At 39.0% G+C, this 103,233-nt stretch carries 96 protein-coding genes, 3 tRNA genes and 1 other RNA gene; 30 read left to right on the top strand and 70 right to left on the bottom strand.

All coding sequences use genetic code 11. The features are described from left to right. Positions 1-11: 11 nt before the first annotated feature. Positions 12-87: transfer RNA gene (locus HII17_RS17950), tRNA-Glu, on the bottom strand. Between the two features lie 52 nt (positions 88-139). After that, positions 140-215, bottom strand: a tRNA-Ala gene (locus HII17_RS17945). A 343-nt stretch (positions 216-558) separates the two neighbouring features. Between HII17_RS17945 and HII17_RS17940 the strand changes: the two genes are divergently transcribed. Then, entirely contained in the window at positions 559-1,479 is a 921-nt protein-coding gene (locus tag HII17_RS17940; RefSeq protein ID WP_169076742.1) for a gluconeogenesis factor YvcK family protein, read from the top strand. Between the two features lie 49 nt (positions 1,480-1,528). Here the strand turns inward: HII17_RS17940 and dcd are convergent, their stop codons facing one another. Both dcd and apbC read right to left on the bottom strand, forming a co-directional pair. Continuing rightward, a complete protein-coding gene (gene dcd / locus HII17_RS17935) occupies positions 1,529-2,122 on the bottom strand; it encodes a dCTP deaminase (RefSeq protein ID WP_169076741.1) in 594 nt (197 codons plus the stop codon). Positions 2,123-2,151: 29 nt separating this feature from the next. Continuing rightward, positions 2,152-3,255 (bottom strand): iron-sulfur cluster carrier protein ApbC, encoded by a 1,104-nt coding sequence (apbC, locus tag HII17_RS17930; RefSeq protein WP_211185411.1) that lies wholly within the window; start codon positions 3,253-3,255, stop codon positions 2,152-2,154. A 153-nt stretch (positions 3,256-3,408) separates the two neighbouring features. Here apbC and metG point away from each other — a divergent pair, with 153 nt between their 5' ends. Beyond that, a complete protein-coding gene (metG, locus tag HII17_RS17925) occupies positions 3,409-5,439 on the top strand; it encodes a methionine--tRNA ligase (protein WP_169076753.1) in 2,031 nt (676 codons plus the stop codon). A 62-nt stretch (positions 5,440-5,501) separates the two neighbouring features. Here the strand turns inward: metG and HII17_RS17920 are convergent, their stop codons facing one another. After that, positions 5,502-6,401: a winged helix-turn-helix domain-containing protein gene (locus tag HII17_RS17920; protein WP_235938939.1), complete on the bottom strand. Its 900-nt coding sequence runs from the start codon at positions 6,399-6,401 to the stop codon at positions 5,502-5,504. A 178-nt stretch (positions 6,402-6,579) separates the two neighbouring features. Here HII17_RS17920 and HII17_RS17915 point away from each other — a divergent pair, with 178 nt between their 5' ends. Next, complete coding sequence (locus HII17_RS17915) at positions 6,580-7,011, top strand: hypothetical protein (RefSeq protein ID WP_169076740.1); 432 nt, start codon at positions 6,580-6,582, stop codon at positions 7,009-7,011. 51 nt (positions 7,012-7,062) lie between these two features. Here HII17_RS17915 and HII17_RS17910 read toward each other — a convergent pair whose 3' ends face one another. Then, complete coding sequence (locus HII17_RS17910) at positions 7,063-8,064, bottom strand: GlxA family transcriptional regulator (RefSeq protein WP_211185410.1); 1,002 nt, start codon at positions 8,062-8,064, stop codon at positions 7,063-7,065. 113 nt (positions 8,065-8,177) lie between these two features. Between HII17_RS17910 and HII17_RS17905 the strand changes: the two genes are divergently transcribed. The 9 genes from HII17_RS17905 to HII17_RS17865 all read left to right on the top strand — a co-directional run bounded on the left by HII17_RS17905 (position 8,178) and on the right by HII17_RS17865 (position 17,982). Continuing rightward, entirely contained in the window at positions 8,178-10,295 is a 2,118-nt protein-coding gene (locus tag HII17_RS17905; RefSeq protein WP_328824568.1) for a molybdopterin-dependent oxidoreductase, read from the top strand. Positions 10,296-10,312: 17 nt separating this feature from the next. Further along, positions 10,313-11,251: a DUF1295 domain-containing protein gene (locus tag HII17_RS17900; RefSeq protein ID WP_169076738.1), complete on the top strand. Its 939-nt coding sequence runs from the start codon at positions 10,313-10,315 to the stop codon at positions 11,249-11,251. Positions 11,252-11,254: 3 nt separating this feature from the next. Beyond that, entirely contained in the window at positions 11,255-11,635 is a 381-nt protein-coding gene (locus HII17_RS17895; protein ID WP_169076737.1) for a VOC family protein, read from the top strand. Positions 11,636-11,770: 135 nt separating this feature from the next. Next, complete coding sequence (trhO, locus tag HII17_RS17890; protein ID WP_235938937.1) at positions 11,771-12,805, top strand: oxygen-dependent tRNA uridine(34) hydroxylase TrhO; 1,035 nt, start codon at positions 11,771-11,773, stop codon at positions 12,803-12,805. Between the two features lie 467 nt (positions 12,806-13,272). Beyond that, on the top strand, positions 13,273-13,683 hold the full coding sequence (locus HII17_RS17885) for a hypothetical protein (protein WP_169076735.1): 411 nt from the start codon (positions 13,273-13,275) through the stop codon (positions 13,681-13,683). 190 nt (positions 13,684-13,873) lie between these two features. After that, entirely contained in the window at positions 13,874-15,991 is a 2,118-nt protein-coding gene (locus HII17_RS17880; protein WP_169076734.1) for a cation:dicarboxylate symporter family transporter, read from the top strand. Positions 15,992-16,003: 12 nt separating this feature from the next. Beyond that, positions 16,004-16,396, top strand: coding sequence for an Rcs stress response system protein RcsF (rcsF, locus tag HII17_RS17875; protein ID WP_169076733.1), 393 nt, complete (start codon positions 16,004-16,006; stop codon positions 16,394-16,396). A 1-nt stretch (position 16,397) separates the two neighbouring features. After that, on the top strand, positions 16,398-17,102 hold the full coding sequence (tsaA, locus tag HII17_RS17870) for a tRNA (N6-threonylcarbamoyladenosine(37)-N6)-methyltransferase TrmO (RefSeq protein ID WP_169076732.1): 705 nt from the start codon (positions 16,398-16,400) through the stop codon (positions 17,100-17,102). Positions 17,103-17,112: 10 nt separating this feature from the next. Then, positions 17,113-17,982, top strand: coding sequence for a DMT family transporter (locus HII17_RS17865; RefSeq protein WP_169076731.1), 870 nt, complete (start codon positions 17,113-17,115; stop codon positions 17,980-17,982). Positions 17,983-18,033: 51 nt separating this feature from the next. On the opposite strand, the gene HII17_RS17860 is transcribed toward HII17_RS17865, so the two are convergent. After that, positions 18,034-19,326: a metal-dependent hydrolase family protein gene (locus HII17_RS17860; RefSeq protein WP_169076730.1), complete on the bottom strand. Its 1,293-nt coding sequence runs from the start codon at positions 19,324-19,326 to the stop codon at positions 18,034-18,036. A gap of 122 nt (positions 19,327-19,448) precedes the next feature. Further along, entirely contained in the window at positions 19,449-20,300 is an 852-nt protein-coding gene (locus tag HII17_RS17855; RefSeq protein ID WP_169076729.1) for a LysR family transcriptional regulator, read from the bottom strand. 137 nt (positions 20,301-20,437) lie between these two features. Here HII17_RS17855 and HII17_RS17850 point away from each other — a divergent pair, with 137 nt between their 5' ends. Then, the gene (locus HII17_RS17850; RefSeq protein WP_169076728.1) at positions 20,438-21,100 is read left to right on the top strand and encodes a hypothetical protein; all 663 of its coding nucleotides are present in this window, start codon (positions 20,438-20,440) and stop codon (positions 21,098-21,100) included. Between the two features lie 69 nt (positions 21,101-21,169). Here HII17_RS17850 and HII17_RS17845 read toward each other — a convergent pair whose 3' ends face one another. The 4 genes from HII17_RS17845 to HII17_RS17830 form a co-directional block, all read right to left on the bottom strand. After that, a complete protein-coding gene (locus HII17_RS17845; protein ID WP_169076750.1) occupies positions 21,170-21,652 on the bottom strand; it encodes an FKBP-type peptidyl-prolyl cis-trans isomerase in 483 nt (160 codons plus the stop codon). 45 nt (positions 21,653-21,697) lie between these two features. Next, complete coding sequence (locus tag HII17_RS17840; protein WP_169076727.1) at positions 21,698-22,585, bottom strand: DMT family transporter; 888 nt, start codon at positions 22,583-22,585, stop codon at positions 21,698-21,700. A gap of 145 nt (positions 22,586-22,730) precedes the next feature. Beyond that, on the bottom strand, positions 22,731-25,787 hold the full coding sequence (locus tag HII17_RS17835; RefSeq protein WP_169076726.1) for an AAA family ATPase: 3,057 nt from the start codon (positions 25,785-25,787) through the stop codon (positions 22,731-22,733). A gap of 8 nt (positions 25,788-25,795) precedes the next feature. Then, positions 25,796-26,950, bottom strand: a complete 1,155-nt coding sequence (locus HII17_RS17830; protein ID WP_169076725.1) for an exonuclease SbcCD subunit D — start codon at positions 26,948-26,950, stop codon at positions 25,796-25,798. 167 nt (positions 26,951-27,117) lie between these two features. Here HII17_RS17830 and HII17_RS17825 point away from each other — a divergent pair, with 167 nt between their 5' ends. Further along, on the top strand, positions 27,118-27,513 hold the full coding sequence (locus HII17_RS17825; RefSeq protein WP_169076724.1) for a DUF1761 domain-containing protein: 396 nt from the start codon (positions 27,118-27,120) through the stop codon (positions 27,511-27,513). A gap of 6 nt (positions 27,514-27,519) precedes the next feature. Here HII17_RS17825 and HII17_RS17820 read toward each other — a convergent pair whose 3' ends face one another. Further along, on the bottom strand, positions 27,520-28,551 hold the full coding sequence (locus HII17_RS17820; RefSeq protein WP_169076723.1) for a zinc-binding dehydrogenase: 1,032 nt from the start codon (positions 28,549-28,551) through the stop codon (positions 27,520-27,522). A 185-nt stretch (positions 28,552-28,736) separates the two neighbouring features. On the opposite strand from HII17_RS17820, the gene HII17_RS17815 reads away from it, so the two are divergent. Beyond that, positions 28,737-29,192 (top strand): methylglyoxal synthase, encoded by a 456-nt coding sequence (locus tag HII17_RS17815; RefSeq protein WP_169076722.1) that lies wholly within the window; start codon positions 28,737-28,739, stop codon positions 29,190-29,192. Positions 29,193-29,487: 295 nt separating this feature from the next. Here HII17_RS17815 and HII17_RS17810 read toward each other — a convergent pair whose 3' ends face one another. Both HII17_RS17810 and HII17_RS17805 read right to left on the bottom strand, forming a co-directional pair. Continuing rightward, a complete protein-coding gene (locus HII17_RS17810) occupies positions 29,488-30,249 on the bottom strand; it encodes a LytR/AlgR family response regulator transcription factor (RefSeq protein ID WP_169076721.1) in 762 nt (253 codons plus the stop codon). Continuing rightward, positions 30,242-31,339, bottom strand: coding sequence for a sensor histidine kinase (locus HII17_RS17805; RefSeq protein ID WP_235938933.1), 1,098 nt, complete (start codon positions 31,337-31,339; stop codon positions 30,242-30,244). Before HII17_RS17805 ends, HII17_RS17810 begins: the two co-directional genes overlap by 8 nt. 351 nt (positions 31,340-31,690) lie before the next feature. Here HII17_RS17805 and HII17_RS17800 point away from each other — a divergent pair, with 351 nt between their 5' ends. Both HII17_RS17800 and HII17_RS17795 read left to right on the top strand, forming a co-directional pair. After that, complete coding sequence (locus HII17_RS17800) at positions 31,691-34,663, top strand: TonB-dependent receptor domain-containing protein (RefSeq protein ID WP_169076720.1); 2,973 nt, start codon at positions 31,691-31,693, stop codon at positions 34,661-34,663. Between the two features lie 106 nt (positions 34,664-34,769). After that, positions 34,770-35,564 (top strand): substrate-binding periplasmic protein, encoded by a 795-nt coding sequence (locus HII17_RS17795; RefSeq protein WP_169076719.1) that lies wholly within the window; start codon positions 34,770-34,772, stop codon positions 35,562-35,564. Here the strand turns inward: HII17_RS17795 and HII17_RS17790 are convergent. The 9 genes from HII17_RS17790 to HII17_RS17750 all read right to left on the bottom strand — a co-directional run bounded on the left by HII17_RS17790 (position 35,561) and on the right by HII17_RS17750 (position 41,703). Beyond that, on the bottom strand, positions 35,561-36,019 hold the full coding sequence (locus tag HII17_RS17790) for an outer membrane lipoprotein (protein ID WP_235938945.1): 459 nt from the start codon (positions 36,017-36,019) through the stop codon (positions 35,561-35,563). The genes HII17_RS17795 and HII17_RS17790 overlap by 4 nt on opposite strands. 76 nt (positions 36,020-36,095) lie before the next feature. Further along, a complete protein-coding gene (gene lpoB, locus HII17_RS17785; protein WP_169076748.1) occupies positions 36,096-36,695 on the bottom strand; it encodes a penicillin-binding protein activator LpoB in 600 nt (199 codons plus the stop codon). Positions 36,696-36,752: 57 nt separating this feature from the next. After that, positions 36,753-38,090, bottom strand: coding sequence for a COG3014 family protein (locus HII17_RS17780; RefSeq protein ID WP_169076717.1), 1,338 nt, complete (start codon positions 38,088-38,090; stop codon positions 36,753-36,755). Positions 38,091-38,366: 276 nt separating this feature from the next. Then, positions 38,367-38,819 (bottom strand): NfeD family protein, encoded by a 453-nt coding sequence (locus HII17_RS17775; protein ID WP_169076716.1) that lies wholly within the window; start codon positions 38,817-38,819, stop codon positions 38,367-38,369. A gap of 3 nt (positions 38,820-38,822) precedes the next feature. Next, positions 38,823-39,767 carry a stomatin-like protein gene (locus tag HII17_RS17770; protein ID WP_169076715.1) on the bottom strand — a complete coding sequence of 315 codons (945 nt, stop codon included), beginning with the start codon at positions 39,765-39,767 and terminating at the stop codon, positions 38,823-38,825. 217 nt (positions 39,768-39,984) lie between these two features. Then, on the bottom strand, positions 39,985-40,389 hold the full coding sequence (locus HII17_RS17765; protein ID WP_169076714.1) for a DUF5675 family protein: 405 nt from the start codon (positions 40,387-40,389) through the stop codon (positions 39,985-39,987). A gap of 14 nt (positions 40,390-40,403) precedes the next feature. Beyond that, positions 40,404-40,643, bottom strand: a complete 240-nt coding sequence (locus HII17_RS17760) for a hypothetical protein (RefSeq protein ID WP_169076713.1) — start codon at positions 40,641-40,643, stop codon at positions 40,404-40,406. Positions 40,644-40,647: 4 nt separating this feature from the next. Then, positions 40,648-41,088: a hypothetical protein gene (locus HII17_RS17755; protein WP_169076712.1), complete on the bottom strand. Its 441-nt coding sequence runs from the start codon at positions 41,086-41,088 to the stop codon at positions 40,648-40,650. Positions 41,089-41,172: 84 nt separating this feature from the next. After that, positions 41,173-41,703 (bottom strand): hypothetical protein, encoded by a 531-nt coding sequence (locus tag HII17_RS17750; protein WP_169076711.1) that lies wholly within the window; start codon positions 41,701-41,703, stop codon positions 41,173-41,175. A 330-nt stretch (positions 41,704-42,033) separates the two neighbouring features. On the opposite strand from HII17_RS17750, the gene HII17_RS17745 reads away from it, so the two are divergent. After that, positions 42,034-43,920 (top strand): type 1 periplasmic-binding domain-containing protein, encoded by a 1,887-nt coding sequence (locus tag HII17_RS17745; protein WP_169076710.1) that lies wholly within the window; start codon positions 42,034-42,036, stop codon positions 43,918-43,920. Positions 43,921-44,002: 82 nt separating this feature from the next. On the opposite strand, the gene HII17_RS17740 is transcribed toward HII17_RS17745, so the two are convergent. The 7 genes from HII17_RS17740 to rlmE form a co-directional block, all read right to left on the bottom strand. Continuing rightward, positions 44,003-44,087: transfer RNA gene (locus tag HII17_RS17740), tRNA-Leu, on the bottom strand. Between the two features lie 20 nt (positions 44,088-44,107). Beyond that, positions 44,108-44,500 carry a preprotein translocase subunit SecG gene (gene secG, locus HII17_RS17735; protein ID WP_211185413.1) on the bottom strand — a complete coding sequence of 131 codons (393 nt, stop codon included), beginning with the start codon at positions 44,498-44,500 and terminating at the stop codon, positions 44,108-44,110. Between the two features lie 4 nt (positions 44,501-44,504). Then, complete coding sequence (gene tpiA, locus HII17_RS17730; protein ID WP_169076708.1) at positions 44,505-45,278, bottom strand: triose-phosphate isomerase; 774 nt, start codon at positions 45,276-45,278, stop codon at positions 44,505-44,507. Positions 45,279-45,378: 100 nt separating this feature from the next. Continuing rightward, entirely contained in the window at positions 45,379-46,716 is a 1,338-nt protein-coding gene (glmM, locus tag HII17_RS17725; protein ID WP_169076707.1) for a phosphoglucosamine mutase, read from the bottom strand. Positions 46,717-46,718: 2 nt separating this feature from the next. Continuing rightward, positions 46,719-47,570, bottom strand: a complete 852-nt coding sequence (gene folP, locus HII17_RS17720) for a dihydropteroate synthase (protein WP_169076706.1) — start codon at positions 47,568-47,570, stop codon at positions 46,719-46,721. 69 nt (positions 47,571-47,639) lie between these two features. Then, positions 47,640-49,571, bottom strand: coding sequence for an ATP-dependent zinc metalloprotease FtsH (gene ftsH, locus HII17_RS17715; protein WP_235938931.1), 1,932 nt, complete (start codon positions 49,569-49,571; stop codon positions 47,640-47,642). A 65-nt stretch (positions 49,572-49,636) separates the two neighbouring features. Then, complete coding sequence (rlmE, locus tag HII17_RS17710) at positions 49,637-50,266, bottom strand: 23S rRNA (uridine(2552)-2'-O)-methyltransferase RlmE (protein ID WP_169076704.1); 630 nt, start codon at positions 50,264-50,266, stop codon at positions 49,637-49,639. 126 nt (positions 50,267-50,392) lie between these two features. Between rlmE and yhbY the strand changes: the two genes are divergently transcribed. Both yhbY and HII17_RS17700 read left to right on the top strand, forming a co-directional pair. Then, entirely contained in the window at positions 50,393-50,689 is a 297-nt protein-coding gene (yhbY, locus tag HII17_RS17705; RefSeq protein WP_169076703.1) for a ribosome assembly RNA-binding protein YhbY, read from the top strand. 149 nt (positions 50,690-50,838) lie between these two features. Then, a complete protein-coding gene (locus HII17_RS17700; protein ID WP_169076702.1) occupies positions 50,839-51,696 on the top strand; it encodes an acetoacetate decarboxylase family protein in 858 nt (285 codons plus the stop codon). Positions 51,697-51,791: 95 nt separating this feature from the next. On the opposite strand, the gene HII17_RS17695 is transcribed toward HII17_RS17700, so the two are convergent. The 6 genes from HII17_RS17695 to HII17_RS17675 form a co-directional block, all read right to left on the bottom strand. Next, on the bottom strand, positions 51,792-52,121 hold the full coding sequence (locus tag HII17_RS17695) for a YbaB/EbfC family nucleoid-associated protein (RefSeq protein WP_169076747.1): 330 nt from the start codon (positions 52,119-52,121) through the stop codon (positions 51,792-51,794). Positions 52,122-52,182: 61 nt separating this feature from the next. Further along, complete coding sequence (dnaX, locus tag HII17_RS17690) at positions 52,183-54,441, bottom strand: DNA polymerase III subunit gamma/tau (protein WP_169076701.1); 2,259 nt, start codon at positions 54,439-54,441, stop codon at positions 52,183-52,185. A 6-nt stretch (positions 54,442-54,447) separates the two neighbouring features. Next, positions 54,448-54,993: an adenine phosphoribosyltransferase gene (apt, locus tag HII17_RS17685; protein ID WP_169076700.1), complete on the bottom strand. Its 546-nt coding sequence runs from the start codon at positions 54,991-54,993 to the stop codon at positions 54,448-54,450. Positions 54,994-55,048: 55 nt separating this feature from the next. Further along, on the bottom strand, positions 55,049-55,429 hold the full coding sequence (locus HII17_RS17680; protein WP_169076699.1) for a response regulator: 381 nt from the start codon (positions 55,427-55,429) through the stop codon (positions 55,049-55,051). 10 nt (positions 55,430-55,439) lie between these two features. After that, positions 55,440-55,562 (bottom strand): hypothetical protein, encoded by a 123-nt coding sequence (locus tag HII17_RS19255; protein WP_268969177.1) that lies wholly within the window; start codon positions 55,560-55,562, stop codon positions 55,440-55,442. A gap of 162 nt (positions 55,563-55,724) precedes the next feature. Continuing rightward, positions 55,725-56,174, bottom strand: coding sequence for an HvfA family oxazolone/thioamide-modified RiPP metallophore (locus HII17_RS17675; RefSeq protein WP_211185408.1), 450 nt, complete (start codon positions 56,172-56,174; stop codon positions 55,725-55,727). A gap of 189 nt (positions 56,175-56,363) precedes the next feature. On the opposite strand from HII17_RS17675, the gene HII17_RS17670 reads away from it, so the two are divergent. Then, a complete protein-coding gene (locus HII17_RS17670; RefSeq protein WP_169076745.1) occupies positions 56,364-57,284 on the top strand; it encodes a tRNA-dihydrouridine synthase in 921 nt (306 codons plus the stop codon). Positions 57,285-57,352: 68 nt separating this feature from the next. Here the strand turns inward: HII17_RS17670 and HII17_RS17665 are convergent, their stop codons facing one another. The 8 genes from HII17_RS17665 to HII17_RS17630 form a co-directional block, all read right to left on the bottom strand. Then, entirely contained in the window at positions 57,353-58,615 is a 1,263-nt protein-coding gene (locus HII17_RS17665) for a tetratricopeptide repeat protein (protein WP_169076698.1), read from the bottom strand. Then, positions 58,615-59,232, bottom strand: a complete 618-nt coding sequence (locus tag HII17_RS17660; protein ID WP_169076697.1) for an energy transducer TonB — start codon at positions 59,230-59,232, stop codon at positions 58,615-58,617. The genes HII17_RS17665 and HII17_RS17660 overlap by 1 nt, the downstream gene beginning before the upstream one ends. Before the next feature lie 3 nt (positions 59,233-59,235). Then, positions 59,236-59,637, bottom strand: a complete 402-nt coding sequence (locus HII17_RS17655) for an ExbD/TolR family protein (RefSeq protein ID WP_169076696.1) — start codon at positions 59,635-59,637, stop codon at positions 59,236-59,238. Between the two features lie 12 nt (positions 59,638-59,649). Then, a complete protein-coding gene (locus HII17_RS17650; protein WP_116000823.1) occupies positions 59,650-60,174 on the bottom strand; it encodes a MotA/TolQ/ExbB proton channel family protein in 525 nt (174 codons plus the stop codon). Further along, positions 60,174-61,523 (bottom strand): MotA/TolQ/ExbB proton channel family protein, encoded by a 1,350-nt coding sequence (locus HII17_RS17645; protein ID WP_169076695.1) that lies wholly within the window; start codon positions 61,521-61,523, stop codon positions 60,174-60,176. The genes HII17_RS17650 and HII17_RS17645 overlap by 1 nt, the downstream gene beginning before the upstream one ends. Next, the gene (locus tag HII17_RS17640; RefSeq protein ID WP_169076694.1) at positions 61,523-62,302 is read right to left on the bottom strand and encodes a DUF3450 domain-containing protein; all 780 of its coding nucleotides are present in this window, start codon (positions 62,300-62,302) and stop codon (positions 61,523-61,525) included. Before HII17_RS17640 ends, HII17_RS17645 begins: the two co-directional genes overlap by 1 nt. 421 nt (positions 62,303-62,723) lie before the next feature. Next, positions 62,724-63,416, bottom strand: coding sequence for a 2OG-Fe(II) oxygenase (locus tag HII17_RS17635; protein ID WP_169076693.1), 693 nt, complete (start codon positions 63,414-63,416; stop codon positions 62,724-62,726). Between the two features lie 9 nt (positions 63,417-63,425). After that, entirely contained in the window at positions 63,426-64,169 is a 744-nt protein-coding gene (locus HII17_RS17630; protein WP_169076692.1) for a 2OG-Fe(II) oxygenase, read from the bottom strand. A gap of 97 nt (positions 64,170-64,266) precedes the next feature. Between HII17_RS17630 and HII17_RS17625 the strand changes: the two genes are divergently transcribed. Continuing rightward, the gene (locus HII17_RS17625) at positions 64,267-66,093 is read left to right on the top strand and encodes a tetratricopeptide repeat-containing sulfotransferase family protein (protein ID WP_169076691.1); all 1,827 of its coding nucleotides are present in this window, start codon (positions 64,267-64,269) and stop codon (positions 66,091-66,093) included. Here HII17_RS17625 and HII17_RS17620 read toward each other — a convergent pair. The 4 genes from HII17_RS17620 to HII17_RS17605 form a co-directional block, all read right to left on the bottom strand. Beyond that, the gene (locus HII17_RS17620) at positions 66,072-67,241 is read right to left on the bottom strand and encodes an aspartyl/asparaginyl beta-hydroxylase domain-containing protein (RefSeq protein WP_169076690.1); all 1,170 of its coding nucleotides are present in this window, start codon (positions 67,239-67,241) and stop codon (positions 66,072-66,074) included. The genes HII17_RS17625 and HII17_RS17620 overlap by 22 nt on opposite strands. Next, positions 67,238-68,128, bottom strand: coding sequence for a class I SAM-dependent methyltransferase (locus tag HII17_RS17615; protein ID WP_169076689.1), 891 nt, complete (start codon positions 68,126-68,128; stop codon positions 67,238-67,240). The genes HII17_RS17620 and HII17_RS17615 overlap by 4 nt, the downstream gene beginning before the upstream one ends. A 12-nt stretch (positions 68,129-68,140) precedes the next feature. Beyond that, a complete protein-coding gene (locus HII17_RS17610) occupies positions 68,141-69,964 on the bottom strand; it encodes a putative 2OG-Fe(II) oxygenase (protein ID WP_169076688.1) in 1,824 nt (607 codons plus the stop codon). A gap of 171 nt (positions 69,965-70,135) precedes the next feature. Then, complete coding sequence (locus tag HII17_RS17605) at positions 70,136-72,949, bottom strand: TonB-dependent receptor domain-containing protein (protein ID WP_169076687.1); 2,814 nt, start codon at positions 72,947-72,949, stop codon at positions 70,136-70,138. A gap of 655 nt (positions 72,950-73,604) precedes the next feature. On the opposite strand from HII17_RS17605, the gene HII17_RS17600 reads away from it, so the two are divergent. After that, positions 73,605-74,378: a sulfite exporter TauE/SafE family protein gene (locus HII17_RS17600; RefSeq protein ID WP_169076686.1), complete on the top strand. Its 774-nt coding sequence runs from the start codon at positions 73,605-73,607 to the stop codon at positions 74,376-74,378. A gap of 79 nt (positions 74,379-74,457) precedes the next feature. Here the strand turns inward: HII17_RS17600 and HII17_RS17595 are convergent, their stop codons facing one another. Then, positions 74,458-75,552, bottom strand: a complete 1,095-nt coding sequence (locus HII17_RS17595) for a tryptophan 2,3-dioxygenase family protein (protein ID WP_169076685.1) — start codon at positions 75,550-75,552, stop codon at positions 74,458-74,460. 118 nt (positions 75,553-75,670) lie between these two features. On the opposite strand from HII17_RS17595, the gene HII17_RS17590 reads away from it, so the two are divergent. Next, on the top strand, positions 75,671-75,934 hold the full coding sequence (locus HII17_RS17590; protein ID WP_169076684.1) for a late competence development ComFB family protein: 264 nt from the start codon (positions 75,671-75,673) through the stop codon (positions 75,932-75,934). Positions 75,935-75,952: 18 nt separating this feature from the next. On the opposite strand, the gene HII17_RS17585 is transcribed toward HII17_RS17590, so the two are convergent. The 14 genes from HII17_RS17585 to pspA form a co-directional block, all read right to left on the bottom strand. Continuing rightward, a complete protein-coding gene (locus HII17_RS17585) occupies positions 75,953-76,633 on the bottom strand; it encodes a flagellar brake protein (protein WP_235938929.1) in 681 nt (226 codons plus the stop codon). 137 nt (positions 76,634-76,770) lie between these two features. Further along, positions 76,771-76,867: signal recognition particle sRNA small type (gene ffs, locus HII17_RS17580), an RNA gene on the bottom strand. Between the two features lie 94 nt (positions 76,868-76,961). Next, the gene (locus HII17_RS17575) at positions 76,962-77,543 is read right to left on the bottom strand and encodes a 1-acyl-sn-glycerol-3-phosphate acyltransferase (RefSeq protein WP_169076683.1); all 582 of its coding nucleotides are present in this window, start codon (positions 77,541-77,543) and stop codon (positions 76,962-76,964) included. A gap of 2 nt (positions 77,544-77,545) precedes the next feature. Then, positions 77,546-78,454 (bottom strand): DUF3014 domain-containing protein, encoded by a 909-nt coding sequence (locus HII17_RS17570; RefSeq protein WP_169076682.1) that lies wholly within the window; start codon positions 78,452-78,454, stop codon positions 77,546-77,548. 161 nt (positions 78,455-78,615) lie between these two features. Continuing rightward, positions 78,616-79,254 carry a maleylacetoacetate isomerase gene (maiA, locus tag HII17_RS17565; RefSeq protein WP_169076681.1) on the bottom strand — a complete coding sequence of 213 codons (639 nt, stop codon included), beginning with the start codon at positions 79,252-79,254 and terminating at the stop codon, positions 78,616-78,618. 6 nt (positions 79,255-79,260) lie between these two features. Next, positions 79,261-80,250, bottom strand: a complete 990-nt coding sequence (locus HII17_RS17560; protein WP_169076680.1) for a fumarylacetoacetate hydrolase family protein — start codon at positions 80,248-80,250, stop codon at positions 79,261-79,263. A gap of 219 nt (positions 80,251-80,469) precedes the next feature. Next, positions 80,470-82,023, bottom strand: a complete 1,554-nt coding sequence (gene tyrR, locus HII17_RS17555; RefSeq protein ID WP_169076679.1) for a transcriptional regulator TyrR — start codon at positions 82,021-82,023, stop codon at positions 80,470-80,472. 64 nt (positions 82,024-82,087) lie between these two features. Beyond that, on the bottom strand, positions 82,088-82,432 hold the full coding sequence (locus HII17_RS17550) for a 4a-hydroxytetrahydrobiopterin dehydratase (RefSeq protein WP_169076678.1): 345 nt from the start codon (positions 82,430-82,432) through the stop codon (positions 82,088-82,090). 9 nt (positions 82,433-82,441) lie between these two features. Then, entirely contained in the window at positions 82,442-83,254 is an 813-nt protein-coding gene (gene phhA / locus HII17_RS17545; protein WP_169076677.1) for a phenylalanine 4-monooxygenase, read from the bottom strand. A gap of 154 nt (positions 83,255-83,408) precedes the next feature. Then, positions 83,409-84,428: a YcjF family protein gene (locus HII17_RS17540; protein ID WP_169076676.1), complete on the bottom strand. Its 1,020-nt coding sequence runs from the start codon at positions 84,426-84,428 to the stop codon at positions 83,409-83,411. After that, positions 84,425-85,855 carry a YcjX family GTP-binding protein gene (locus HII17_RS17535; RefSeq protein ID WP_169076675.1) on the bottom strand — a complete coding sequence of 477 codons (1,431 nt, stop codon included), beginning with the start codon at positions 85,853-85,855 and terminating at the stop codon, positions 84,425-84,427. The genes HII17_RS17540 and HII17_RS17535 overlap by 4 nt, the downstream gene beginning before the upstream one ends. A gap of 107 nt (positions 85,856-85,962) precedes the next feature. Further along, a complete protein-coding gene (gene pspC, locus HII17_RS17530; protein WP_169076674.1) occupies positions 85,963-86,409 on the bottom strand; it encodes an envelope stress response membrane protein PspC in 447 nt (148 codons plus the stop codon). Beyond that, positions 86,406-86,633, bottom strand: a complete 228-nt coding sequence (gene pspB, locus HII17_RS17525) for an envelope stress response membrane protein PspB (protein ID WP_169076673.1) — start codon at positions 86,631-86,633, stop codon at positions 86,406-86,408. Before pspB ends, pspC begins: the two co-directional genes overlap by 4 nt. 40 nt (positions 86,634-86,673) lie before the next feature. Further along, positions 86,674-87,339, bottom strand: a complete 666-nt coding sequence (pspA, locus tag HII17_RS17520; protein ID WP_169076743.1) for a phage shock protein PspA — start codon at positions 87,337-87,339, stop codon at positions 86,674-86,676. A 191-nt stretch (positions 87,340-87,530) separates the two neighbouring features. Here pspA and pspF point away from each other — a divergent pair, with 191 nt between their 5' ends. From pspF to HII17_RS17490, 6 genes are read left to right on the top strand one after another with little or no spacing between them, the layout of a single operon-like run. Then, a complete protein-coding gene (gene pspF / locus HII17_RS17515) occupies positions 87,531-88,631 on the top strand; it encodes a phage shock protein operon transcriptional activator (protein ID WP_169076672.1) in 1,101 nt (366 codons plus the stop codon). Then, positions 88,621-90,228 carry an ABC transporter substrate-binding protein gene (locus HII17_RS17510; protein WP_169076671.1) on the top strand — a complete coding sequence of 536 codons (1,608 nt, stop codon included), beginning with the start codon at positions 88,621-88,623 and terminating at the stop codon, positions 90,226-90,228. Before pspF ends, HII17_RS17510 begins: the two co-directional genes overlap by 11 nt. Next, positions 90,228-91,259 carry an ABC transporter permease subunit gene (locus HII17_RS17505; protein ID WP_169076670.1) on the top strand — a complete coding sequence of 344 codons (1,032 nt, stop codon included), beginning with the start codon at positions 90,228-90,230 and terminating at the stop codon, positions 91,257-91,259. Before HII17_RS17510 ends, HII17_RS17505 begins: the two co-directional genes overlap by 1 nt. Continuing rightward, entirely contained in the window at positions 91,246-92,139 is an 894-nt protein-coding gene (locus HII17_RS17500; protein ID WP_169076669.1) for an ABC transporter permease subunit, read from the top strand. The genes HII17_RS17505 and HII17_RS17500 overlap by 14 nt, the downstream gene beginning before the upstream one ends. Then, the gene (locus HII17_RS17495) at positions 92,139-93,131 is read left to right on the top strand and encodes a peptide ABC transporter ATP-binding protein (protein WP_169076668.1); all 993 of its coding nucleotides are present in this window, start codon (positions 92,139-92,141) and stop codon (positions 93,129-93,131) included. The genes HII17_RS17500 and HII17_RS17495 overlap by 1 nt, the downstream gene beginning before the upstream one ends. Then, positions 93,128-93,910 carry a peptide ABC transporter ATP-binding protein gene (locus tag HII17_RS17490; RefSeq protein WP_169076667.1) on the top strand — a complete coding sequence of 261 codons (783 nt, stop codon included), beginning with the start codon at positions 93,128-93,130 and terminating at the stop codon, positions 93,908-93,910. Before HII17_RS17495 ends, HII17_RS17490 begins: the two co-directional genes overlap by 4 nt. Positions 93,911-94,024: 114 nt before the next feature. On the opposite strand, the gene HII17_RS17485 is transcribed toward HII17_RS17490, so the two are convergent. The 6 genes from HII17_RS17485 to tig form a co-directional block, all read right to left on the bottom strand. Continuing rightward, the gene (locus HII17_RS17485) at positions 94,025-95,932 is read right to left on the bottom strand and encodes a SurA N-terminal domain-containing protein (RefSeq protein ID WP_169076666.1); all 1,908 of its coding nucleotides are present in this window, start codon (positions 95,930-95,932) and stop codon (positions 94,025-94,027) included. A 185-nt stretch (positions 95,933-96,117) separates the two neighbouring features. Continuing rightward, positions 96,118-96,390, bottom strand: a complete 273-nt coding sequence (hupB, locus tag HII17_RS17480) for a nucleoid-associated protein HU-beta (protein WP_169076665.1) — start codon at positions 96,388-96,390, stop codon at positions 96,118-96,120. A 286-nt stretch (positions 96,391-96,676) separates the two neighbouring features. Beyond that, complete coding sequence (lon, locus tag HII17_RS17475; protein ID WP_169076664.1) at positions 96,677-99,028, bottom strand: endopeptidase La; 2,352 nt, start codon at positions 99,026-99,028, stop codon at positions 96,677-96,679. Positions 99,029-99,195: 167 nt separating this feature from the next. Then, positions 99,196-100,476, bottom strand: coding sequence for an ATP-dependent protease ATP-binding subunit ClpX (clpX, locus tag HII17_RS17470; protein WP_169076663.1), 1,281 nt, complete (start codon positions 100,474-100,476; stop codon positions 99,196-99,198). An 81-nt stretch (positions 100,477-100,557) separates the two neighbouring features. Then, positions 100,558-101,199 (bottom strand): ATP-dependent Clp endopeptidase proteolytic subunit ClpP, encoded by a 642-nt coding sequence (gene clpP, locus HII17_RS17465; RefSeq protein ID WP_268969176.1) that lies wholly within the window; start codon positions 101,197-101,199, stop codon positions 100,558-100,560. Positions 101,200-101,287: 88 nt separating this feature from the next. Further along, positions 101,288-102,595, bottom strand: a complete 1,308-nt coding sequence (tig, locus tag HII17_RS17460) for a trigger factor (RefSeq protein ID WP_169076661.1) — start codon at positions 102,593-102,595, stop codon at positions 101,288-101,290. Positions 102,596-103,233: the final 638 nt, after the last annotated feature.

The following is a 103,233-nucleotide window of genomic DNA, read 5'->3' as shown; positions in this document are numbered from 1 at the left end:
CTACCAAAATGTGGCATCCCGTAGGGGATTTGAACCCCTGTTACCGCCGTGAAAGGGCGGTGTCCTAGGCCTCTAGACGAACGGGACACTAAAACGTTCGATTAACAAGTATAGTACTCATTAATAAAATTCTAAATAATGGTGGAGCTATGCGGGATCGAACCGCAGACCTCTTCGCTGCCAGCGAAGCGCTCTCCCAGCTGAGCTATAGCCCCAGTATTTCAATCAACTAACTAAGTAGTCAAATGGAAAAACTGGCTTTTGACAAGTGACCTAGTACTCGTCGAAAGCGAGGCGCATTTTAGGCAGCCCCCTTATCGGTGTCAACAATTAATTTAAAAATTATGGCAATTTTCCAGAACTTTTTATCTAAACGATTAGTTTGTCGCCAAATTGGTTATTTTTTATTTATTCAGCCATTTACAACGTTTATTAAAAGCACTTTAAGGCTAGCCTTGCTCTCATTGTTTAAATGAATTTACCTTACTGCGTCACAATACTTTATTTTTTAAGGGTTTGGCGTTAAAGTTTAACTAACTGGTTAAGAAGTTCCGTTTTATGCAACTAAAAAAACTCAACATTGTTGCCATTGGTGGTGGCCATGGTCTAGGACGAGTGTTATCTACCCTCTCCTTTATGCAAGGTCAATTAACAGGAATTGTTGCCACAACAGACAACGGAGGGTCTACTGGTCGATTAAGAAAAAGAAGTTCATCTATAGCTTGGGGAGATCTGCGCAATTGCCTAACTCAGTTGGTGGATGAAAATTCAGTCGGTAGTCAATTATTCAATTTCCGCTTTGACGGACAAGATGAGCTTGGTGGTCACAACCTAGGTAATCTTATTCTTTATGGTTTAGGCCAAATACAGTCTCGCCCTATCGATTCAATAAAACTGGTAAGGCGTATTTTAAGAGTTAAAACACCGGTTCTTCCGATGTCAGAGTCTCCGACTGATCTAATGGCATTTTACCCTGAAGGTCGATGTAAAGTTGGCGAATTATCCGTTGATGACATGCCAATAATGCCTAAAAATTTAATGCTAGCACCGCTAGTTAAGTCACCTGAACAATGTGTTGAAGCAATCAATAAGGCTGACTTAATCATTCTTGGTCCAGGAAGCTTCTTAACCAGCGTTGTCCCACCACTGTTAGTAAGAGATATAGCTAACGCCCTAAAAAACAGACGTGGCCATTGTGCCTTTGTAGAAAATATAGTGGCGGAAAATAGCCCTGCAGCTGCGCTAACACTTGATGAAAAGTTTGATTGGATTAAAGAAAACATTGGTTGCTTGCCAATTGATAGTGCAATTTGTCACGATCAAAACACAACATCAGAGCGAGTAAGAGTTATTCATCACGACTTAGCTTGTGAAGACGTTAAGCATCATCACGATAAGGCCAAGCTTATTGAAGCCCTACACAAATGTCTTGAAGGTATTAACCCAGTTACGCCATTAAAATTAGCTAATGCTAATTAATACGCATTAGCTATTCTTAGCATGAATACAGCTTAGCTAATTATGTTAACTAGCTAGAAGTGTCATCTTGGCTAATGCGGCTCGCCACAGCACCGGTCTGATCTTTGTACTTGGCGTCTTCACGTTTATTGTATGGGCGAACAGCTTCACCAGACATTGTTTCAAAATTTAATGCCGCAATTTTCATTTTTGGTCGCAATGCTAACGGCAATTTGCCACTGTTATAAAACTCTAACACTATTGGCCCAGACCAACCGGGATCAATTCGATGTGCGGTTACATGAACCATTAATCCTAAGCGAGCTAACGAAGAGCGACCATCTAGCCAACCAACAATATCCGCAGGTAATGTAACAGATTCAAAAGTTACCGCTAACGCAAGTTCACCAGGATGTAGAAAAAACGCATCCCCGTCTGGAATAACTATTTCGTCTCCCATTACCGCGTTCATTTGGTGTTGCACTTCTTCACGTGGGCCGCTTAAATCAATAAATGGCGCAGTATTATTTTTAAATACTCTAAACTCATTACCTAAGCGTATATCGACACTAACACCTGAGATCATCGAAGCATCTGGCTTGGGAGTAATACCTATTTTTCCTTGCTCGATACATTGTTCAATATCTTTATCGCATAATCTCATAACAGTTCTTCTTGTTGTTGATTTGAAACTTATTCGCTATCTGACCTAACAACTTTAGGAGTTGAAGGGCTATTGATGTCTAGTGAATAAAAAAGTGTACTCGCTATATTGCGCGCTATTTTACGGTACTGACCGCAGATGTCACTATTTGATATGTCATCAAACAAATTATCACCAAGATCTGCGTCTTGCCTAACTTGAATATTAAGCGGCAGCTGACCTAATAAATTAACATTATTAAGCTCTGCGATATCTTTGCCGCCATCTTGACCAAATAGATGAGCTTGGTGACCACATTTTTCACAAACGTGATAGCTCATGTTCTCTACAACACCCAACACAGGTACTTTGACCTTATCAAACATCGCGATACCTTTTTGTGCGTCTGCTAAGGCGATATCTTGCGGGGTTGTTACGACTACAGCACCTGCAACGGGCACCTTTTGCGACAAGGTTAATTGAATATCACCCGTTCCTGGTGGCATATCAATTAATAAATAATCAAGCTGGGGCCATTCCGTTTCATTAAGTAGTTGGTTAAAAGCGCTACTGGCCATGGGCCCTCGCCAAACTGCAGCATCACTATCCGGCACTAAATAACCAATCGACATTGAAGTTATGCCATCAGCATCGATTGGGCTCATTGTTTTACCATCACTTGACACTGGTTTTTCATTTGGTTTACCTAACATTGCAGGGATTGATGGTCCGTAAATATCAGCATCTAAAATACCAACCCTTGCCCCTTCTAATTGCAGTGCTCTTGCAATATTAACAGTTGTCGTTGACTTACCAACTCCACCTTTGCCTGATGCGATCGCTACAATATTTTTTACATTGTTAATCCCGTGTTCTCGAACTGGCCTAATAGCCAATTCACATTCAAAACTTAAAGGTTTACCAAATTCATTAGACAAACTTCCAGCTACCATATCTAAATCACTTAAGGCTGCAAATGGTAGGGAAATTTCTACAATAATTTTATTGTTTAACTGGTAGGCTTCTACTTTGTTTGTAAGCGTTAAAATACCATAAGGAAATAACGACGTTCGGTGCTTATCAAGCGCTTCATCTATTACTAAAAGTTCACTTTCGTTAAGCGGAGATTTTTTTGCAAATAACTTAGAGAGCAAAGTGATTCCTCAATTGATATTCTATAGGCTAAATAAAAATTAACATTAGCCAGAAATAATAATGAAAATAACCGCTAAATTCTGTACTATTGCGCCATTATTTACCACCTTAAAGTGTTCAACACATTAAAGTTAGATCAAATGTCACAAACTATGCCTCAAGATAAGCGTAAAATTTTAGTTACTTGTGCCCTGCCATATGCAAACGGCTCAATCCATTTAGGCCATTTATTAGAACATATTCAAACTGATATTTGGGTGCGATTCCAACGTATGCGTGGCAACGAAACATATTTTGTCTGCGCAGACGATGCTCACGGCACGCCAATAATGCTTAAAGCGCAAGAATTAGGAATAACGCCTGAGCAAATGATTGATGGTGTTCGTGAAGAGCATATGAGCGATTTTAATGACTTTATGATCAGCTTTGACAATTATCACTCGACTCACAGCGATGAAAATCGAGCGTTTGCCAGCGAAATTTACAATAAGTTAAATGATAACGGACACATTAAAACACGTACGATTTCACAGCTTTACGACGAAGAAAAAGGCATGTTCTTGCCAGATCGCTTCGTAAAAGGCACATGTCCTAAATGTAAAAGCGAAGACGAAAATGGTGATAGCTGTGACAACTGTGGTGCAACATATTCACCAACAGAAGTGATCAACCCTCGCTCAGTTGTGTCTGGTTCTACCCCAGTTTCACGTGATTCAGAGCATTACTTCTTCGACCTGCCAGCTTTTGAGCAAATGTTAAAAGACTGGACAACTGGTGGTTCATTACAAGAAGAAATGGCTAACAAACTAAATGAATGGTTTGAATCTGGTTTGCAACAGTGGGATATCAGCCGTGATGCACCTTATTTTGGTTTCGAAATTCCAAATGCCCCTGGTAAATTCTTCTATGTATGGTTAGACGCCCCAATTGGATACATGGGCAGTTTTAAAAACTTATGTGATAGAGAAAACATCGACTTTGATGCGTTCTGGAAAGAAGACTCAGACGCTGAGCTTTATCACTTTATTGGTAAAGACATCATCTATTTCCACAGTTTATTTTGGCCAGCCATGCTAGAAGGTTCCGGTTACCGTAAACCTACGTCGGTATACGCACATGGTTTTGTTACAGTAAACGGCGCTAAAATGTCTAAGTCAAAAGGTACTTTCATCAAAGGGCGTACTTACCTAGACCATTTAAGCCCTGAATACTTACGTTATTACTACGCGGCGAAGCTAACTAACCGTATTGATGACTTAGACTTAAACCTTGAAGATTTCGCTCAGCGTGTTAATTCAGATCTTGTCGGTAAAGTGGTTAACATCGCGTCTCGATGTGCAAGCTTTATCACTAAACGTTTTGATGGCATGTTATCAAACAATGTTGATGATCAAGCTTTAGCAGACGAAGTCATGGCAGCTGGTGACAAATTAGCTGAGCTATATGAGAACCGCGAATTTGGTAAAGCAATGCGTGAAATCATGGCGCTTGCGGACAAAGTAAATGAATACATCGCTGTTAAAGAGCCGTGGGTGTTAGTAAAAGACGATTCTAAACAAAAAGAAGTTCAAGATGTTTGCTCACTAGGTATAAACCTATTCCGTATATTAATGATTTACTTAAAACCAGTATTGCCAGCACTAGCAGAAAAAACTGAAAGCTTCCTTAACGATGAATTAGTTTGGGAAGGCCACAAATCATTACTTGCTGATCATAAAATCAACAAATTCAAAGCATTGATGCAACGCATTGAAATGGATAAAGTTAACGAAATGATTGACGCATCGAAAGAGTCACTTGCTGAGAAAGTAGAAGCTAAGCCAGTTACAGGCCCTTTAGTTGACGATCCAATTGCTCCTGAAATTCAATTTGATGATTTTGCCAAAATCGATCTTCGAGTGGCTAAAATTGTTAAAGCTGAACACGTAGAAAAAGCAGATAAGCTATTACGACTTGAATTAGACCTTGGCGGCGAAACACGACAGGTGTTTGCAGGCATTAAATCGGCTTATCAACCAGAAGACTTAGAAGGCAAACTAACGGTTATGGTTGCTAATTTGGCACCTCGTAAAATGCGCTTTGGCATGTCAGAAGGTATGGTGTTAGCTGCGGGTCCAGGTGGAAAAGACTTATGGATCCTTAACCCTGAAGAAGGCGCACAACCGGGTATGCGTGTTAAGTAAACTATTAATTTAATTTGAGTTGAAAAGCCTACAAAATATGTAGGCTTTTTTTTGTCCTAGTATTAATCCGTAGATTTCGCTTTAAGCCAGGCTTTAACCTGTTGATCTACTCCGCTTGGGTAAGGCATACCATCTTCAACACCGACATATATCAAGCACATGTCTTCTCGCGTACTAAATACATTATTATGTTTATCAATCCAAATTCTTAGATGTTGAGCAAGGTTTTTTGCCAAGGGTATTTCATCATAAATATGATGGTTCGACTCCAACTCATCTAGAATAGCTTGGTTATTCTTCAATAAACCGCTACTACTAAATGCTCGAATTTGCTGACAGACAAATTTTTCATCGCTCGTCATATTAGGATAATAATGTTGAAAAAACATTTCGTATTGTCTAGTTCGCTTAAAGGATAAGCGCTGTTCGAGCATATCAACTAACTGGTTTCTTCTTTTAGCCTGCGCAACAAATGCCGAATAAGTGTTATCTTGAAATTCAGCAATGCGTGACATAGCTTCATGCAACTGCTTTTCTTGATAATCACTATACCAACCTATAACCAACCCACTAACGAGCAAAGCAGTACAAATACCCGCGAAAACAAAGCCAAAACTTTTAATTCGGCGTGAACGATTAACGACATTAATGACTGTGACGTCTGGCATATAAAACCCAGCGCCACGAGCAGTTTTTATGATATTTTGATGCTCGCCATCATCACCAAGTGCAATACGCGTATCAGAGATTAAGCGCGATAAAGACCAATCACTAACCACGGTATCTGGCCATAGTGCTTCGTGTAATGTTTTCTTTGATAAGGGCTCTGGACTGGAGTTTGCTAATAAAAGCAGTAGCTTAATACTTTTCTCGTGCAGCATTATGGGCTGCTTTACTTTAAACAGCTTTAATTGCTGCTCATCTAAAAAATATTCACCAAAGTGATATCCTTTGTTTACCATGTCCCTATATACCTTGGCTCTGAATAAAATAAGTTTACATCGCTTTAATGCGTGCTGCAAAAACCAATGACAACCAGCCAATTACGATTTAGAGTTTCATGTTATTAATCAAAGAATAATTTGTTAAGTTAATCGATAATGCTATTGCATTGAATGAAAACTAAAGGAATTTAAACAAATGGAATTAAAACAAACGGAAAATATTAAAAGCTTTATGTTTAATAGCATATTGGGTGTAATCTTCGCTTATATTTCTGTTGTCATATTTAGCTTTGCCGCCGCCTTGCCAATACCAGCAAATGTATTTGAACCTATTGCGCAATCTTCGCCTAAATTTGCGTTTGCGGTTTTAGATTTATTTACTATTGGTTTACCACTCGCGTTTACTTACTTTATCTTTGTTTACATCACTAGAAAAAGCAAAACCTATGTTGAACTGGTAACGCCAATTTTGTTAGCACTCCCCTTTTTCCTATTACATTCCTACTTTGTTATTCTTAGCTTTCCAAGTTCGCGCATCGATTTCTATTTAGCTAGCACCTCACCTAAATATATTTTACTAATTGTTATCGTCGGTTTTATTACAGCCAAGAAATATCGACAAAACTAATGCCTACTAAAACCCAAATTTGTTATTTATGGTGAATTTGTCTTGGTAGATTTATTCACCATAGTTAGGTTTATACCTAGCCCGATAACTACTTGGTGACAATTTGGTCTTACGCTTAAAAAGCTTAGTAAAAGAGCTAATATCGCTATAGCCCACGGTATGTGTAATTTCATCAATAGTCTTATTAGATTGTACTAAATATTTACTCGCAGCATCTAAACGAACCTCTTGCAAATATTCTAGTGGCGTTGTTCCAGCAGCGTCTTTAAATCGGCGAATTAATGTGCGATTGGATACACCGAATTGCAGGCTAACCTGACTAATAACGATATCTCTTTCATAGTTAGCTTCCATCCAGTCTTGAACTGCTCTAACGGTTTTGTCGTTATGGTATTTTTTTACTATCAGCGGCGAATAGGTTAATTGTCCTGTGCGACCCGTATCGAGTACGAATGATTTCGCCGTTCCCATCGCCGTTTCATGATCACAAAATAGTTCGACTAAGTACAAGCCTAGATCAAACCATGCCATACCACCGCCATCACAAAGAATGTTGTCGTCATGAGTAATAAGTTGTTCCAATTTTAACTCGATATGAGGATACTTTTTACGAAACAATGACTCAGCAGCCCAATGCGTTGTTGCTGGTTTATCGTCTAACAGCCCTGCTTCTGCCAAAAAAAATGACCCCGTACTATTGCTGCCAATAATAGATTTTGAACCACGGAGCCCGCTTAGGTATCTTATCAATGCGAGGTTATCTGCTAACGTTTTATTAATGTCTCCTGCAATACTCGGCACTAAATAAATGTCACTATGTTCAATATCTTGTATCGCGCAATGTGGCATGATGACAATGTCATTCATCGTTTTAATTGGCTTATTGTCCCAACTAGCAATTTGCACCTTAAACTTTCTTTCAATAGGTCGATGATGATATTTATTCCAAGATACCCCCGCTAAATTTAATAAATCATTTATTCCGGTTAATGCACTGGCAAGTACATAATCAAAACCTAACACCGTCACTGATATCACTAAACTTCCTTTCATTCACAATTATGCCAAACATGGCAAATATCACCCAATATATGTCAATTATTACCGTTAGTCTCTGATTGATTTACTGTCACACTTACTTAGTAACTAAAAATTGAGGAAACATTGTGGGCGATATAGAAACAAAAGACGTCAAAACGCATTATCGAACCTGTAATATTTGCGAAGCGATGTGTGGCATTGAGATTAAATATCGAGATAAACAAGTTCTTTCAATCAAAGGTGATAAACAAGACCCTTTTAGCAAAGGCCATATGTGTCCGAAAGCGCTAGCACTGCAAGACTTTTATGAAGATAAGGATCGAATAAAAACGCCACTAAAGCGCACTGAAAAGGGCTGGAAAGAAATCAGTTGGCAAAGTGCTTTCGATGAAATTGCTACTAAATTCAAAACAATCCAACATGCATACGGTAAAAATGCAGTAGGTGTCTATTTAGGAAACCCTAACGCTCACAACCTCGGTAATGCGCTATTCCTTAAGCCTTTCATGAAAGCATTAGGAAGTTTGAATCGTTTTAGTTCTGCCTCGACAGATCAAATGCCGCATCATGTAGCGTCTAATTATATGTTCGGTAACGGCATGTTAATACCTATTCCAGATATCGACCGCACTGATTTCATGCTAATTATTGGCGGAAACCCTGTCGTATCAAACGGCAGCATGATGACAGCGCCTGGTGTAGTGCATCGAATTAAAGCCATTCAGAAACGCGGCGGAAAAGTCGTCGTAGTCGACCCGCGACGCACAAAAACCGCCAAAATAGCTAATCAACACTTATTTATTCGTCCAGAAAAAGATGCGCTGCTATTGATGGCAATGATTCACTGCATATTTGAGCAAAACGCCGTTAACCTTCGACACCTTGTTAATGTTGTAGATAACATCACACAGCTCGAAACATTGGTAAAAGAATACTCGCCAGAAGCAGTAACAGCTCACGTAGGTATACCTGCTAGCGATATACGACAATTAGCCGCAGATATGAGCAATGCACAATCAGCGGTATGTTACAGCCGAATGGGTGCATCCACTCAAAGCTTTGGTGGCCTATGCCAATGGTTAACCAATGTGCTCAATATTATTACAGGAAATTTTGATCGCGAAGGCGGCGCTATGTTTCCACTACCAGCGTTTAATCTATTAAGAGGCAATACCAAAGGTCACCCGACAAATTTTGGCAAATACACCTCTCGCGTAAATCAGTTGCCGTTTTTTAATGGTGAATTTCCAGTGGCTACCTTGGCCGATGAAATACAAACACCTGGCGAAGGTCAAATTAAGGCTATGATAACCATTGCAGGCAACCCCGTACTTTCAACGCCTGCGGGTCACCAATTGGCAGACGCTTTCGACCAATTAGAGTTTATGGTTTCAGTAGATATTTACTTAAATGAAACCACCAAACACGCAGATATTATTTTACCTGCAACCTCTGGGCTGGAAAATTCACATTATGATATTTTCTTTAACAGTTTCTCTGTTCGAAATACAGCCAAATACTCCACCGCGCTATTTGAGCCCGAACAAAATCAAAAAGCCGATTGGCAAATCATTAATGAATTAGCCGCAAGATTAACAGATACCCCAGTGTCGAAATATACGCCTGAAATGGTATTAGACATGGAGCTAAAATCTGGGCCATATGGCGAGCAAGGCATGAGCTTAAAGATGTTAATGGACAACCCTCACGGCCTAGATCTTGGCCCATTAAAAACCAACTTAATTAACAGACTACTTACCCCAAATGGTGAGATTAACTTAATACCTGATCTCTATGTAAATGACTTGCCGCGTTTAAAAGCTAGCTTAGAACTAGCACCGAAAAGCAGTCAATTTCCTTTTGAGCTAATCGGTCGCCGCCTAGCAAAAAGTCATAATACCTGGACTCAGAACTCCCAACGCCTAGTCAAAGGTAAGAATCCTTGCACATTGGAAATTCACCCAGAAGATGCAGCCTCTATCGGTATTATCAATGGCCAAAAAGTAACAGTTTCATCTGAAGTAGGTGAAGTAACTCTCGATGCAATCATTACAGACGACGTGCTCCAAGGTGTTGTTTCGATGCCGCAGGGATGGGGACACAATCAAGCCGATACAAAGATGGCTGTCGCCGCTACTCAACCAGGTGTCAGCATAAATGATCTAACACTTGCTAATCGAGTTGACGCTTTAACAGGGAATGCAGCATTAAATGGCACCCCTGTCGCTATTTACGCTGCATAAGCAAAGGATTAAATTTAATGAAATACATCTCACCACTTCTACCCTTTATTGCTGGCTGGCTACTATTGTTGTTAACAGCAAGCTTTGCAGAAATAAGTCTTATCAATGGCTTATTACAATTATTGCTATTTGCTTTAGTCGTTTGCTTACCGACATGGAAAACTGGGAGAATGTCATATGTTGATATTGGCTGGCCCTGGGGCTTAACGGTTATTGGTATCATCACTTGGTTGTTCAGTGATGGAGAGCCAATGCGTGTAGCAATTGTCAGCATTGCATATATTTTTGCGGGCAGCCGTATGGGGCTTGGCGCAATTAAATTGTTAACTTCTGGTCACTTAAATAGCGAGTTACCACGCTATGAATTTCAAAAACGCCGCTGGCAAAAGCAAGGGAAAAACAATATACCACTGGCTATGCAAATCGAAGCTATTTTGCAAGGCGTTGCCAACGCCGCATTTTTAGCTTTTCCGGCATTTATTATAGCTTCCAATCCAAGTGCTGAAGTATCCCCTTTAGAGGTGTTAGGAATAATTATTTGGCTTAGCGCATTTGTAATGGAATCGGTCGCTGATATGCAGAAACTTAAATTTTTAAGCACTAACAAGCAAACAGGAAAACGCAATTCTGTTTGTAATATTGGATTATGGAAATACAGCAGGCACCCCAACTATTTTGCTGAATGGATGGTGTGGAATGGCTTAGTTATTGCTGCCATTCCGTCTTGGTTCGCACTATTGGAAGTAGAATCTATGTTAACTTTTGTATTACTAGGATTAGGATTGCTATTTGTATCACGTATTATGTATACGACTTTAGTTACCTATACTGGTGCTGTGCCTTCAGAGTTTTATTCAGTACAAAAACGCCCTGAATATAAAGACTATCAAAAGACAACGAATATGTTTTTTCCTGGGCCGGTCAAAAGCCCTCAACTTATAGAAGAAAGAGAATAAATTATGTTTAGCCATATAATGATTGGAGCCAACGATATTCAGGCATCAAAAAAATTTTACGACGCGGTATTAGGCGCCATGGGTCACCCAGAGGGGGTCATTGATGAAAAAGGCCGCTGTTTCTATTTTACTGAAACCGGCATTTTTGCGCTAACAAAGCCAATTGATGGTGAATCTGCAACACATGGCAACGGCACTACTATAGGCTTTGCAGCTAAAACGCCAGAGGTTGCTGATGCATGGCATGCCGCGGGTTTAGCAAATGGCGGTACAAATTGTGAAGATGCTCCTGGTATTCGCGAAGGAGGAGGCATGAAGTTATACCTAGCTTATTTACGCGACCCTTCAGGCAACAAAATTTGTGCGTTGCATAAAATGTCCTAAAAACTCCTATTCTTATAAAAAGCGGCTCTATAGCCGCTTTTTGCTTTTTCGATCAAGATCAATATAATAGCGCCTCAAATAATCAGATTGACAACCTCTCAAACTGAATATTTGAAAGTAAATATTAAGCATATAATGAAACAGCACGGGAATTACGCTCCCGCAAGCAGGAAAAAAAACATGACTCAATACGTTGTCTGTGCAATGTACAAATTCGTTGCGCTTGAAGATTTTGAAAGCATTCGTCCCAAATTGTTAAAAACAATGGAAGACAACCAAATTTGCGGTACCTTGTTAATTGCTAAAGAAGGTATTAACGGTACAGTTGCCGGTAGCAGAGAAGCAATTGATGCCCTATTAGCTTGGTTCAAATTAGATGAACGTTTAGCTAACATTTCTTATAAAGAATCCTATACAGAAGAAAAGCCATTTAAGCGCACTAAAGTAAAGCTTAAAAAAGAAATCGTTACTATGGGTGTCGAAGGTATCGATCCACGTCATATTGTAGGTACCTATGTAAAGCCTAAAGATTGGAATGAGCTAATTTCTGATCCTGAAGTATTTGTTGTAGATACCCGTAACGACTACGAAATAGAAATAGGCACATTCGAAAATGCCGTAGACCCTAACACGACTACTTTCCGAGAATTTCCTGCTTGGGCTGAAAAAAACATGGACCCTAAAAAGCATAAAAAAGTGGCAATGTTTTGTACCGGAGGTATTCGCTGCGAAAAGTCTACAGCTTATATGAAAGAACAAGGCTTTGAAGAAGTCTACCATTTAGACGGCGGTATCTTACAATACTTGGAAGATGTACCTAAAGAAGACACTATGTGGAAAGGTGAGTGCTTTGTTTTTGACGATCGCGTAACTGTAGATCACGACCTTCAAGCTGGAAAATATGACCAATGTCACGCGTGTCGTATGCCAATATTAGAAGAAGACAAAGAGAAGCCACAATATCAAAAAGGTGTTAGTTGTCATCATTGTTTCGACAAAACTACCGAAGAACAACGCGCACGTTATGCAGAGCGAGAACGCCAAATGGAATTAGCGAAACAGCGTGGTGAAACACATGTTGGCTCTGAAGCAGCTAAAGCTTTAGTTCAACGTCGAGAGCTGAAAAAATCTCGCATTGAAGCCCAAAAGGCTGCAGCTAAATCTAAGTAATTACGTATTTCCGTATTTCCGTATTCAAATTATTGAAGGCACTTAATGGTGCCTTTTTTATATTCGCAGGTTTACTTTGAACGCTAATTGCGAACGCTTTAGCGCAATAAAAATAATTAGCATGTTGTCCATTGAAAGTTTTAACAAATCCCCAATATCATTTAACTAGATCATTAACAAACATCGCACATGTTTAACAAAACTAGAGTCAAATTTTCCGCTAAGTGGGCATGGACTGGCGTAGTCTTAGGGTTGCTAGCCTTTATTTATAATTACACCATGGTGCCAATGTCGCTGCCTGGCTATGAAATAATTGCAGCCCCTGCAATGTTTGCCTTATCATTTTTTAGCGAAGAAACGCCCTTTTGGCCCAAACTGTCAATATTTCTGCTAGGCCAATACATTGTCTATTTCATTATAATATTCGTATCAAACGTTATAATTCATTCGTTTGGCAGGAAGCGCTAATGGACAAACTAGTAAAATATTTGCTATTACCACTGTGTATTTACGTACTAAGCATTACAAAAAGTGTTGCTTATCATACCGCTCTAGATATTTCGGGAAGTTGGAAGCATAGTGAAAAGCCGGCGTGGATACAGATCAACTTTACTAACAACGTAGGTGAAGCTGTGGTCTTTGATCATAAAAATAATATCAAGGCAAATGGTCTTACGGTAATAAACCAAATCACAGCGAATTCTGATAATAACGCAGAGCACAATTTCCATTGGTCAGCCAAAATGTACTCTATGGCTAATGACAACTTTGTCGATGTTAAGCTTACACTAGCCACAGACGACACACTTATTGTTTTTGCACTTAATGAACATAATGCTTGGTATGAAGTATTAAAACTGCACAGGCAGCTTCCTTGATATTTTAAACTATCGTTTCCAACCAATAGTAAGCAGATAATACTAAGTACTATTTTATTGGTTCGTGAGAGACACTAACCAGCTCGACAATATATGTAACCTCTATAATGGCTTTCTTAATTAACTTTCTTGTTTAAGCATTGGGCAGGGGTATACTCTTATTGACGGTATTAAATGGATAATTTATAAATTGTTAAAGAATTTGCCCCAATCAATCAAAATCATTGTCGCTATGACACTAGGTATAATCCTAGGCACTCAAATTCACATGTTTCCTGGAATTGATAGTATAGCTGACGGCTTTGTAATGTTATTACAAATGACAGCATTACCCTATATTGCCTTGTCATTAATGGTTGGAATTGGCTCACTTAGTCCTGATAAAGCAAGAGCGACCGTTAAAACTAGCTTACTGATATTATTAATATTAACCTTAGTAAGTTTGCTATTAGTGTTGCTTACAACTATCGCTTTCCCTAATTGGCATAATGCTTCGTTTTATAGCGCGAGTACGATTAAAACAGAAGTAGAGTTTGATTTAATCGCGTTATTTATCCCATCAAATCCATTTAATGCCTTCGCTAATGCCGTCATTCCGTCAGTTGTAGTCTTTAGCATATTTGTTGGTATTGGCTTAATGAAGGTCAAAGCAAAACACCATACATTGTCCGTATTAGCTAACTTGCAAACCGCGCTTGCAAATATTAGCGCTATTGTAATGAGGTTTGCCCCTATAGGTGTATTTTGTATCGGTTATAGAGCAGCGGCAACGATAGATGTCAGTCAAATTGAAGGGCTCATTGTTTACGTACTTGGCGCAATTATACTCGTACTATTGCTCGCGCTAGTTGTGTTTCCTGTCATAGTCGCAACGGTAACTCCGTTTAAATACCGTCATATATTGGTGGTTTGCCGAGAAGCGATGATAACTGCATTTGCTACAGGTAGCTTTTTTGCCGTTATCCCACTAATTGTTGAAAAAACAAAAGAAACATTGGCTAGTTTACCAGCTAGCAATAAAGACACAGAAAAAGTGCCAGGCATAATTGTGCCGATAACCTTTAGTTTACCTGTAGGTGGAAAATTACTCGGGTTATTGTTTGTACTATTTTCTGCTTGGTTTTCAGGCGCCTATATAGGCTCTCAAGAGTATTTCAAACTATTCTTTTTAGGGATACCGCAACTGTTTAGTTCAACTACGGTCGCTATGCCAGCCCTGCTCGAACTATTTAATGTTTCCAGTAGTATGTTTGAGCTATTTTTGGTGGCGGAAAACATTATTGTCGGTCGATTAGGGGCGTTACTTTCAGTAAGTTTTACTATCAGTTTTGTTTTATTGATTGCCGCAAGCATTACAAAGTCTTTAACGATAAAGCCAGCATATGTTAAACGTAATTCAGTGATTCTTCCCATATTGTCTGTTGCTTTATTTTATATATTACACCTTAGCTTGAGCCATTTAGGGCTTCAATATAAAGGCTATGACAAATTCATTGAACGCTCTTTATTATTTGAGCAAGTTAAGCATAAAAATCTAACTTCGCCCGCTCAACACTTAGCATCAAATTACTCATCATTAGATGTACTTACACGTATTAAGCAACGTGGCTTTATTCGTGTTGGCTACTTTATCGATGATCTACCTTACGCTTTTCATAACAACAAAGGAGAGCTAGTAGGTTTTGATATCGAAATCATTCACATGTTGGCATCTGATCTCAATGTAGAAATAGAGTTTGTCCGAATTTTGCATGCTCAAGCTGAGCCTATGCTTGGCTCTGGTTATTTAGATATGACATCGGGTGTACCTGTCATTCCAGATAATATGCAGCGATTCACATTAACCATTCCTTATAGCGAGCAAACTGTCGGCTTTTTAGTAAAAAATAACCGCCGCGCTGAGTTTACACACTGGCAAGAGATTATTTCACGATCAGACTTAACGATAGGTGTACCTGAAACTTTCTTTTATAAAGATGAAATTCAGCGCCATTTTGTTAACGGAAGGGCTTGGGAAATTTCAACACCGCGTTTATTTTTTAGGGAAGAATATCAGCATATAGACGCTATGTTGTTTGGCGCTGCTGCTGCCTCTGGGTGGTCACTGCTTTATCCAAATTACACAGTTGTAGTACCTACACCAAAGCAGCCACCAATAAACATGGCTTTTCCAATAAATGAAAATGATCAAGCATTTGAGTTGTTTATGAGAAATTGGCTCGAAATGAAGAAACAAAGTGGTAAACTTGAACAATTATTTAATTACTGGATTCAAGGCCAAACACCTAATTCGGTGAGCAATCGATAAGAACCTAATTTGATGTTAAAAAAAACACGTTATTTTAATGCCGCGACTTTTATCGGCTTCGCTTTATTAGTTTCAAGCTGCGCCCAAATTAGTACGGTTAAAACCAATCTCGATAAAGAAAATTTTGAACATTATTTTTCTCCCGGACAAGTCACTATTTATGCCCACGAGAAAGATATTGCCAGTAAACATCAGCTAATAGGTATGGTTGAAGGTGAAAACTGTCAAGCTAAACCTCATTTAGCAATGCCAAATAAAATTGAAGCGCGAACTCAAGCACGGCGTAACGCCTATCAATTAGGCGCCAATGGCATTGTGTTTTCTGGTTGTGCGGAAATTAGCACTAAACAATGCCACGCAATGATTGTGTGCTATGGTAAAGCATATCAAATAGAACAAGAATAATATGGCCGAATTATTTACCGTAAAATCGATAGGAAACGTAGTTTCTCCTTACAAAGAGAAGTTCGGCATCCCGCGTCAGCCTGGTTTAGCGACAGCAGCCACTGGCTATATCGAATTAGATAAAACACTTGAAGCTATCGACATGGTCGATGGGCTAAATAAATTTAGCCATATTTGGCTAATTTTTATGTTTCATCAAACGATACCGCATGGATGGAAAGCAAAGGTTAAGCCGCCGCGTTTAGGTGGTAATCAAAAGTTAGGAGTCCTAGCAACTCGTTCAACGTTTAGGCCTAATGGTATCGGAATGTCGGTAGTTAAACTCGAAGGAGTCGAGGTAAATGATCGCAGTGTTCGCATTAAAATCTCTGGTTTTGACTTAGTAGATCAAACACCTATTGTCGATATAAAACCGTATATAGCCTACTCAGATGCGGTTATAGATGCGAATTCTGACTATGCAGATAAGGCACCGGAAGAGCTATTAACCGTGTTATTTAGTGAACAAGCAGATGAGGTATTGGCTAATCAGGCAGATGAAGTGAAATTGTTAATAGAACAAGTTTTAGCACAAGATCCTAGACCAGCATATAAGCACCATAAACCCGATGATAAAACCTACGGAGTTCATCTATTTGATTTTAATATTTCTTTTACTTACACCTCTCGTAGCAAAGTAAAAGTCATGTCGATAAAGCCAGTTTAAGTTCGTATATATGCCAACTAAATCCATTATCGAGCTTGTTACCTTAGCAGCGTTATGGGGCGCGTCTTTTCTTTTTATGCGAATTGGCAGCCCAGAGTTTGGCGCAATATTATTTATGGCGCTTCGAACGTTAATTGCTAGTTTGTTTTTGACTCCGATGATGATCATGAAAAAGCAACATGGCCAACTATCGGGTCGATGGCTGAAGATTTTTATAATGGGCTCCTTAAACACTGCTATTCCATTTGTATTATTTGGTTATGCCGTACTTTATCTGTCAGCCGGTGTCACTTCGGTGTTAAATGGTACAACCCCTATCTTCGGCGCTATTGTTGCTTTTTTCTGGTTAAAAGATCGCATTTCATTACCTGCAATGATTGGCTTAATGCTTGGCTTTGCCGGTGTATATATATTAATGTCTGGAAAAATTAGTAGTGGCAGTGAAAATGTTCTATTACCAACCTTAGCGGTGCTAGGCGCTACATTTTGCTATGCCATTGCTGCCAACTTTACCAAACTATATTTAAATGACTTAAAACCATTAGTGCTTGCCGCTGGTAGTCAGATAAGCGCTACTATTTTGCTATTGCCTATCGGCCTATACTACTTACCGGAAACATTACCCTCAACTGATGCGATACTTTCAGTCATTGCCTTAGGCATATTTTGTACTGGTATTGCCTATATTTTGTTTTTCCGATTGATAACCGATGTCGGCCCAACTAAAGCTATTTCTGTCACCTACCTAATTCCAATGTTTGGATTACTATGGGGCTATCTATTTTTGAATGAAGAAATTAACACCAGCATTATTGCAGGAAGCTGCTGCATATTAATTGGTGTAGGGTTGACGACAGGGCTTTTTACTCGAGGACGTTAAATAAAAAAGCCAAGCTTTGTAAAATAAGACTTGGCTCTAGCAATAGTTCAACTACTGTTTGAAAACTTTGCCACCTTTCATGACAAAATCAACATCAAGTAATTCTTCAATATTACTTAATGGACTGCCATCAGTAGCAATAATATCAGCCAGTTTTCCTTGCTCTATTGTCCCTAGATGGCTGCTCATCCCAGCAAGATCTGCTGCATTAACCGTTGCAGATTTTAAAACATCAGCTGCAGACATACCTGCATTATGCATTAATACGGCTTCTCTAGCATTAGTACCATGTTTGGAAACACCGCTGTCTGTACCATACGCTATCTTTACGCCTGCGTCGTACGAGCGCTTGAAGTTATCCAGCATATCTGCACCTACACGAATAGCTTTTGCTTTCACGTCTGCTGACATAAAGTTAGACGTCTTCGCCATATTGACGACAGTATCGCCAGCCAACAGCGTTGGTACCAAATAAGCCCCATGTTTTTTGAAGAGTTTGACGCTTTCCTCATTGGCATAACTGCCATGTTCTATACTATCGACACCCGCTCTTAATGCCGCGTTAATGCCTTCTGCCGCATGAGCATGGCTGGTAACTTTTCGCCCTAACACATGTGCCGCATCAACTATCTCTTTCAATTCATCATCAGCCATTTGCTGGCCAGTACCTGTATTTGTGTCTGATAAAACGCCACCTGTAGAAGCAATTTTAATGACATCTGCACCATATTTAATAGCATATCGCACAGCCTTACGACACTCATAAGGACCATCACATAGTGTTTCAGGTGTTTTTAGTTTCAATAAATCAGGCGCCATGCCATCAACATCCATATGACCACCAGTAACGGATACAGCAGTACCTGCGATTACTCTTGGGCCGACTATCCACCCTCTTTTAATGCCGTCTCTCAAGGCATTCATTTGCTCTGGTTGATTACCTAAATCACGGACAGTGGTAAAACCTGCCATCAGTGTTTTCTTAGCAAAATAAACACTCTTCATAGCAACATCAGCATCAGACATCTGAACTGTCTCTTTATTATTATTTGGTCCAAGTTCTCCGTGCAGATGCACATGCATATCCATCATACCGGGCATAACAAAGCTTTTTGATAAATCAATCAACGTCGCATCTTCACCAAAGCGCTGCGCAGCAATAAAGCCTTTCTTAACCTCAGAGATTTTACCGTTCTTTATTACAACAGTATGTTTTGTTAACGGCTTTTCCCCGGGGACTGCCAAAAGCTTACCCGCATGAATAACTTGTGTATTAGCAAATGCATTCGTCGATATTGCTACTGCCAATGCGGTTAGAGATATAGATTGAATAAAGGTTTTCATGATGCTCCTATAAGCAGTTTATTATTTTAATCGGGATTATATGGTGCTCAATTTAGCCTCCAGAAAATGGCCAAAAGCACGGTGAAAATCATAATGTGAATTAATATTCACACAATTTATACTTAATACACTAAAGATTCAAGCAAAGACTGTTGCCAACTAATAAGCAAGACTTCTTCTTCTACTTTAGGTAAATCTATAACGTTCAATATATTTAATTGATGTTCTCTCGCCCAAAAACTAGGGACATACCCCAAATATAAACCACTTTTAATTAATTGCACTGTCACATTAAAGTCATTAACAACTACCGGCATTTTGCGAGTAAAGAGCTTCGAGTGCCAACCGTCACAACCTTTACCTCGTTCTTCTCCGCAAAATGGTGACCGTTGTGGTACAACAAATTGCTGACTTTTAAGCTCAGCTGTATAGATTGCCCTTTTATCTATTAATTTATTATTGGCGCCTGCTGCAACAACCATATCCATTTTTCCTAACGATGTAGAAGCGAGGTTCATTGGGAGTTTATTAATTAGTTCAGTAGTAACTAAGCCGATATCAGCATTGCCGTTTAGTACAGCATTTAGGGCTTTTTGCTCATAGGCAGTGTCGAAAAGCATTTCAGTAGTGGCAAGGTTTGAATTAGCATTTCTAGCAATAACGCTTGCCCAGCGACTCAGCAAAATAGAAGGGCCTATTATTGTTAATCGCTGTTTATTAATACCAGTCAACATCGCTTTAACATCTAACGCATTCTGTGTGATCTCTACAGCTCTAGGCAATAAAACGCGCCCTTGTTCATTGAGCTTGATATGGCGGCCAATACGTTGAAACAAGGAACAGCCAATCGATAATTCAAGCCTTTTCAATGCCTTTGATATTGCACTAGGGGTCGTATCTAATTGCTGAGCGGCAATTTGCATATTTTCCACTTCAGCCAGCAAGATAAACTTTTCTAAATCTCTTATTTCCACAGCACGGTTTGTCCTTATCAAGTATGAATGCGGCAAACATTTCCAGTTAGGAAATGATTTCATAAAATCATAAACGATTTTCACTCATAAGTTCATTAAGATCTTCACCCTCTGCAAAATACTTAGGAAGCCTTTAAATGACTGCTCAGCTAAAACTGATTTTTTTTACCATCACAATTTGCTTATTTGCCCCGTCGATCTATGCCGAGCATAAGCACCATAATTCATACGGCACACATGGAATGGCATTAGTAGCAATTGACAATCAACTGATTGCTTCACATATGCCATTGCATAATTCTATGCACGAACATCAGATTATTTTCACTGCAACAGTTGATGAAAAATACACTGAAAAAGTAGAAATATTATTAAAAAACAGTCAATTGATTAGTTTATTGCCAGAAAAATTTGATTTAGAAAAGTTGCAAAATGGACAATTAAAACAATTTAACGCAACTGTGTTTCAGGGACATTTCGAGCGTGGTGGAAAGCCAGTATTACCTGACGTTACTTTTAATATGGTTACGCTTATTTACCAGCGAGATTTAAGTAGCGACAATAAGGAAAATACCAATGGGCATTATGAACTCATTAATATCTCACCTAAAAATTGGTTAGCAATCCATCAAATAAATCAGAGTCAAAGTTTTGATCATTTAGTATGGCTTACTCAAAGCGGCAGTCGACTTAAGGGTAAAATTACAACCCAAAAAGGACAGCGACTGAGTCAATTTACAGATATACTCGGCTTCGACTTTCATCAAGACCTTTACTTTGAATCACAAGACTTTCAATAACGTAAAGTACTCCTGTTTATCTACAAAAAAGCCAGCGTTAATGCTGGCTTTTAATATTGAAAAATTGGGCTAATGCTGATGTCCGCCTACGCCATGAGCGTGGCCATGACTAACTTCTTCTTCAGTCGCATCTCGCACGTCTACCACTTCGATATCAAAGTCTAACGTTTTACCCGCAAGTGGTGGGTTTAAATCACACGTCACCATAAAACGCCCTACTTTTAGCACGGTAACTTGGCGTTGACCTTGCTCAGTGTGCACTACTGCAACCATACCAGGCTTCCAATTTTTAGCACCTTGTAAATGCTTAGTCGGAATACGTTGAATGGCATCGTCTTGGCGCTCACCGTAACCGTCTTTTGGCTCAACCACTACAGAAAATTTATCTCCTTTAGTTTTGCCCTCTAATGCGCTTTCGACGCCAACGATCATATTATTGTGACCATGCAAGTAAGCCATCGGGTCACCCGTTGTTGAAGTATCCACTTGCTCGCCAGCTTCATCTTTTATGGTGTAATGAAACTGAACCACTTTATCTTTTGAAATTTGCATTGTTCGATTGTTCACTTTGAAAAATTGCCATCAATTTTAGCAAGCTTACGCCCATAACAACAGGACAATGACACTAAGAATGACCATAGCCATACCGATTATTTCAATAAAAGTTACTTTTTCTTTGAATACCCGATAAGTCAAGATTAACGTAAAGAAAAACTCTATCTGACCAAGTGCTTTTACATAAGCCGCTGTTTGATAACTTGCAGCTGTAAACCAACCGATTGAACCTAACACACTAGTAATACCGACAAACAAAGCTAATCGCCAATGAAGGATCATTTTCTGAAACTGACCTATATCTCTAATCAATAAATAAGCGGCAGCTAGTATAGATTGTGCGGTAATTAAGAAAACCAAAGTAATAGCTGCACTTACCATTAAATGGGTATTTAACGCTAAGCTTGCTTCACGTATCAAGGAAGTTGTAATCGCTAGCCCTAACCCCGATGCTAAGCCATAAGCAGCACCTGGATTATTAACAATATCTTTTAATCGAAACTTAACTTTAGATAATAGCAGGACACCTATCATACCAATGATCACAGAAAACCAACCAAACACACTTAACGAAGCGCCAAAAAATACAGCGCCGATAATTGCTACCTGAATCGCTTCAGTTTTCGCTAGGCTCGTTGCCACAGCAAAATTTCGGTAACTAAAAGCTGCTACTAGGCAAGCGGTACCAATAAGTTGCGAAACACTTGCTATTGAAGCATATTCAATAAACGTTGCATTGAGTGTTGGGATCGCCACATCGTAGCGCTCTGTCATCCAGTAAAGATAACCCCAAGCAAAAGGTAGCGCGAAAATGTAGCGAACACCTGCGGTTGCAAGCGACGATAATTGGGCCGAAAGTTGCTTTTGTCCTGCTGTGCGAATGGCCTGCATGAATGCAGCAAGCAAGGTAAATGCAATCCAAATTTCCATGTAAGCTCCTCAGTTAAGCGCTGATTTTACTCACACTTTTTACTCGTAACCAATGATAAAAGCTTATCATCGCCATTACAGAAACAAATACAGGCCTATAAACATCACATATTTGTTCGCGAAACGCTGTCACGTTAACGTTATTTTATCCAGCCAATGCCGATTGAGATTGCAATGACACTGTCGAACCAGAGCGAGATGGACTAACATCGATACGCTGTGCCATTTGCTCTTTTAATTCAGAAACATGAGAAATGATACCAATCATACGACCGGATTGCTGTAAATCCACTAAGGTTTGAACAGCAAGATCTAATGATTCAGGATCTAGACTCCCGAAGCCTTCATCAATAAATAGAGTATCTAAATGAATGCCACCACTGTACGACTGTACAACATCAGATAACCCTAGTGCTAATGCCAGAGCAGCCATAAATGATTCGCCACCAGAAAGTGTTGCCACATCTCGCGTTTTACCTGTATAGCCATCTTCTACCACCAAATCTAACCCGCGACCTGCCGCGCCTTTAAAACCTTCAGTTTTACGTTCAAGAATATAGCGCCCTTTACTCATCAAACTGAGTCGTTGAGATGCCTGAATTAACACATCATCTAACAACACGCCGAGTACAAAGCGATGTAAGCTAATCCGGCTGCCAGTTTTACCACTGGCGACATCGTACAAGGTACCGTACACTTTATATTCTTCTTCGAGCTTAGTGTTTTTTTCGTGAAGTTGGGTGATTTTGCTACTTACATTTTCTACCCCTTCAAATAGAGAGCGGGTATTGTCTAGCTCCGCTTTGATCTGGTCATATGCTTGTTGTTGAACATTGAGCTTGTCATTTATTGAGTCTAAATTTGGCTTTTCTTTGTCTTGTAATGCACTATTTACATCAGCCAATGTTTGTTCAAGTTTGATTTGTGTTTGCTTAAATAATTCAATTTCCTGTTGCCAAACTTGCAGCGCTTGCTCACTTACTTTGCATTGTAAAAAGTGTGCTTCATCAGTGAAATTACTTGCTTGTAACACACTCTGCCAGTCAACTGTTAGCTGCCCTAACTTGTCATTAGCCTGTTGTAATAAAGCTTGGTGGGTAGCATATTCACTTTCCACTTTAGAACCAGCAACTTGTGCTTTCTGCAATTGATGTTGAGCAGCTTCCAAACCACTAGTTAACTCGAAAATTTGTTTTTGTAAGGCTGCTATTTCTGTCTCAAGTACAGTCAAGGATGTGTATTTTTCATCAAGCGTTGCATTTAGGTTGGCTAGTTGATTTTGATTAGCAGCAATGGTGGAATTATGAGCCGCTATTTGATTATGTAGTTCATTTATTTTTGATTCGCCTACTACACATCTCTGATTAAGCTCAATTACGCTTTGTTCTGCCTTTGTAATATCAATGGATTGTAAATTTTTTAAATGCTGTGTTTGCTGCGCTATTGCAGCGTGTAATTCATTTAAATCTCTTTCAGCATTCACACCCAATTCACTAATAAGTTGACTAATTTGCTGCTGATATTGAGCGGCAATCACATTATGTTGTTCTAGCTGACTGTTTAACTGATTAAATATCGCTTGCGTCGTAGCCTCTTGTTCACGCGCATGCTGCACTTGTTCTTTCGTCACCGCATCGCCAACAAACTGTGCAGGTAGAGGATGCTCATGACTACCACAGACAGGACACGCCACGCCTAATTCAAGACGCTGAGCGAGAATAGCAGCCTGAGCATTGTGCCAGTTCAATTCTAAGGTATTAGCCGCTTGCTGTTGTTGTGAAAAGTTATATTGCGCTTGATTTACATCACTTACTTTACTCGCCGTAATGCTCTCCAACTTTAAAAGCTCTTGCTGGACGCCAGCAAGTTTTTGTAAGTCCTGTACTAATCGGGTTTTAGCTTTTATTTCAGCATCAATACCTGAAATTGATGCGACATCAATTCGTACTTGCTCTAGTGCTTGCTGCCCTTGTTGAGCATCTATGGCCAGCTTGTCTTTATGAGCGATAAACTTTTTAAGTGTTACGTCATCCTCTACTTGTTGTTTAAGTCCCGTGTCAATTGCCTTTTGCAACTCACTTTTTTCGACAAGCTTGCTTTTCATACCTTCAAGCGCATACTGTTTTTCGGTTAGTCGTGGCACTTGCGTAGCCTGTTGTTTTGCGTGCTCCAATTTAGCTTGTTGGCTTTTTTCAACCTCTTTTGCGTGAGTCAATTGCTCACTTAAAGTGACTACTTTTTGTGTAAGTTCTTGACTGTGATTTTTGGCAGTTTGCCAGCTCGAATACGGTAGCTCTAGTTTTCTCGCACTATTGGCATTGTTAAGCTGCTGCTGGCGCGCTTTATTATCAGCTTCGCCTTGTAAGTGCTGACCTAATTCTCGCTCGGCATTTATTTTCTTGCTAAATTCACCACTGAGTACTTGTGCTTTATGCAGGTCTGTTTTTAATTGATTTAGCGTAAGAAGTGATTGCCGCTCTTGTTTTTCACTTAATTCAAATTGTTTAAACAAGGTGTCGCGCAGTTCATTTAAACCTGCTTCTGAAGCAACACCAGCAACTTGCAATGCACCTTTGATTTGGTTATCAAACTCATCTTTTGCCCTGCTAATAGCACTCGCCTTGTCTTTAAGCGCAAATTCAATTTTTTTATAGATATCGGTTTGGAAGAGCTGACCAAAAATCTCTTCTCGCTCTTTCGATGTCGCTAATAACAGCTCACGAAACTTACCTTGCGGCAAGACCATCACTTGCCTAAATTGCGATTCATTCAAACCAATAATGTTAGCTACTTCCGTTTTAACTAAAGCGGTTTTACTAGTGACAAGCGACTCTTCTTCGGTAATATCATAAAGAGCCGCAGTATGTTTACGCGTTGTAGTGCCTTCTCCACGTGCTTTGGGCGCTTCTTGCTCCGGCGAGCGCGTTACACGAAATCGTTTGTCATGAAGCGAAAACTCTAAGGTCACTTCTGTGGCAAGTGATGCATCAGCCATATCACAACGCATCTGTACGCCTTGACGTTCATCTCCAGTTGTTTCGCCATATAAAGCAAAACAAATAGCATCCAATATAGACGTTTTTCCTGAGCCGGTAGGGCCATTGATTAAAAAAAGTGGATTAGAACCTAGTTTGTTAAATTCAATGGTTTCTGTTTTCGCAAATGGCCCAAACGCCTGCATAATTAACTTTATTGGTTTCATTTGCTGGCCTAGTTTTTAACTTTTTTCTGAGATGAGGCTGAAAGTTGCTTGACGATATCGCTTATCGCTTGCTCTTGTTCTGTTGAAAGCTCACTGTCTTGTGCTTCGATGAAAAAGTCTTTAAACATATCAACTTCACTTCTAGATAGCTTTGCCTGCGCAAGCTCTTGTTCAACACCGATAAGCATACCAGGCTTTTCAATATGCAGCACATTCGGATATACGGAGCGCAACTTCTCCATTGGGTTTAAAATGGCGTGTTTGTCTTGTAGTCTAACCAATAAGTAATCTTCATTTTTCGGATCGGTTTTACCTTGCTCGATCACTTGCGCTAATTTGCCTTCAAGAATACGCATTTCGTGAGGGGCAGTTAATTCAACGTGTTCAGCACTGACAAAACCATTGTGGTCAAGCTCAACCAAGGTAAAGCCTTTTTTCTGATGTTGTTCGCCAAAACTGTACTTCATTAGCGAGCCAGAATAACGAATGTAATCTTCACCTTTTTTCTGGGGCTGATGTAAATGGCCTAGCGCCACATAGTCAAAATGGAGAAAATGCTCATGGCTAACACGATCAGAGCCACCAATAGAAAGCGGACGTTCTGAGTCGGACTCAATGGCGCCATCAACGAAACAATGACTAATAAGCACATTACGTTGGCTTGCGTTAAATTGCTCAGTTATTTTTCCAGCCAATAGCTGATGGGCTTCATTATGAGTCGACACTTGTGCTTTGAATGAAAAGCGAACTTGCTCAGGATCGTTATATGGCATGCCATAAAAAGCCACCTCTCCTGCAGTTTCTGTATCAATAACCACAGGGGTTAACATATCATCAAAGTTACTGATGATATGTAAACCAGCACTTTTCATTTGTTTAGCACCAAAGCCCAATCGCTCAGCGCCATCATGATTACCTGAGATAAAAATCATCGGCGTATTCAGTTCATTGCAAATACGCTTTACTACACTATTTAACAACTCAATAGCAGCGGTTGGTGGTACAGAGCGATCATAAATATCACCTGCTACTAACACCACATCAACTGGATTCTTTTTAATGAATTGAATTAACTGTTCGATAACCGCTTGTTGATCTTCAAGCAAAGAAACATTATGAAACTGTCGGCCTAAATGCCAATCTGATGTATGTAGAATTTTCATTCAATTAGGTAGGGCTTTTTTTATGATGATTTTACCGTATATTCACTTTTTGGATAGTGAAATTTTCAGCACAACGGCTTCTATAAATGCATTTATCAACAAACATTGACGAGACAACAAGTTAGCGACTATCTTTAAAGTTAATTTACAATTTTGCAACATAGAATATGTTAAATGAAATAAATGTTTTTGCAGTAATCGCCTCGGCCATTTCAAGCTTTCTACTTGGTGGTTTATGGTATTCACCGTTACTTTTTGGCAAAGTTTGGATCAAAGAGTCAGGTTACGATGAAAAGCAAGCTGGTCACCCTGCACAAGTATTTGGTTTATCGTTTTTATTTGCCTTAGTTGCCGCCTATGGCTTTTCAATTTTGTTAGGTCCAAAGCCAGATATATTAATGGCTATGCATTATGCTTTACTGGTTGGTTTTGCCTTTATCGGCACCAGCTTTGCCATCAATTATCAATTTTCTAACAAGTCTCTTAAGCTACTGGCTATTGATGGTGGTTATCACATTAGCCAGTTCTTAATCTATGGCATTATACTCGCGTATTGGCATTAATTGTTGTCAGCAATTCGGCTTTAAAATGACTTTGCCATCACTTTTGTTGTCCGCATAATGATCAATTGCCTGATAAAAATCGTTAAAACCGACCGTTTTATAAATATCAGTTTGGAATATGCCTTGAGCAAATAATTTCTGTACTTTCTTGCTTAAGCGGTAAACCTGCCACGGTTTAGCTTTCCCAATATAAGTGGCAAGCCAGAAACCTTCAATACGAATATCTCTAAATATAACGTCTGCAACACTAAATAACCCACCTAGCGGATCATGGGTTTCTGTTAAACGGCCATAAATTATCGCCGTTGAGTGGTTTGGCATTGCTTTTAACACCGTCGGTGTATCGTCACAGGCAACAGCGTCTAGTAATACAGTCGCTTTTAGAGCATGGCAAGTCTCCTTGAGCAATGAAAAGTAGTCGGCATCAGTGGTTAATAATACTTTATCAGCCCCCAATCTCTGTAATACTTCGACATTGGCCTCACTACGTACCGTTGCAATGGTTTTTATGCCTAATTGCTTAGCATAGCGAATAACGCCCTTACCGACTTGACTAGCGGCTGCGTTAACAACAATTGTTTTTGCACCCAGCTCTATTGCTCGCTCAACCATACACACCGAAGTGCAAGGATTTACGATAATAGTCGCTGCTTGCTCATCAGCAATATCATTGCGTAGAGGTAAGCAAAAATTAGCTTTTGTTACCGCATACTTTGCCCACACGCCGTCTTCTCCTGGTTGGGCAGAAACGGCAACGCGTTTACCGACCAGCCATTTACCATACAAGCCCGCATTGGCATCGACAACAATACCGCAGCCTTCAAATCCGACAAATGCGCCATCATTGGGAGGCAAGCCGTACTTTCCTAATAAGTACACCAAGTCAGAAGGGTTAACTGGCGCAGCTAACATTTTGATCAGCACCTGACCTTTTCTTAACGTCGGCATAGGTTTTTCTATTAACTCTATACGCATAGAGGACGGCGCTTCGGTATCGTCAAGTAGCTTAAGTGCAAAGCCTTGATTTAATTTAGTCATTTATCATCTTATTTTTATTGTTTAGCAAAGGCATACTAATTATCGCTTTAAAGCGATACCACAGTATCACCCACTACTTACCAAATAAAGCTGATAAAACTTATGCTGTTATATTTCATAGTGAATTTCATAAGCAATCCTGCTTAAGACAGGGTATATTTTTATAGTTATAAGGAGTTTAGCCTATGCAATTCAAAACCATCAATTCAAATAAAACCAAATCGATTGCTTTAGTTGCACACGATAATATGAAGCCAAGCTTAATCAAATGGTGCCATAAATATCAACATCAGCTAGCTCAGCATAACCTTTTTGCTACCGGCACGACAGGGGCGTTAATAAAGAAAGAGGCAGGGTTAGCAGTTAATGCCCTCATTAGTGGCCCCTTAGGAGGTGACCAGCAAATCGGTGCACTCATTACAGAACAAAAGGTTGATGTGCTCATTTTTTTCTGGGATCCGTTAGAAGCCCAACCTCATGATCCAGACGTAAAAGCGTTATTACGCTTAGCGGCAGTTTGGAACATTCCCGTTGCTTGTAATAATGCCAGCGCAGATTTGTTGATTACATCAAGCTTATTTGCAGAGCCTTTTGAACGTACAGTGCCTGATTACGACAGTTATATCGCCGAGCGAACTTAAAGCAAATTAAGCCACTATGACGTGAATGTGTATGAAAATTTCACTATTTCACTTGTTCTATGCCGTTTGTCCCAAAATCAACTCAGTTTGTCCCAAGTCACTGTCTGAAAGTAATTGCAGTTGCCATACTGAAACCGTCAAAGATAAATATGAGTTTCAAATACTCTCTGGATCCATATTTCCGATGACATTGAGGCATGTAGTAGTGTGTTTTGATCTGTCAACTTAAAACACAACGATGACTTTACAGGGGGTGAAGTTCACCCCCTTCTTTTTCTACCTTTTCTCTTTCTAATTAATTATCACCGATTAATTCGTCAATTTTAGCTTTATTTCTTCTTGATAACGTTAATTGCTCACCAGATTTCAAAATCACCGTATAGTCACCATTTTCATTAGGTCTGAGTTCGCTAACACTACTTCTTCGAACAATAGTTGAACGATGGATTCTTACAAAAACCTTAGGATCTAATTGCTTTTCCAAGCTGGTTAATGTTTCTCGATGTAAAACGGGATTAACATCAAATAAATGTACTTCGGCGTAATTTCCTGCACCAGCAATATAGTTTATTTGTTCGACATCCACTAAACGTATACGACCTGGATCTTTCACAACTAATCGACTTTTAAACGGCCTATCTTGCTCATCAACCATATGCTGAATAAGTTGTCCGACTTTTTTGAAATCAGTCGATGACTTACTGGCAATTTGCTTTCTCGCTTTGTCCAACGCCGCATAAAATTTATCATCGTCGAAAGGCTTAAGCAGATAGCCAATAGCGTTTAACTCAAACGCAGTAATGGCATATTGATCATAGGCTGTTGCAAAGATAATGACGGTTTCTGATGGCAATTGTTCAGCTAACTCTATACCTGTTTTTCCGGGCATTTGGATATCAAGAAACACCAAATCTGGTTTGGTTTCCTTAAATACTTCAAGCACTTGGTTACCATCCTGCGCTTCAAGCACATGGCCTATATCCTTTTGATCTTTTAATAATAATTTTATGGTTTCTCTGGCTAACGGCTCATCATCAGCGACTAGTACATTAAGCATCCAATACTCCTATCGGCATACAAAGGTAAGTTTCAAAATACCCACTTTCCAAGGGGGTTAAGACAAGTTGGAAATCTAGTTCAAATAGTTTCTCGAGCCTTTTACGGCAATTACTTAAACCTATTCCAAACCCTTTATGTTCGTCTTTTTCAGGGATTTTATTAATTAATTTTACGTGTAGATAATTATCTCTACAGTAAATAGAAAGCTTCAGCTCATTTTCATCACTTTCAAGCTGAGAGCCATGCTGTACTGCATTCTCAACTAATGGTTGTAACAGCATAAACGGCACTTCCAAAGGCAAGCATTCATTATCAATATTTACCGAGGTTTTTAATTTATGAGAAAAACGCATTTTTTGAATAGTAAGATAACTTTGAATAAATTCGACTTCTTGTTCAAGCGAGATCAGTTGATGACGTTGATTCTCCAGCACCTTTCTCAACATAAAACTCAACTCACTCAACGCTTTAATTGCGTGTCGTTTGTCATCTAATCTAATGAGGCTAGCAATAGTATTTAGCGTATTAAATAAAAAGTGAGGATTTAGTTGAGACTTCAAAGACTGTAATTCTACTTGTAAAAGCTGCTCACTTAATTCTTTATTACGTATTGTTTGCTGCCTAGAGCGCTTGTAATAAGTAAACGAATAACCTGAACACAATACAGCCAGATAAACTAATAAATCCATATGCAATGGGCTTAGCAATAATTGGGCGACAGATTCTTCCAATACTTGAATATTCACGTAACCATTAGCAATCAATGCCACTTCGATAATCGTTAGTCCCCAGTAAAAGCTGAAGAAAAACAGCATCACCCCAATAGTTTTAAGCACAAACGAAAATAGTTTATCTGTTTCTAGTGAGATTATTTGCGTGCTGGCGATCACTAAAGGCGCGATAAGCGCCCAATTGCCCCACCACGGTAAATACTCTAGCCAAACGTCTAGCCACTCTACTGGGCGATTAAAGTGCAAACTCATTCGGTAGCTATTAGTAGCGGCCATAGAGTTTAGCAACAACCAGAACAATACGTTGGCTAACCAAAAGTAGCGCGACGGTAAATTATCGATGAAGGTTTTAAACATAATAAATACTACCCTTTATGTTTGGGTGCATTATGAATTTAGCCAGAGGTTAATTGCAACTTTACCTATAATGCCTCGCTTTTTAGTGATTAATCAACTGATAAAAACATATAAATATCATTGCCTTATATTAGTAGTTTTTTGACTGGTTTTTAGCCAGTCACCTGCTCTATCCCGTTTAAATCTCCCAGCAAGCCAGTTATCCCATCGTTTCCGCCATTTGTGTATTAGCTAATGTAGTAAGGCTTTTAGCGGAGTAATTTGAGCTTGATTCACACTCTTTGCCACATAGTTAGTCGTCATGTCTGGCATGGAATCTAAGAATGATTATAAATAAACAGGGAGAAACTCATGTTTACTAATTCCAAAATAACAAAGTCGGTTAGATTGGCACTGCTCTTTGGTGCAGCGTCATCTGCCATGATCTCACCAAGTGTTGTTTACGCTCAAGAAGAAGCTCCAGCAGCAGAACAAGAAATAGAACGTATTGCGGTAACAGGTAGTCGTATTCGACGACCTGGTGCCGTTTCAGCTAGCCCAATCATGTCGATGGGTGCTGAAGAAATTGAAATGATCCAAACCCCACAAATTGAAGAAGTATTAAGAAACCTTCCAGCAACAATTCCTGGGGATGGCGCTAGCGTAAACAACGGTACCGCTGGTGCAGCTACCGTCAACTTACGTGCATTAGGTACGCAACGTACTTTAGTGTTAATGAACGGCCGTCGTATGATCCCATTTAATTTCAATGGTATTGTCGATACAGCATCGGTGCCTGTTTCACTAATTGAAAGTGTTGATGTTGTTACCGGTGGTGCTTCTGCCGTATATGGCTCAGATGCAATTGCAGGTGCCGTTAACTTTGTCATGAAGAATAACTTTGAAGGGGTTGAATTTAGTTTTAACCATTCAGAAACAGAAGAAAGTGACGGTGAAACAGATAATATCTCCCTTACTTTAGGCTCGTCACTAGATGAAGGACGAGGCAATGTTGCCCTAGCGATGAATTGGACAGATCGTAAACCTGTTATGTTAGGTGACCGACCGTTAGGTGTTTTAGGCATTGCGACAGCTTCAGGTGGCGGTTACCAGTCATACTTAGATGGCGATGGCCCAGTACCACCGCATCAAAACTGTGGCGGACCAGACGTAACGACATTTGAAAGTGGCGGTGGCTCAACAACAGCTATTCCAACACGATTTGCCATTGTTGGTGCAGGAGTAAATGGACAGTTTAGAGAAGACCGCACAATTGGTGACGATTGTAGTCGATTCAACTTTAACCCTTATAACTTCTATCAAACGCCTCAAGAGCGATATGGTGCTACAGCGATTGCTCACTACGATATAAGTGATGACCATAGGGTTTATACCACTGCGCAATTTAATAACACACAAGTTAAGCAACAAATTGCACCATCAGGTACGTTTGGCTCTACTTTTATGCTGCCGTTGGCTAACCCATTTATTGGCGATCAAGCACTTGGCTGGATCCTTGATAATGCAAACCAAGCACGTGTTGATGGTTTATTAAATGGTGGCGTAGAAAACTGGCAAGATATTAATGGCAACGGTGTTGTTGATACCGAAGATTACCTTCAAGTACAACTTCGTCGCCGTACCTTAGAGCTTGGTCCCCGTTCAACAAACTATGAAACAGCATTATTCCAATTAGTTGCTGGTGTTGAAGGTGTGTTATATGAAGATTGGGAATACGATGTATCTTTCCAATACGGTGAATCAAATCGTACCAACATAAGTGCCGGTTACACTAACGTTTCTAACATTCAAAAAGCATTGGATACCACTGATGGTGTAAATTGTAAGAGCGGTGAATCTGCTTGTGTGCCAATCGATTTATTCGGTGGTTTTGGTACCATTACGCCTGAAGCAGCGGCTTTCTCTTCTGCTACAGCGTTAATTAAGCAAGAGTATTCTCAAGAAGTCATCACAGCAAGTGTTAACGGTCCGGTGGAGTTTATTGAAATTCCATGGGCTGGCATGCCATTAACTGTAAGCTTTGGCTATGAACATCGTAAAGAAGTTGGTGAAACAATTCCTGATGAGTGTTTAAAAGAAGCACCGACAAGCTGTTTAGGTGGTGCTGGTGGTAATACGTTACCAATCAAAGGTGGCTTTAAAGTTTCAGAATACTTCGTTGAGGGTGTATTACCTGTATTCGACGGCCAAACGATGGCTGAATCACTTGATATAGAATTTGCTTATCGTTCTGCAGATTATGACTCTGTAGGTTCAAATAACACATGGAAACTTGGCTTTAGCTGGCGTCCAGTTGATTCATTACTAGTTCGTGTAATGCAACAAGAAGCGACACGTGCACCAAACGTTGGCGAAATTGCATCGCCTGCTGTTACTGGTTTAAGCAATGCGTTAATTGATCCTTGTTCTGTTGCAAATGCAGCTAATATTGATGCTAACTTACGTCAACTTTGTATTTCAACGGGTATGACAGATGCACAAGTTGGTAAAGTGCAAGACGTTATTTCTGGCCAAGTAAATGCGTTCCAAGGTACAAACCCAGAACAGTTACCTGAAGCAGAAGAAGCTGAAACGTTCACTGCTGGTTTTGTATATACCAACGAAGACCTACTTGATTTAGAACTAACTGTTGACTACTACGATATTGAAGTAGACAACACTATTGGTACTTTCACCGCTCAACAAACTATGGATGCCTGTTATACCTATGGCATTACCAGTGAGTGTGAAAAAATCAATCGTATTGGTGGCGATTTAACGATTGCTGGCTCAGGTATTGAAACTTACACCACTAACTTAAGCTATCGTAAAGCCGAAGGTGTTGAAGTAGGAATTCACTTTGCTGTTGGCATGGAAGATTGGGGTGAAATGCGCTTTGCAACAAACCTAAACCACTACATGTCGAATGAGCGCCAATCTTCTTCTGTTTTACCAGTTATAGACTGTTTAGGTATGTACGGTAACAACTGTTCTCCAACACCAGAGACCACATGGAACCAGCGTGTTACTTGGAACTTAGATGACTTCACTATGTCGCTTCTATGGCGCCATAGCAGTGCCGTTGATATGGAAGAGGTTCAAGCAGCAGGGTCATTTGAAGCATTCCGCTCAATTGATGCATATGATTACTTCGACCTATTTGCCAGCTACAACTTAGGTGAACATACTAAGTTAACGTTTGGTATTGATAATGTCACAGATGAAGATGCGCCTGTAGTTGGTGGTGAAGCAGGTTCAACTGCCTTTAACTCTGGTAACACCTTCCCTAGCTCATACAGCCCATTAGGTCGTATATTTAAAGCTGGTGTTAAATTTACTTTCTAAACTAACCAGTAAGAAAGTTATTATGTAAAAACGAGGCCTACGCCTCGTTTTTTTTTATCTTTTATTTTTGTTTGTTATTGTATACAAAATAGTTAAAATGCTGACTATGAAATTGAAGCTCGCTGTCTCAGTTTATTGTCTCTTTACTTACTTTCTTATCCCACAAAGTGAGGCGTATACCTACGCAAACTCTAGTCAGTTTTCATCCTCAGAAACAAATCTCCCTAAAGAAATTGTTGTTGCGTCTGACAGCGCTCAAAATGAAGGTAGAGCAAAAATTTTGCTGCCTATAGCGCAAGACATTGCCAAATTATTGGGCGTAAATGTAAGATATTATGAATGCCCTTGGGCTAGGTGCCTAAAAGCGGTCGAAAAAGGAAAAGTCGATCTTATTTTCTCAGTTTTTAAAACTAAAGCTCGCACTAAGTTTTTACATTTTTTAACACCAGCACTAGCCACTCATGATGTTCAGTTTCACTTTTTAGTAAAAAAAAGTAATCAAATTGAAATCGCTGAGTATGATGAACTTGCAAATTTAACCATAGCAACATTACGCGGAAATCAATATTTTGAGCAGTTCGATCAAGACAATGAATTGGATAAGTTTGCTGCTGTGAATTATCAAAGTGCAGTAAATATGGTGCTGAATAATCGCGTTGATACTATGATAGATTTAAGCTTAACCCCGCTTAAACAGCGCTACTCAGCAGATCCTTTACATCGCTTAAAAACAGCACGTTATAAGCCTAAAGAAGGCATAGATGAATACATTGCATTGAGTAAAAATTCTCAGTGGGGTGAGCACAGTGAGTTATTAAGTAACGTAATTAAGTTGCTTGCAGATCAAGGAACGATTAACCGATACTTTCAACAAGTAGCAGCTCTTGAGTCAGAGAACTAATATTGTTTATCTACTCTTACGCTGCCATTCGCTAAATAAATTAAGCGAATGGCGTTACCGGCTTCAAATAACATCTTACTGTCGTAATCCTGAACCACCATATATTCTTGGCCATTATCGGTACGGATCATTAGCTCTACTAGATGTAACACTTTTTCTTTTGGCTTTTGCTGATTATTACCAACAAGATTAGCCCCTATTAAGCTCCCTAAAATAGTTGCTGCGACTTGGCCACTACCATCACCAAATTGATAACCAATCGCACCACCAATCAGCGCACCACCAAAGGTTTCCCAACCATTAGCTTTATCTTGAAGTAACTCTCGCTCAGTTATTTTCCTAACCGATATTACTTCACCAAAGCGTACTTCTTTTACAGGCACCGCTTTGTTTCTTTCATATTCACTAGCGCTTAGCAAAGGCGAAAAAGCAAATGCTACAAACGTAACGATCATTATTAGCTGGTTCAACACTTGTTTCATCGGCTTTCTCCTTTACTTATCCCAAACTTCATTAGCTAGTAATTAATGATTACCAACCAACTTTAGCTTTTTCACGTGTTTTACGAATTTCAGTTTCGTCAGCCCACTCGATAATACCACTCTCAAGATCCATTAAACGCATGGTAAATTTGTAATAGACGTCTTTTTTATCTTTATTAGTTTTAACAATACTCGACAAATTGCCATAAAGCATATATTCAGCACCTATTTGTTTACCAAATTGAATTGCCTTGCTTGGATCAACCATACCGCCTTCTTGCTGAAATTGAAGCTGTTTTTTAACGGCTTCTACACGAGACATATCAACAAATCTAAACTTACCTGACTGCAATACTTTTGTTGAAATTGAATCAGTAATCGACTCGGTATCAATATGCTCACTCGTTTTATTCTTAATTCGCTCGACAAAAACTACTGGACGTTTATTTTCCGTCAACGAACCAATAATAGGCGATGCAGTTAAAGACTCAGTCATTTCATTTGCTGCTTTTTGCAAATCGGTAGAGCCAAAATTAATATCTGTTGTTTCAACTGCAGTCGCGTCACCATAACTAACAACCTGCTTACTAGAGCAACCGCCCAAAAGTGCAATCGATATTGCAGATGCGATAAATAGTGTTTTTTTCATCATTGATTCCTTATCGTATTGCTTAAGCAATACATTTCTACTTAAGACAAATTTAAATTATAACTGAGCAACTTTAACTGTTTGGTAGCCACCAATCTGACTAATAAAAACCAAAGTTATTCTTTTTGCGTTAATTTCCACTTCTAGCGGAGCCATTCCTGAAAATTTCAATTGCTGTTTTCCTGCAAGGTGTTGAGTTCTTAACATTTGCACATCACCAGGCAAGGTTAACCAGCTACGCGTATCTGCGTTTTCTGATGCTAAGCTGTATAATCCAGCCAAAATATTGCCGACATCACCACCTTCTTTGCTCATTTTCCTGCGCAACTGTTCTTTTGAAATTATCCGTAATGCCTGACGTGCAACTATAGCGGGCATATTATCTTTCAACTGCTTCGCAACTAGAGATTGCAGTTTAACGATTGCCTCCGTTTGTAAAACTTTTCCTTCAACTTCCATTATTAATGGGTTTTCGACAAAATTTGAATAGCCATAGGTAGGCACTGAAAAACTATAAAATCGCATGTCGCCATTACTCGTCCATACCGGTAAGCGAAGCGAATGCTCTTGCATGGCATCTATTAATCCTTGTTCATAGATTACAACCAGTTCACCGTTATTGACACTTTTGGTCTTAACCTCATGGTTAAAGCGTTGTTTAAACACATTGAGGTCATTATCCATACCTAAAACTGAACCCAACCTTAATACGTCTTTTTGCAAGAAAGAATTGTCTGGGTATATTTCAAGCGCCTTTTTATAATCAATATATGCATCGTTAAGTTGATTTGCTGCCTCATAAAGCAAACCTGATAAATAAAAAGTGTAGGCATTTTGAAAGCCATTTTTAACTTCGCCAATTCGACTATCTAATGGCGCTATTGCGTCATTAACTTCTTGCCAATTCACGCCGTTAGTATTTGATTTCGCCTCTAGCAACTCTTGTTCATAGCTATTCAAAGCCGTTTCTTGCACAATATTAGCGCGACGAACTTCTACTAACGCCGCTTCTAGATTATTTTGAAACAAGTAATTAAGTGCTTGGTAGCCATGCATCATACTTTGTTCATAAGCTGCGGGTTGATAGCCAATAGCATTATCATTAGTAATTAACGCATTTACTTTTTCTAAACCCCGACCGACACGTAGATTAGCCTTTTCTCTATCACTTTCTAATGCTTGGTAACTCTGATTAAACCACCATTGGCTTTGCTTGTAATCCTGGTTTAAGAATGCAAGGCGACCTTGTTCTAATAATGAAAGCTGATAATTAGTCGTACCTTTTGTTGGGCTTTGGCTAATGGATATGGCTTTACTCACATCACCTTGTGCAATTTGCGTTCGAACTTCATTTAGCTCTTGAGCATAGTCTCGAAACAAATTATTCAACTGCATCCCAGCACAGCCAGAGAGCAGTGCTAAACACAATAAACAAAAGATCCTTTTAATGATTGGCAGCATGAACAATATAAAACGCTTAGTTTAGAATTAATATTAGACTAACAAATGGTTAATGAACCGTTAATGAACGGCCTCAATATAATTCACCTGATTAAAAATGATAAGTAAATTGTTGTAAAAAAACGTAATGATCTGAATAACGCTTTACATTTACTAGGGAAATAAAAAAGGCCCTAATTGGGCCTTTTCTCATGCTATAGCTATTATTAGTTAAGCTGCTTCAACCCACAGCACACCTACATCTGTTTTAACAATCGTTACGGAAGTTTCAGCAGATATTTCTGTGGCGCTTTTCACTTGCCATTCGACACCTGATAAGCGGTGCTTACATGAAGTCGATGGACCTATTGAATCCGGAAGGACAAACTCTAAACCAATTAAGTCATTCTTTACTGCATGAGTATCTTGCCGATTTTGAAATTGTTTCAATGGCTTCCACAGGAGTATGGCAAAAACAGACGCTAATACGGCATTGCTGACTAGAATGGTCAGTAAATCACTAGGTAACAAACCGATAGCAATTGCTATCCCTGTTACAATAGTCGATAAGCCAACAAAGGTAAGAATAAACGTCGAAAAACCTAATAATAGCATTTCGACAATCAACAGCACTATGCCTATAGTAACTAAGCTTTGACCTGGGTTTTCAATTATCCAGTCCACAATTTAACTTCCTTTTGCGCTGTTCATTACGTTTAAAATACTGGTCGCTTGTGCAACCAATGATCCCGCTTCTGTAGCGCCATCAGGTAGCAATACCACGGTAGAATCTTTAGCAATTGCTTCTTTTGCGCCTATCGCTTTAGTGGCTAAGTCTAATTCGATTGCCTTTTGACCTTCAGCCGTTGATGCTTTTTCACCAATTTTTTCAATCGCTTGTGCTTGTGCTTCAGCAACTTTAATAATTGCCGACGCTTCACCTTCCGCGTTTAGTACTTGCTCTTGTTTCTCAGCCTCTGCCGCTAATATTTTCGCTTGTTTCTCACCTTCAGCACGATTAATTTCAGATTGCTTTAAACCTTCAGACTCTAGAATAGTCGCACGTTTTTCGCGCTCAGCTTTCATTTGCTGCTCCATCGCATTCATCACTGAGTGTGGTGGCATAATATCCTTAATTTCATAACGAAGAACCTGGACGCCCCAAGTTTGAGCAGCTTCGTTAATTGCTGAAACGATAGCAGCATTAATGGCATCACGTTCTTCAAAGGTTTTATCTAACTCCATCTTACCAATTTCAGAACGCATGGTGGTTTGAGCAAGTTGGGTAACGGCAAAGTTATAATCATCAACGCCATAGGTGGCCTTCATTGGATCTAAAACTCTAAAATACAAAACACCATCAACAGTTAAGGTAATATTGTCTTTAGTTATCGCACTTTGACTAGGTACATCAACCGCTTGTTCTTTTAAAGAGCGATCTGCACCTATCTGTTCGATAAACGGCACTAAGAAATTTAACCCTGATTCTAAGGTACGACTATATTTACCAAAACGCTCTATCACATATGCTCTATTTTGCGGCACAAACTTAATGCCGCCTTTCAAAGTCGCTATCACCAATATCAGTAGTGCAAACTCAATGGTAAAAATATAGCTTAAAAATACTTCCATTATTCTTCCTTTTATTTTTGTAATGCCGCCTGTTTTCACATGCGATAATTTCAGCCCAATCCGTTCCAGAATGGCTTTTGTTAACATATTATTAATATATTAAGCGGATATGTAAAACGAAATTAATTAAAAGCATATTCAGACTGAGGAATTGTTTGTAATGGCTATTAAAATAAACCGCCGGATAACTTCAGTTATAAAGTAAACTATGATGTTGTTATGGAAGGTATTGATAAATTTTAATTTTACATTCTTTTTCGCCAGCCATCGTTTGCATAAACTCTTTAAAAGCTTTTTTACTGCTAGTTACCGCCCATTTTCTTTCCAAATACCCAAGTGCTTTGCCAAGCGCCACGCAACCAACGACGTCATCTATTGTATTGCCAACATGAACTTTTATTAATGTTCGATTGGGAACATTAAGTATTTCATAAGCAGGATATCCTCCTCTGTTATATCGCCCTAACTTCATGGCATATTCACCTTCTGGAATACATGATTCCCGCGGTTTATTATCTAACCAAGGGCGTTCAACTGTAAAACATTCAAACTCTGGCATTTTAATTTTTCCAAATACACCATTAGGTGTATAAGCAAACCGCTCTAACATTACTAATTTCATGATATTTCCAATAATTATTCGATATGGACACGGGTAGCCAATTTAATTTGCACCGTAGAAGTTTGTTTTTTTGACCCTTTGAACCAACTGACAAGCTTGCCACTTTCACTCATTTCTACGGCGTTAAAATTTACACCAACATCTACAACACCTTTAAATTCAGTATTGACTGCTGCTTCATGAATGTTTTCAATGGTCGCCATAAAAACTCGTTCAGGAGAACGACCTGGTAATTGTGCTTTTTTAATCGTCATGCGGTTAACCTTTAGTTTTAGCTTTTGTATTGCGTCTTCGAAGGTCTAAATTTTTGTGTTTAACTTGGCTTCTTTTAGCAACAACATCTTTAGACTGTTGTGAGGTATCTTTTTCTTCAGTGCTTTGTGATTCCCCACCGACATTTTTCACAGTATTTTCTGTAACTTCTTGTTCATCTAAGTCAACAAGATCAATATCTGCCGTTACAACTCCATCCATATTTAACGCGATAGCGCCTTCTCTATTCAGTCGAATTACACCATCTGTTTCCAAATCACATTTCATGGAAAACGCAAAATTTATGTCGCCTGTTATAAGTGCATTTGCCCGACCAGACTCGCCTTCTTTAAGGGCAGAGTCTCTACTGACACGTGAAATAGATTTTTGTAACGCAAGTAAAAAAGCACTTAATGTTTCGCTATTTTCACCTTCTCTTTCTGCCATCAATTTGCTCCTTAAGTTTGATGAAAAAAATACAAGCACTCATGTAGTTAATGATACAAATGGGAAACTTAGCTTTGACTTTCGCTATTGCTGTCCCTCTTGAGGCGAAATGTTTGGGGTCTGAAGCTCCTTAGGGATAATTGCCGATAAATGCTGGCTCGCTTTGGTAAGGTCACTTTCATTAGCTAGTTCGATTCCCATAGAAGACATATATTCTTTCAGTGACGTTTCTGTATCATTCGACAAGGCATACTTAGCTTTTATTTTCATTACGCTTTCAGAGCTGGTAGATGTTTCAGATGCAAACTGTCCAGCTGACTGAAGTAATCCAACGCCGATTCCTATTGATGCGCCTAAAGACTTTTTAGTGACCGAAGCAACACGCGATGTCATTCCAACTTCCAACTCAGCAGCAACTTTCCATTTCGGCGCCATTTCAATATACCGTTCGATTATGTGTACTTTCTCTGCAGCTTTAGCTCTCGACGTTAGGCCTGCAACAAATGCCAAATAATCTTTCCAGATTACGGCTTGCTCTCTATTGGCATAAATTACTGCTTTAGCTGGTGCAGTTAATAAAGCACCTACAAGATCTTCAATTTTAGTCTGGCTCATAAGTTCACCTATATGAAATATACCCAGCAGCATTAAGCTACATGATTAAATGGAATTGAAGAGGTGCCCATTACGAGCTAGCGTGACATGACTACAGGTAAACACATCCATGTTATTGCAAGGTAACTCCATCGTTGTTTGTGAGTATTGACTATGAGTAGAAAATTTTCCAATAAGTTAAGAATTTGCGAACATTGAATTTTACTGTCTCCCCCTTTTTCTTGATTGTTTGTTTTTTAACCAATCACCTTCTATATTTAAGAGTTAGCTGTATTTCCCAAACCAACAAATATTGCTGTATGTAGTACTTTACACATAAGGATGTGTCACATGAAAAAATTCGCCTACCTAATTCTATTGTTATCAACCGTAATTATTTTCATTCCATCTGTACTTGAAATTACTAGTGGTATGGTTACAGAGTCGATAAAGCCCAACAAAATTAAAAATACATTTAAGATAGTTGTCGTACATAAAGAGAAGTCACACAAAGCAAGTGAAAAACAATGGCAAACAATAAGTTCAGCTGCCAATTACTTTGTCGATGATAAAATTGGCAGTAAGAAATTCAACCTGCAAAATAACGAATTTCAATTTGTAGAATATTATGAAGACATTCATCAAGACATTATCTGTGAAAATAAAGGGGGCGCTGAATTTGACAATGTTATCGCGATATTTGGACCGATAACTTCTGGTTGTGCAATGTCTATGCTTGACAACAAACTAACAATTCCTACCATTACGTCGTTTGCTACGGGACCAGTGTTAAACCCAAAAGGAGAAAGCTTTTTTTACCGTTCAGTGCCAAATGACACATACAGAGTTGCCGAGCTATTAAAAACGTGGAGGCCAGATATAGATAATTCGGTAGGTGAACATTCACTGATCATCTATAAAAGTGATAACCAATACTCACTACCTTCAGCCGAACTGGTAAAAAACTATATAGATAATAAACACCAAATTGATTACATCGACGTAGCAGAATTACAACCTTTTGATAAATATAAACGCAACATTAAATACAATACGATTTTTGTATTAATCAACCCAACCACTGTAGAAGACCTCATTAGAACCGTTAAACATGCCCAAATAAGCGACCATAATATCTCGCCAAAGTTTGTCGTAAAGGCAGAAGCTGCTGATACTAAGCTATTTAATCATAGAGGATCATTGGTAGCATTAACCCCTACTTTAGAACTCTACAACTCACCGATAAAGAGCTCATTTCTTTCTATAGGAAAAGATAAATTACATGAGCGTTCCGCTTCTTCATTTCTCGCCTTTGAAGCTATTTACAAAGCCATTGAATATGCAACTAACAACACCCCTAACGCATGCGCTAACGAAACAAGTGAAGTGAATAAATGGCGATGCACAATTAACACTAGACTTAAAGAGCCCTTTAGGTCTGAGCTAATTGGCAATGAAATAGAGTTTGATAAAGATAATGGGGATATTAAAACTCACTTCCTACATAAAGCGGAAATTAGAAAGCTAGGTACGAATTTTTCGTTGTCGACTATCGATAAAGAGCTGCCACCGTTAGTTAACATTAAACTGCAAGGCAATCGAAATACAATGTGGCTTGGAGCTCCTCAAAAGATATTATTTGATACTCAAAGTGAAGAAGAAATTGTCGTTAAATTTAATTATACTCCACCGGATTGGATTCCAAACGGAGAAATTCGAAGGGGCCTAACATCTTTGCTATCCACTTCAAAAAAAATTACGAATATCAGCTTACCTTACGAATTTCACCCGTTATTTATCGGTAAATATAATGTCAATATCTCTGGGTTGGGCGATGATTTAAGGCAATCTTCCGGTAAACATGAAATTGTTGTTTCCCCACCTCTTTATCTTTTTGTTGCGATTTTAGTTGCATTATTTGTCGCGTTAATTATTGCTGGTACGGATCGCGAGCATCAAGAAGTCGTTAGTAAGAAAAAAATACTTATCGACGTATTTTTGTCATCACTATTCCTTTACATAATGACAGTAACGTTAAGAGGTTACAGTTTACCTCTGGCACCAACATTATCTTTTAGTGACGATCCATTAACCAATGCTCTTTACTGTGGAATCGTCGCAGGAAGTATAAGAATGAAGATTTTTAACTACCTTATTACCCCTATAGTGAAGCGCTTCAATCATGAACCTCAAACACCAAAAGTTCAAACAACAACTGATGAAAAGCAGTATATTTGACGATTAACAGACATAAAAAAACCGGAGAACCTTGTTTATATTAGGTTTTCCGGTTTTTATTGGTTCTTAATGAACCTTGTGTTGGTGCGGATGGAGGGACTTGAACCCTCACGCCCTAAAGCATATCCCCCTCAAGAATACGTGTCTACCAATTCCACCACATCCGCGAATTTAGTATTGACGACTATTAGTCAGGAACGTCACTATCGTTGTTGTCATCAGATGTAGGTACATCTGAAACAGGCACATCAACGTTTTCAGATTTTGGCTCAGCACTTGCTGCCGCGTCTGCTGGAATTTGCTGTTCTACCGGAGTAGTTAAGTCATTCCATTCGTCTGTTTGCTTAGTGCGTTGTGCAGTTAAGTTACCTAAAACTAAACTAATCGCAAAGAAGGCAATCGCTAACCAAGTCGTTGCGCGAGTCATAAAGTTACCCGAGCCACCAGAACCAAAAATGGTAGCAGATGAACCAGCACCAAATGATGCGCCCATATCGGCACCTTTACCTTGTTGAATTAGCACTAAACCAATTAAACAAAGTGCAACGATTAAATAAATTACGATTAAAATTTCATACAACATATTAACTATTTCCTTTTGCCGCCGAACAAATCACTTTAAATTCGTCGACTTTTAAACTTGCGCCACCAATTAGACCACCGTCAATGTCGGTTTGACTAAACAGTGCTTCACAGTTTTTAGCATTTACACTACCACCGTATAGAACCGGCGTTTTCGCAGCAATATCTTTATCGATATCAGCTAAAAACTTTCTAATAAACTGATGAGTAGCTTGCGCCATATCAGGCGATGCTGTTTTGCCAGTACCTATTGCCCAAACAGGCTCATAAGCGATTACTATATGGCTAAAACGTTCTATACCAACTTCATCAATAACAGGTTGTAACTGCGCAGCAAGTACTGTTTCAGTTTGTTCAGCAGTTCTTTGTGCTTCACTTTCACCAATACATAAGATTGGCACTAAACCAGCATCTAGTGCAGTTTTTACCTTGTGTGCCACCTGAGTGCTCGTTTCTTTAAAAATAGAACGGCGCTCAGAATGACCTAAAATAACATATTGAACTTTACAGGCTTGAAGCATACTTGTAGATATTTCACCAGTATACGCGCCTTGTTCAAACTCACTAACATTTTGCGCACCTACGCTGATGTGCTCTGATGCTTTCTCATGTTCCAAAGCATCAGTTAGCGCAGCTAAAAATGGTGCACTTGGGCAAACTACAACGCTTACGTCATTTGCTAATTGCAAATCCGCTAAGCCTTGACTCATTTCAGTAACAAGGCCGAAGCTACCGTTCATTTTCCAGTTAGCTGCAACAATTGTTTGTCTTTTCATGTCGAGTTCCCAATTTAGAGCGGCGAGATATTAACTAACCTGCCGCTAAGTTACAAGTATTTCGCCAAATATCTTGTTCTTTTGGCGATAAAACGAACTATCAGACGGCTTGCTTAACTGCGTCTGCAATTTCGTTTGCTAAAGCGGTTACTTCTTCTCTGTCAGGACCTTCAACCATTACGCGAATTAATGGCTCTGTACCTGATTTACGAAGCAATACTCTACCTTTGCCCGTTAAGCGTTCGTTTACACTGTGCACTGCAGCAACAACACTTTGCGCATTAAGCGGGTCGCTGTCACCTTCAAACCTTACATTCACCAAAATTTGAGGCAGTTTTGTCATACCGCTACGCAATTCAAATAGGTTCTTTCCTGTTCGAGTTACAGCAGTTAGTACGTTTAACGCCGCTATAATGCCATCACCTGTTGAGGTGTGATTTAAATTTATAATATGTCCTGAGTTTTCTGCCCCCAACTGCCAACCATTTTGCAACAACATTTCCATTACATAGCGATCGCCTACTTTACTGCGCGCAAAAGGCACACCAAGATCGGCTAACGCCAATTCCAGTCCCATGTTGCTCATTAAGGTACCTACAACGCCACCACGCATAGTGCCTGCCGCTAAATCGCTTGTAGCGATGACATAAACTAATTCGTCACCATCAACAACCTCTCCCGTGTGATCAACCATCATTAGACGATCACCATCGCCATCTAAGGCGATACCTAAGTCTGCTTTATGCTCGACTACAGCTGCCTGGATTTGTGCCATAGATGTTGCACCACAGCCATCATTTATATTGGTACCATTTGGACTAGTAGCAATATTGATCACTTCAGCGCCAAGTTCTTTAAATACATTTGGCGCAATGTGATAAGTCGCGCCATTGGCACAATCAACAACAACCTTTAACCCTGACAAAGAATACTGACTTGGGAAGTTACTTTTACAAAATTCAATATAACGACCAGCGGCATCGTCGATTCGTGTTGCTTTACCCAGCTTATCGGATTCAACACAAGTCATGGCTTTATCTATTTCAGCTTCAATTGCTAATTCAACAGCGTCAGGCAACTTTTCACCAGACTGAGAAAAGAACTTAATGCCGTTATCATAATAAGGGTTATGTGAAGCACTAATAACAATACCTGCTTCCGCTCGAAATGTTTTAGTTAAATAAGCGATACCTGGTGTTGGCATAGGGCCAAGCAAGCCAATATCTACACCAGCGGCTGAAAAACCTGCTTCAAGCGCAGACTCGAGCATATAGCCAGATATTCGAGTGTCCTTACCAATTAGTACTTTTTTAGTACCTTGAGCTGCAAGTACTTTACCCGCAGAGTAGCCAAGTTTCATGACAAAATCAGGTGTGATTGGTGACTTACCAACAAAACCTCTAATACCGTCTGTACCAAAATATTTTCTTTCTGACATTCTTATCCCCTAGCCAGTTCTGGTCTTTGTGTGACCTGTAAAACAGTTAACGCGTCCACGGTTTCCTTTACATCGTGTACACGAATAATTTTTGCACCTTGTTGAGCGCTGATAATTGCTGCCGAAAGGCTTCCTGCCAGCCTTTCATCTACATCTGCATTCAGTAAATTACCAATCATAGACTTTCTTGAAATGCCTACCAATAAAGGTAAATCTAATTCTTCAAAGTCACTCAACTGATTCAGTAACTGATAATTTTGCTCTAGTGTTTTTCCAAAACCAAAACCAGGATCGACAATGAGCCGACTTTTATCTATTCCGTGTTGCTGACAAACATTAAGGCGTTGGCCAATGAAACTGATAATGTCCTGTGTTACATCTTCATATTGCGGATTTTTTTGCATTGTACGAGGCATACCCTGCATATGCATTAAACAAATGGGTATGTCAGCAGCAGCTACTACCTCTAAACAACCATCATTTTGCAATGCTCTAACATCATTAATGATGCCCGCCCCAGCCTTTATCGCCTCATTCATAACACCAGCTTTGCTGGTATCCACAGATACGACGATATCAAATCGTTGCTTGATTGCGCTAAGTATTGGAATGACTCTTTCGAGTTCATCTTCAAGCGTCACAGCTTTAGCACCAGGGCGTGTCGACTCGCCACCAATATCGATAATTGTGGCACCGTCATTAATCATTTGTTCAACTTGAGACAGGGCACTATCAAAAGAGACAAATTTGCCACCATCAGAAAATGAATCTGGCGTAACATTTAATATACCCATGACTTGTGGCGAAGTTAGCGTTAACGCCTTGTCACCGCATTGCAATATATCGTTGGTCATTTATTTAAAAAACTTCAGTTAAAATAAAGCCCCGAATATTCGGGGCTTTATAACTTTAAAACATATTAATTATTTAGCTGGTACGTCAGACGCGTCGTCAATTTTAGGACTTGCAGCATCTTTAGAATCTTCTTCCTTAACAGCACTACCTGACGAAGGCGTAGAGCCAGAGCTAGAATCATCTATATCTGCAGGCGCTCTTACTTCGCGGCGAGCCATTAAATCATCAATTTGGTTTGCATCAATCGTTTCAAAGTGCATTAACGCATCTTTCATTGCATGCAAGATATCCATATTGTCTTTCAAAATCTGTTCAGCACGTTGATAGTTACGTTCAACAAACTCTTTAATTTCTTCATCAATCGCTTGTGCAGTTTCATCTGACATATGTAAATGCTTAGCAGAGGTACGGCCTAAGAATACTTCGCCTTCTTCTTCAGCAAATAACATAGGGCCCATTTTTTCAGATAAACCCCATTGTGTAACCATCTTGCGCGCTAAGTTAGTTGCACGCTCAATATCATTCGATGCACCAGTAGAAACTTTGTCAGCACCATAGATAATTTCTTCAGCAATTCGGCCACCGTATAGCGACGAAATATTACTTTCTAAATGTTGCTTACTATGACTAAAGCGATCTTTTTCTGGTAGGTACATGGTAACCCCCAGTGCACGACCACGAGGAATAATTGACACTTTGTAAACTGGATCATGTTCAGGTACTAAGCGACCGACAATTGCGTGACCAGCTTCATGATAAGCGGTCATTTCTTTCTCTTCTTCGCTCATTACCATTGACTTGCGCTCAGCGCCCATCAATATTTTGTCTTTCGCTTTTTCAAACTCTTCCATCGACACTAAGCGACGAGAGCCACGGGCAGCAAATAATGCAGCTTCGTTAACTAAGTTAGCTAAATCAGCACCTGAAAAACCAGGTGTACCACGAGCAATTACGGCTGCTTTAACATCGTCTGCTAATGGCACCTTACGCATATGAACTTTAAGGATTTGTTCACGGCCACGGATATCAGGTAATCCAACCGTTACTTGACGGTCAAAACGACCAGGACGAAGTAATGCCGGATCAAGTACATCTGGACGGTTAGTAGCGGCAATAACGATTACCCCTTCATTTCCTTCGAAGCCATCCATTTCAACAAGCATTTGGTTTAGTGTTTGTTCACGTTCATCATGCCCACCACCAAGACCCGCCCCACGTTGACGGCCTACCGCATCGATTTCATCGATAAAAATAATACAAGGAGCTGATTTCTTCGCCTGTTCAAACATGTCGCGAACACGAGAAGCACCAACACCAACAAACATTTCTACGAAGTCAGAACCTGAAATACTAAAAAATGGTACTTTTGCTTCACCAGCAATTGCTTTAGCTAATAGCGTTTTACCTGTACCAGGCTGACCAACCATTAAAATACCAGAAGGTATACGGCCACCTAATTTTTGGAATTTGCTTGGGTCACGTAAGTAATCAACAAGTTCAGCGACTTCTTCTTTTGCTTCATCACAACCTGCCACATCAGCAAATGTAGTCTTAATTTGATCTTCACTTAACAGGCGAGCTTTCGACTTACCGAATGACATGGCACCTTTACCGCCACCACCTTGCATTTGACGCATGAAGAAAATCCACACACCAATTAGCAGCAACATCGGGAACCAAGAAATAAAGATAGACGTTAGAATGCTAGGCTCTTCAGGAAGCTGACCTTTTGCACGTACGCCTTGTTTTACAAGGTCATTAATTAAATCACTGTCATAACCACCTGGAATTACAGTAACGAATTGTTCTCCACTGCGTTTTGTTCCCTGGATCACTCCGTTGCGATCTACTGTAGCCTCACGGACCTGCCCTTGCCTTACATCCTGAATAAAACGGGTGTAGTCCATTTGTTGCTCATTACCGCCGCCTGGTGAAAATGACTGAAATACAGACATCAGCACAACCGCAATAACCAACCATAAAATAAGATTTTTTGCCATATCGCTCAACTTAACAACCTCTTGCTGTTTCTAATAATGGTGCGACCAATTAGTTCTTTAATTTACTACAATTTAAAGCCAGTAGCTACTAGATATACTTCTCTAGATCTTGCTCTAGACGACTCAGGTTTACGTGTTTTCACCACATTAAACACTGCTTTGACCTCTTTCATAAACTGATCGAAGCCTTCTCCTTGAAATACTTTGACCACAAAAGCGCCATTTTTCTTCAATACTTGATGACACATATCTAGCGCCAACTCCACTAAATACATGCTGCGAGCTGAGTCTGCCGCATCATTACCCGTAAAGTTTGCTGCCATATCTGACATGACCACATCAATGTCTTTGCCGTTAATTCGTTCTAAAAGTGCATCAAGCACTGCTTCTTCACGAAAATCGCCTTGTAAAAAATCAACACCAGCAATTGGGTCCATTGACAAAATATCGCACGCGACTACTTGGCCATTGTCTCCTACTTGCTTTACTGCATACTCTGACCAACCGCCTGGTGCAGCGCCTAAATCGACGACTTTCATACCAGATTTTATCAGTTTATCTTTGTTATTGATTTCTTCAATTTTAAAAACTGCGCGAGATCTTAACCCCAGTTTTTGAGCTTTCTTGACGTACTCATCATCAAAGTGCTCATCTAACCAACGTTTGCTACTTGCACTGTGCTTTTTTTTGCTCACTTAGCTAACCTTAAATATCGCTTTGGTTTAAATATAGTCACTGAAAACCAAAGGGTAGACATAGTATTACAGACTAGATAAGGGTAAAATAGCCAAATTCAAGCTAACTTGTAACGAAAATTGTTGATGAGCCTTAATAAAAAACAAATCCAGCACTTAAAAGCGCTGGCACATAACCTAAAACCAGTTGTGCTACTAGGTAGTAACGGTTTAACAGAAGCTGTTGTTGCTGAAATTGACTATGCATTAAATCACCACGAATTAATCAAAGTCAAAATTCCTACCGATGATCGTGAAACTAAAGGGTTGATTGTTGAAGCGATATGCCGAGAAGCAGAAGCTGTTAAAGTACAAGTGATTGGTAAAACACTAATACTTTACCGTCAATCTGAAGATAAGAAAATTCAATTGCCGAGAGGCTAAATAATAAAAGGCACTTAGGTGCCTTTTTTTTATACCTGTATGTAACAAACGCCCCGCCGGCTTTTAGCATTTTTGGGTAATTTTTACTATTTAAGTTTGCCTAGTAATTCGTTAGTTTAATTATCAAACACTCAAAATAAACTTTAACAATGCAAGCAAACAATTCTATCTCAGAAACGCTACTAGACAACAAAGCCGAGTTTACAGACAACTTTTTTAGTCATTTTGAATTGCGTACTGCATCACAGCCACTAGCGCTCAACGAACAAATAACAAAAGACTATTTATTTCCAACATTTTATGGCGATGTAAGCTGTGCAATTGGCATATTTTTATGTGACTTTGATAAAGCAAAAAAGCGATTACCTAGTGAAAAAATGACACCAGTTAAGATGCCAGGTAACAAAGCCTTAATCACCATTTCTTGTTATGAATACAAAAATGTACTTGGTGTTGCACCTTATAATGAAATTGCCATGACAATTCCGATCCAAGTTGAACCTAAGTTTAACCCGCCACTATTACCTTTATTGTTAGAAAAGCAATTTTCACGTTTTGGTTACCATGTATTTCATATGCCAGTTACCAGTTTAGAAAATCAAATTAGAGGATTGAAAATTTGGGGACTGCCAAAAGTGGTAGACGATATTGATATCAAAGTTGCCAATGGTATTAGCACAACGAAAGCAACTGATGCGAGTGGCAATCAATATGTTCAGTTAGACATTCCAACATCAGGTAAAAAGACTGCCTTTAACGTTAAATCTAATCTTTACTCAATTTTAAATGAAGAAATAAAGCAAAGCGCGACATGTTTTAAAGCCAACTTTAACGTGTCAAAAAACATCAGCAGACTTTGGAACAATCAAACTCCGAATGATGCCGTCGCACTTAAATTAGGTACTGGTCCATACGCCGATATGCTGCGAGATTTAGATATTGATCCAGTGCCTTTTCAGACACGACATACCACAAGTATGTCGGCTTGTTTTGATTTACCCAATTAAAATTACAAAGCGAGAAAGTAATTCATCTCAATTGAAGGTTAACTAATACAGAAAAGGCGCCGATTGGCGCCTTTTTCGTCAAGAAAACGTTCAAATTAGAACGGCATTTTCATACCTGGTGGCATCTGCATACCGCCAGTTAATGCGCCCATTTTCTCTTTATTAACTTCTTCGACACGGCGAACTGCATCGTTAAATGCTGCTGCCACTAAGTCTTCAATCATGTCTTTGTCGTCTTCCATTAAACTTTCATCTATCTCTACACGACGTACACTATGAGAGCCGGTCATGGTAACTTTAACCATACCTGCGCCTGATTCACCAACAACTTCCATGTTAGCGATTTCTTCTTGCGCTTTTTGCATTTTTGCTTGCATTTGTTGGGCTTGCTTCATTAAGTTGCCCATGCCACCTTTCATCATAATATTTCTCCAAAAACTAATTGCCGCCAAAGATAGTGATTATTGACGGATAATTCAAGCTGTATTAGCGAGCAATGATGGTTGATTCATCAATTACCGCTTGAAACTCATTCTGTAACCGTTGAATTAACGGATCTTCCTGTAAAAGTGCTTTTGCGTAATCGTAGCGCTTCTCATTAATTTGACCTTGAATTTTTAAAGGGTCGTCTACTGTATCTTCAACAATATTAACTTCGACTTGCATTGATTGGCTAAAGTGATCTGAAACAAAAGATTGCAGCTGTTCCATTGCAACGTCTGTTTTTAAATGTTTTGCTGACTGATTAAGTTCTAAAACCAAATGTTCGTCGGTAGTTGACGGGCTAATTATTGCCTGTTGTGCCAATACTCGTAATCGCCCGTTAAGTGCCATTGCATCAATCATATTCGCCCACTTATCTACTTGATTCGCTTTTTTTACGATAGATGGATCAACAGATTGAATTTCGAAGCCTTGCTCTGGCAATGAGTCAATATCAGGCACTTCGAATTTTGGTTTATTTATTTTTTCGCTACTTTCAGGACGTGTTTCCACGTCATTAGACTTTTTTGCTTCACTCTCCAGCTTTTTCTTTCGGCTTCGAAGCATGTTCCTTGTCGCTAAAGCAGATTCAACCGAAGCGCTCAAAATACCACTTTCAATTTTCGGCGAACTTATTTCTTTAGTTACGCTTTCTTCGTTCGCGGTTGCTTCTGGCGCTTCCGTTGCTTTAGTACTGATTGATTCTATTTGTTCTGTAATGTTGTTTTCAATAAGTGATGGGCTGTCTGTTGGCGCAACATTTTCGTTAATCGCCGTATCCTCAATTCTTTCAGCTGTCGCACTTGTGTGTTGTTCAACTTTATCGAAACTCGCTGCAACATGTTGCTCAGCAGCACTTTGCTCAACGGCAAGTAATTCAGCATTTAAAGTAGCCGTTGGCTCGTCAGTAACATCGTCATTATCTAAGTGATACTCTTCGGCGCCTACTTGTTCTACTTGCTCTTTTTGATCTATCAACTCAACCGGCTTTGCTGATGCAACTTCTTCAGTTGCTGCTAATTCGTCGAGAATTTCTGTGTCCAATTGAGTGGACTCTGGTACATTTTCTTCAATGACACCACTATTGTTTGCAATTTTCGTACTTTCTAATTGCACATCGTCAAAGTTTGGTGGAAGTTGTGCCGTCTCTGTTTGCGTTTCAGCAACATCAGCCTGCGCCATAGGCTTAAACGCGAGTAATCTCAGCAATGTCATGTCAAACGCTGCTTGCTCATCAAATGCATAAGGTAAGTCTTTGCGACCATTTAACGCTAGCTGATAATACAATTGAATATCTTGCGCCGACATTGTTTGGCTAAATTTCTTAATTAACGAAGCATGCTCTGGTGACAAATCAAAATGTTGCTCGACGACTTGGTATAGTGCGACATGATGCAGTAACTGAATTAACTCGGCAAAAAGTCGATTATAGCTTGGTGCAAAAGATGCAATTTCTTTCGACAATTCCATCAAGCCTTGAGCATCTTGCTTTAATAGCGCGATTAAAATTTTATAAGGCCAATGTTGGTCAATACCACCAAGCATTTGTTGCAAATTAGCCAAGGTAATATGCCCTTGACCTTGAGCAATTGCTTGATCAGTTAAACTAAGTGAGTCACGCATACTGCCACGTGCCGCCTTTGCCAACATATTCAAACACTCATTTTCACTAGTAACGCTTTCAGCGCTTAAAATTTTATCTAACTGTTGCTCTATTTGTGAAACTGATAACGCCTTTAAATGAAACTGAAGACAACGCGATAGCACAGTGATCGGCAGTTTTTGTGGATCCGTCGTTGCTAAAATGAATTTTACGTGTTCAGGCGGTTCTTCTAATGTCTTAAGTAGTGCATTAAAGCTGCTTCGTGAAAGCATGTGCACTTCATCTATCAGGTAAACCTTATATCGACCACGCGTTGGCGCATATTGAACGTTGTCTAATATTTCACGAGTGTCATCGACTTTGGTTCTTGATGCAGCATCTATTTCAAGTAAATCGACAAAGCGTCCTTGATCAATATCTAAACATATGTCGCATTTTCCACAAGGCTCGGCTGTTACCCCTACTTCACAGTTTAAACTCTTTGCGAAAATGCGAGCAATTGTGGTTTTACCTACCCCACGAGTACCGGTAAATAGATATGCATGGTGCAAGCGTTGCTGGCTAATGGCATTAACAAGTACGGAAACAACATGCTCTTGCCCCATTAACTCGCTAAATGTTTTAGGGCGCCATTTTCGCGCCAGCACTTGGTAGCTCATAGGTCTTTATTCACCTTCATACTGAATTAAGGTGGTAACCGCTAAACCTAAATCAGCAAGCTTAGATTCCCCACCTAAATCAGGTAAAGAGATGATAAACGCCGCATCTGTTGCCTCGGCTCCTACACGACGAATTAATTTTGTAGTCGCTTCAATAGTGCCGCCGGTAGCGAGTAAATCATCAACAATTAGTACTTTATCGTCAGCAACTAACGCGTCTTGGTGAATTTCTAAGGTATCTGTTCCGTATTCCAGCTCATAGTCTTGCGCGTAAGTCGCTCTTGGCAGTTTACCCGGCTTTCGAACAGGAACAAAACCAACACCTAACTCTAACGCAAGTGGCGCTCCGAATAAGAAGCCTCTAGCTTCTGTACCTACTACCTTAGTAAACCCTTGATTCTCGAATTTTTTCTTTAACGATTCAATAGTTAAAGAAAATGCTGCATTGTTTTCTAAGATGCCCATCACATCGCGAAACATGATCCCTTCTTTTGGATAGTTTTCTATGGTGTGAACCGCGTTTTTAAGTAGGGCAATATCTGATTCTGTCATTTGTACAATTTATTCTATTTTCGATTGCTAAAGAATAAATGAAAATGAAGTGTTTTTATAGTGAGGCGAAGCGAGTATTTTGCTTGTTTAGCTGTTCAATTAGTGATAGGAAATTTTGCTCATCAATAGGTTTATCAATGACAAAATCACACAGTTGTTGTTCGATAAGCTCCGCTACGCTGTCTTTTCCTTGCGTAGTCATGAAAATAATCGGCGTGTGTGTATTTTCATGTTGCTTAATATTCTTTAATAACTGAATACCATTCATTAATGGCATTAAGTGGTCGATTACAAGCAGATCGAATGAGGCGTTTTGATATTTTTCATAGCCATCTAAACCATTCGAGGCAGTCGTTACTCTGCAGCCCCGTTTAGTTAAAAGCCCATCAAGGTGCTCAATAATGCTTGCTTTGTCATCAACCACTAAAATATTCATATATTATTGCTTACGCTAAGTAAGTGTACCAACCCATTAACATAGGTAGTAACGGCATTGAAACTAATGCCAATGCTGCCATAAATAAATGACGTTTTGACGCACTATCTTTGAAATTTTCGTTGTGAGACATCTTAAACTTCCTACACAGTTAAAATTGCGGCGCATTATAGAGCAAGCGATCCTTTTTGAACAGATTATTTTGATCTAGATCAAAGTTTATCTATAACCATTGGAAACTTAAGATATAAAAAAACCGGGAAAACCCGGCTTTTTTTTCAATCAATTGAAAGGGTTAGCCGCCACATTTACCTTCGCCGCACTTACCTTTTGCTTTTTTCTTGCCTTCGCCGCATTTGCCTTCACCACACTTACCTTTGGCTTTAGCTTTGCCTTCGCCGCATTTACCTTCGCCGCACTTGCCTTTTTTCTTACCTTCACCACATTTGCCTTCGCCACATTTACCCTTGGCTTTAGCTTTGCCTTCGCCGCATTTACCTTCGCCGCACTTGCCTTTTTTCTTGCCTTCGCCGCACTTGCCTTCGCCGCATTTGCCTTTAGCTTTTTTTCCTTCGCCACATTTGCCTTCACCGCACTTATCACCACCAGCTTCAATTGAAGATGCTACAACACCTTCCACTGCAAATGGGTTATTTTCAGCCTTTGCCGGCATAGACGCTAAAAGTGCTATTGAAAATAGCCCTAATACTGCAGCTAACGTAGATTTTTTAATTAGATTCATCATGTTTTCCTTTTTTATATAAATATTTTAGCTAACTTATATAGTTATAAGTGTTTTTATCTAGACCATCAAGCTATCAAATTAATTTCAAAATATTTTATTCTTTTCTTAATTTTATATTTTTAGATAAAATGTAAGCTTTCCTCATTAATTAAGTTCATTTTGACCGCACAACAAATAATACTCGCACCAATGGAAGGAGTGGTCGATCACTTTATGCGAGCGCTTTTATGTCAAATCAATGATTATGACTTGTGTATCACAGAGTTCGTACGTGTGGTTGACCGAAAAGTACCAAAGCACACCTTTTATAAAATAGCACCGGAATTAAAGAACAATGCTGTAACCGCTAATGACACACCTATTCGAGTTCAGTTATTAGGACAAGAGCCGAATTGGATGGCGGAAAATGCGCTAATTGCGCACGAGCTAGGTTCACAGGGCATAGATCTAAATTTTGGCTGTCCAGCACAAACTGTAAATAAGAGAAAAGGAGGCGCTAGTTTGCTTAAAGAACCTGAATTGATGTATCAGGTTATTTCAACAGTAAAAACTGCGCTAAACGGCACCGAGCAGCCCTTATCAGCTAAAATTCGCTTAGGGTTCGACGACACAGCTTTGTTAGATGAAATCATTAGTGCAATAAATGATGCAGCACCACATATGTTAACCGTGCATGCCCGTACAAAGAAACAAGGTTACAAGCCTCCCGCTTATTGGGAATATATTGCTCAAATTAAAGAAAAATTGAATATTCCTGTAGTCGCCAACGGTGAAATTTGGACAGTTGAAGACGCGCAAAAATGTATTAATGAAGCAAATACCAATTTACTGATGTTAGGTAGAGGTGCTTTAGCCACCCCAAATTTAGCTAATATGATTAAATTAGGTGAGCATAAAATGAATTGGCTACAATTATGTCAACTAATAAAGCGCTGGATGGCTATGGATACAGGGCAACTAAAACCGTTTTATTACTCAAGTCGACTTAAGCAATGGTACCGTTACTTGAAAATTAGTTACCCAGAAGCAGAGCAATTATTCGCAACAATCAAAAAGTTAAATTCAACTCAAGAAATCGCTGATGTCATCGACGAAATAGCAAAACAATAACAGTGTAGTTGAGACATAAAAAAACCAGTCATTAGACTGGTTTTTTATATGTTAGCGAAAACTTCAACTTAGATAGCTACGTTCTTACGACGCGCAGTATCTTCGATGAATGATTTCCAACCTCTAGCCGCTTTGCGAGACTTAGGATCTTTCATCGCACGTGTAATTTCTGCATGTGCTTGTTTGTACTGTCCTAAATAGAAGTGTGATTCAGCAAGGCTCATATAAATACTGCCTTTATTCTTCACACCAATCTTTAACGCTTTGTTTAGCGATACGATAGCATTCTTAAACTGTTCGTCTTGTTTAAGTAACATACCTTGCTTACGCCAGTGCTGTGCTTCGTTTGTTAACTTAGCCACTTCACCGTAGTATTTAGCCGCATCTCCAATATTTTGAGCTGCGTGGAATGCATTTGCTAACGAAGAAAGCGTTTGATCATCTCGTTTGATCTCACCAGAGCTAATGTGTTTTTCAAGCATTTTAGCTGCTTTGAAAGGCACGCCATTAGATTGGTATAAACTCGCTAAAGTTTTAAGCTCAGACTCTTTAACTAAGTATCCTTGCTTGTATGCCATATCTAATGTAGCTAAGGCTTTAGGGTAATCTTCTACTAATAAGTAGAACATACCTAACTGCGTCCACCATTGCTTATTCTCAGGGAATAATTGCAATACTGTTTCCAATACCTTAACACCATCTCTATACATCTTACGTTCATAGTATGAAGTAAGCTTTAAGATGTAAGGGTTTTGGTTTTGTTTATCACCAAATAACGCAATAGCCTTATCAGCTGGTTTAATCATTTTATCTAAGCGACGTAGTTCGTAATAAGCTTGTGCAATCTTAACGTAAGTTTGCGCATCTTCTTTACCTGTGAACTCCATCCAAGCTTCGTAGTTTTTAAGCGCTTCTTTGTACTTTTTAGTTTGCATTTGCAAATCTGCAAGTAATTTAATCGCTTCACCATGATCTACCTCATTAAGGACATCAGGTTCTACTGCTTGTTTTAGATAGCTAATCGCTTTCTCTTCTTGGTTACCTTTTGTTGCATACATAACCGCGATGAAACGAGCAACATAAGCTTTGTCGTACTCTTTCTTCGCTTCAATATCTAACAACAAAACTAACGCACCATCAATATCATCAGTACTGTATAACTCGAAAGCTTTCTGTACTTTTTTACCCACTGATGGGCCAACTAATTGAGTTGGGCGTTTTTTCTTTTTTTCTTGCTTCGCTTCTGCTGCTTGAGCTTCAAACGATAAAGGTAACTGCACTGTTGTTACTGCCGAAGCAATAACTATAGCTGTTGCAAGTTTTTTTAACATTAGTTACCTCCATCCATTTTAAAGTCAAGCTGTACTGTTAAACCAGGTTGTTTTTGCGGCTTACCGTCAACAACTTTTGGTTTGTACTTCCACTTACGAAGCGCGCGTTTTGCTTCTTTATCGAAGATACGCTTAGGTTGTGCTTCAATAACTTTTACGTCTTCAACACCACCAATTTCATTGATAGTAAATGAAAGTCGAACCCAACCTTCTTTACCATCACGTGCTGCTTGAATTGGATATTTTGGTTCAATTCGCACGATTGGTGTTGCTTCACCGTCTCTACCGAAACCAGCACCTGGTGCTGATAAGCCAGTAGAAGCACCAGCTAATTGCACGCCCGGCATATTAAATTCGATACCACCTTGGTTATTATTTGCTTCTGGCTCTGGAGCCTGAGGCTTAGGTGGTGTCTTAGGCGGCGGTGGCGGCGGTGGCGGAACACGACGACGCGTTTCTGCTGCAGACTTTGGTGGGGTAGTATTCACTTCCACCACGATATTTTCCATTTGCTCTTCTTGAGATCGATCACCGCTCGAAATCAGGAATGCCATGAATGAAAATAGCCCAAAGGTAACTGCAGCGCCTAGTAGTATTGATACTAAAAAGCGACCCATAAATTACCCCTTAGCAGCTGCGATAGAGATACGATCGATGCCTGCTTCTTTGATAGCATCCATAACTTTAACAACGACACCATGTTTGGCTTCTTTGTCAGCTTGGATGATTACCACGTCAGTAGGTTGCTCTGCTAATAACTTTTCAATGTTCGCAGCAATGCGTTCAACATCAACACGACGCTTGTCTAACCAAATTTCGCCAGTGTCTTTAACAGCAATAAAGATGTTAGCTGACTTTTGTTTGGTTTGATTAGCCGCTTTTGGTTTATTAACTTCAATACCTGCTTCTTTAACAAAAGAAGTCGTTACGATAAAGAAGATCAGCATGATGAATACGATGTCAAGCATCGGCGTCATATCTATTGCTGCTTCTTCTTCTTCACGAATACGTTTACGTGCCATTCGAATATCTCTCTAGTGATGAGGTAAACTGTCAACCAGTTTAGCCTTTGCTAGTTTAACTTTAGCGTCTAATCGTGTACTAAAGAATACACCTGATAATGCTGCAACCATACCCGCCATTGTCGGAATTGTTGCCATTGAAATACCAGAAGCCATTAGACGCGGATTACCTGTACCTTGTTGAGCCATAGTTTCGAATACCGAAATCATACCTGTCACTGTACCTAGTAATCCAATTAGTGGACACATAGCCACTAAGGTTTTAATCGTGAGCATGTTACGCTCAAGTAATTCTGTCGCTTCGGAGATCCATGTATCTCTGATACGATGTGCATACCATGATGTAGTATCGGCTCTAGCATCCCAACGCTTGATGATGTCATCTCGCATTTTTGGGTAATTAGACGCTAGGAACCAATATCTTTCGATCATTAGGATCCACATCAGTAAGAGAGCAACCGCGACAAAGTATAAAACGTTACCGCCAGTTGCAATAAAACTCCTGACAGATTCAACAAGCTCTATCAGGAATAACATTATTTAGACTCCTTCTCTGCAATCGCAGCAATTAAACCAGCAGCTTGCTCGTCTAACTTGTGAAGTACAGATTTAGCCTTACCAGCAACAACACTATGAACTAAGATTAATGGCAATGCAGCAATTAGACCTAATGCAGTTGTAACTAGCGCTAGTGAGATGTTACCAGCCATGATTTTCGGGTCACCAGTACCAAATAAGGTAATTGTTTGGAAAGTCATGATCATACCGATAACTGTACCTAATAGACCCATTAAAGGAGCGATTGCAGCAAACATCTTGATGATGTTAATACCACGGTCAACTGTAGGAGTTTCACGTAGAATCTGCTCGTCCAATTTAAGTTCTAATGTCTCAGCATCAGCATCTTTGTTTTCTTGGTAAACTTTTAATAAACGGCCAAGTGGGTTGTTGCTGTTTGGCTTATCCATGTTCTTAGTTTGAGCTTTGATTTTTGAACCAACAGCTGTAAGAACTAACATGCGCTCTAAAGCGATTAATAAACCAATGATAAGTAGTACAGTAATACCGTAACCTACTTCAGCACCTTGATGGTAGAATTCCATAAGCGTACGCTTACGTGTTTCTAACGCTAAGATAGCACCACGAGATGGATCAAGGTAAACCGGAGAAAAGCCACTTGATACAGTGAAGAAGTCACTTGCTGTACCAGAAATATAACCAGCAGGTTGCTTAGCTAATGGTTGAACTTGAGCTAACTCATCGTTATACGTTAAGTAACCGTTTGCTGAAACTAGGTTGAATGTACCAACACGTGTAACTGTTTCAGAAGTCTTAGTACCGTCTAGGTTAGTTACTTCAGTTTGGAACTGAGCAATCTTACCAGATTCAGTCATTTCAGTTTGAAGTGCAAACCATAACTCTTCTAAATCAGGTAAACCTGGAATTTCTTTAGAGTTAGCAATGCGGTTTAATGCTTCACCACGACCTGGGTACTGAGCACTTACGATTGATGTTGAAATCATACCGTATGCGTCTGCAGCTGCTGAACGGCTTACACCGAACATTTCACCAAGCGTACCTTTAGCATTATCTAGCTCAGTTTCTTTCTGTGCTAGTGTAATTTCGTTAGCAGCGTATTCTTTAGTTAAACGCGCGTTACGAGCTTGTTGTGACTGTAGCTCTTTCTTCGCTTTGTTTAATAACGATTGCTTATCAGCGCGAGCAGCAACGAATTCTGCTTCACGTTTTTTATCTAACTTAGCTTCTGAAATACGGTCAGCTTTAACTTGACTTAAAAGCTTGTCTAATTCGTTAGCATTTGCCGATGTTGCGAAACCTGCTGACAAAGAAGCAGCAAGTAATACGAAATTAATTACTTTTTTCATTATTGTGCTCCTGCTGCGAATACTGGAAGTTTAGTCAGATCCATTGGAAGTTGCTTACGCGCCATACGGATAGTATCAGTGATAGGCTTTAAGTACTCATCACCTAAGTCATCCCAAGAACGTGTACCGTTGTTCCATACCCACGCTTGCTTATAATCAAGAGATTGTGCGACTAACGCTACACGACCCATGTGAACGAAATCAGCAGTGATAACGCGATCACCCAAATCTAATTCGCCTTGGTAAGCATCGAAAATAGTACCGTAGTTAGCTTCGATTTCGTAAGCTTCAAGTACTAAGCGGAATTGCTCTGAAGTAGTAACGTTTGAATCAGCCATAACGTCACGTAAAGAAGCGATACGTTCTTGACGACGTTCAACGTTCATTGGTACGTCAAGTTCAACGAACTTCTCTAACGTATCAATCATTTTGTACATTAATGGCACAACACCTTGCTTGATCTTGTCGATGCCGTCTATTTGACGTTGCAAAGAGTCGATATTTGCTTGTTGGTCATCAACCATGCGTTGTACATGATCGTTATAGCCTCGTAAAACATCAGCTTCATCAACTGTAGTACGATACTCAGCTAATAAATCTTGAGTTTGCTCATAGATGCTATCGATCTTGCTTTGTGATTTAGCTGACGCTTTAAAAATGCGTGTTTCAGCTTTCTGTAAATCTGTTAGAGCGTCAGCAGCAGCGATATTACTACCTGCTAAAGCTAAAACACCTGCTACCGTCGATGCGATAAGGCTTTTTTTACTTATTTTGGACATAGTTTCCCAACCAATTGCTATTTAACTTAGATAACAAAAATTCAAAACTCATCTATCAAAACGATGTGATGAATTTAAAATCTGCCATTTAAAAGGATTTTATTAATCTAGAATACAACTAGCCAATATTCCCAGACGACAACAAGCGTGTCAACCTAGAACCTAAAAAACTGAACCAATAAATTAGTAAATTTACTAAACTGTTTCGCTTTAAGGGCTTTTAGCAACAAGGCTAAAACAATTTATTAAACTCACCAAAATTTTATTAATAATTCGAGTAATTTTGTGTTTGGCTAATATACTATCCTTTTCAACTTATAAAATTGCAGACACATGTTTTACTAATTCATTCGTAGTAAGTCAAATCTAAATACACAATCGCTTACAATTCGTACAACACATGTCGTTAATATAATGTTAATTACGCTCGAAACCAGCCAGTAATAGAGTATCTACTCTGCGGTGAGAACGGTGCTACAGACGTTACGGAGTGGACTTTGTTTACATCAAACACTGTCAACGAATTAAAAACCGGCATATATGAACTTGTGGGTGTACCATTTTGTTCAAAAAGTTGTAACAAGCCGCCCCAATCTGGGTGCCATTGTGGACTCAAGCCTAAAACATAAGCAAATCTGCGTGTCTCACCTGGGATATTATCTATATGACGGGTTAAAAAATCACCTACTCGGTATCGCGTCACCTGTGCATCAGCGTGGCTTACGACTTTATTTCCGGTGATATCTCTTATCAAATCAATACAAGACGTTTCATTTAACTTAGACAAAAATTCGGTAAGAACGTCGTCGCTATCTTGACTTACTTTATGTCGACCATAAAGAAAACCAGTACCTTGCCCTGCTAATTGATAAATGCCACGGTACAAGTTTCGCCTTTCTTCAACTGACAGATTAGCAATTTCTTCGTCACTTGCTTCACGATTTTGATTATTAAGAAAAAAAGCATTTTTAAATGCGACTTTCTCTGCGATATGAGTCGACAACTCGTGAGCTGCTTCAGGTTCTAGAAAATTGAAAATTCGTACAATGCCTTGTCCATCGAAAGCGTCTTTTAACGCACTCAACGAGTCCTGGTGTAAAGATGTTTGAATCAAAATGACTCCTTATTTTTGTTTTGGGTTGTCGCCGCTGCGCAGCCAGCCTGTTATTGAGACTCTTTTATTCTGAGCAAAAGGACTGACGTAACCAACATAATGATCTACTGGAATTTTAAAGATGTTAATTTCATTAAATGTCGGCAGAAAACTGTTAGTAATTTGCCCTTGTTTATCTAACAAGTGTAATGCCCCTCCCCAATCTGCCCGCCAATCTTCAGTTAAATTGATAACAAATGCCGCAATACGATTTTTGTCGTCCACATTGTCATCATGAACATTTAAAAAATGCCCTTGACCATATCGAGTAATTTGCCCATCGGCAAAGTTTATCTCGGGTGAAGATAACAACTGGCGAAAAAAATTGATGGTTTTATCGGTATTTAAAAATTCAATAATTTGATTAAAAAAATGGCCTGGTAGTAGGTTGTCATGATAAATGTCATATAATGGAATGTTCTCATAAAGGTACTGGAAACCTTCGCTCGCTTGTTGATTGACAATATTATTCAGATCGTCTTTTTGCTGACTTGTCCAGCTCTCTACGGCAATAGCATTTAAGTCTTGATGCTGACCATTGTGATTAAAAACTAAATTCCACTCTTTTTGTTGATGAATATGACTTTTCAATAACTGAGCAGACTTATCGGTTAAAGCATTCGGCACTTTAACAAATCTGTTTTTTTGAAAGAAATTGATTAATTCTATTTCAGGTCTTTCTCTAGAAAGCGATAGAGAAGATGTAATGTTCATTAACTAGCCACATAAATACATTAACTATTAGATTTTCGTATAGTATCATCGAGAGTTACTGAAGTAGAAGATTATCTTTAGCGCAAAAGACGCTTTCATGAATATAAATCAAATTTTAAATCAAGCAGAACAAGCTCATCAGTCTGGACAACTAGAACAAGCATCAACGCTATATCAAAGTATCGTAAATCAGCAAACAAGTATTGACGCGCTTTATGGGTTAGCGACAGTAAAAATGCAGCAACAAGACTTTGCATCTGCACTTCCATTATTTGAACGTGCACTCGCAATTGAGCCTAGTGCGTTAGATATTAGTTTTAATTACATCCTGTGCCTTAAACACGTTAACCTAATTGATAAGGCAACTGAACTTTTAGCAAGAGTAATACAATCAATTCCCTCAAATTCTGACTTTATTGCCCCTTACGCACAGCTTGCATTTTCACTTAATGCCTACAAACACACCATCGCTATTATCGAGCGCAATACACAGGAGACTCCTCAGTTAGCTATATTACTCGTGCAGAGTCATATGGCCTTGGGCGATTGGACAAATGCAATAACGCGATTAAACCAGCTAAAGAAGCAATTTCCTAATAACTATGAAGTACTCAATAACTTAGCAATTTGCTATGGCAAAACACTGAACTTTTCTTTAGCAATTCCACTATTTGAACAACTAATAATGCTCAAGCCTGATAATGATAATTACATAAGAATGGCCGATCTATATTTACTCGCTCAGCAAAAAGAAAACGCCGAGTTCGCGTTAAATAAAGTGAGCAGCGATATGGCTAATAATATCCAAGTACTGATATTGCGCTGCAAGTTAGCACGCTTAAATCATAATAAAGAACAGGCACTAGCTTTTGCCAGTCGAATTTTGGAAATTAGCTCTAACGCTTCAATCGCATGGCAAGTCGTAGGCGAATTTGGTGACGATAAACAGCAGTCTTTGCTTGTAGAGCAATTAAGTAGTTTAATTGATACTAGTAATGAGACCTCTTTTGAAAGTCGACAAAATTTATACACACTTGGCAAAGCCTATGAAAAACGCCAACAGTTTAAGAATGCATTTCAAGCATTTATTAAAGCCAATGAAAGTCAACGTAAAGAGCTAATTGATGCTCAAAAACAATACAGCCCTAGCGTTGTACAGCAAGAATATGAACAATTAAAAGCGTTCAAATATGTTGAAAAATCACAGCTAGAAACAACAAACAACGTATTTATTGTCGGTATGCCGCGCTCAGGCACCACGTTAGTTAATAGGCTTTTAAGTCAGAACCCTGGCGCAATAAGCGTTAATGAAAGTAACGGAATATCAGCCACTTTTGAACAGTTATTACAACATATGCCTCAAGCAGAGGTTGGTAATTACTTAAAAGCTAATGCAAATGAACTAGTTGAGAACTACCAAAAATTTATCGGTATAGATAACAATATTGTTATTGACAAAATGCCACATAACTTCCGATTCGTAGGTGCGATTTTGGCAACATTCCCAGCTGCTAAAATAATTCAAATGCGCAGAGCACCGCAAGATTTAGCGTTGTCGATATACTGCCAGCAATTTAATGACTACCACAGCTATGCATGCGACTTACCATCAATTGCTCACGCAGTAGCCGAAGCGAATAAACTAATGGATTATTGGAAGAAAGTTTTCCCCAAACAAGTATATGACTTGGATTATCAAAATCTTGTTGAAGCACCAACTGAGCAAGCAAAATTACTTTTTGATTTTTTAAACTTACCTTGGCAACAAGAGTATTTAAATTTCTATAAACAAGCAGTTCCAAGTTTTACTTTTAGTGAAGTCCAAGTAAGAAAGCCAATTAATCGAAGTAAAATAGGTTTTTCTACAAATTATAGCCTGCAATTAAAACCTTTTACTGAGGCTTACAATAAGTTATCTACGTAATTTTTTTGGTTTTTTTGCCACTCTTTTCGGGCGCTAAAAGAGCGCCTGATTGCCGCCTGTTCATCTAAAGTTAGCTCAGGGTGCCAAACAGAAAAAATTAATACCACACGCATTTGCTCACTATGATTAACTGCTTCATGAATGTAAGAATCATCAAAAGCGACAATTTCACCTTCTTGCCACTGAACTTGTTCATCCGCAACTTTTATATAACCTTCTCCAGGAACGATTAAAGGGAAATGTACTGTTAAACTATGGTTTGATAAACCGTAATGTGGAGTAATATGCTGCCCACCTTTAAGCACTGAATAAAACACCTCAAACGGGTTATCATTCAATTTGTATAAAGGTAGTTGCCTTAGCGTAGATAATGTGACAGGTAGTTTATCCGCTAATAATTCATTTAGCTGACCACCTTTATAAATATGTAGCGCGGTCCAATTCGTACTTCCCGCCAATTTATCAAAACCTAGCTGCTTATATTCGTCGCCTAAATATGGCTCTCCGTAGTCGTCAATATGGTCAACCAGTGCTAGAAATTCATTTTTTAATTCTGCTAAGTTACTTTCAATTCCTGCAACATCAAACGCACTACATTCTTGCCAAAATGGTTTTGCAGTAAGATGAGGAAGATAGAACAAATGCGGACGCTGATGCTCAACATGATATTGAAAATTTGCATTATGCGTTTGCGGCCATATAGCCTGAGCTACATTTTGTAGGCTTTGGGCGTTTCCTACTTGATTTTGATGTTGACTAGTATAAAAGTTCCTTAACGCCATATCAGCTTTGTAAGAACGTTCTCTTGTCTGCATTTCAACATTTTCATATCGATATAAAGTTGTAATTTTCGAATCTAGTTGCTCACCAACTACCAAGATTGCCAAGCCCTTGTCTTCAAAGTTAATCGCTAGAAAAAACGTTCCAGCATATAAGTAAGCTAAAGCATTATTCGGGCACACCTTTAAACAATTAAGGTACGCTTGTTGAGTTTGTTCTATCGTGCCGATTTGTTCTGAGACTATCGCTAAGCGATAAGCTTGTTGCTGATCTTTTGGGTGTTCTTCTACATACTTTAAAAGTAACGAAAAAGCTTCTTTGTTTTGCTGTTGTTTAAACAATACATCTATTCGCTCTAAAGTATTCATTTGCGAGAACCCGTTAAATGCCAACCTAAAGTTAATTCATCAGCTGTTTTTAATTCAGTAGCATCGGCTTTAGCACCTAAGTTTTCAAAGCGAGTTACTAATTTGTCTACTGCGTCTTTCGACATTGCTACGTCTGCAAGTTGTGTTAAACGGCTAAACTCCCCCTGCAACCTTGCTTGTAAAAGCTTTATAGACTGTGTAGCACGAGTCTTGTTATCAGAATAATAATCTAAAACGGCTTGGTTTATTGACTCAAACACATTACCTGAAATAGTTTTAGTTAACTTTCCGTGATGCTGTGACAAATACTCTTGCCCTATTTTTTCTAGTGACGTTTGGCTTATGCTTCCATGGACATATGCGATTGCAGAATCAATGACTCCCTGCTCTTCTATTAACCAAGCAATCTCATCTAGACGAGTAATATTAGCCTTTAAAATTTCACTTGTTTGATGATGGACAATCAGTTGAAATCTGCCTTCTTTTTTCAAAACACGAACCAATTCAGCACTTGCTTTAGATATATCTGCGTACTCAAATCCAAATTGACTCGATATCCCGTCAAAAGACTCGTCGCTAAATGGTAATAATGCTATATCGATATTCGCTGTGAATTCGACATTCTCAGGAAAGGACAGTTGATTCATATTTGGCTTTATATCGGCATAATCAACGGCAGTAAAAGTATGACTGGTACCTGCAGCAAGCATAGAGTGAATAACGGCGCCATTTCCAGTTGCTAAATCTAGTACTTTTCCACCAGAAGCTATCGTAGCTAGCCAAGATTGCCAAAGCCTATCTACCAACTTTTGCTCTTCATGACTGCCAATACAGCTATTTTTATTCGCAGACCAGTATTGACTCCAAGCACTATGTTTATCTTTCATTATTATTAACTTTTATATTGGTACAACATCGAACGGAGAGGTAAGGCGAAACTCGTCATTGTCGCTTTCAAATGGAATCGTTCCATGCCACATATAAGAAGGAAACAATGCCAAAGTGCCTGGTGACGGAGCAATAATTTTCGCGACTTCTTCTCTTTCACCCAGTGACATAGAAGTCTCCCCAAACTTTATTGCACCAGCGTTGGCAAATTGCTGCTGCTCACTAAGCTCTGGCATACGAATATAGAATGATGAACTAAGCCACCCCGCTGGATGCACATGATTAACATGGAAGCCATTAGGTTGTAACTTTACCGACCAAGAGCCAGCAAAGGAAAATTGACGAGACTTACGACTTAATAAGGGATGTGAATTATCATCAGGCAACGATGTAATATGCTCAGTAACTATTTCACTAAGGCCATTCTTTAGTAGCTCTATTACAGGCTGTTTCTTATGTAACAGCCTACCTGGCGTTTGAGTACCGTTTTTTAACGTTTGCTTTAAAGGAGCTTGGTCAAGTTGGTGCATCGAGAGCAAGACGCTTTCAAGTTCATTGAGAAAGTCCGATAAATTGCTATAACCATTTGGTACTGCTAGCTGATATGGTCGAACAAATCGTTCATAATCATTTAGCCAATAATGACGCTCATCATTCGTTAAGCGCCAACAGGTTCCTTTATAAGCGAGTAATAGCTGATTCAAAGGCTCTCGAAGCTCAGCTTGTTCGATGAAATATAATGCCTTATCGTAATCTGCTTCGACAATAGCTAAATTAATAAGATCTAATGCCGTATCTAGATTAAACCCTTGCAATAGCGATTGCTCAAATAGACATACAGCCTCTTTATTTTGTCCTCTAACCGCTTCAATTTTTCCAAGAGTATGAAGCAAGCGGCTATCATATTCGTCACCCTGAACGCCCTTAATAATACGTTCAGCATTTTCATAGTCACCGGCAGAAAAAATCGACTCTGCATAGGCGTGTCTTAAGGCAATATCATTAGGTAAATGCGCTATTACTTGTTGAAAACTCTTGCCAAAATTCGCCTTATTATTTTGCTGCCAATAGAACTCATTTAATGTTTGATGTACCTCTATATCGTTTGGCCTTTTATTCAGTGCACTCCAATAATTTTGCTCTGCCTGTTGATAATGACCGAGTTCAAAATAAGTATTGGCCAAATTGAAATCTACTTCACTAACTGAAGGCGCTATTTCTTTTGCTTTGTTAAAGCAGGCAATAGCATAATCGTGCTGTTCTATAAGCTTATAAGTGACACCAAGATTGTGCAGTGCTTTGAAATAGTTTGGGTTAAGTTGTAATACCTGTTGATAGGTTTTAATCGCGTTATCAAAGTCTTCTTGAGCTTTAAAGATATTACCTTTAATAGTCAACAACGACGTATCATGAGCATTAAAACCTAAAGCCTTGTCTACGGCTTCTGTTGCTTGAGAAAACTTACGTTGCTCTGTAGATGCTATTGCCAAATTTTTCCATGCATCAAGATAGTCACCCTTTAAGGCTATCGCTTTTTTATAATGCGATTCGGCTTCATAAAACAACTCTTTTGCTAGTAATAAATTGGCAAAGTTATTATGGACAAAAGGTTGTTTATCGTTAGCCTTTAAACTGCGCTCGAAACATGATTTCGATTCGTTAAACTTATTAATCTGTTTAAACGCTAAAGCCGCGAGATGAAGCAAATCCGGTTGATTAGGGTAGTCTTTCTCTAATCGTTCAAAAGTACTAATTACATCAGCCGCTTGCTGCTTTTGAAGCATCTGCTGCATTCTGTTTAATTCATTTAAAAGCTGCTGCTGATTATTAAACATAAAACATATCTGAATTCTTGTATCACAGCATTGTAATGTAATCTCGCCTCAATAACAGCGCCATAGCCAACTAAAAGTTAAGAAAATTACCGAATTTTAGGCAAAAAAAATGGCCAACCGAAGTTGACCATTTATATCACTTATTAATTAATCTATTTGTTAAACAAATGATTAGTTAAATGTGTATGTACCGCTTAAGAATACGCGTGGACCGAATACATCGTATAACTCAGGGAATGTGTTAGCTTGTTGCTGAGAATCACCAAGTGCTTGTGGCTCTTCGTCAAGAACATTCTTAACACCGAAGTTAACTTTTAATGCATCGCTTACGATGTAAGAAGCACTTAAGTCTAAGTAGATTTTAGAATCTAACTCAGGAACAACTAAGTCTGATGCAGATAAATCTTCATCAACCATTAATTGGTCATCTTCAGTTTCACCGATGTAACGTACTAATGCAGATAGTGTTAAGTCACCAGTTGTCCAGTTAATACGAGTATTAGATTGGAACTCAGGACGTGGAACACCACAAGTGTTACCGAAGTAACCGTCACACTTGTTCACTGTGTCTGGTAATGCTGCAATTGGCGTTACTTCGAACTTGTCTAAGTAAGTAGAACGGAATTGAACATTTAAGCTTGAACCATTACCGAAGAAACCAAAGTCAAACTCTGTGTTGTAAGTAATGTTGAAGTCAATACCAGAAGTTTCAATTAAACCAATGTTAGCGTTAAGTGACTGAACAAGAGAAACGTTACCGTCAGCACGACGTTGGATGTTTTGACAAGTTTCATCATTGATGTCTTGAACAACGTTGTAACAAACGTTAAGTGTGTTGTTTACACCGTAAGAAGCAATAGCGTCTTCAATTTCGATTGAGAAGTAATCGATAGTGAAATCTAAGCCGTCCATTGGTTGAACAACAACACCAAGAGTTAATGTATCTGAAGTTTCTTCAGATAGGTCTTGGTTACCACCGAATGAACCTTCGATTTGTGAGTTAGCTTGTTCGAAGTTACCAACCATACCTGGAGCAACACCAGTTGCTTCACAAAGTGCTACGTCAGTAATACCAGGTTGGAAACCGTTGCTAGCACATGGATCCGTTGCACCTGGGAAGCCGTTTGAAGCACCTAGGAATAATTCAGAAACGTTAGGAGCACGTACCGCTTGTTGGAAACCTACACGAGTAGAAACCCACTCAGCTGGCGCCCAGTTAATTGCAGCAGCGAAAGACTCAACGTTACCGATGTTAGAGTAATCTGCGAAACGTGCAGCACCCCATAGGCTTAAGTCTTCAGCAAATGCTTTACCAGATAATACTGGAATTGAAATCTCTGTGAAGAATTCATCTGAAGAGTAGTTACCGATAGTTGCTTCACCAGCGTTGAAACCTAATACGTCACCACCAGCTAAGAACTCATCTGGACGGAAAGAAGATTCGTCTTGACGCTTCTCGAAACCAAATACCATACCAATTGGCTCTTGAGCACCTGGTAAAGTCCAAGGAGTAGTACCAGCAACGTTAGCCATGAATACTTCTTGAATTACAGATGTAACGTTAGCTGCACCAACGTTTACGAAATCAACAGCTTCTTGAGAGATGTTACCAGCACCAAAGATGTTCATCGGTACACAACCGCCTGAAGGATCTTGACACGCTGTACCATCGTCAGTAACTAATACTGCTTGACGGAAACGAGACGCTGCAACGTCATTGTTAAGAAGGTTAGATTGATCTAGCATTGAACGGCTATAGTAAACATCGTATGACCAATCGTCATTAATGTAACCATCAACACCTAATAAAATACGGAATGCATCACGAGTATCTAAAGATTGACGTGAACCATTCTCAACCATACGACGACCAACGAATGCAGAAACCGTTTCACCGCTCTCTAAGCCCCAAGCATCACGTACTGCTTGATCGAAGAATACTGAGTTCGGGTTAAGTTCAACAGTTGTGAACGCAGGAGTTGGTGCTAATTCTTGTGGAACGTAGTTACGGATGAAAGAAACTTCAGAGTAAATACGGTGCTCATCTGTCACGTAGAAGTGAGCGAATGCACTTGCTGAGTAACGCTCTTGAGGTAACTGTAAGAAGTTATCTGGTGCGTAGTTAAAACGTGAATCTGGTTCTACCCATGGTAAACCTTCACCGTTTGGACCGAAAGTACCAACAACAGTACCGTCAGCTAGAGTTGGACCACCCCAGATACGTGTACCAGGAACACCTGATGAACCACCAGCTACTAATTCATCGCCGCTTTCAGTTAAAGCAACGTTAGAGAAATCACGGTCGCCTTGGAATAAAGCTTCACGTTGTGAGTAACCTAAATAAAGTACAGCGTTACCACGGTCATCTGCAAAGTTACCACCCATCGTCATATCTAGGTTGAACTTCTCTGCATCACCTTCAGTAGTTACGTCGTAAAGAGTTGAAAATTCAACGCCTTCGAAATCGTCTTTCATGTTGAAGTTAACAACACCACCTAACGCGTCAGAACCGTATACCGCAGAAGCACCACCAGTGATGATTTCAACGTTCTCGATTAATGAAGCTGGGATTGTGTTTAAATCCACAACACCATCTTGACGTGAAGGAACCCAACGACGACCGTTAACCATTACTAAAGTACGTGAAGTACCTAAACCACGTAAGTTAACTGTTGCTGTACCATCACCTGGGTTGTTTGAGCTAGGACCAAATGAAGGAAGAGTTGAAGGTAACTCAGCAAGCTTTTGCTCAACGTTTAAGTTACCAGAGATTGCGAATTCTTGTGCGTCTACTTCGATGATTGGCGTTACAGCCGTTAATTCTTGACGCTTAATACGAGAACCAGTTACCTGAATACGTTCTACGCTTTCTTCAGCAGCTTCTTCAGCGAATGCTACAGAAGTAGGCATCGCCATTGCTGTAGTTGCAGCACCAGCCGCAATAGCAAGTCTAACAGCTCGAGTGAGCTTATTATTTTGATACATTGTATACTCCCTGGATCACTTTCGTGATTTTAGTTTTTAAGTTCAAGGCTATATTGCCTTGTTAAGTTTTTTATATACGGGTCTAGGACCTGATCTGTCGCATAGGATATTAAACGGAATTCAATTACAGCGTCAACACCCATTTATAACCAATCAGCAACAAAACTAACAATTAGCAACGTTTAATTACATTTATTCACAATGCAAACTGCGCTATAAAAGCAAACTTTCCCGACGTTTATTTATCATATTTATTTACATTGCTGTCGAATAATTCAACAACTAAAAAAGCACCACTACAAACAATTCGTCCCCAACAAGCCAATAAAAACAATGTCTAAGAAAGAAATATGGATTATACACACAGCATTTCCAATCAATCTGGACGGATGAGTTTGTTAACAGAAATCATCTTAAAAGTAGCTTGTAAACTTTCATGAACGATTCATGAATTTATTAAATCCGGTGATTTTGTAACAGAGGCAACTATTTGTTAGGACTTCTCTTTGTTCATTTGTGACATCTTTTAATATGTACGTTTTTCCAACAAACAAATGAATTTTTTTAATTTATTGAAATTAATTATGCTTTTTTAGTCAGTTGCAAGGTTAATGACTATGCTATACTCGCGCTTTCTCTTAACTAGGGCGTTTAAATGGAGTCGATGTTAGACATTACCATGTGGGTTACCATTTGTAGTGTTGGTTTTGTCGCTGGGTTTATTGACGCTATTGCAGGTGGTGGCGGAATGCTTACCGTACCAACCTTGCTTGCTTCAGGCCTACCTCCTCATGTCGCACTAGGTACGAATAAACTTGCTTCAACGTTTGGCTCTTCAACCGCCTCTGTTACTTTTTATAAGAAAAAGCTTTTTAACCCCATATTTTGGCGCTATGCGCTTATCTATACAGCAATAGGTGCTATTATTGGCACCATAATTGTCAGTTACATATCGACGGAATTATTAGAAAAAGGCCTACCTATACTGATAATGCTAACCGCCTTATATACACTTTTCGCTAAAAACGCCTGTAATGATGAGCTTGGTTTACCTAAGTTCACTAAACGTTTAACAATTAAGCAATCGGTACAAGGTAGCATTTTAGGGTTTTATGATGGGGTTGCAGGACCTGGTACAGGTGCATTTTGGATGGCGTCCAGTTCAGTTCTATATAAAATGAATTTGCTGCTTAGTAGCGGGCTTGCAAGATCATGCAACTTTGTTAGTAATATCTGCTCACTGTTTACTTTCATCTACCTTGGACATGTCAACTTATTGCTAGGCATTGCAATGGGAGTGTTTATGATGGTTGGTGCTTGGGTCGGCGCACATTCTGCCATTAAATTTGGCAGCAAATTTATCAGACCTATTTTCATACTTGTTGTTATTGGTATTTCCCTTAATCTTGCCTATCAAGCCTGGTTATAACCAAGATAATTTATTTACCCTTTCATCTATTTGTGGTGGCTTAAGTTTAGTTTTAAGCCACCTTCTTAACCCAGTTATGCTAATTTTGACTAAAGTAATAACCTAGTGCCTTATTCACTTCTTCCGGTAAAGTTGGCAGTGCGTCTGTCGGTAATAAGAAAGTAGCTAAATTAAAAAAGTCTTGAAATACCCGATTACTTTCAGTGGTCCGGCGCAGGTAGTCGTGACCAGATGAACCGCCCGTCCCAATTTTACTCCCCAGCATCCGTTGTACCATCATCATGTGCTTATAGCGCCATAATGTCAGCATCTCATCAATTTCAGTCAAGCATGTTAAAAATTGGAATGGTAAATTGAACACGGGTTGATCACGATACATGCTAATAAACAAAGCCGAGAGTGTCGCACGCTGAGACAGACGAAATCGCCCAGCTTGCCTTACCGCTTCAAATTTATCCTTATCTAACAAGGCTTCAAAATTAGCTCGAGTAGCCTTATGTTCTTTTATTTGTTGCGCTTGTTCTATTTCAGAAAGCATATCATTGGCTTTTATAATCTCGAGCTCTTGATCCAGCATTTGATCGGTAGCTTCTTGGTAAATCTTCCAAAAATTAAAATCACCAAATTCTAAAAACGGCATGCGCTCCAACCAAGTCTCTACACGCTCGAACAAGCTAGGTTGCTGTTCTAATGCTTTTAAAAACTCTTGGTGCTCCTCAGTTAGCCGGTTGTAAAAAGACTGCTTATCAAAATCTATTCTAAATCTCGACTTTAACCCTAAGCTAATTTCCAAGACTTTAAATTGAATGCTTTGAAAACCTGACGCTGGTACTAAGTAATTTCTAAACGATAAAAAGTCTTGTGGCGTCATCGTTTCCATTATTTCAATTTGTTGATTAAGTAACCCTTGAATTTTAATCACTCTTTTTAACCGGTGAACAACGGTTGTCAGTTGTTGGTCTTTTACATCGTCTTTAGCAAAAACCGCCATCACTGATGATAGTTCGTGCAATATTTGCTTAAACCAAAGCTCATACGCTTGATGCACTATAATAAATAACGTTTCATCATGTGCTTCTTCGCCATATTTACCGCTTACTGGTTTTTGGCTGTCTAAAAATTTGGTGAGCTGTAAATAGTCACCGTAATAACATGGTTCAATATTTTTTTTCATTTTTCTGTCATGTTTGTTTCCCCGTTGAATTTATACACTTATTCAAAGGATTCCGTTAGCTTTTTTTGAGAACTCAGGTTAGGCTGTAATCAATAAATGAAGAATAATGAGGACAGTAATGAAAATTTCTGATGACATTCATAACTATTACGAAAACTTAGTGGGTGAGCAATTTGATGAGCTAGGTATTGAAGATAAATATGAGTCCGACTTTGTCGCCGATCTAACCTGTATTGTGTTAAACCAACTTCCAACACGATATATACGCCATGAAGTAGATATGGCGTTTTATTTGCCCGCTTCAGAGCGATTTGAAATGGAAAGCAAAGTAAAAGTTGCCGTGCAAAAGGGCTTAGAGTTTATGAAGGCTCATAGAGAGTAACGAATAGATTATTAGCTGTTAAAAATCATTGTCGATCAGCAAGTGTTCAAGTATTTGCTTAACTTGTTGCTCGGCATCTTGAAATTGAATTCCTACAAAAATCTTTCCTTGCTCGTATCGACTGTTACAAACATGGGCTGGTATCTCAATATTTTTATTATTGCCCAAAGAAACCTGAATATTTACCGCAGTCTTGTTGACCTTTAGCTTGGCATTATCACTTTTGAATGAAAAGCCACACCCTTTCGCTGAAATATCACTAATGATGCCGCTTATTTTTGTTCGATCGTTATCTACTTCAGCAATTGATAAAATATTTGCAGGTAGATGTGTCACGAAACGCTGATGTAGGCGCAATTCTCGATTTTCAATTTTTTGAGGAAATTCAAGAAAGATTAGTTTCTGAGGGTGTTTTACCACATGCTTAATTGATGATTTAAATGCACAACACTGCCCCTGCGTTCCTTCAAGAATATAACGAACGATAGCAACATTTCCTTCCACTAAAACATCTTTATAGCTCTGCATCCTAGTCGGCTCTGGATGCTTCAATATAATATATTTACCGACTTCATAACCGATAAGAGATGTTTTAATACGTAAGTTTACAGGATGACTAAATTGAATATCTAAGGCCTTGCCTGGCATCAGTTCAAAGTAAGCTGCGTTATTAGTAGAAGGACTGCTCATTTCTTCCATGGGATCTTAAGCGAATTAGAATAATATAAAAGCTAAACTTGGAAGTTACAACTTGCATGTTCAGGTATTTAGGACAATGCAGACAAAAAGTTCAGTATTAAGGAGGTACTACTTACGTGAAAAAGATTAGGTGGTCACCCCTCCAGCCACACCTCGGCACATGAGTCGTCTGCTACGGTTGCTCCCTTCCGGGCCTGGCCGGGTTAACAGAGTATCATTGCGAAGGGACCGAAAGGGTCACCATAAAACTGTTTCCAGATGATTGCTAAAAACAACGGCGAGGATTATCGCTAAAGCAGTATAAGGTTGCAAGCAATTGTTCAATTATTCAAACTGCTTGTGGATTTTTTGCACAAGCCCCTTGGTAAATACGTTTAATACGTGTTAATTCTGCCGGTATATCGTCACCTATTTCTTCTGCTGGATAAAATCGAATTTCTTTTAAAGCAAAATCCAATGTAATCGGAACAACTGGTACTTGAGCTTTATTTGCTATATGTAAAAAGCCAGTTTTCCATTCCTTTGTTTTACTGCGCGTTCCTTCTGGTGCTAAACCAAAAATCAACTGTTCTTGCTGCGCAAACAAATCAACGATTTGACCTACCACACCGTGTGCAGAACTGCGATTTACTGGTATACCGCCAATGCTCATTAAAATTTTGCGAAATGGTCCGATAAAAATAGCCGCTTTACCAAGAAACTTAACTTTTAAATTAAGTTGTAACATCGCAGAGACGGCGACGACAAAATCCCAATTAGACGTGTGTGGGGCCACTGCGAAAATAAGCTTAGGTTGATCTGGTATAGCCCCCACTAGGCGCCAACCTAATATTCTTAACACTAAATTTCCGATACCCGAAGAAACCTTACCCCGTGCTCTAGGGACTGAACTAGGAACTGCTATTGTCATTACTAATTATTCGCCTCAGCTCTTGAGAGTGCATCGCTAAATTCCAATAAGAAAGACTTTATAATTAATAAGTTTTCTTTACCCATGCGCAATAAAAGCTTATCCGTTTCATGCATACTTTCTAGGCTTTCACTTTTAAATTTATACATGACACTTGGTCTAATCAATTCAATATCTTCTTTAGGAATTTCCATATCTAACACACGAACAATTGCATCTTGTAGAGTGTCAGTGAAATTTTGTTCTGGATAACCTAGCTCTTGATATGCTTCATCAATTAACGGTTTTAGCTCTACGTACCAAGCAGCTAACTGCTCTGGTTCAAACGAGCGTAGAAAGTCTACATACAAACCAAAACGCTTAGTTTGACTTTCATCCCATAACCAATTGCTATCCCCTTCTGGTGTACGATTTTCAATTGCAGAGAACTTTGAATTAGGGCTTATCAAAGGACTATAATCATAAGAAACGATACCTTGAGCAAAGTTATCGGTAAATACAACTAATCGACGTACCATATCGTCATCGATAACCAAACGTAGTAGTTCTTTACGCCATGTAAGCTCTGTTAGTTTCTCTTTTAACCAATTATCACTTTCATTTAGGTTTGGTAGCACTTTTTCTGGCACTGGTGCTACCTCTATGACTTCCTCTTCACTTGGCAATTCTACGGGCACAATTTCAGGCTCAACCTCAGGCTCCGTCTCAGGTACAGGCTCTTGCACTTCGACAACTTCTGACACTGTTTGCTGCTGTTGTTTTACTTTCTGTTGCTCAGGTTTTTCTACATTCAAATAATAATAAATAGGAATGACGATCGCAGCTACAGCAATAACGACAATTAACCATACCAAAAGCTTATTATCTTTCTGAGGGTGATTTTGCTCTATTGAAAATTCCGGTTCTGTCATAAATAAAATCAATCGTTTTTATTAGTTAACTACTATTAAGTTTAGCTATTTAAACTTAATAAATCGCCTATTTAGACAGATATTTTGTAAAAAGTTTTATGTTGGAGTAAAAAAAAAGAGAAGCTAAGCTTCTCTTTTTTAACGCAAATACAGTTCGTTATTTAAACAGCATCATCCTGATTTTCAGGTAACGCTTTTACAAATGCACTGTGCTGATTACAGTTGTCTACTACGCGCTTTATATTTGGGAACGGTGACAAGTTAACACCAAACCTTACGGCATTATATACTTGTGGTACTAAGCACAAGTCAGCGATAGTTATAGAATCGCCAAAGCAGTATCGACCTGAATACTTAGCTAATTGTTGCTCGAAAGCGCTAAAGCCAAGAGAAATCCAATCATCAACCCATTGCTTTTTTTGTTGCTCAGTTGCCGAAAGTTCATTTACTAAATATTGTTGTACGCGCAGATTATTAATTGGATGAACTTCACAAGCTATATCTAACGCCATAGCTTGCACTATTGCACGTTGTGCTATGTCATTTGGATATAACGGTACGTCAGGATACTTTTGTTCTAGATAATCAATTATCGCCATCGACTGATTAAGCACCAATTCATTATCAACTAGCGTAGGTACTAAGTGATTAGGGTTCATAGCAACATAATCTGATTGATGCTGCTGTCCACCATCCTTTACCAAGTGCACCGGTATTGAATCAAATTCAATGCTTTTCAAGTGCATAGCAATACGCACACGATATGCTGCTGAAGAACGCCAATATCCATAAAGCTTCATCGACTACTAAGCCCCTTTATACTTAACAACTTGCTGATCAATTGCACCAAAAATGCTATCGCCATTGTCATCAAACATTTCAATTCTAACCGTATCACCAAACTTCATAAACGATGTACTTGGCTTACCGTCTGCAATAATTTCTAACATGCGCTTTTCGGCTAAACAGCTTGAACCAGCAGAGCGATCATAGTTTGAAATTGTACCAGAACCAACGATACAACCTGCTGCTAGCGGACGGGTTTTTGCTGCATGAGCAACTATCGTCGGGAAATCAAATGTCATATCTACACCACAATTTGGTTGACCGAATAATTCATTATTAAGGTGTGTAGTCAGCGGTAAATGTAATTTAGCGCCATCCCATGCTTCACCTAATTCGTCAGGTGTAATTGCTACAGGAGAAAATGCACTTGATGGCTTACTTGAAAAGAAACCAAAACCTTTAGCTAGCTCGCCAGGAATTAAGTTACGCAAAGATACATCATTTACTAGCATAAGCAATTTGATATGTGATTTAGCTTGCTCAGGCGTTGACGCCATAGGCACGTCGTCTGTAATTACTGCTACTTCAGATTCAAAATCAATTCCGTAGTCTTCAGAAACGACTGGGATTTCGTCTCGTGGACCAATAAATGAATCAGAGCCACCTTGGTACATTAATGGATCTGTCCAAAATGTTTCTGGCATTTCTGCATTTCTCGCTTTACGCACTAACTCTACGTGGTTTACATAAGCACTACCGTCTGCCCATTGATATGCACGAGGAAGAGGAGATTCACATTGCGCTTGTTCAAATGCAATTGAATTAGAAACTTCACCTTTGTTTAATGCTTGGTAAACTTCTTCAAGTTTCGGCGCCATTTCCTGCCAGTTATCGATTGCTATTTGTAAAGTCGAGGCGATACTTTCAACAGTAACTGCCTTAGTTAAGTCTTTGCTTACTACCACTAATTGACCGTCGCGGCTGTTTGTTTTAAGCGTTGCTAATTTCATAGTTAACCTTTTGTTTATCTTTTATGGCGTTCAATGCTGCCGATTGTACGTTATCAAAGAACAAATACCAGTCTAGACGATAACCTAAACTAGTACTCAAGTTGTTCTCAAATCTTTACAACATTTTGGTAGAGATTATTGGCAAAAAGCCAATTTAAAGGGAATAAAAGTGACAATGAGTTTGTGCACCCCATTGCCACCTGTGATGTTGGTATGTATTTAAATCTTTACGGTCTTTTTATTAATATCGTATTCACGCAATTTATTAGCGATCGCGGTATGACTTAAACCTAGTTTTTTTGCTAATTGTCTTGTGCTTGGATAGGCCGGATACAGCTTTCTTAGTAGGTCTGCTTCAAACTTTTTGACAGCCCCATCTAATGTACCTTCAAATTCTTGCTCTAGATAACCATGTTCACGTGTGTAAGAAGGAAGTTGTAGGAGACTAGTTTCTAGCACCGTGCCTTCTAATAATGATACAGCACGAATTAATACATTCTCTAATTGTCTAACATTGCCTGGCCAAGGGTAGTGCTCAATAAAGTCTCGACACTCTTCTGTCATTGATAAGTTATATTTACCGGTTAATTGTCCAGCTTTTGAAATGAAATGTTCAGCAAGTGGCAAGATATCAGCTCTTCTCTCCCTTAGAGACGGTATATTTAACCCTAAAACATTGAGTCGATAATATAAATCTTCCCTGAACTCTCCTTGAGAGATAAGGTTAAGTAAATCTTTGTTAGTTGAACTGATAAAACGAACATTCACATTGATTTCTTGTTCATCATCTACTCGTCTAAAACTACCATCTTGAATTACTCGTAATAGTTTAATTTGTAGTTTAGGTGACATTTCCCCTACTTCGTCGAGAAATATAGTGCCACCGTCAGCCAACTCAAATAAGCCACGCTTTGCTGGCGTACCTGACTGAGTACCACAGCCAAATAATTCTGTTTCTGCGACATCATCTGGTAAAGAAGCACAATTTAACGTCATAAATGGCCTTTCGGCACGATCACTTGCATCATGGCACGCTTTAGCGACAAGTTCTTTACCGACGCCAGTTTCACCAACGATTAACATGGAAGATTCAAGCAGTGCCATACGTTTCGCTTCACGCACCACTTTTCTCATTGCACTGCTTGTAGTTTGAATACCTGAGAAATTATTGTCGTTGGTTTGCTTAAATGCGCTCATTTGTTGGCCGAGACGAGCCTCTGATTTTAGAATAAATACAGCGCCAGCTATAATCGATGAGCCTTCTTCGTCATAGACGTCTACCGGCAGAATATCAGCGACATAATCTTCGTCTTTAAATTTTAGTCGGCGTGTTTGGGCTAACACTTCTTCAGACTCTAACCATCGATTAATATTAAAGCCTTTAATCCAATTACCAGCTTGCTCGCCAATTACCTCTATTAACGATTCACCCATTATTGAAATAGCGACATCATTAACGCCACGAATATTGCCTTTGCTGTCAGTAGAAATAAAAGGATCTGGGAAGGTTTTAATTAATGTTGCTAGCTCTTTACGCTCTCTTTCTGATGGCATAAATGGCGTTGTTTTAACGTCTTGCACGCCATCAATTAGTCGCAATTGAGGCATAAAGCTTTGTAATTCAGAAAATTCTAAATCTGGAATATGCACATAAATGTGGCCTGTCTCAGTGACTGCATCGATACCTTTGATATTAATTTTATGTTCGACAAAAACACCAAGTACCTGCTGTGCAATCCCTACGCGATCCATGCAAATAATTTCTAAACGCATTAAAAAAAGCCCCCATTGAAATAATGGAGGCTATTGTAAACTATTTTGTACAATAATAAAGAATTTATTCGTTTAGTAATAAATCTGTCTTAGCTGCGCAAATAAAATCGTTTTTATGTAGGCCTTTTATTGAGTGACTCCACCAAGTAACTGTTACTTTACCCCACTCTAATAAAATAGCTGGGTGGTGAAACTCTTCTTCCGCTAATTCTGAAACTTTATTAGCAAATGCCCAAGCCAATTTATAATTCTTAAATTTATACTCTCGCTCAAGCATCATAATTCCATCGCGCACTTGAGGTACCCAGTCAGGAATTTGCTTAATCAGCACTGCTAATTCTTCATCTGTAACTCTTGGCGCATCTACATGGCATGCTTCACATTTTTGAATGGATAATTCTGAACTCATTACGATTCCTTAACTGGCTATTTTTTCTTTAGGTGGAAATTTTGGCGCATGTAAGCCAAGCGCTTTAGCTTGTTCAACCAATGACATCAAATCCAACGCTCTTATTGCATCTAAATCTGACATTTTTTCAATCATAAAATACACAGGTTGCATAATATCAATGCGGTATGGTGTTCTCAACACATCGACCACTTGCTCTTCGTTAGTTAACAAGCGCCTTTCGGCATTACCGTCTTGCATTGCGTATTCTGTCTCTCCAGGAGATGATAGAACCCCACCACCATAGATTCGCAAACCATCTTCCGTTTTCATTAGACCAAACTCAACGGTAAACCAATATAGGCGAGCTAAGAATACACGATCTTCTTTACTAGCAGATAGGCCAATTTTTCCATAGGCTTCTGTAAATTTTGCAAATGCTGGATTGGTTAGCATTGCACAATGACCAAAAATTTCGTGAAAAATATCTGGTTCTTGTAAGTAATCAAACTCTTCTTTCGAACGAATAAAAGTCGCTACAGGGAATTTCTTTTCTGATAGCAACCTAAAAAACTCACCAAACCCAATTAATGCTGGAACTTCTGCACATTCCCAACCTGTTTCTGCTCTTAAAACTTTGCTAACTTCTTCAAGTTGTGGAACTCGATCAATTGGTAAGTTTAACTTTTCCAAACCCACCATGAACTCGTTACATGCTTTACCTTCAATACAGGCTAGTTGTCGCTCTATTAGCGCTTGCCATGTTTGATTTTCTTCTTGTGTCCAATGGATAAAGCCGTTGTCATCAGCTTTTTTGGAGACGTACTTTGTCGCCTTGCCCATTTAAAAACCTTCTATTTAATTAAATGTGGGATACCACCTTAGTTACATTCATATTAAGTGAAGGAAGGGAAAGATGAAAAGCGTTCAGAAACTGGCTAAAAAGCAAACAAACCTATGTGACGTACAGATAAGTGTACGTCATTTGTCAATTAGCTTACCGCTTAGTGCCTTTAACAAGCTGTTTAATTTGGCCAACAACTTCAGTTCTTACCTGAGAGAGCTTCGGTGCGCTCTCATCAAATGGAACGGGACGGCACATATAAATGGCTTTTAATCCAAGACGAGCTGTCAGCATTCCTGCGCCTAACCCTTGCGCTAATCGGCCTGATAGTTTTCCCATAATGTCGGCGCCTAGCATATCAGCACTGACATCAGCGACCACTTCACTGGCACCTGCATACACCATGTTCGCGATAACTTGTTTTATTAGTTTGATACGACTCCAATACCCTAGTTTTAGTCCATATAGGCCTGCGACTTTGTCGATCATTTTCAAATTTCGCCAAAGCATAATTAACATATCAAGAATTGCTATAGGACTTAGTGCTACTAAGACAACAGATTCAGAAGAAAATCTTGCCACTTCTGCAAGTGCCTTGTTGTCTGTTTCAGATAACACTTGTCGAGAATAGAGTTTGATCAATTCAGGGTCTGAATAGCCTTTAGCCAACGTTTGTTGCCATCTTTCGGTTTGTTCAACGGTAAAATCTGTAGCTAAGCTAGATGTTACTTTCTCTAAGATTGGAGCGGCATTTTCAAAGGCATCACTGTCATTTAACTCGGTTAATTGACCACGCAGTTTTTCGCGACTTTTTAATTGACTAAGCCCACTAAATTCTTTAATTAAACTGCTCGACGCCACCACGCCAACTATGATTAATAACAGACCGTACAATGAAGTTAAAATTGGTGATTCGGTAAGGCCTATAGTAAAAAACTCAACCAGCTCTATGCCTACAACAACAGCAAATAAACTGACAAATATTTTCCACATCCATCCGGAAGAACTATTGATATCTTGTTCAAATAATTGCTCATCTTCGTCGTCAATTTGCTGCCAGCTTTCATTATCAACAACAACTTGTTGAACAACCGGTAATTGCTCTTCCCCTTGAACCTTAACCTCTTGCTCTTCAAAAAGTATTTGCTGTTGAAACTTAGTTGGTTTTGTCATGACATTTTGTCTCCCAATAAAAACTGCAGAACTTGATCAAGGCGTAAATGAGGTAGCACTTGATGTTTTGCGACCACCTTGTTTGGAGCAAAATTTAAAAAATTAAACTGGTGTTGTTGCCAAAAAGAACTTTCTGGAAGTTTATCTGGCACAGTGCCAGGAAATAATGTCACCATTTGATTATTATCTAGTGACAAGCCACGTATTACCGGCATCTTTCGACCTTGGTGTTCCGTGGTGCCATTCTCAGTCGCTTTTACCGATGCAATAGCAAGTGTTTTCATTTCAATGCCGTCAAAATTCAATTTCTGCTTAGTGCCGTGAATCAATTGGTTCAATAATGCCACTAAATTAGGGTGCTGCTCAGACGTTATATGATCAGCTTTCGTTGCCGCGAATAACAACCTATCTATTTTGGGCGAAAACAGCCTAGATAATATGCTCGATTGACCATAGTGATAACTTTCCATGATCATATTAATAGCCTGTTGTAAATCTTGAAAGCTGGCTTCACCATTATTTAACGGCGTCAAACAGTCTGCTAACACTATTTGTCGATCATATTTAAGAAAATAAGTTTTATAGAACTTTTTGACGACTCTTTCACGATACTCTAAAAAACGAGCTCTTAAAGTACCTATAAAGCTTGTATCATCAGCATTTTGATAGGCATTTCCATCTATATCATCGATGCCAACAAAAGGGAAAAACTCCAATATTGGTGCGCCGGCAAGTTCACCGGGCAAAATAAAACGGCCTGGTTGAATGACTGATAGGCCTAGTTTACGACGAAATATCTGTAATAACCCCGTATACTCTTTAGCTAAGGTAGCAATTTCATCTTCATTGGCTATTTGAAATGGATCTATGCCATTTACTTTCTCAAGCCAATTGGCTGCAAACTCTTTTCTTGGGGACTCTTGAAGTAACGCCACCATTTTTTCTGACCACTCTTCAAATGTCAGCGTAAGCATTGGCAAGTCGAGCAACCACTCCCCTGGATAATCCGTTATATCAAGCGTTAACGTTGCCATATCAGTGGCATATTTTAATAATGAATCTTTAGGTTGATATTTAATAGCCAACCTTATTTCACTTATACCTGTAGTCGGTTCTGGCCACATAGGAGGGTTTTGTTCAAATGCTGACAACGACTGCTCATAATCAAAGCGAGCTACATGCATATTCTTTTGCGTTACTCGTTTAGCAGCAATATATCGACCTTGATGAACAGGATTAAAAAACGTTAAATGAGTCTCACTCCCTTCGTTTAAGAGTTGATTAACAATAGAAGTGATAAAGGCGGTTTTTCCACTTCGACTTAAACCGGTAACAGCAAGATTAACATGTTGGTCTAGCGACTTATTCAACATATCACTGGCTTTATGCTTAAACTGGTTTAGCTTTTCGCGGTTAATTAAAGACATAAACTACGATGCCTTAAAGGCTTATTACTTTGTTTTGATGTTATCGGTTTTTGCTAATAGATAACAAGTGGTTAGACAATAAAAAAATAAAGCGACCTTGAGTCGCTTTATAATTTATTGATTTCGCGAGAAACTGTAAACTCGGATGAAGTTACATAACGTTCCATCTTTCTAAGCTCTTTCTCCATCGACATATATTTACGTCTAATATCATGGAAAGCTTGTTTAGGTGGTTCTCCTGCTTGCCAAATCCGTGCTTTTACGCGAATTGGTTCAGCATTAAGTTCTCTTTCAAATTCAGCTTTTTTGGCTTCTTGAGCATCTTCAGGATTAAGGTCTACATTGACTTTACTGGCAGACTTCTTGTCTAAAATAAACCAGGCAGCAATATATAAAAATACTAACCAAGGCATTCCAAATAGTACGCCCGAAACCATCAATACTCTAATTAACCAAGTTTCCCAGCCGAAATAGTCAGCAATTCCTGCACAAACGCCGGCTATCTTTCCCTGGCTTGGGATTCGATATAACTCTCCGCGACGTTTTATGCTCATACTTTATTTCTCCAATCTGGTGATTCAGCATCTAAAATTGCTTCCAATGTTTTAATGCGATCGGCCATTTTATCTGCTAGTTCTGACAATTCAGACAACTGAACATATTCTTCTTCGCTCAATCCTTGGCTAATTTGACGCTTGCTGCGGTAATGTAAAATTAACCAAATCGGCGCGACAACCAACATAAATATAATAATCGGGGCAACAATAATTTCTTCCACAATACTTCTCCTTTACTTAACGCGGTAATTCTAGACTAATCTACTTCTTTTTCTTATCCATTTTAGCCTTTAATTGCGCTAACTCGTCATCAATGTTTTCATCACTTTCTAATTCAGCAATTTCATCGGCTAATGACTTACTACCTAGGTCTTGTGCTTCAACTTGTGCTTCTAAATCATCAATTTTACGTTCATAGCGATCGAACCGGCTTAATGCATCTTCAACCTTGTCACTATCGATTTTACTTTTAACTTTCAGTCGAGAGCTCGCCGTTTTTTCGCGCATTAATATCGCTTTTTGACGTGCCTTTGCATCTGCTAGCTTATCTTGCAATTGTGTAATTTCACCCTGCAATTTAGCGATATGTTCGTCTACATGCTGAAGCTCCTCAGCTAAAGACTCTGCACTCTCACTGCATTTTTTCTTTTCAATTAATGCAGCTCTTGCTAAATCTTCACGACCTTTACTTAATGCCAGCTCAGCTTTTTCTTGCCATTGGTCCGCATCTTTTTCATAGCGCGTGATTTGACGAGATAACTCCTTTTTGTCAGCTAGAGTCTTCGCTGAACTTGAGCGTACTTCTACTAGCGTATCTTCCATTTCCTGAATAATTAAGCGCACCATTTTTTCTGGATCTTCCGCTTTATCTAATAGCGAATTGATATTTGAATTAATGATGTCGGTAAACCTTGAAAAAACACCCATAATTACTTCCTCAATAAAGTTAATCTTCGTTTCGTTTGTATTGGTTATATTCATTATCCAAGCCAACTCGCCAACAAAACGCTAACTTACTGTATATTATAAATTTATTTAATTTTAAGAAAATACTTCAAACTCTTTCGTTAATAAAATACACTATTTGTTAGCGAAATAAACTAATAATTAGGATCATCATGTCGCGCTTTAACCAACAGGATAATTTAATTGGCCAATCCAATAGCTTTTTAGAAGTATTGGAGCAAATATCTCAAATAGCGCCGTTAAGTAAACCTGTTCTTATTATTGGTGAGCGAGGAACAGGTAAAGAGCTGGTTGCCGCACGCCTGCATTACTTATCTAAGCGTTGGGAACAAAATTATTTAAAGCTCAATTGTGCAGCATTAAATGAAAACTTATTAGAAAGTGAATTGTTTGGTTATGAAAGTGGCGCATTTACTGGTGCTAATAAGCGCCATGAAGGTCGCTTTGAGCGTGCAGATAAAGGCACATTGTTTCTCGATGAAATTGCAAACACCTCAGGGCTAATTCAAGAAAAGCTATTGAGAGTGGTCGAATATGGTGAATTTGAACGAGTCGGTGGTTCACGTACAATCAAAACTGATGCAAGATTGGTCGCGGCGACCAATGAAGACCTACCAACACTTGCAGAAAAAGGTGAATTTAGAGCTGACTTACTCGATAGATTGGCCTTTGATGTTATTACCCTTCCACCATTAAGAGAGCGCGTAGAAGATATTCTTATATTAGCGGAAAATTTCGCCATCAATATGGCAAGGGAATTAGAATTTGAATTATTCAGTGGCTTCACTGAAAAAGCTAAGCGTTCAATGTTGGAATATCATTGGCCCGGTAATATTCGTGAATTAAAAAATGTCGTTGAACGAAGTGTTTACCGTTGCAACAATCCGCATCTTCCCGTTCATGAACTAGTTATCGACCCATTTGAGTCACCTTATCGCCCAACTCAACGTGTTAAAACACAAGACCGAGTCGTAGAACGAGAAAAAGAAACTCAATCAACTATAGATAAAGTCAGTTCGCCTAAAGAAACAGAGCCGAGTCAACAATTAGTGCAAGAGATAAATACGAATTTCCCATTATCGTTAAAGAACCTTTCTCAAGATTATGAAATAAAATTAATAAAGTCAGCTCTTGCAAATTGTCAGTATAATCAAAAGAAAACAGCAGATGCGTTAGAATTAACCTACCATCAATTAAGAGGTTATCTAAAGAAATATAACTTACTCGATGGAAACAGTTTAGATGAAGGTTAATGTATGGCTGGCAAAAGCTATTGCGATATTTTCCGTATCGATGCTTGCCAGCTGTGAAACTGAAAACCAACAAATTGCCGAAAACAGTTTAATTTACTGTGCGGAAGGCTCCCCTGCTTCCTTTAATCCGCAAACTGATACTTCAGGCACTACAATTGATGCAATAGCCAATCAATTATATAACCGATTAATTAAGTTTAATGATGACAATAGCATCGCACCAGCATTAGCTAAGTCATGGCACGTTACTCGTGACGGTAAAATGATCACTTTTTACTTACGTAAAGATGTCCATTTCCATAGTACTGATTATTTTTATCCAACGCGTTTATTCAATGCTGATGATGTTTTATTTAGCTTTAATCGAATATTAGATAGCGAACATCCATTTCATTTGGTGTCAGAAGGAAAATATCCCTTTTTTCAAAACGTTCAATTTAGCAATATTGTTAAAGAAATTGAAAAAATAAATGACCACACTGTGCGATTTAAACTGCACCAAGCAAATAGCTCATTTCTTGCCAATTTGGCTACCGATTACGCAGTAATTTTATCAAAAGAATATGCAGACCTATTGGCGGAACAAGATAGAAAAGATGATATTGATGTCCATCCCATTGGTACAGGGCCTTTTAAGTTAAAATCATATCAACCAGGTTCTTTGTTACGTTATTATCGTCATGATAACTATTGGCACAATAATGTCGCGTTAGAGCAGCTAGTATTTGATATCACAACAAGCGATACAGGCCGACTAACTAAATTATTAACCAATGAGTGTGATGTAATAGCCTACCCTATTGCACCTCACAAAATTCAAGAAAATCCTGAATTGCAATTAGAAGAAGTGACATCGTTTAATATTGGTTATTTAGGCTTTAACACTCATAAGCCGCCATTTGATGATCAAAGAGTAAGAAAAGCAATATCTCACGCAATAAATAAAGAAGCGATAATTGATGCTGTATACGGCGGCAAAGCAGAAATAGCGAATGCCATATTACCTAAGAACTCCTGGGCACATGATAAGAGTATTCAGCCACACGAATACTCGCCGATAAAGGCCAAACAAATGCTAATAGAGGCGGGTTATAAAGATGGTTTTAGCATGGATATTTGGGCGATGCCGGTGCAAAGGGCCTATAATCCAAATGCATTAACAATGGCGAAACTTATTCAAGCAGACTTAAGTGAAATTGGGGTTCAAGTCGAAATAGTCTCTTACGAGTGGTCGACATTTTTAAGGCGATTAAGTTTAGGTGAACATCAAACAGTATTACTTGGTTGGTCAGCTGATCACCCAGATCCTGATAACTTTCTTACCCCTTTATTAAGTTGTAGTTCTGTAGTTACCGGTAGTAATAGGGCCCTATGGTGTAATCAGGAATTCGATAATTTATTGAAACTAGCTTTACAAACAACGAATATTAATCAACGAAAGAATTTATATTTCCAAGCGCAAGCAATAATTCAACAAGCATTGCCGTTATTGCCAATTGCCCACTCAAAAAGATTTCAAGCCAGAAATAAAAAAGTTAAAGGGCAGTTACTTACCTCTTTTGGTGGAGTTAATTTTGCGGAGGTAAGTAAACAATAATGTTTATATTTACACTTCGAAAACTCAACTTATTTTTATTTACGATGTTATTGCTAACAATCTTGAGTTTTAGCCTATCTTTTTTATTTCCTGGCGAGCAATTAATTAATATCTCAGGTCAAATAAACGCCACTGAACAAGAACTTGCTATTTTAGCGACGAGTTATAATCAAGAAGGCAATATCTTCGAACAATACCTTGCTTATGTATTTCATATATTTTCTGGTGACTTAGGCGTATCAATGAGTTCGCAAACTGATATCGCTGGCGAGATAGTCAGGCTACTCCCAGCAACCATTGAATTGAGTATGTTTGCCTTTGTTATAGCAACTGTCATTGGTGTACCAATAGGGTTTGTAGCAGCCATTAATCATAATAAAGTAACTGATAATGTAATACTGGCAGTCGCCATGATTGGCTATTCTGTACCTGTATTTTGGCTAGGTTTACTAGCAATATTAACTTTTTCAATTCAACTAGGTTGGCTACCCTCTGGTGGGCAAATCAGTTTACTTTACGAAATTGAACGGCCTACTGGCTTTATGTTTATCGATATTCTGGTAAGCGAAAGCCCACACAAATGGCAAGCACTACAAAATGCTTACGCACATATTATTCTGCCTGCTTTTGTTATTGCCGCCGCTCCTGCAACCGTTTTTATTAGGCTTGCTCGTTCTGCCATGTTATCCGTTTTAGAGACTAGCTATATTAGAGCGACGAGAGCCAAGGGCTTAAGTTTTATTCAAATTATTTTCAGGCATGCAATCCGCAATGCATTGATTAAAGTTATCCAGCATATCGGCTTACAGTTTGCTAACCTTGTGACTTTGGCAATGATCACCGAAGTAATATTCAACTGGCCTGGGATTGGTAGATGGTTGATAGAAAGTATTTATCAACGTGACTACACCGCTATTCAAAGCGGGTTATTAGTATTATCTACCTTTATATTTATTGTGCATATAATTACTGATTACACCTATGCGGCTTTAAACCCATTGGCACGAGGCGCTAAATATGGCTCGCGATAAGATTTATCAAGAAGAAGAGTTTCCATCGCCACTTATACAGTTGTGGATCATCTTTCGCCAAACACCAAGCATTATGATTGGTTTAGGTGCGTTTATATTTTTAGTGATTCTTGCCATATTCTCCCCTATTTTGGCGCCACATTCATCTGTAGAGAGCAATGTTGCAATGGCGATGCTTCCTCCAGCTTGGGATGATGCCGGCAATATTAGCTACCTGTTAGGCACCGACGATTTAGGACGAGATATGCTATCTCGATTAATGCATGGCACGTCACTTACTTTTGGGCTGAGCTTCATTGTCGTTATTATTGCCACTGTTATTGGCGTTTTCATCGGTTCATTATCGGCTTTAACCAGAGGGGTTAAATCAAGCTTTTTAAATCATTTTCTCGACGTTATTTTATCGATACCTTCACTTTTACTAGCAATAGTAATTGTCGCCATTCTCGGCCCTGGTTTAAGTAATACCTTGTGGGCTGTGATCATGGTATTAATTCCGCAATTTATTCACATCACACGAAATGCTGTGAAAGAAGAGTTTGCCAAAGATTATGTACTTGCTTCTAAACTTGACGGAGCTAGTTCATTACGAATTTTACATTACTCAGTAATGCCCAATATTATTGAAAAAATTGTTAGCCAAGCTACCTTTGCACAATCAGCAGCAATTTTAGACATTGCTGCGCTTGGTTTTCTAGGACTAGGTGCACCGATTCCTCTTCCTGAATGGGGCGCCATGTTAGCAAGTGGCTTCGATTTATTTTATATCGCTCCTTGGACAGTATACTTGCCCGGCTTAGCAATATTATTTGCCGTTGTAGCAACTAATTTAGTTGGTGAAGGCTTACGTCACGCGATAAAACTGAGAAAATTTAGCTAATGAATTTACTGGATATCAGAAACCTATCAATTGAGCTGATAGGAAAAAATGAATCTACACTCGCTGTAGATCGAGTAAGTTTAGCAATGAAAGAAGGCGAAGTAAGAGGCTTAGTTGGTGAATCTGGCTCTGGTAAGTCCCTTCTGGCTCAAGCAATTATCGGTGTTTTAGATGACAAATGGCGAGTGAGCGCAGATCGGTTTCATTGGCGTGGCAAAGAACTGCTTCATTTGCCAATAGAAGAACGAAAAGCCATTATTACTCAAGATGTTGCCATGATATTTCAAGAGCCAATATCTTGCTTAGACCCGACAACAACCATCGGTGAGCAATTAGAAGAAGCAATAGATAGTTCGCAACTAACAGGTAATTTTTGGCAACGGCGTAAACAACGAAAAGAAGCAGCCGTTACGTTACTTCATAAAGTCGGGATTAAACAGCACGAGCTATGTAACAAAAGCTACCCGCATCAGCTAACAGAGGCGTTTTGTCAGCGAGTGATGATAGCAATAGCATTAGCTCGCCGGCCAATGTTACTTATAGCCGATGAGCCTACGGCCTCTATGGAATCGACAAACCAAGGACAAATATTTAGGTTGTTAGCAAGCTTAAACCAACTTAAAAATATGTCTATTCTTTTAATCAGTCATGATTTAGAAAATATTACCCATTGGACTAATACCATCACAGTGATGTATAGCGGTCAATTTGTGGAAGCCGGTACTACCGAACAAATATTTAATAAGCCATTTCATCCATATACACAAGCGCTACTAGACAGTAGCTTGAATGCCAATAGTAATGTGCCGGCTAAATCACGACTAATGGCGTTACCAGGAAGCATTCCTATATTACAACACCTACCCATTGGCTGCCGACTTGGTCCAAGATGTCCTAGAGCGCAACAAGCGTGTGTAGCGGCACCAAAAGTTAAAAATTACCACGGTCATCAAGTCAGTTGTCATTATTCACTTCGAGATAGTTATAAATGAGCACTTTGTTATCAGTAAGCAATTTAAGCAAAACCTATAAAGTTCGAGGTGATTGGTTTAAATCAAAGGAAATTGCAGCGTTAGAGCCAATATCTTTCGAATTAGACGCATATCAAACATTAGCAATTGTTGGTGAAATGGGTTCCGGTAAATCAACACTTGCTAAACTACTAGTTGGTGCAGAGCTACCAACGACAGGGAAAATTAAGCTTAATGGACAACTCTTAGCTCCCGGGAACTTTAAGCAACGTTGTCAGTACGTTCGCATGATATTTCAAGACTCTTCAACAACGCTAAACCCTAGTTTAACTATTGGTCAATTATTGGATGAACCGCTAAAGCTCAACACCAACCTAGATGATTTAGCTCGAAATAAACTCATTCAAACGACGTTGTTAAAAGTAGGATTATTATCTGAACATATGAACTTTTACCCTCATATGTTTTCCGGTGGCCAAAAGCAGCGCATATCACTTGCTAGAGCGATAATATTATCACCACAAGTAGTTATCCTCGACGAAGCATTAGCTGCGTTAGATCCGTCGCTCCGCTCGCAGATGATTAATTTATTATTAGACCTACAACAACAAATGGGCTTAGCATTTGTCTTAATATCTCACAACCTCGGTATTGTCCGCCATTTTAGTGATGACGTAATGGTATTATGTAATGGCAGAGTTGTTGAGTATGGTAAAACGAGTAAAGTGTTAAAACAGCCTACGCATACCTATACCAAAAAGCTGATTATGAATCAGCAATTGCAGGTCACCACGAGGTAGCGCTTATTACGTTGCGACACACTAAGCCCTACTAGTAAAGCTCATATAAAAACATCCAATAAAAAAGCGCCTCTATAGGCGCTTTTTTAAATGTTGAGTAAAACTAAACTGTAATTAAAAAGTATTACTTTCTTGAACTGATTCTCTTTGCTTTATTTTCGCTGTTGCGCGCAATGTATCAAGATAACTCATATAAGCAGATTGAGCTAACTGACTTGTCTTTTGCTCAGCTAAATTTGGCGCAGCAACCGTATCACCTGCTTTTACCGCACTAACTTGTACAATGGCAAGGTCACCATTACCTAAAGTAGCACTTGCTGCAGAAATAGCACCTTCAACAGGGTGAGGTAATACAAACGCCTTACGAATTATTGCATTATCAATAGCACTACCAAATCGAGCAATATCAGCATGCTGTTCAAATTTACTGCCGACTTCTGATAGATCTACAGTAATATCTTCACCTGAAGTGAATTTTGTCACTAGTTCTTCCACTACATTTAACGCTTTCTCAGTCGCCTTTTCGTTAACTAAACGCTCTTTAATTTGAGGCTCTACTTCTAGTAAAGGTTTTACATTAGCAGGTTGATGCTCGCTTAAGCGAACTACCATCACCATAGTATCACTCACTTCAATTAAATCTGAATTTAAGCTTTCATTTAAAACGATATCTGAAAATGCAGCATCAATAACTTTAGTTGAATCAAATGGTGCTGGATTTCCACTTCGAGCTAGCCATTGTGTTGTTTTTACTTCTGCATTTACAACACCTGCCGCGTCATCTAACGAGTCTGGGTATTCGAAGCTAACGCGTGCTAATTCTTGTTGTAATTCAAAAAACTGATCTTGCGCTTTATCATTACTTACTCGCGCCATCAGCTCTTCTTTAACTTCTTCGAAAGGTTGAGTTTGCTCAGCTTTCAATTCTGTTAATTTTATTATATGGAAACCAAAGCTAGTTTTAACTACGCTACTTGTTTCACCTACAGTGACTAGTGCAAATGCTGCTTCATCAAATGCTTCATCCATTACACCGCGTTCGATCCACTCTAGATCACCACCATTTTCACCACTAAAGGCATCAGCTGATTCCACTTTAGCAATTTCAGCAAAGTCTTCGCCAGAGCTTAAGCGAGTTAAAATGGCTTCAGCTTGTGTTTGAGCTGCTGCTTCATCTTCACCAAACTCAACTAAGATATGCGAAACTCGACGCTGTTCTTCTTTACGGAATTCATTAATGTTGTCTTGGTAATATGCTTGAACTTCTTCTTCCGATACCGAAACATTTTTAGCAATTTCTGCAACATCAAGCTCAACATATTCTAATTTCACTTGCTCTTGGTTTTCGAACATGACTTGGTTGCTTTGGTAATAAGCAGTAACCTCTTCTGAAGTCACTTCTACTGCAGATTTAAATTGTTCAGCTGCGACTGTTGCAAATGCAATATCACGCTTTTGATTCTGTAACGCAGTAAGCTGCTCCGTTTGGTATGGCAAACTAAATTCCGTTGCAACCAAAGCTTGGCTTAACTGACGACGCGTCATTTCTACCCGCAAATAATCTCTAAAATCAGAAGACTGAAAAAAGCCCGATTGATTAATAACCGCCAAATAACGATTATTATCAAATACTCCATTGATTTGGAATTCAGGCATAGTGCGAATGGTTTGCTTGATTGCATCGTCAGAGATGCGAATCGCCAACTCTCTAACATTTTGATCGATTAACTTTTCATTAATCAGGTTATCGATCACGCCTTTTCGAAAGTTGGCCATATATGCAGGGTCTGCAGATAATGTATCAAACATATCACCAAACTGTTGAACCATACGGTTACGTTGCGCTTGATACGCTTGATCAAACGACTGTTGACTAATTTTTTCACCATTAACTTCTGCCACTGACGTATCTACAGAGCTGGTGTAGCCACCTATACCTGCAACAGCGAAAGTTAATATAATAAACCCAAGGATAACTTTTGCGATGAGTCCTTGAGAGTTTTCTCTAATATTCTCTAACATCTTTTTCTCTTTTACACCATTGTGCGTTTTGTTGTGCGCGATTCTACCAGAAGCAGCCTTGTGCTTGAAGTAACATCAACTGATTATGACGCTATTTTGGTTGTTATTTTTGTAATTTTGCCAAAAGCACAAAAGAAAAGACCACCTAACGGTGGTCTTTGAAATTCTTACGTATGAAACTGTGATTAGTTACATGCGTCTTTTAAAGCTTTACCAGCTTTGAAAGATGGGATTTTAGCTGCAGCAATTTCAATTGTTGCACCAGTTTGTGGGTTACGGCCAGTGCGAGCTGCACGGTCACGTACTGAGAACGTACCGAAACCAACTAGAGCAACTTGCTCACCACTTTTTAATTCATCAGTAACTGCTTCAATAAATGAGTCTAATGCACGACCCGCAGCAGCTTTAGAAATATCTGCACCAGCAGCAATTTTCTCGATTAGTTGAGACTTATTCACAGTGTCTTCCCCTTCAATTGTTATTATTCAGCGCTATCTTTTGTTTTAGCGTCCTGCAGAAACGTTTATAACAAGCTTCTTTTTGAACATCAAGCACCGAGTTAAAGAAAAAATAAAATAGATAAAATTTTTATTATCTTCGACTAAACCCCTGTTTATATAGGGTCTAGCGTAATCAGCGTTCTTAACTTACCACAGTTTCAGCGTTTGAAAAGCGATATTTGCATTTTTTTCCAATTTTTTTGCATTTTTTCGCTTTTCTCACTGTTTTCACCCGCTTAACGCACTATTTTTGGTCAATTTGCCATTTATCAACCGGGTGCTCTAACGCAATATCTAGGACTTCATCAATCCATTTTACAGGGTGAATAGCCAAATCTTGCTTCACATTGTCTGGTATTTCTTTAAGGTCTCTTTCATTATCTTTAGGAATTACTACCGTTTTAATCCCACCACGATGGGCTGCAAGTAGCTTTTCTTTCAAGCCGCCAATAGCCAATACTTCACCGCGCAATGTAATTTCACCAGTCATAGCGACATCGGCTTTAACTGGATTACCAGTTAAGCTAGAAACTAAAGCTGTGCACATTCCAATACCAGCGCTAGGGCCATCTTTTGGCGTTGCACCTTCAGGAACATGAACATGAATATCGCGTTTCTCATAAAAGTCTTCATTAACACGTAGCTTTTCCGCTCGGCTACGGACAACAGTCATCGCGGCCTGAATAGATTCTTGCATTACGTCGCCTAGCGAGCCAGTATAAGTAAGCTTACCTTTACCAACATTTGAGGCGGTTTCTATCGTAAGTAGTTCACCACCTACTTGAGTCCAAGCTAAACCTGTAACTAAACCAACACGATTTTGATCTTCAGCTTTGCCGTAATCAAAACGCTGAACACCTAAAAACTCAGATAGATTGTCTTGGCTAATTTCGACTTTCTTAAGTGACTTATCTAAAAGAATAGCTTTTACTGCTTTACGACACAGTTTCGAAATTTCACGTTCTAAACTACGAACGCCTGCTTCACGAGTGTAATATCGGATAATACCAACAATCGCGCTGTCATCAATTTCAATTTCAGCTGGCTTTAAGCCATTGCGTTCTATCTGCTTAGTCACCAAGTGACGGCGAGCAATGTTAAGCTTTTCATCTTCGGTATAACCGGATAAACGAATAACCTCCATTCGATCAAGCAAAGGTCCAGGGATATCCATACTGTTCGATGTAGCAACAAACATCACGTCAGATAAGTCATAATCGACTTCTAAATAATGATCGTTAAAGCTAGTGTTCTGCTCCGGGTCGAGTACTTCTAATAACGCTGATGACGGGTCGCCACGCATATCAGAAGCCATCTTGTCTATTTCATCGAGTAAAAACAGTGGGTTTTTAACACCAACTTTAGCTATTTTCTGTATTAACTTACCTGGCAAGCTACCAATATACGTTCTGCGATGACCGCGAATTTCCGCTTCATCACGAACACCACCAAGCGCCATACGTACATATTTTCGACCTGTCGCTTTAGCGATTGATTGACCAAGGGAGGTTTTACCTACACCTGGAGGACCAACGAGACACAAGATAGGCCCTTTAAGCTTGCTTACCCGCTGTTGAACCGCTAAATATTCAATAATTCGTTCTTTAACTTTCTCTAGACCATAATGATCTTTCTCAAGCACTCCTTCAGCTAAGCTTAAATTCTTTTTCAATTTGCTTCGCTTTTTCCAAGGAACGTTACACATCCAGTCGATGTAACTTCTCACTACGGTTGCTTCAGCTGACATAGTCGACATCATTTTTAACTTTTGATATTCGGCCATGGTTTTATCTTTAGCTTCTTTAGGCATTTGCGCATCCTCAATGCGCTTGAGCATTTGTTCGGCTTCATCTGGTACATCGTCCATTTCACCTAGCTCTTTTTGAATAGCCTTCATTTGCTCGTTGAGGTAATACTCCCGTTGGCTTTTTTCCATTTGCTTTTTAACGCGAGTACGTATTTTCTTCTCAACTTGAAGAAGGTCAATTTCGCCCTCCATTAACGCCATTAAAAATTCAATACGTTCAGAAACATTATTGGTTTCTAATACTTTTTGTTTATCATTTAGCTTCAATGGCATATGAGCAGCCATAGTATCTGCTAGTTGCTCAGGATCATCGATACCAGAAAGTGAAGTAAGCACTTCAGGTGGGATCTTCTTATTAAGCTTTACATAACCTTCGAACTGAGAAATTGCAGATCGTACCAACACGTCACTATTTTCATCAGCTACGGTTTCAGAAACTATATATTCTACATCAGCTGTAAAATACTCTTCGGTATTAACAAACTGTTTAATACTAGCGCGTTTAACCCCTTCAACTAGTACTTTAACGGTACCATCGGGTAATTTGAGCATTTGTAATATCGATGCGACGGTTCCTGTTTCATAAACATCTTCAGAAGTAGGATCATCAATCGCTGCATCTTTTTGAGCAACCAAAAATACTTGTTTATCGCTTTCCATCGCAATATCTAAGCTACGGATAGACTTTTCTCTGCCAACAAATAATGGAATGACCATTTGTGGATAAACTACGACGTCACGTAACGCCAACACGGGGATTTCTACTACACCTGACAATTCATTGGTCATAGATAACTCTCTTGGAAATAGATTAAGAAATCAGCAATTTGATTAAGTTTAAACTGCGCTTCTTATGCAAGAATAATATACGTTAAAAAGTATATGGGGATATTAAAATAACTTTCAACAGAGAAAATAAAAAAGAGCCTTTACGGCTCTTTTTTTAGTTTCTCTATTTAGCTATCCGATGCAGCTTGATCTTGTGGAGTTTCATAAATAATTATCGGCTTAGATTCACCTTTAATTACCGTTTCATCAACAACAACTTTGCTAGCATTCTCCATAGAAGGAAGCTCATACATGGTATCAAGCAACACGCCTTCGACAATTGAACGTAGGCCACGAGCACCAGTTTTACGTATCATAGCTTTGTTTGCAATTGCTTTAAGTGCATCTTCTCGGAACTCTAACTCGACATCTTCCATATCAAAAAGTGCAGAGAACTGCTTAGTTAACGCATTCTTAGGTTCTTGAAGTATTTGAATTAGTGCATCTTCATCAAGCTCACTCAGTGTAGCTACTACAGGTAAACGACCAATAAACTCTGGAATTAAACCGTACTTAACTAAATCTTCAGGTTCAACTTCTTGGAAGCGCTCTGTTAGTGACTTATGCTCATCTTTACTTCGAACATCTGCACCAAAACCAATCCCTGTACCAGTCTCACAACGCTGCTCTATCACCTTATCTAGGCCTGCAAACGCACCACCACAAATAAATAATATCTTAGACGTATCTACTTGTAAGAACTCTTGCTGAGGGTGCTTACGACCACCTTGAGGCGGTACAGAGGCAATAGTACCTTCAATAAGCTTTAACAATGCTTGTTGAACACCTTCACCTGATACATCTCGCGTAATTGAAGGGTTATCAGATTTACGAGAGATTTTATCGATCTCATCGATATATACAATGCCACGCTGTGCTTTTTCAACATCGTAGTCACATTTTTGAAGTAACTTCTGGATAATGTTTTCAACGTCTTCACCAACATAACCTGCTTCGGTCAACGTCGTTGCATCTGCCATTGTAAATGGCACATCAAGAAGTCTTGCTAGCGTTTCAGCTAATAATGTCTTACCACTACCTGTAGGGCCAATTAGCAAGATATTACTCTTGCTTAATTCGACACCATTATGCTGATCGCCATTGCGTAGACGTTTGTAATGATTGTATACAGCAACCGCTAGCACTTTCTTTGCATGCTCCTGCCCAATAACGTAATCATCCAAGCTCGTACGAATATCTACTGGCGATGGCAATGACTCTTTATCTTGCTTAGGCGCAATTTCTTTTATTTCTTCGCGAATAATATCATTACAAAGTTCGACACATTCATCACAAATGAACACTGAAGGACCCGCAATTAACTTACGTACTTCATGCTGACTTTTGCCACAGAACGAGCAATATAATAACTTTCCGCTATCACCGTCACCTTTTTTAATATCGGTCATACGGTACCTCTAAACTTTTTATCTTTCAAAATTTGATTCACTATACAAATAAGTATTTCACAAAATACTTAAGTTACCATCTTATTTGTCAGCTCTTTGTTCTAATATGGCATCAACTAAGCCATATTCAACCGCCTGTTCTGCACTTAAGAAATTATCACGATCAGTATCTTCCGATACTTGCTCATAAGGCTTACCAGTATGATCGGCCATTAAGCGATTTAATTTCTCTTTTATGTAAAGAATTTCTTTAGCATGAATTTCAAAATCAGACGCTTGTCCTTGGAAACCACCCAATGGTTGATGGATCATGACACGAGAGTTAGGTAAACAGTAGCGTTTGCCTTTTTCACCACCAGATAATAAAAACGCTCCCATACTTGCTGCTTGACCAATACAAACCGTACTAATATTTGGTTTGATAAATTGCATAGTATCGTAGATCGCAAGTCCAGCTGTCACAGACCCACCAGGCGAATTAATATAGAGGAAAATATCTTTTTCTGGACTTTCTGACTCTAAAAATAGCATTTGGGCGACAATTAAATTTGCCATGTGATCTTCAACTTGACCACATAAAAATATAACTCGCTCTTTTAAAAGTCGTGAATATATATCGTAAGAACGCTCTCCTTTAGCGGTTTGCTCAACCACCATAGGCACTAACGCATTTTCGATTGTGTTGTTATCACTAAGGGAATTATTAAGATGAGATGTAAACAACGGATTTTCCTTACTGTAAAAAAAATGGCTCATATGATTCCATACAAGCCATTTAAGCTATTGCTTAGCGTATTGTCAACGAAAAAGCTTATTTTGCTTCAGGATTCATGATGTCCTTGAAGTTTGCTTTCTTGTCTTTAACCTTTGCTTTCTCAACAATGAAGTCTACCGCTTGCTCTTCTAAAGCAACATTTTGCATTTGTTGGTACATTTCTTTGTTGTTTTTGTAGTATTCAACTACTTCCGCAGGGTCTTCATATGCTGACGCTGCAGTTTCAATTAATTCATCTACTTTAGCATCATCAACTTTAAGTTCATTAACTTTGATAATCTCACCTAACAACAAGCCAACTTTAACACGACGTTTTGCTTGCTCTTCAAACATTTCTGCAGGAAGCTCAGGTAAGTTTTTAGGGTCCATTTGACCACCAAAACGTTGTAACGCTTGCTGACGTAATACGTCAACTTCTTGCGCTACTAAAGCAGCTGGTAAATCAACTTCGTTGCTTTCTAATAAACCTTCAATTGCTTGCTCTTTAACCTTCGCTTTAACCGCTTGGTTTAATTCGCGAGACATGTTTTTAGACACTTCTTCACGAAGTGCATCAATACCGCCTTCTTCAACACCAAAAAGTTTTGCAAATTCTTCATCTACTGGAGGCAGTACAGGACCTTCAGTTTTGTTTACTTTGATATCGAACTCTGCTTCTTTACCTTTTAGGTTTTCCGCATGGTAATCTTCAGGGAAAGTTACATTGATTGTTTTCTCTTCACCAACTTTCATTCCTGTGATTTCTTTTTCAAAACCAGGGATCATACGACCAGAACCAAGCTCTAATTCAAAGCCTTCAGCTTTACCGCCTTCAAACTCTTCGCCATCAACGCGACCTAAGAAATCGATAGTTAGCTTGTCGCCTTTCTTAGTTTTACGTTTGTTCTCTTTCCATGTTTTGTGCTGGTTTTGTAACGTAACGAACATTTCATCAATGTCTTTATCTGTTACTTCAACAGCTGGACGCTCTACAGCGATTTTCTCTAATTCTTTGATTTCAACTTCTGGGTATACTTCGAAAGTTGCTTCAAACTCAAATGCTTTACCATCTTCGTTGCTTTTTGCAACAAAGTTAGGACGGCTAGCTGGGTTAATTTTCTCTGCAACAATCGCTTCCACGAAGTTACGCTGCATTAATTCACCCGTAATTTCTTCACGAACTGCTTTACCGTAACGCTTTTGAATAACTGACGGTGGTACTTTGCCAGGACGGAAACCGTTAATACGTTGCGTTTTAGCTAACTGACGAAGACGATTTTTAACTTCCACATCTACTTTTTCAGCAGGAACAGAAATTGTTAAACGACGTTCCAAACCTTGTGTAGTCTCAACAGAAACTTGCATTTATATACCTCAAATTTAGCGCCTTAATACGCTTCCTATTTTCCATCTATCTATCCAAGCAAATTCTCACCATGAAAATGCTGTCAGCCCCTATCAGGACTTGGAAAAACCTGAATAAAAGATGTTCAGATTAAAAATAATGACGCGCAATTATAGCCATGCTTTAAGCAAGAGTCGAGTTTATCACCAAAATATTTTATTTACCCTTTATAAACAATTACTTAAATAAAAAACAACAGAGAAAAAACTGAACATAATCTAATCAATTGATTCATTTGGAAATTTAGTAATTTCCCACTTAAATTAAATGAACATATAACTTGAATGAATTTCAATCAAAACTGTAAATACAATACGAAATAAGGCATTTAGCTAATTCGAATTAAAGGTTAGAAATAGCCGAAACGTAAAAAGAAAGTGGTCGGTGATGCAACGTCCGAACATGCGACTGCGTTAGCCACAATAAGTACCCAAACCAATTTGGTTTAGTCGAGCATAATTCAAGAAATAAAAAGAAAGTGGTCGGTGATGCAACGTCCGAATTTGCGACTGCGTTAGCCACAATAAGTACCCAAACCAATTGGGTTTAGTGGAGCATAATTCAAGAAATAAAAAGAAAGTGGTCGGTGATGCAAGAT

Source organism: Thalassotalea algicola (assembly GCF_012932965.1).
Lineage (GTDB): Bacteria > Pseudomonadota > Gammaproteobacteria > Enterobacterales > Alteromonadaceae > Thalassotalea_F > Thalassotalea_F algicola.
This window is presented reverse-complemented; position numbering and strand designations above follow the sequence as displayed.

What these genes read in the sequence shown, in the direction of transcription:
- HII17_RS17940 (WP_169076742.1), top strand. Translation starts at nt 559, where the DNA reads ATGCAACTAAAAAAACTCAACATTGTTGCCATTGGTGGTGGCCATGGT.
- dcd (WP_169076741.1), bottom strand. Translation starts at nt 2,122, where the DNA reads ATGAGATTATGCGATAAAGATATTGAACAATGTATCGAGCAAGGAAAA.
- metG (WP_169076753.1), top strand. Translation starts at nt 3,409, where the DNA reads ATGCCTCAAGATAAGCGTAAAATTTTAGTTACTTGTGCCCTGCCATAT.
- HII17_RS17920 (WP_235938939.1), bottom strand. Translation starts at nt 6,401, where the DNA reads ATGGTAAACAAAGGATATCACTTTGGTGAATATTTTTTAGATGAGCAG.
- HII17_RS17915 (WP_169076740.1), top strand. Translation starts at nt 6,580, where the DNA reads ATGGAATTAAAACAAACGGAAAATATTAAAAGCTTTATGTTTAATAGC.
- HII17_RS17910 (WP_211185410.1), bottom strand. Translation starts at nt 8,064, where the DNA reads ATGAAAGGAAGTTTAGTGATATCAGTGACGGTGTTAGGTTTTGATTAT.
- HII17_RS17900 (WP_169076738.1), top strand. Translation starts at nt 10,313, where the DNA reads ATGAAATACATCTCACCACTTCTACCCTTTATTGCTGGCTGGCTACTA.
- HII17_RS17895 (WP_169076737.1), top strand. Translation starts at nt 11,255, where the DNA reads ATGTTTAGCCATATAATGATTGGAGCCAACGATATTCAGGCATCAAAA.
- trhO (WP_235938937.1), top strand. Translation starts at nt 11,771, where the DNA reads ATGAAACAGCACGGGAATTACGCTCCCGCAAGCAGGAAAAAAAACATG.
- HII17_RS17885 (WP_169076735.1), top strand. Translation starts at nt 13,273, where the DNA reads ATGGACAAACTAGTAAAATATTTGCTATTACCACTGTGTATTTACGTA.
- rcsF (WP_169076733.1), top strand. Translation starts at nt 16,004, where the DNA reads ATGTTAAAAAAAACACGTTATTTTAATGCCGCGACTTTTATCGGCTTC.
- tsaA (WP_169076732.1), top strand. Translation starts at nt 16,398, where the DNA reads ATGGCCGAATTATTTACCGTAAAATCGATAGGAAACGTAGTTTCTCCT.
- HII17_RS17865 (WP_169076731.1), top strand. Translation starts at nt 17,113, where the DNA reads ATGCCAACTAAATCCATTATCGAGCTTGTTACCTTAGCAGCGTTATGG.
- HII17_RS17860 (WP_169076730.1), bottom strand. Translation starts at nt 19,326, where the DNA reads ATGAAAACCTTTATTCAATCTATATCTCTAACCGCATTGGCAGTAGCA.
- HII17_RS17850 (WP_169076728.1), top strand. Translation starts at nt 20,438, where the DNA reads ATGACTGCTCAGCTAAAACTGATTTTTTTTACCATCACAATTTGCTTA.
- HII17_RS17845 (WP_169076750.1), bottom strand. Translation starts at nt 21,652, where the DNA reads ATGCAAATTTCAAAAGATAAAGTGGTTCAGTTTCATTACACCATAAAA.
- HII17_RS17840 (WP_169076727.1), bottom strand. Translation starts at nt 22,585, where the DNA reads ATGGAAATTTGGATTGCATTTACCTTGCTTGCTGCATTCATGCAGGCC.
- HII17_RS17835 (WP_169076726.1), bottom strand. Translation starts at nt 25,787, where the DNA reads ATGAAACCAATAAAGTTAATTATGCAGGCGTTTGGGCCATTTGCGAAA.
- HII17_RS17830 (WP_169076725.1), bottom strand. Translation starts at nt 26,950, where the DNA reads ATGAAAATTCTACATACATCAGATTGGCATTTAGGCCGACAGTTTCAT.
- HII17_RS17825 (WP_169076724.1), top strand. Translation starts at nt 27,118, where the DNA reads ATGTTAAATGAAATAAATGTTTTTGCAGTAATCGCCTCGGCCATTTCA.
- HII17_RS17820 (WP_169076723.1), bottom strand. Translation starts at nt 28,551, where the DNA reads ATGACTAAATTAAATCAAGGCTTTGCACTTAAGCTACTTGACGATACC.
- HII17_RS17815 (WP_169076722.1), top strand. Translation starts at nt 28,737, where the DNA reads ATGCAATTCAAAACCATCAATTCAAATAAAACCAAATCGATTGCTTTA.
- HII17_RS17810 (WP_169076721.1), bottom strand. Translation starts at nt 30,249, where the DNA reads ATGCTTAATGTACTAGTCGCTGATGATGAGCCGTTAGCCAGAGAAACC.
- HII17_RS17805 (WP_235938933.1), bottom strand. Translation starts at nt 31,339, where the DNA reads ATGTTTAAAACCTTCATCGATAATTTACCGTCGCGCTACTTTTGGTTA.
- HII17_RS17800 (WP_169076720.1), top strand. Translation starts at nt 31,691, where the DNA reads ATGTTTACTAATTCCAAAATAACAAAGTCGGTTAGATTGGCACTGCTC.
- HII17_RS17795 (WP_169076719.1), top strand. Translation starts at nt 34,770, where the DNA reads ATGAAATTGAAGCTCGCTGTCTCAGTTTATTGTCTCTTTACTTACTTT.
- HII17_RS17790 (WP_235938945.1), bottom strand. Translation starts at nt 36,019, where the DNA reads ATGATCGTTACGTTTGTAGCATTTGCTTTTTCGCCTTTGCTAAGCGCT.
- lpoB (WP_169076748.1), bottom strand. Translation starts at nt 36,695, where the DNA reads ATGAAAAAAACACTATTTATCGCATCTGCAATATCGATTGCACTTTTG.
- HII17_RS17780 (WP_169076717.1), bottom strand. Translation starts at nt 38,090, where the DNA reads ATGCAGTTGAATAATTTGTTTCGAGACTATGCTCAAGAGCTAAATGAA.
- HII17_RS17770 (WP_169076715.1), bottom strand. Translation starts at nt 39,767, where the DNA reads ATGGAAGTATTTTTAAGCTATATTTTTACCATTGAGTTTGCACTACTG.
- HII17_RS17765 (WP_169076714.1), bottom strand. Translation starts at nt 40,389, where the DNA reads ATGAAATTAGTAATGTTAGAGCGGTTTGCTTATACACCTAATGGTGTA.
- HII17_RS17760 (WP_169076713.1), bottom strand. Translation starts at nt 40,643, where the DNA reads ATGACGATTAAAAAAGCACAATTACCAGGTCGTTCTCCTGAACGAGTT.
- HII17_RS17755 (WP_169076712.1), bottom strand. Translation starts at nt 41,088, where the DNA reads ATGGCAGAAAGAGAAGGTGAAAATAGCGAAACATTAAGTGCTTTTTTA.
- HII17_RS17750 (WP_169076711.1), bottom strand. Translation starts at nt 41,703, where the DNA reads ATGAGCCAGACTAAAATTGAAGATCTTGTAGGTGCTTTATTAACTGCA.
- HII17_RS17745 (WP_169076710.1), top strand. Translation starts at nt 42,034, where the DNA reads ATGAAAAAATTCGCCTACCTAATTCTATTGTTATCAACCGTAATTATT.
- tpiA (WP_169076708.1), bottom strand. Translation starts at nt 45,278, where the DNA reads ATGAAAAGACAAACAATTGTTGCAGCTAACTGGAAAATGAACGGTAGC.
- glmM (WP_169076707.1), bottom strand. Translation starts at nt 46,716, where the DNA reads ATGTCAGAAAGAAAATATTTTGGTACAGACGGTATTAGAGGTTTTGTT.
- folP (WP_169076706.1), bottom strand. Translation starts at nt 47,570, where the DNA reads ATGACCAACGATATATTGCAATGCGGTGACAAGGCGTTAACGCTAACT.
- ftsH (WP_235938931.1), bottom strand. Translation starts at nt 49,571, where the DNA reads ATGGCAAAAAATCTTATTTTATGGTTGGTTATTGCGGTTGTGCTGATG.
- yhbY (WP_169076703.1), top strand. Translation starts at nt 50,393, where the DNA reads ATGAGCCTTAATAAAAAACAAATCCAGCACTTAAAAGCGCTGGCACAT.
- HII17_RS17700 (WP_169076702.1), top strand. Translation starts at nt 50,839, where the DNA reads ATGCAAGCAAACAATTCTATCTCAGAAACGCTACTAGACAACAAAGCC.
- dnaX (WP_169076701.1), bottom strand. Translation starts at nt 54,441, where the DNA reads ATGAGCTACCAAGTGCTGGCGCGAAAATGGCGCCCTAAAACATTTAGC.
- apt (WP_169076700.1), bottom strand. Translation starts at nt 54,993, where the DNA reads ATGACAGAATCAGATATTGCCCTACTTAAAAACGCGGTTCACACCATA.
- HII17_RS17680 (WP_169076699.1), bottom strand. Translation starts at nt 55,429, where the DNA reads ATGAATATTTTAGTGGTTGATGACAAAGCAAGCATTATTGAGCACCTT.
- HII17_RS19255 (WP_268969177.1), bottom strand. Translation starts at nt 55,562, where the DNA reads ATGTCTCACAACGAAAATTTCAAAGATAGTGCGTCAAAACGTCATTTA.
- HII17_RS17675 (WP_211185408.1), bottom strand. Translation starts at nt 56,174, where the DNA reads ATGATGAATCTAATTAAAAAATCTACGTTAGCTGCAGTATTAGGGCTA.
- HII17_RS17670 (WP_169076745.1), top strand. Translation starts at nt 56,364, where the DNA reads ATGGAAGGAGTGGTCGATCACTTTATGCGAGCGCTTTTATGTCAAATC.
- HII17_RS17665 (WP_169076698.1), bottom strand. Translation starts at nt 58,615, where the DNA reads ATGTTAAAAAAACTTGCAACAGCTATAGTTATTGCTTCGGCAGTAACA.
- HII17_RS17660 (WP_169076697.1), bottom strand. Translation starts at nt 59,232, where the DNA reads ATGGGTCGCTTTTTAGTATCAATACTACTAGGCGCTGCAGTTACCTTT.
- HII17_RS17655 (WP_169076696.1), bottom strand. Translation starts at nt 59,637, where the DNA reads ATGGCACGTAAACGTATTCGTGAAGAAGAAGAAGCAGCAATAGATATG.
- HII17_RS17650 (WP_116000823.1), bottom strand. Translation starts at nt 60,174, where the DNA reads ATGTTATTCCTGATAGAGCTTGTTGAATCTGTCAGGAGTTTTATTGCA.
- HII17_RS17645 (WP_169076695.1), bottom strand. Translation starts at nt 61,523, where the DNA reads ATGAAAAAAGTAATTAATTTCGTATTACTTGCTGCTTCTTTGTCAGCA.
- HII17_RS17640 (WP_169076694.1), bottom strand. Translation starts at nt 62,302, where the DNA reads ATGTCCAAAATAAGTAAAAAAAGCCTTATCGCATCGACGGTAGCAGGT.
- HII17_RS17630 (WP_169076692.1), bottom strand. Translation starts at nt 64,169, where the DNA reads ATGAACATTACATCTTCTCTATCGCTTTCTAGAGAAAGACCTGAAATA.
- HII17_RS17625 (WP_169076691.1), top strand. Translation starts at nt 64,267, where the DNA reads ATGAATATAAATCAAATTTTAAATCAAGCAGAACAAGCTCATCAGTCT.
- HII17_RS17620 (WP_169076690.1), bottom strand. Translation starts at nt 67,241, where the DNA reads ATGAATACTTTAGAGCGAATAGATGTATTGTTTAAACAACAGCAAAAC.
- HII17_RS17615 (WP_169076689.1), bottom strand. Translation starts at nt 68,128, where the DNA reads ATGAAAGATAAACATAGTGCTTGGAGTCAATACTGGTCTGCGAATAAA.
- HII17_RS17610 (WP_169076688.1), bottom strand. Translation starts at nt 69,964, where the DNA reads ATGTTTAATAATCAGCAGCAGCTTTTAAATGAATTAAACAGAATGCAG.
- HII17_RS17605 (WP_169076687.1), bottom strand. Translation starts at nt 72,949, where the DNA reads ATGTATCAAAATAATAAGCTCACTCGAGCTGTTAGACTTGCTATTGCG.
- HII17_RS17600 (WP_169076686.1), top strand. Translation starts at nt 73,605, where the DNA reads ATGGAGTCGATGTTAGACATTACCATGTGGGTTACCATTTGTAGTGTT.
- HII17_RS17595 (WP_169076685.1), bottom strand. Translation starts at nt 75,552, where the DNA reads ATGAAAAAAAATATTGAACCATGTTATTACGGTGACTATTTACAGCTC.
- HII17_RS17590 (WP_169076684.1), top strand. Translation starts at nt 75,671, where the DNA reads ATGAAAATTTCTGATGACATTCATAACTATTACGAAAACTTAGTGGGT.
- HII17_RS17585 (WP_235938929.1), bottom strand. Translation starts at nt 76,633, where the DNA reads ATGGAAGAAATGAGCAGTCCTTCTACTAATAACGCAGCTTACTTTGAA.
- HII17_RS17575 (WP_169076683.1), bottom strand. Translation starts at nt 77,543, where the DNA reads ATGACAATAGCAGTTCCTAGTTCAGTCCCTAGAGCACGGGGTAAGGTT.
- HII17_RS17570 (WP_169076682.1), bottom strand. Translation starts at nt 78,454, where the DNA reads ATGACAGAACCGGAATTTTCAATAGAGCAAAATCACCCTCAGAAAGAT.
- maiA (WP_169076681.1), bottom strand. Translation starts at nt 79,254, where the DNA reads ATGAAGCTTTATGGATATTGGCGTTCTTCAGCAGCATATCGTGTGCGT.
- HII17_RS17560 (WP_169076680.1), bottom strand. Translation starts at nt 80,250, where the DNA reads ATGAAATTAGCAACGCTTAAAACAAACAGCCGCGACGGTCAATTAGTG.
- tyrR (WP_169076679.1), bottom strand. Translation starts at nt 82,023, where the DNA reads ATGCGTTTAGAAATTATTTGCATGGATCGCGTAGGGATTGCACAGCAG.
- HII17_RS17550 (WP_169076678.1), bottom strand. Translation starts at nt 82,432, where the DNA reads ATGAGTTCAGAATTATCCATTCAAAAATGTGAAGCATGCCATGTAGAT.
- phhA (WP_169076677.1), bottom strand. Translation starts at nt 83,254, where the DNA reads ATGGGCAAGGCGACAAAGTACGTCTCCAAAAAAGCTGATGACAACGGC.
- HII17_RS17540 (WP_169076676.1), bottom strand. Translation starts at nt 84,428, where the DNA reads ATGACAAAACCAACTAAGTTTCAACAGCAAATACTTTTTGAAGAGCAA.
- HII17_RS17535 (WP_169076675.1), bottom strand. Translation starts at nt 85,855, where the DNA reads ATGTCTTTAATTAACCGCGAAAAGCTAAACCAGTTTAAGCATAAAGCC.
- pspC (WP_169076674.1), bottom strand. Translation starts at nt 86,409, where the DNA reads ATGAGCATAAAACGTCGCGGAGAGTTATATCGAATCCCAAGCCAGGGA.
- pspA (WP_169076743.1), bottom strand. Translation starts at nt 87,339, where the DNA reads ATGGGTGTTTTTTCAAGGTTTACCGACATCATTAATTCAAATATCAAT.
- pspF (WP_169076672.1), top strand. Translation starts at nt 87,531, where the DNA reads ATGTCGCGCTTTAACCAACAGGATAATTTAATTGGCCAATCCAATAGC.
- HII17_RS17510 (WP_169076671.1), top strand. Translation starts at nt 88,621, where the DNA reads ATGAAGGTTAATGTATGGCTGGCAAAAGCTATTGCGATATTTTCCGTA.
- HII17_RS17505 (WP_169076670.1), top strand. Translation starts at nt 90,228, where the DNA reads ATGTTTATATTTACACTTCGAAAACTCAACTTATTTTTATTTACGATG.
- HII17_RS17500 (WP_169076669.1), top strand. Translation starts at nt 91,246, where the DNA reads ATGGCTCGCGATAAGATTTATCAAGAAGAAGAGTTTCCATCGCCACTT.
- HII17_RS17495 (WP_169076668.1), top strand. Translation starts at nt 92,139, where the DNA reads ATGAATTTACTGGATATCAGAAACCTATCAATTGAGCTGATAGGAAAA.
- HII17_RS17490 (WP_169076667.1), top strand. Translation starts at nt 93,128, where the DNA reads ATGAGCACTTTGTTATCAGTAAGCAATTTAAGCAAAACCTATAAAGTT.
- HII17_RS17485 (WP_169076666.1), bottom strand. Translation starts at nt 95,932, where the DNA reads ATGTTAGAGAATATTAGAGAAAACTCTCAAGGACTCATCGCAAAAGTT.
- lon (WP_169076664.1), bottom strand. Translation starts at nt 99,028, where the DNA reads ATGACCAATGAATTGTCAGGTGTAGTAGAAATCCCCGTGTTGGCGTTA.
- clpX (WP_169076663.1), bottom strand. Translation starts at nt 100,476, where the DNA reads ATGACCGATATTAAAAAAGGTGACGGTGATAGCGGAAAGTTATTATAT.
- tig (WP_169076661.1), bottom strand. Translation starts at nt 102,595, where the DNA reads ATGCAAGTTTCTGTTGAGACTACACAAGGTTTGGAACGTCGTTTAACA.